At 66.8% G+C, this 115,343-nt stretch carries 99 protein-coding genes, 3 tRNA genes, 13 pseudogenes and 1 riboswitch (1 of these 116 running past the window's edge); of the genes and pseudogenes, 71 read left to right on the forward strand and 44 right to left on the reverse strand.

Annotated elements, in window-relative coordinates:
• Positions 1-161: 161 nt before the first annotated feature.
• Positions 162-893 (reverse strand): DUF732 domain-containing protein, encoded by a 732-nt coding sequence (locus tag QJR12_RS09630; protein ID WP_300581292.1) that lies wholly within the window; start codon positions 891-893, stop codon positions 162-164.
• Positions 894-923: 30 nt separating this feature from the next.
• Positions 924-1,925: an alanine and proline-rich secreted protein Apa gene (locus QJR12_RS09635; protein WP_300581294.1), complete on the reverse strand. Its 1,002-nt coding sequence runs from the start codon at positions 1,923-1,925 to the stop codon at positions 924-926.
• Positions 1,926-2,003: 78 nt separating this feature from the next.
• Between QJR12_RS09635 and QJR12_RS09640 the strand changes: the two genes are divergently transcribed.
• The gene (locus tag QJR12_RS09640) at positions 2,004-2,225 is read left to right on the forward strand and encodes a hypothetical protein (RefSeq protein WP_300581297.1); all 222 of its coding nucleotides are present in this window, start codon (positions 2,004-2,006) and stop codon (positions 2,223-2,225) included.
• A 255-nt stretch (positions 2,226-2,480) separates the two neighbouring features.
• Here QJR12_RS09640 and QJR12_RS09645 read toward each other — a convergent pair whose 3' ends face one another.
• Complete coding sequence (locus tag QJR12_RS09645; RefSeq protein WP_300581299.1) at positions 2,481-2,681, reverse strand: recombinase family protein; 201 nt, start codon at positions 2,679-2,681, stop codon at positions 2,481-2,483.
• Between the two features lie 131 nt (positions 2,682-2,812).
• Between QJR12_RS09645 and QJR12_RS09650 the strand changes: the two genes are divergently transcribed.
• The 3 genes and pseudogenes from QJR12_RS09650 to QJR12_RS09660 all read left to right on the forward strand — a co-directional run bounded on the left by QJR12_RS09650 (position 2,813) and on the right by QJR12_RS09660 (position 6,211).
• Positions 2,813-4,585: an IS1634 family transposase gene (locus QJR12_RS09650; protein WP_300575500.1), complete on the forward strand. Its 1,773-nt coding sequence runs from the start codon at positions 2,813-2,815 to the stop codon at positions 4,583-4,585.
• 113 nt (positions 4,586-4,698) lie between these two features.
• A pseudogene (locus tag QJR12_RS09655) lies at positions 4,699-5,164 on the forward strand (SDR family NAD(P)-dependent oxidoreductase); the annotation flags it as partial.
• A 168-nt stretch (positions 5,165-5,332) separates the two neighbouring features.
• A complete protein-coding gene (locus QJR12_RS09660) occupies positions 5,333-6,211 on the forward strand; it encodes a hypothetical protein (protein ID WP_300581302.1) in 879 nt (292 codons plus the stop codon).
• A gap of 131 nt (positions 6,212-6,342) precedes the next feature.
• Positions 6,343-6,454: riboswitch (SAM riboswitch) on the forward strand.
• Between the two features lie 484 nt (positions 6,455-6,938).
• Here the strand turns inward: QJR12_RS09660 and QJR12_RS17735 are convergent.
• From QJR12_RS17735 to QJR12_RS09695, 8 genes are all read right to left on the reverse strand, one after another.
• Positions 6,939-7,682, reverse strand: a complete 744-nt coding sequence (locus QJR12_RS17735; protein ID WP_366526301.1) for an IS3 family transposase — start codon at positions 7,680-7,682, stop codon at positions 6,939-6,941.
• Positions 7,630-7,926, reverse strand: a complete 297-nt coding sequence (locus QJR12_RS09665) for a transposase (protein WP_300581305.1) — start codon at positions 7,924-7,926, stop codon at positions 7,630-7,632. Before QJR12_RS09665 ends, QJR12_RS17735 begins: the two co-directional genes overlap by 53 nt.
• 98 nt (positions 7,927-8,024) lie before the next feature.
• Positions 8,025-8,567: a hypothetical protein gene (locus tag QJR12_RS09670; RefSeq protein WP_300581308.1), complete on the reverse strand. Its 543-nt coding sequence runs from the start codon at positions 8,565-8,567 to the stop codon at positions 8,025-8,027.
• A gap of 181 nt (positions 8,568-8,748) precedes the next feature.
• Positions 8,749-9,183: a hypothetical protein gene (locus QJR12_RS09675; protein ID WP_300581311.1), complete on the reverse strand. Its 435-nt coding sequence runs from the start codon at positions 9,181-9,183 to the stop codon at positions 8,749-8,751.
• A gap of 706 nt (positions 9,184-9,889) precedes the next feature.
• Positions 9,890-10,477 (reverse strand): hypothetical protein, encoded by a 588-nt coding sequence (locus tag QJR12_RS09680; RefSeq protein ID WP_300581313.1) that lies wholly within the window; start codon positions 10,475-10,477, stop codon positions 9,890-9,892.
• Between the two features lie 560 nt (positions 10,478-11,037).
• Positions 11,038-11,445: a hypothetical protein gene (locus QJR12_RS09685; RefSeq protein ID WP_300581316.1), complete on the reverse strand. Its 408-nt coding sequence runs from the start codon at positions 11,443-11,445 to the stop codon at positions 11,038-11,040.
• 238 nt (positions 11,446-11,683) lie between these two features.
• Complete coding sequence (locus QJR12_RS09690; protein ID WP_300581319.1) at positions 11,684-13,078, reverse strand: hypothetical protein; 1,395 nt, start codon at positions 13,076-13,078, stop codon at positions 11,684-11,686.
• Positions 13,078-13,383: a hypothetical protein gene (locus QJR12_RS09695; protein ID WP_300581321.1), complete on the reverse strand. Its 306-nt coding sequence runs from the start codon at positions 13,381-13,383 to the stop codon at positions 13,078-13,080. The genes QJR12_RS09690 and QJR12_RS09695 overlap by 1 nt, the downstream gene beginning before the upstream one ends.
• 424 nt (positions 13,384-13,807) lie before the next feature.
• On the opposite strand from QJR12_RS09695, the gene QJR12_RS17740 reads away from it, so the two are divergent.
• Both QJR12_RS17740 and QJR12_RS09700 read left to right on the forward strand, forming a co-directional pair.
• Positions 13,808-14,020, forward strand: coding sequence for a type II toxin-antitoxin system RelE/ParE family toxin (locus tag QJR12_RS17740; protein WP_366526306.1), 213 nt, complete (start codon positions 13,808-13,810; stop codon positions 14,018-14,020).
• Positions 14,013-14,264 (forward strand): annotated as a pseudogene (locus tag QJR12_RS09700) (helix-turn-helix transcriptional regulator); the annotation flags it as partial. The gene QJR12_RS17740 and the pseudogene QJR12_RS09700, both read left to right, overlap by 8 nt.
• A 707-nt stretch (positions 14,265-14,971) precedes the next feature.
• On the opposite strand, the pseudogene QJR12_RS09705 reads toward QJR12_RS09700, so the two are convergent.
• Positions 14,972-16,160: pseudogene (locus QJR12_RS09705) on the reverse strand (IS3 family transposase).
• 213 nt (positions 16,161-16,373) lie between these two features.
• On the reverse strand, positions 16,374-16,697 hold the full coding sequence (locus tag QJR12_RS09710) for a hypothetical protein (RefSeq protein ID WP_300581323.1): 324 nt from the start codon (positions 16,695-16,697) through the stop codon (positions 16,374-16,376).
• Positions 16,698-16,852: 155 nt separating this feature from the next.
• Between QJR12_RS09710 and QJR12_RS09715 the strand changes: the two genes are divergently transcribed.
• Positions 16,853-17,302 (forward strand): hypothetical protein, encoded by a 450-nt coding sequence (locus QJR12_RS09715; protein ID WP_300581326.1) that lies wholly within the window; start codon positions 16,853-16,855, stop codon positions 17,300-17,302.
• A 130-nt stretch (positions 17,303-17,432) separates the two neighbouring features.
• On the opposite strand, the gene QJR12_RS09720 is transcribed toward QJR12_RS09715, so the two are convergent.
• Entirely contained in the window at positions 17,433-18,296 is an 864-nt protein-coding gene (locus QJR12_RS09720) for a hypothetical protein (RefSeq protein WP_300581329.1), read from the reverse strand.
• Positions 18,293-18,607: a hypothetical protein gene (locus QJR12_RS09725; RefSeq protein WP_300581331.1), complete on the reverse strand. Its 315-nt coding sequence runs from the start codon at positions 18,605-18,607 to the stop codon at positions 18,293-18,295. The genes QJR12_RS09720 and QJR12_RS09725 overlap by 4 nt, the downstream gene beginning before the upstream one ends.
• Before the next feature lie 215 nt (positions 18,608-18,822).
• Between QJR12_RS09725 and QJR12_RS09730 the strand changes: the two genes are divergently transcribed.
• Complete coding sequence (locus QJR12_RS09730) at positions 18,823-19,068, forward strand: hypothetical protein (protein ID WP_300581333.1); 246 nt, start codon at positions 18,823-18,825, stop codon at positions 19,066-19,068.
• A gap of 609 nt (positions 19,069-19,677) precedes the next feature.
• Entirely contained in the window at positions 19,678-19,959 is a 282-nt protein-coding gene (locus tag QJR12_RS09735; protein ID WP_300581336.1) for a hypothetical protein, read from the forward strand.
• Between the two features lie 201 nt (positions 19,960-20,160).
• On the opposite strand, the gene QJR12_RS09740 is transcribed toward QJR12_RS09735, so the two are convergent.
• The 4 genes from QJR12_RS09740 to QJR12_RS09755 are packed head-to-tail and all read right to left on the reverse strand — an operon-like array spanning position 20,161 to position 22,275.
• Complete coding sequence (locus QJR12_RS09740; RefSeq protein ID WP_300581338.1) at positions 20,161-20,730, reverse strand: transposase; 570 nt, start codon at positions 20,728-20,730, stop codon at positions 20,161-20,163.
• Positions 20,628-21,089, reverse strand: a complete 462-nt coding sequence (locus tag QJR12_RS09745; RefSeq protein ID WP_300581341.1) for a hypothetical protein — start codon at positions 21,087-21,089, stop codon at positions 20,628-20,630. Before QJR12_RS09745 ends, QJR12_RS09740 begins: the two co-directional genes overlap by 103 nt.
• The gene (locus tag QJR12_RS09750; protein ID WP_300581343.1) at positions 21,086-21,907 is read right to left on the reverse strand and encodes a transposase; all 822 of its coding nucleotides are present in this window, start codon (positions 21,905-21,907) and stop codon (positions 21,086-21,088) included. The genes QJR12_RS09745 and QJR12_RS09750 overlap by 4 nt, the downstream gene beginning before the upstream one ends.
• Positions 21,908-21,942: 35 nt before the next feature.
• Positions 21,943-22,275 (reverse strand): hypothetical protein, encoded by a 333-nt coding sequence (locus QJR12_RS09755; RefSeq protein ID WP_300581346.1) that lies wholly within the window; start codon positions 22,273-22,275, stop codon positions 21,943-21,945.
• A 71-nt stretch (positions 22,276-22,346) separates the two neighbouring features.
• Between QJR12_RS09755 and QJR12_RS09760 the strand changes: the two genes are divergently transcribed.
• The 3 genes from QJR12_RS09760 to QJR12_RS09770 all read left to right on the forward strand — a co-directional run bounded on the left by QJR12_RS09760 (position 22,347) and on the right by QJR12_RS09770 (position 25,198).
• Entirely contained in the window at positions 22,347-22,721 is a 375-nt protein-coding gene (locus QJR12_RS09760) for a transposase (RefSeq protein WP_300581349.1), read from the forward strand.
• Between the two features lie 323 nt (positions 22,722-23,044).
• Complete coding sequence (locus QJR12_RS09765; RefSeq protein WP_300581352.1) at positions 23,045-24,070, forward strand: hypothetical protein; 1,026 nt, start codon at positions 23,045-23,047, stop codon at positions 24,068-24,070.
• A 591-nt stretch (positions 24,071-24,661) separates the two neighbouring features.
• Positions 24,662-25,198, forward strand: coding sequence for a winged helix-turn-helix domain-containing protein (locus tag QJR12_RS09770; RefSeq protein WP_300581354.1), 537 nt, complete (start codon positions 24,662-24,664; stop codon positions 25,196-25,198).
• 1,287 nt (positions 25,199-26,485) lie between these two features.
• Here the strand turns inward: QJR12_RS09770 and QJR12_RS09775 are convergent.
• A pseudogene (locus tag QJR12_RS09775) lies at positions 26,486-26,578 on the reverse strand (AAA family ATPase); the annotation flags it as partial.
• A 407-nt stretch (positions 26,579-26,985) separates the two neighbouring features.
• Here QJR12_RS09775 and QJR12_RS09780 point away from each other — a divergent pair.
• From QJR12_RS09780 to QJR12_RS17745, 3 genes and pseudogenes are all read left to right on the forward strand, one after another.
• Positions 26,986-28,095: a metallophosphoesterase gene (locus tag QJR12_RS09780; protein ID WP_300581357.1), complete on the forward strand. Its 1,110-nt coding sequence runs from the start codon at positions 26,986-26,988 to the stop codon at positions 28,093-28,095.
• Positions 28,095-30,875, forward strand: a complete 2,781-nt coding sequence (locus tag QJR12_RS09785; protein ID WP_300581360.1) for an AAA family ATPase — start codon at positions 28,095-28,097, stop codon at positions 30,873-30,875. The genes QJR12_RS09780 and QJR12_RS09785 overlap by 1 nt, the downstream gene beginning before the upstream one ends.
• A gap of 669 nt (positions 30,876-31,544) precedes the next feature.
• A pseudogene (locus tag QJR12_RS17745) lies at positions 31,545-31,924 on the forward strand (transposase).
• 99 nt (positions 31,925-32,023) lie between these two features.
• Here QJR12_RS17745 and QJR12_RS09795 read toward each other — a convergent pair.
• Positions 32,024-32,214, reverse strand: a pseudogene (locus QJR12_RS09795) (FIST C-terminal domain-containing protein); the annotation flags it as partial.
• On the opposite strand from QJR12_RS09795, the gene QJR12_RS09800 reads away from it, so the two are divergent.
• From QJR12_RS09800 to QJR12_RS09815, 4 genes are all read left to right on the forward strand, one after another.
• Positions 32,167-32,511, forward strand: a complete 345-nt coding sequence (locus tag QJR12_RS09800) for a hypothetical protein (protein ID WP_300582498.1) — start codon at positions 32,167-32,169, stop codon at positions 32,509-32,511. The pseudogene QJR12_RS09795 and the gene QJR12_RS09800 sit on opposite strands and share 48 nt — an antisense overlap.
• A gap of 14 nt (positions 32,512-32,525) precedes the next feature.
• Entirely contained in the window at positions 32,526-32,909 is a 384-nt protein-coding gene (locus QJR12_RS09805; RefSeq protein ID WP_300581365.1) for a restriction endonuclease, read from the forward strand.
• Positions 32,910-33,109: 200 nt separating this feature from the next.
• A complete protein-coding gene (locus tag QJR12_RS09810; RefSeq protein WP_300581368.1) occupies positions 33,110-35,245 on the forward strand; it encodes a TM0106 family RecB-like putative nuclease in 2,136 nt (711 codons plus the stop codon).
• 76 nt (positions 35,246-35,321) lie between these two features.
• Positions 35,322-35,837, forward strand: a complete 516-nt coding sequence (locus QJR12_RS09815; protein WP_300581371.1) for a transposase — start codon at positions 35,322-35,324, stop codon at positions 35,835-35,837.
• A gap of 151 nt (positions 35,838-35,988) precedes the next feature.
• On the opposite strand, the gene QJR12_RS09820 is transcribed toward QJR12_RS09815, so the two are convergent.
• Positions 35,989-37,800 (reverse strand): transposase, encoded by a 1,812-nt coding sequence (locus QJR12_RS09820; protein ID WP_300576137.1) that lies wholly within the window; start codon positions 37,798-37,800, stop codon positions 35,989-35,991.
• On the opposite strand from QJR12_RS09820, the gene QJR12_RS09825 reads away from it, so the two are divergent.
• Both QJR12_RS09825 and QJR12_RS09830 read left to right on the forward strand, forming a co-directional pair.
• Positions 37,795-38,712, forward strand: a complete 918-nt coding sequence (locus QJR12_RS09825) for an IS1380 family transposase (protein WP_300581374.1) — start codon at positions 37,795-37,797, stop codon at positions 38,710-38,712. The genes QJR12_RS09820 and QJR12_RS09825 overlap by 6 nt on opposite strands.
• A 264-nt stretch (positions 38,713-38,976) precedes the next feature.
• A complete protein-coding gene (locus QJR12_RS09830) occupies positions 38,977-40,257 on the forward strand; it encodes an AAA domain-containing protein (RefSeq protein ID WP_300581377.1) in 1,281 nt (426 codons plus the stop codon).
• A 454-nt stretch (positions 40,258-40,711) separates the two neighbouring features.
• Here QJR12_RS09830 and QJR12_RS09835 read toward each other — a convergent pair whose 3' ends face one another.
• Positions 40,712-41,944: a DUF6880 family protein gene (locus QJR12_RS09835; RefSeq protein ID WP_300581379.1), complete on the reverse strand. Its 1,233-nt coding sequence runs from the start codon at positions 41,942-41,944 to the stop codon at positions 40,712-40,714.
• Positions 41,945-42,119: 175 nt separating this feature from the next.
• Between QJR12_RS09835 and QJR12_RS09840 the strand changes: the two are divergent.
• The 8 genes and pseudogenes from QJR12_RS09840 to QJR12_RS09875 form a co-directional block, all read left to right on the forward strand.
• A pseudogene (locus tag QJR12_RS09840) lies at positions 42,120-43,118 on the forward strand (HNH endonuclease signature motif containing protein); the annotation flags it as partial.
• A gap of 208 nt (positions 43,119-43,326) precedes the next feature.
• Positions 43,327-43,557, forward strand: coding sequence for a hypothetical protein (locus tag QJR12_RS09845; RefSeq protein WP_163758874.1), 231 nt, complete (start codon positions 43,327-43,329; stop codon positions 43,555-43,557).
• A gap of 10 nt (positions 43,558-43,567) precedes the next feature.
• Positions 43,568-43,972 carry a type II toxin-antitoxin system VapC family toxin gene (locus QJR12_RS09850; protein WP_300581386.1) on the forward strand — a complete coding sequence of 135 codons (405 nt, stop codon included), beginning with the start codon at positions 43,568-43,570 and terminating at the stop codon, positions 43,970-43,972.
• Positions 43,973-44,223: 251 nt separating this feature from the next.
• Positions 44,224-45,120, forward strand: coding sequence for a hypothetical protein (locus QJR12_RS09855; RefSeq protein WP_300581389.1), 897 nt, complete (start codon positions 44,224-44,226; stop codon positions 45,118-45,120).
• A gap of 186 nt (positions 45,121-45,306) precedes the next feature.
• A pseudogene (locus QJR12_RS09860) lies at positions 45,307-45,474 on the forward strand (VapC toxin family PIN domain ribonuclease); the annotation flags it as partial.
• 296 nt (positions 45,475-45,770) lie between these two features.
• Positions 45,771-45,998 (forward strand): CopG family transcriptional regulator, encoded by a 228-nt coding sequence (locus QJR12_RS09865; protein ID WP_300580871.1) that lies wholly within the window; start codon positions 45,771-45,773, stop codon positions 45,996-45,998.
• Between the two features lie 5 nt (positions 45,999-46,003).
• Positions 46,004-46,411 (forward strand): PIN domain-containing protein, encoded by a 408-nt coding sequence (locus QJR12_RS09870; protein ID WP_300581269.1) that lies wholly within the window; start codon positions 46,004-46,006, stop codon positions 46,409-46,411.
• Between the two features lie 103 nt (positions 46,412-46,514).
• Positions 46,515-46,768, forward strand: a pseudogene (locus QJR12_RS09875) (hypothetical protein); the annotation flags it as partial.
• Between the two features lie 331 nt (positions 46,769-47,099).
• Here the strand turns inward: QJR12_RS09875 and QJR12_RS09880 are convergent.
• A pseudogene (locus QJR12_RS09880) lies at positions 47,100-47,736 on the reverse strand (hypothetical protein).
• 712 nt (positions 47,737-48,448) lie between these two features.
• Here QJR12_RS09880 and QJR12_RS17750 point away from each other — a divergent pair.
• Positions 48,449-48,676 (forward strand): type II toxin-antitoxin system RelE/ParE family toxin, encoded by a 228-nt coding sequence (locus QJR12_RS17750; protein WP_366526302.1) that lies wholly within the window; start codon positions 48,449-48,451, stop codon positions 48,674-48,676.
• Between the two features lie 488 nt (positions 48,677-49,164).
• On the opposite strand, the gene QJR12_RS09885 is transcribed toward QJR12_RS17750, so the two are convergent.
• The 4 genes and pseudogenes from QJR12_RS09885 to QJR12_RS09900 form a co-directional block, all read right to left on the reverse strand.
• A complete protein-coding gene (locus QJR12_RS09885) occupies positions 49,165-49,563 on the reverse strand; it encodes a type II toxin-antitoxin system VapC family toxin (protein WP_300581391.1) in 399 nt (132 codons plus the stop codon).
• Positions 49,563-49,835, reverse strand: coding sequence for a type II toxin-antitoxin system prevent-host-death family antitoxin (locus QJR12_RS09890; protein ID WP_300582398.1), 273 nt, complete (start codon positions 49,833-49,835; stop codon positions 49,563-49,565). Before QJR12_RS09890 ends, QJR12_RS09885 begins: the two co-directional genes overlap by 1 nt.
• Positions 49,836-50,054: 219 nt before the next feature.
• A pseudogene (locus tag QJR12_RS09895) lies at positions 50,055-50,485 on the reverse strand (ATP-binding protein); the annotation flags it as partial.
• Positions 50,486-50,547: 62 nt separating this feature from the next.
• Positions 50,548-50,935, reverse strand: a pseudogene (locus tag QJR12_RS09900) (IS21 family transposase); the annotation flags it as partial.
• A 441-nt stretch (positions 50,936-51,376) separates the two neighbouring features.
• Between QJR12_RS09900 and QJR12_RS09905 the strand changes: the two are divergent.
• The 11 genes and pseudogenes from QJR12_RS09905 to QJR12_RS09955 all read left to right on the forward strand — a co-directional run bounded on the left by QJR12_RS09905 (position 51,377) and on the right by QJR12_RS09955 (position 61,586).
• Positions 51,377-51,688 (forward strand): hypothetical protein, encoded by a 312-nt coding sequence (locus QJR12_RS09905; protein WP_300581393.1) that lies wholly within the window; start codon positions 51,377-51,379, stop codon positions 51,686-51,688.
• On the forward strand, positions 51,685-52,620 hold the full coding sequence (locus QJR12_RS09910) for a hypothetical protein (RefSeq protein WP_300581395.1): 936 nt from the start codon (positions 51,685-51,687) through the stop codon (positions 52,618-52,620). Before QJR12_RS09905 ends, QJR12_RS09910 begins: the two co-directional genes overlap by 4 nt.
• Positions 52,621-53,008: 388 nt before the next feature.
• Complete coding sequence (locus tag QJR12_RS09915; protein ID WP_300581398.1) at positions 53,009-53,329, forward strand: hypothetical protein; 321 nt, start codon at positions 53,009-53,011, stop codon at positions 53,327-53,329.
• Between the two features lie 41 nt (positions 53,330-53,370).
• Positions 53,371-53,620 (forward strand): annotated as a pseudogene (locus QJR12_RS09920) (hypothetical protein); the annotation flags it as partial.
• Positions 53,621-54,053: 433 nt separating this feature from the next.
• Complete coding sequence (locus tag QJR12_RS09925; RefSeq protein ID WP_300581400.1) at positions 54,054-54,425, forward strand: metalloregulator ArsR/SmtB family transcription factor; 372 nt, start codon at positions 54,054-54,056, stop codon at positions 54,423-54,425.
• Entirely contained in the window at positions 54,425-54,907 is a 483-nt protein-coding gene (nuoB, locus tag QJR12_RS09930) for an NADH-quinone oxidoreductase subunit NuoB (protein WP_300582400.1), read from the forward strand. The genes QJR12_RS09925 and nuoB overlap by 1 nt, the downstream gene beginning before the upstream one ends.
• A 43-nt stretch (positions 54,908-54,950) precedes the next feature.
• Entirely contained in the window at positions 54,951-56,987 is a 2,037-nt protein-coding gene (locus QJR12_RS09935) for a proton-conducting transporter membrane subunit (RefSeq protein WP_300581403.1), read from the forward strand.
• A complete protein-coding gene (locus QJR12_RS09940) occupies positions 56,984-57,931 on the forward strand; it encodes an NADH-quinone oxidoreductase subunit H (RefSeq protein WP_300581405.1) in 948 nt (315 codons plus the stop codon). The genes QJR12_RS09935 and QJR12_RS09940 overlap by 4 nt, the downstream gene beginning before the upstream one ends.
• A gap of 7 nt (positions 57,932-57,938) precedes the next feature.
• Positions 57,939-58,598 carry a hypothetical protein gene (locus QJR12_RS09945; protein ID WP_300581408.1) on the forward strand — a complete coding sequence of 220 codons (660 nt, stop codon included), beginning with the start codon at positions 57,939-57,941 and terminating at the stop codon, positions 58,596-58,598.
• Complete coding sequence (locus tag QJR12_RS09950; protein ID WP_300581411.1) at positions 58,598-60,079, forward strand: proton-conducting transporter membrane subunit; 1,482 nt, start codon at positions 58,598-58,600, stop codon at positions 60,077-60,079. The genes QJR12_RS09945 and QJR12_RS09950 overlap by 1 nt, the downstream gene beginning before the upstream one ends.
• Position 60,080: 1 nt before the next feature.
• Positions 60,081-61,586, forward strand: a complete 1,506-nt coding sequence (locus QJR12_RS09955; RefSeq protein ID WP_300581413.1) for an NADH-quinone oxidoreductase subunit C — start codon at positions 60,081-60,083, stop codon at positions 61,584-61,586.
• 266 nt (positions 61,587-61,852) lie between these two features.
• On the opposite strand, the gene QJR12_RS09960 is transcribed toward QJR12_RS09955, so the two are convergent.
• On the reverse strand, positions 61,853-63,895 hold the full coding sequence (locus tag QJR12_RS09960; protein ID WP_300581416.1) for a glycoside hydrolase family 172 protein: 2,043 nt from the start codon (positions 63,893-63,895) through the stop codon (positions 61,853-61,855).
• Between the two features lie 127 nt (positions 63,896-64,022).
• Between QJR12_RS09960 and QJR12_RS09965 the strand changes: the two genes are divergently transcribed.
• Positions 64,023-64,703, forward strand: a complete 681-nt coding sequence (locus QJR12_RS09965; protein WP_300581418.1) for a class I SAM-dependent methyltransferase — start codon at positions 64,023-64,025, stop codon at positions 64,701-64,703.
• 26 nt (positions 64,704-64,729) lie between these two features.
• On the opposite strand, the gene QJR12_RS09970 is transcribed toward QJR12_RS09965, so the two are convergent.
• Positions 64,730-65,884 (reverse strand): FIST N-terminal domain-containing protein, encoded by a 1,155-nt coding sequence (locus QJR12_RS09970; RefSeq protein ID WP_300581421.1) that lies wholly within the window; start codon positions 65,882-65,884, stop codon positions 64,730-64,732.
• 65 nt (positions 65,885-65,949) lie between these two features.
• Positions 65,950-66,837 (reverse strand): NYN domain-containing protein, encoded by an 888-nt coding sequence (locus QJR12_RS09975; RefSeq protein WP_300581423.1) that lies wholly within the window; start codon positions 66,835-66,837, stop codon positions 65,950-65,952.
• Positions 66,838-66,998: 161 nt separating this feature from the next.
• Here QJR12_RS09975 and QJR12_RS09980 point away from each other — a divergent pair, with 161 nt between their 5' ends.
• Positions 66,999-67,352: a VOC family protein gene (locus QJR12_RS09980; RefSeq protein WP_300581426.1), complete on the forward strand. Its 354-nt coding sequence runs from the start codon at positions 66,999-67,001 to the stop codon at positions 67,350-67,352.
• 43 nt (positions 67,353-67,395) lie between these two features.
• On the opposite strand, the gene recD is transcribed toward QJR12_RS09980, so the two are convergent.
• The 3 genes from recD to recC are packed head-to-tail and all read right to left on the reverse strand — an operon-like array spanning position 67,396 to position 75,682.
• Positions 67,396-69,138 (reverse strand): exodeoxyribonuclease V subunit alpha, encoded by a 1,743-nt coding sequence (recD, locus tag QJR12_RS09985; RefSeq protein ID WP_300581429.1) that lies wholly within the window; start codon positions 69,136-69,138, stop codon positions 67,396-67,398.
• On the reverse strand, positions 69,135-72,425 hold the full coding sequence (recB, locus tag QJR12_RS09990) for an exodeoxyribonuclease V subunit beta (protein ID WP_300581432.1): 3,291 nt from the start codon (positions 72,423-72,425) through the stop codon (positions 69,135-69,137). Before recB ends, recD begins: the two co-directional genes overlap by 4 nt.
• Positions 72,425-75,682 carry an exodeoxyribonuclease V subunit gamma gene (gene recC, locus QJR12_RS09995; RefSeq protein ID WP_300581434.1) on the reverse strand — a complete coding sequence of 1,086 codons (3,258 nt, stop codon included), beginning with the start codon at positions 75,680-75,682 and terminating at the stop codon, positions 72,425-72,427. The genes recB and recC overlap by 1 nt, the downstream gene beginning before the upstream one ends.
• Before the next feature lie 62 nt (positions 75,683-75,744).
• Between recC and QJR12_RS10000 the strand changes: the two genes are divergently transcribed.
• The 3 genes from QJR12_RS10000 (at position 75,745) to QJR12_RS10010 (ending at position 78,229) form a co-directional block, all read left to right on the forward strand.
• Positions 75,745-76,494, forward strand: a complete 750-nt coding sequence (locus QJR12_RS10000; RefSeq protein ID WP_300581436.1) for a class I SAM-dependent methyltransferase — start codon at positions 75,745-75,747, stop codon at positions 76,492-76,494.
• A gap of 82 nt (positions 76,495-76,576) precedes the next feature.
• Positions 76,577-77,032: a cyanase gene (gene cynS, locus QJR12_RS10005; RefSeq protein WP_300581439.1), complete on the forward strand. Its 456-nt coding sequence runs from the start codon at positions 76,577-76,579 to the stop codon at positions 77,030-77,032.
• A 153-nt stretch (positions 77,033-77,185) separates the two neighbouring features.
• On the forward strand, positions 77,186-78,229 hold the full coding sequence (locus QJR12_RS10010; RefSeq protein WP_300581441.1) for a patatin-like phospholipase family protein: 1,044 nt from the start codon (positions 77,186-77,188) through the stop codon (positions 78,227-78,229).
• A gap of 163 nt (positions 78,230-78,392) precedes the next feature.
• On the opposite strand, the gene QJR12_RS10015 is transcribed toward QJR12_RS10010, so the two are convergent.
• The 3 genes from QJR12_RS10015 to QJR12_RS10025 all read right to left on the reverse strand — a co-directional run bounded on the left by QJR12_RS10015 (position 78,393) and on the right by QJR12_RS10025 (position 80,758).
• A complete protein-coding gene (locus QJR12_RS10015) occupies positions 78,393-79,088 on the reverse strand; it encodes a crotonase/enoyl-CoA hydratase family protein (protein ID WP_300581444.1) in 696 nt (231 codons plus the stop codon).
• A gap of 4 nt (positions 79,089-79,092) precedes the next feature.
• On the reverse strand, positions 79,093-79,926 hold the full coding sequence (locus QJR12_RS10020) for a hypothetical protein (RefSeq protein ID WP_300581446.1): 834 nt from the start codon (positions 79,924-79,926) through the stop codon (positions 79,093-79,095).
• Between the two features lie 115 nt (positions 79,927-80,041).
• Entirely contained in the window at positions 80,042-80,758 is a 717-nt protein-coding gene (locus QJR12_RS10025; RefSeq protein WP_300581448.1) for an MBL fold metallo-hydrolase, read from the reverse strand.
• Between the two features lie 179 nt (positions 80,759-80,937).
• Here QJR12_RS10025 and QJR12_RS10030 point away from each other — a divergent pair, with 179 nt between their 5' ends.
• From QJR12_RS10030 to rplA, 12 genes are all read left to right on the forward strand, one after another.
• A complete protein-coding gene (locus tag QJR12_RS10030) occupies positions 80,938-81,153 on the forward strand; it encodes a type II toxin-antitoxin system VapB family antitoxin (RefSeq protein ID WP_300581450.1) in 216 nt (71 codons plus the stop codon).
• Positions 81,154-81,272: 119 nt separating this feature from the next.
• A tRNA-Thr gene (locus QJR12_RS10035) sits at positions 81,273-81,345 on the forward strand.
• A gap of 35 nt (positions 81,346-81,380) precedes the next feature.
• Positions 81,381-81,457 (forward strand) — tRNA-Met (locus tag QJR12_RS10040).
• Positions 81,458-81,505: 48 nt separating this feature from the next.
• Positions 81,506-81,673: a 50S ribosomal protein L33 gene (gene rpmG, locus QJR12_RS10045; RefSeq protein WP_213441992.1), complete on the forward strand. Its 168-nt coding sequence runs from the start codon at positions 81,506-81,508 to the stop codon at positions 81,671-81,673.
• Between the two features lie 49 nt (positions 81,674-81,722).
• On the forward strand, positions 81,723-82,202 hold the full coding sequence (gene hadA, locus QJR12_RS10050) for a (3R)-hydroxyacyl-ACP dehydratase subunit HadA (RefSeq protein ID WP_300581456.1): 480 nt from the start codon (positions 81,723-81,725) through the stop codon (positions 82,200-82,202).
• Positions 82,189-82,617, forward strand: coding sequence for a (3R)-hydroxyacyl-ACP dehydratase subunit HadB (gene hadB, locus QJR12_RS10055; RefSeq protein ID WP_300581459.1), 429 nt, complete (start codon positions 82,189-82,191; stop codon positions 82,615-82,617). Before hadA ends, hadB begins: the two co-directional genes overlap by 14 nt.
• Before the next feature lie 2 nt (positions 82,618-82,619).
• A complete protein-coding gene (gene hadC / locus QJR12_RS10060) occupies positions 82,620-83,120 on the forward strand; it encodes a (3R)-hydroxyacyl-ACP dehydratase subunit HadC (RefSeq protein WP_300581462.1) in 501 nt (166 codons plus the stop codon).
• Between the two features lie 140 nt (positions 83,121-83,260).
• A tRNA-Trp gene (locus QJR12_RS10065) sits at positions 83,261-83,333 on the forward strand.
• A 124-nt stretch (positions 83,334-83,457) separates the two neighbouring features.
• On the forward strand, positions 83,458-83,892 hold the full coding sequence (secE, locus tag QJR12_RS10070) for a preprotein translocase subunit SecE (protein ID WP_300581464.1): 435 nt from the start codon (positions 83,458-83,460) through the stop codon (positions 83,890-83,892).
• A gap of 29 nt (positions 83,893-83,921) precedes the next feature.
• The gene (gene nusG, locus QJR12_RS10075) at positions 83,922-84,671 is read left to right on the forward strand and encodes a transcription termination/antitermination protein NusG (protein ID WP_300581467.1); all 750 of its coding nucleotides are present in this window, start codon (positions 83,922-83,924) and stop codon (positions 84,669-84,671) included.
• Positions 84,672-84,737: 66 nt separating this feature from the next.
• Entirely contained in the window at positions 84,738-85,172 is a 435-nt protein-coding gene (gene rplK / locus QJR12_RS10080) for a 50S ribosomal protein L11 (protein WP_300581470.1), read from the forward strand.
• Between the two features lie 84 nt (positions 85,173-85,256).
• Complete coding sequence (rplA, locus tag QJR12_RS10085) at positions 85,257-85,964, forward strand: 50S ribosomal protein L1 (RefSeq protein ID WP_300581472.1); 708 nt, start codon at positions 85,257-85,259, stop codon at positions 85,962-85,964.
• A 155-nt stretch (positions 85,965-86,119) separates the two neighbouring features.
• Here the strand turns inward: rplA and QJR12_RS10090 are convergent, their stop codons facing one another.
• The 7 genes from QJR12_RS10090 to QJR12_RS10120 all read right to left on the reverse strand — a co-directional run bounded on the left by QJR12_RS10090 (position 86,120) and on the right by QJR12_RS10120 (position 93,489).
• Complete coding sequence (locus QJR12_RS10090; protein WP_300581475.1) at positions 86,120-87,346, reverse strand: sigma-70 family RNA polymerase sigma factor; 1,227 nt, start codon at positions 87,344-87,346, stop codon at positions 86,120-86,122.
• Positions 87,347-87,349: 3 nt separating this feature from the next.
• Entirely contained in the window at positions 87,350-88,048 is a 699-nt protein-coding gene (locus QJR12_RS10095; RefSeq protein WP_300581478.1) for a YciI family protein, read from the reverse strand.
• A gap of 156 nt (positions 88,049-88,204) precedes the next feature.
• A complete protein-coding gene (locus tag QJR12_RS10100; protein ID WP_300581480.1) occupies positions 88,205-89,113 on the reverse strand; it encodes a cyclopropane mycolic acid synthase family methyltransferase in 909 nt (302 codons plus the stop codon).
• A 115-nt stretch (positions 89,114-89,228) separates the two neighbouring features.
• Positions 89,229-90,092: a cyclopropane mycolic acid synthase MmaA2 gene (mmaA2, locus tag QJR12_RS10105; RefSeq protein ID WP_300581482.1), complete on the reverse strand. Its 864-nt coding sequence runs from the start codon at positions 90,090-90,092 to the stop codon at positions 89,229-89,231.
• Between the two features lie 166 nt (positions 90,093-90,258).
• Positions 90,259-91,119 carry a cyclopropane mycolic acid synthase family methyltransferase gene (locus QJR12_RS10110; protein ID WP_300581485.1) on the reverse strand — a complete coding sequence of 287 codons (861 nt, stop codon included), beginning with the start codon at positions 91,117-91,119 and terminating at the stop codon, positions 90,259-90,261.
• Between the two features lie 83 nt (positions 91,120-91,202).
• Positions 91,203-92,141 (reverse strand): alpha/beta hydrolase, encoded by a 939-nt coding sequence (locus QJR12_RS10115; RefSeq protein ID WP_300581488.1) that lies wholly within the window; start codon positions 92,139-92,141, stop codon positions 91,203-91,205.
• The gene (locus tag QJR12_RS10120) at positions 92,131-93,489 is read right to left on the reverse strand and encodes an AarF/ABC1/UbiB kinase family protein (protein WP_300581509.1); all 1,359 of its coding nucleotides are present in this window, start codon (positions 93,487-93,489) and stop codon (positions 92,131-92,133) included. The genes QJR12_RS10115 and QJR12_RS10120 overlap by 11 nt, the downstream gene beginning before the upstream one ends.
• Before the next feature lie 128 nt (positions 93,490-93,617).
• Here QJR12_RS10120 and QJR12_RS10125 point away from each other — a divergent pair, with 128 nt between their 5' ends.
• The 13 genes from QJR12_RS10125 to QJR12_RS10185 all read left to right on the forward strand — a co-directional run.
• Positions 93,618-97,793, forward strand: a complete 4,176-nt coding sequence (locus tag QJR12_RS10125) for an NEW3 domain-containing protein (RefSeq protein WP_300581512.1) — start codon at positions 93,618-93,620, stop codon at positions 97,791-97,793.
• Positions 97,794-97,844: 51 nt separating this feature from the next.
• Complete coding sequence (locus QJR12_RS10130; protein ID WP_300581514.1) at positions 97,845-98,753, forward strand: ROK family protein; 909 nt, start codon at positions 97,845-97,847, stop codon at positions 98,751-98,753.
• 538 nt (positions 98,754-99,291) lie between these two features.
• Entirely contained in the window at positions 99,292-99,876 is a 585-nt protein-coding gene (gene rplJ / locus QJR12_RS10135) for a 50S ribosomal protein L10 (protein ID WP_300581516.1), read from the forward strand.
• 32 nt (positions 99,877-99,908) lie between these two features.
• Complete coding sequence (gene rplL, locus QJR12_RS10140; RefSeq protein WP_300581518.1) at positions 99,909-100,301, forward strand: 50S ribosomal protein L7/L12; 393 nt, start codon at positions 99,909-99,911, stop codon at positions 100,299-100,301.
• Between the two features lie 129 nt (positions 100,302-100,430).
• The gene (locus QJR12_RS10145) at positions 100,431-101,507 is read left to right on the forward strand and encodes an ABC transporter ATP-binding protein (protein ID WP_300581520.1); all 1,077 of its coding nucleotides are present in this window, start codon (positions 100,431-100,433) and stop codon (positions 101,505-101,507) included.
• A gap of 392 nt (positions 101,508-101,899) precedes the next feature.
• Positions 101,900-105,412: a DNA-directed RNA polymerase subunit beta gene (rpoB, locus tag QJR12_RS10150; protein WP_300581523.1), complete on the forward strand. Its 3,513-nt coding sequence runs from the start codon at positions 101,900-101,902 to the stop codon at positions 105,410-105,412.
• A 50-nt stretch (positions 105,413-105,462) separates the two neighbouring features.
• Positions 105,463-109,413: a DNA-directed RNA polymerase subunit beta' gene (locus QJR12_RS10155; protein WP_300581524.1), complete on the forward strand. Its 3,951-nt coding sequence runs from the start codon at positions 105,463-105,465 to the stop codon at positions 109,411-109,413.
• A 278-nt stretch (positions 109,414-109,691) separates the two neighbouring features.
• Complete coding sequence (locus QJR12_RS10160; protein WP_300581527.1) at positions 109,692-110,420, forward strand: hypothetical protein; 729 nt, start codon at positions 109,692-109,694, stop codon at positions 110,418-110,420.
• Positions 110,421-110,505: 85 nt separating this feature from the next.
• Positions 110,506-111,264 carry a deoxyribonuclease IV gene (locus tag QJR12_RS10165; protein WP_300581529.1) on the forward strand — a complete coding sequence of 253 codons (759 nt, stop codon included), beginning with the start codon at positions 110,506-110,508 and terminating at the stop codon, positions 111,262-111,264.
• Positions 111,265-111,391: 127 nt separating this feature from the next.
• Positions 111,392-113,020, forward strand: coding sequence for an acyl-CoA dehydrogenase family protein (locus tag QJR12_RS10170; RefSeq protein ID WP_300581532.1), 1,629 nt, complete (start codon positions 111,392-111,394; stop codon positions 113,018-113,020).
• Entirely contained in the window at positions 113,017-113,955 is a 939-nt protein-coding gene (locus QJR12_RS10175; RefSeq protein WP_300581535.1) for a crotonase/enoyl-CoA hydratase family protein, read from the forward strand. The genes QJR12_RS10170 and QJR12_RS10175 overlap by 4 nt, the downstream gene beginning before the upstream one ends.
• Before the next feature lie 14 nt (positions 113,956-113,969).
• Positions 113,970-114,707, forward strand: a complete 738-nt coding sequence (locus tag QJR12_RS10180; protein ID WP_300582402.1) for a PaaX family transcriptional regulator C-terminal domain-containing protein — start codon at positions 113,970-113,972, stop codon at positions 114,705-114,707.
• Positions 114,704-115,343: the 5' portion of a crotonase/enoyl-CoA hydratase family protein gene (locus tag QJR12_RS10185; protein ID WP_300581538.1), read on the forward strand. It continues 149 nt past the right edge of the window; only the first 640 of its 789 coding nucleotides appear in the window; it begins with the start codon at positions 114,704-114,706; its stop codon lies beyond the right edge, outside the window. Before QJR12_RS10180 ends, QJR12_RS10185 begins: the two co-directional genes overlap by 4 nt.

Below are 115,343 nucleotides of genomic sequence, written 5' to 3' on the forward strand. Positions count from 1 at the left end.
CCGAAGGCTCGTCGGACCGTTGAACGGCGATGGAGTATGTGAGCGCCGACGCATACCAGCGCCTGACTGACCTCCTCGGATAGCATCGAGGATGATCGCGCTCACTGACACTGCCCGATTCTGCGGTGTTTTGGGAACCCGAACGCGCTTGCCAACGTCGGTTACCCATTGCCGTACTCGGGGCAGTAGGCGTCGACTGCATCAGCGAGCATGGCCCGTACCTGCGCTGGGGACAGCAGGGTGTCCTGTTGCTCGCTTTTGTCGATGAAGCTGTTGACGGCGGCCGTGTCGCCGGTACTGACGGCCAGGCAGAGCCAATAAGCCTGGTCGTGCATTTCTTCAGGAGAATCCGTCGGGACTATGCCGTCGCGCGCAAGCAGCTGGACGTAGAGGTCGTACGCGTGGGCCGGTGGAGCCGGAAGGCGTGGGGGTGCCGACGGTGCAGCAACGCTCGGCGGTGGTGAGGTAACGGTGACTGGTGGCGGCGCGGGCGGTACCTCATGCTGCGCAGGCGGCAGTGGTGCGATTGACACGGGCTTTATCGGCGTGGGCGCCGGGGCTGCCCGTGGCATCGGGACCGTTTTCACCGGCGCCGGTGGCGCGTGCGGGATCGAGTGCGTGAAGTCTTCGCGATAGAGCGCCAACGAAAGCCACCCGGTAGCCAGCGCCATCACGCACACCAGTGCCACCAGACTCGCCCAGCGCAGCCGCCAACGCCAATTCGTGCGTTCGGCGCTTTCGGCAGTTTCGTCGGTTTCGGCTTCGCTTGACCACGCCAACTCGGGTGACGTGACTGGCGGTCGGTTTAGTGCGACAGCGGTTTCATCGGTGTCACGCATCACCTCTGCCGCGACAGTGACGTGATCCGCCGCTGACTCGTCGGACCGTCCCATAGTTCAATTTTTGCTCCTCCAACGGGGTGATCAGCGGTTATTTATTCGCGTCCATGGCCGCACCGACTGGGCCAGCGTCGTCGCCGCGGCCTTGTCCACCGGGTCGTTCGCGGTGCCGAGCCAGACGATAAACCAGCGTTGCGGGGGCGAGGCGGTGGCCGCGTTCGGGGCGGTCGAACCGATGACACCCGTCCAGAGCTGGCCGTCCGGCTTGCTGGTGTCGCTGAACTCGACCTCGTAGTAGAACGCACTGCCCGCCATCCCGTTGGCTTTCAGCGGGGTGCTCTCCTCGTTAATCCGGGTGCCGGGGTATGGCATGAAGAACTCACCCATGTCTGAGGCCAGCCGGGTTGCTGCCTTCAGGTTGTCGGGTTCGGCGCTGGCGTAGAGCGTCTGGTCCAGTCTGCCCAGCACAATCCGGGTGTCATTGGCGACCAGCGGCGGTCGCCCGGGTTCGGCGGGTCTGATTTGCTTGCTCAACAGCGCGGACCCGTAGTCGAGGCGGGTGGCGTCTGACTCCACCCAGCCGGCGGGAATGACGAAGCTGAATCCACCGGCGGAATTGACGACCCTGTCGGCGTCCGGCGTGTTCGGTTGGACCTGCGGCGGGGGAGCGGGCGGTATCTCATACCGTGCGGGCGGCGGCGGTGGGATCGGCACGGAGTTGGTCGGTGTGGGTGCCGATGCCGATTGTGGCGCCGATTTCACCGTAGCCGGCCGCGCGTTTGGGATCGGGTGTGTGAAGTCTTCGCGATAGAGCGCCAACGAAAGCCACCCGGTAACCAGCGCCATGACGCACACGAGTACCACCAGACCCGCCCAGCGCAGCCGCCAACGCCAACGGACGCCTCCGGCGGCGTCGTTCTCCGTTTCACGTACTTCACTCGACCAGCTGCGGCCTTCGGCTTCTTCAGTTTCGGCTTCGCTTGACCACGCCAGCTCGGCGATCTCGGTCGGCGACACGTCGGGGACGCCAGCGGTCGCCTCGGCCAAGTCGGTGGCCGCCGAGGTGTGGTCCGCATTGTCGTCCATGACAGCAGAAGCTACTCCGCTGTCGGTGAGATCGGGGCTGTTTTGGGTGGCTGACCAGCGTATTATGTCGTCTCGCGGGTGCTTCCGGGTTCAGCCTGCGCGCTCAGTCGGGCCGCTCTCCGGGCCGCCCTCGACGACTTCGAATGGCAGATGCGCTACGAGCTACCCGAGATCATCGCCGCGGCCACCGCCGATGATCCCGGCCGTGGACAGGTGAGCATGACCGCATGGGACCCGACCGAACGAACCCCGACAGTGCTCGTGCGCCAGCGCGCACACCGCGGCCGCCGGCGGCCCTGACCCCGGGTCGAAGGGACCACTGTCGACACGTCGTCTCCGAATTTCTGTTCGGCCATCGGTGGGCGTCATAACGGTGCGGTGGGGACCGGCGGCCAGTTTTTGAGGTGCCGGTGATGATGGGCCGGGTGACGCCGAATTCGGCGGTGATCTGGGCGACGGGGTAGCGGCGCTTGCCGTGTTCATCTTGCTCGTCGTACATCTGCTGGGCCAGCTTCACCTGGCGGGGACCCGGTTTGGGTTTTTGTCCGCCGGTGGTCAACTGGCCCGCGCCGCGGCCAGCCCGTCCGTGGTGGGCTCCGACATCAGAGTGTGCTCGAATTCAGCTATGGCGCTGAGGATTTGGAAAAACATGCGGCCGATGGCAGTCGAGGTGTCGATGCCCTGGTCGAGCACCACTAAGTTCACGCCGGCGGCCTGCAGGCGCTTGGACAGCTCGATGAGGTGTTCTAGTCCCAAGTTACGGCGGGTCAGTTAGGCAATTTGGGGGTTGAGCTGGGGTCTGTGCGGGTTGGTCTGCCGAAGGTGTAGCCAGTGAATATGGTGTGTTGATGCTATTGATTGACGAGTTCGCCTTGTAATATTCAGTTATGGTCAAACCTGTGCGGATGCACGTAGCCCGGACTCCGAGCAAATATGTGGACAAGGCCGGCAACGTGCACCGCTATGAGTCGGTGCTGGTGCGTCGCACCTACCGCGACGGGACGAAGGTCCGCCACGAGACCCTGGCCAACCTGTCCAAGTTGCCCGCGGAGGTGATCGCCGCGATCGAGGCGACGCTGAAGGGACAGGTGATGGTGCCTGCCCAGTCGGCCTGCACCATCACCCGCTCGCTGCCGCACGGGCATGTGGCCGCAGTGGCGGCGATGGCGCGTCGGCTGGGGTTTCCGGCGCTCCTGGGTCCGGCGTGTCGATCCCGCGATCTGGTGCTGGGGTTGGTTATTTCGCGGGTGATCCGTCCGGCGTCCAAGCTGTCAACGTTGTCGCGGTGGGCCGATACCACCTTGGGGCCCGACCTGGACGTGGCTGGCGCCTCCACCGATGAGGTGTATGCCGCGATGGACTGGCTGGCGAATCGTCAGGACGCGATCGAGAAGAAGCTGGCCGCTAAACACCTTGGGCCAGCGGCGAACCCGTCACGGATGGCGTTGTTCGATCTGACCAGCTCATGGGTGACCGGGCGGTGCTGTGAGCTGGCCGCCCATGGCTATTCCCGCGACGGCAAAAAGGGCCTGCCGCAGATCAACTACGGGGTGCTCACCGACCCGGCCGGACGCCCCGTGGCGGTGCGGGTGTTTTCCGGAGATACCGCCGACCCGGTCGCGTTCACCGACATCGTCGAGGTGCTGCGCGACACGTTCGGGTTGACCCGGCTGGTGCTGGTGGGGGATCGCGGCATGATCACCAGTGCACGCATCAGCGCACTGAGAGAGCTTAACACCGATGCGGGAACCGGTTTCGGGTGGATCACCGCCCTGCGTGCACCCCAGATCGCCACCCTGGCCGCCGACAAGGGACCGCTGCAGATGAGCCTGTTCGACACCCAAGATCTCGCCGAGATCGCCCACCCCGACTACCCCGGGGAACGGTTGATCGCCTGCCGCAACCCCGCCCTGGCCGCCGAGCGGGCCCGCAAACGCGCCGCGCTGCTAGCCGCCACCGAGGCCGACCTGGCCGCCATCGCCGAGCGGGTGGCCCGCGGCACCCTCAAGGGGGCAGGCAAGATCGGTGAAGCCGTTGGGCGGATCATCGTCAAACACAACGTGGGCAAGCATTTTCACCGCACCATCACCGACACCAGCTTCACCTACCAGCGTGACCAGGCCGGCATCGATGCCGAGGCCAGCCTCGATGGCATCTACGTGCTGCGCACCAGCGTCGACGCCGATACCCTCACCCCAGCAGCCGTGGTGGAAAGCTACAAAAACCTCGCCCACGTCGAGCGCGACTTCCGCAGCATCAAGGCCGATGATCTGGATCTGCGGCCCATCCATCACCGCCTCGATAAGCGTGTCCGCGCCCACGTGCTGATCTGCCTGCTGGCCTGCTACCTGGTCTGGCACCTGCGTAAAGCCTGGGCGTCGCTGACCTTCACCGACGAACACCCACCCGCCCGCGACAACCCCGTCGCGCCCGCACAACGCTCACCACAGGCCCAGGCCAAAGCCTCGACCCAGCACGACCCAGACGGTAACCCGCTGCGCAGCTTCCGCGGCCTGCTCGATCACCTAGCGACCCTGACCCGCAACGACATTCACTACCACGGCACCAACGCCACGGTACCCACACTGGCCGAACCCACCCCCGACCAACGCCGCGCCTTCGACCTTATCGGCACCCCCATCCCGCTGACCGCCGCGTAGCCAGAACCACGACCCCACACCACCAGCAAAAACCCACGTCAGCCACGAATCCACCCACCCAAACCGCCGCAACTTCGGTCTAGTGACAGGCCCAGCCGGTCGAGTTTGGTCACCACGTCGAGAAGTCGGGGTTCAAGGACATCGAGCGGACCTGGACGTTGACTTTTGGGGCGTGGTCAACGGCACCAAAGCGTTACTGCCGCATGTGATCGCGTCGGGCGACGGGCACATCGTCGACATCTCGCGCCTGTTCGGGCTGATCGCGGTGGGGGCCAGAGCGCGTACCACGCGGCGAAGTTCGCGCTGCGGGGCTTCACGGAGGCGCTGCGCCAGCACATGCTGGTTGCGTTGCGGAGTTCTTCGACACGTATCTGGCACTGCATTCGCCGGAGATGACGGCGCAGACGATCGTCGACGGCGTCGGCAAGGGCCGCGCCCGCGTGGTGATCGGCTGGGAGGCCAAGGCCCCTCGATGTGCTGGCGCGGGTCGGCGGCTCGTCGTATCAGTGCGTGATCGCCGCGGCGGCGGCGCGTTTCTTCCCATGGGCCAACAAGCGTGCCCGTCAAGAAGAACGCTGAATGGCAGGCCAGGGAACCACGTGCCGGGGAATTTGTTTGTGGCCGCGCAGCGGACGGCGGCTTAGGGCAATTCGAGATACCAGTGCGGCACCGGTGCAGTACACCTGTGCGACAGGGGCTTTCAGCGCCCCGTGGGTAGCGGGCTGACCTGTCTCGTATGGTCGGTGTGTGCTGATCGGGGTGTTGCTGGCTCTGGGCTGCTCGGTGTGCTACGGCACGGCGACGGTGTTGCAGGCTGTCGCGACGCGCTCGGTGGAAGGCGGCGGCGGCTCGGGTGTCGACGCGGTGTTGCTGGTGCGCGCCGTCGGGCAGTGGCGCTATCTCGCCGGCTTCGGCCTTGACGGCCTCGGCTTTCTGCTTCAAGTGGTGGCGCTGCGCTTGGTGCCGATCTACGTTGTCGCCGCGGCGTTAGCTGCCTCCATCGCCGTCACCGCCCTCGTGGCCGCGTGGGTGCTGTCGGCGCGGTTGTCATCGGCGGAGTGGACGGCCGTGGGCGTGGTCTGTGTGGGGCTTACGATGCTCGGGCTCGCTGCCGGCCCAGAGGGCTCCCGGCACGGCCCAGCCGGACTGGGCTGGGCACTGTTGGGTTTGGTCGCCGCGGTAGTCCTCGCCGGTGCGGCGGCAGGCCGATTGGGCGACCGCTCACGGGCTCTCGTCCTGGGCTTGGGGGCCGGCGGCGGCTTCGGTGTCGTCGAGGTCGGCGTGCGCCTGATCGAGTCGATCGATCCCACCAAAGCCGCTTTTTACACCAGCCCCGGCCTGTACGCGGTGCTGGCGGGCGGAGCCGCCGGGTTTCTGTTGCTGACCTCTGCCCTCAGCCGCGGATCTGTGACCACGGCCGTCGCCGGAATGGTCGTCGGAGAAACAGTCGGGCCCGCGCTGGTCGGGGTGGTGTGGCTCGGCGACCGGAGCCGCGCCGGCCTCGGCTGGATGGTCGTCGTGGGATTCGCCATCGCAGTCGTCGCGACGCTGGCGCTGGCCCGATTCGGTCAAGCGCCGCAGCACAAAGCCACGAAAACTCAGCTGCCGCAGTCGAATACCGCATGAAACAGCCGCGTTGCCGGCATCCGTCTGGCGCGCGCCCAGCGCAGACTTTCGAGGCTCTTTTACCCGGGGGTGTGAATCCGCCCGCCTCAACGGCGCTCCGGTGTCGGTGCTGCTCGTTATCGTTGGGCCAGCTTCATGAGACGCCGTCGCCAAGCTCCGACTGGACGGCGCGCCAACCCCACGCTCGTGGGTGGCTCGGATGACGAAGCGGCCGACGCCAACCGGTGCCGGCAAGAGCGCCTCCTGCGGGGGCCCGATCTTTCGGGAGTCTTCATGTCCGAAATTTGGTGGAACCTCTCCGGCACCGACAACCGGTGCCACACCTATGGGGCCGGCCATTGGGTGCACTGGATTCAATACAAATTGTCGGTGCGAAGACCGGGGCCGATAATCCCAGTCATCGCCTCGGTCGCTGACGATGGGGCGCTGCTCCTGCATGGCGATGGGCTCTTGCTGCAGTGCTGGAATCACCGCCCGGCGCTGGTGCGAGCGGCGCTGCTGCGCTGCGTCGGAATCGCGCAGTGGAAGCCCGACTTCCATCTACTCGTCGTGCCGACCGGCGATCTGGTGGACGGGGCAAGCAACGTCTTTAGCCTCGCGGGGATCAAGGAGAAGCGCAAGTGCCGCGATATCCACGTTACGAATCCTGACCATTTGACTCCCAGAGCGCCGTCGCCGACGAATGTGCCGCCCTTGCGCCCAGCCAACAGGTACGCGGGGGGCAGACCTAGGCCCTCGGCGAGCCCCCGCGAGTCCGAAAGGCCATAACACATGAAATTGACTGCGGCAGCCGCCGAAGGGCGGCGGCGGCGTGGGTAACTTGCCGCGTCGTGATGCGGCCAGGCGTGCCGAATCGGCCCCCGCCGCTAACGGCCCCTGAATCCCCCCAGGAGGGAAAAACGGGCCTCCCCTGATTCCGTGCAGACTTCAGTTGTAGGGGTCGTGGGTGAAGTTGTTTGCTGACTGCCCCGGGCAGCTGCCTGGGGGTGCCTTCGTTGGTATGGACTTCGGTACCGTCGCCGTACCACTTGCCGTTGAGTTGCTGGGCGGCGAACTTGCGGTTAGCCAGGTCAGCAGCTCGCCACCGACCCTTGCCCGGCCGGGTGCCATGCCGGCGGTGCCGCTTGGGGCGAGCCACCATGCCCTGCTCACGCATGATCGTTGCGACGGTGTTCACACTGATGCTGCAGCCCTCGTCGCGAAGCTCGGCGTAGCTCCGCAAGGATCTGTATTTACCCTTGTGTGCGGCGAACAGCCGCCCGATGTCTGCGGTCAGTGCCCTGCGGCGAGCGTGCCGTGATGACGGGTCGCTATGGCGCCACTTGTAGAACCACGACTGCGATACCCCTAACGCCCGACAGTCGTGGCGTGCGTGATGCCGTAGTGTGCCCTCTGGGAGTCGATGAACCGTGACATCTCTACCGGCCCATCGCTTCTCGAACCCAGAGGGCGCATGAGTGCTTGGCCACATCACGCTGCACCGCCAGCTCCGTATTCTCCCTTCGAAGCCGGATCAACTCTCGGCGCTCGGACTCACTCAACTCATCGTCACCGCCGGCCCGACGCCGCCGCTCCTGGGCGCACCAGTGACCCAGCGCGCCCTCGTGGATCCCGAGCTCCCGGGCCACCTGCGCGATCGACTTGCCGGTCTCGGCCACGATTCCCACCGCGCCAGCCCTGAAGTCCTCATCGAACTTCCGCCTGTTTGCTGCCATCGCCGCCTCCTCAATGGCGATGTCTCCACGTTACGAGGGGGAAACCCCGTCGCGATGCGGCACCCCGGATGGTCTACGCGGGTAAGAATCAGTGACACTTAGCGTCTGCCAATGCTTCTCAGGAACGCCCGCTGAAGAGCGTTGCTCAGCTGGGCTATATCGTCAGCTAGCCGTGCCTGGCAGCTCGCGTCAACGAAAAGGCTGTGTTGGATCAAGCGACCCTCACCAGGAGCATTCGAACCCACGACATACACGCTGTGTTGGGTCCACACACGTCGGCCCGCTGCAGTGAGGTACCCGCTGCCACGCACCGCAGTCACTCCCGGTATCAGCGATGCGGCCGGGGTGGAAGTCGTGATGTCGTCGGCGCCGAGGCCGCGCAATGTGCAATCGGCGTGCTCGCGCATAACTTCCTCCGGCGGTTCGCCGGTGAACCCGAATACAGTGATCGTTTCACAGCCATCCCAGCGGCCATCGGAGTGCGGGCCATAGACCGCGATCCGCGACGGGGCAACGTTACCGCCCTCCACCAGAGCAATCCCCCAACCCGGCGGCACGCCCAAGTCTTTTAGCCAGCCCGGCAACTGCTCAGGGCGAAGCTGAACCAGGCCATCGACGTGGCGGGCCACCACGTTGACCACCGATGAGGCACCCGCTAGCCGGCGCAGCTCGGCCGCACAATCCTCGCTCGCGCTAGTCACTGGTCAAGTGCCGTCGCCTGCGCTGCTCGGCTGCACTGAGCCGGGGATGCCCCACTTAAAGATCGGCGGGCGCCCGCATTTGTTATCTGTGAGCACCGGCAGCCATCGCACCGATCCAGCATCAGTCGCGACCGCCATCCCTGAATGCCCTTATTTCCCTCAATTCTGCTTCAACGGCCTGCGCGACATGCCTGCCTTTTTCTGTTGATAGCACAAGCTGTTCACCTTTGGGCGTCAGCTTAAGCCAGAAGCGATAGGCCCATCCCAGTTGATCATCGTGGTGGGTGACATAGGCGTCGTAAACCCTTTGCATCGACACATCGGGCGGCTCGTCCCAGGCCACAAAGCGGTCGTCTTCGCCTGAGCGTCTGCCGAGTTCGAACAGCCCCTCCTCGATTAAAAAGCGCACTACTTCCAGAGTTTCGTTCTGTATTTCTGAAAGCGAGGCCAACGGAAGCTGTTGTCTCACTTTCCAATTGACCGCACTGAGACTTACCAAATCAACAAGACCATCGAGCAGTATTTCCTCGCGAGCTATATCGCGTACAGTGTTCATACTCTCCTAACCCTGCCCATCGTATCCAGGTCCCGACGTGGCGGGCCACCAAACCGGCGCTCGTGCGCACCGCCGCCACTCATCGCCACCGCACCTGCGGCCCATGGTCCATCATTTAAGGGCCTCGCCGACTTTGCCCAAGGTGGCCAATCCACCGACAACCAAGGCACCCAGGATCCCAAGCAGGCTTCGCTATGCTCCGGTGGCGGGTGCACTTCAGGGGCGTGAAGCTCAGGGATGTGCAGCGTGATTGGCGGGCCGGGCGTCATCGAGGGCGGTGCTGGCGCGGTATCGCCTGGGTTGTCCAGTGGGGCGAACAATGGAGGCTCGCTGGGGTGGACGTCGAACCCCGGGGACGACGGGTTCTGCAGCCACGGCGGCAAGGGCGGATGGTCGAGCACGGTTGGAGGTATCGCTACGGGAAGGTGGTTGGCGTCTGGTGGGGGAACGGCGGTAACGGGGGGATGAGCTAGCATCGACGACAGCTCGGGCGGAGGACTGATCACCGACGCCGATCCCGGACCGGCTGGCGCGCCTGGTGCGGCTGCCGGCGGCCCGGCCAGCTTTGGAAAGTTCAGCTCGCCACCCCTGGCGGGATTAACGTGAAGCTTAACGTTTTCGCCGTGCGGAAGAGTGACGTCCATTGTCGTCCCCCATTTTTCGCTCTGGCCTATCCTCACGATGGTTCCATCCGGGAGCTGACGCTCTATTCCTGTTCCACCCCGATACGGAGTTTCAAAGGTGTGGTCTGTCGCGCCTTTGCTAATCCAGTCCCAGAATTGGCGGAGATCATCTTCACTGCGGACCTCCCGGATGCCAGGAGCGCCTCGTCCATTTTCTGGGCGTTCTCGCGGTCATGTTCGACCATTGCCGCGACCCGGTGCCGGATGAAGTTGCGGTGCTGTTGAGCTTCCGCCAGGCGTTTAGCGTATTCGGCGTCGTTGGCGATGGTGCCGGTATAGGTGACGGTATAGTGCGGCCCGACCGAAAACCCCGCCTCACGCACCTCGCGCACCGCATCCAGCACCGTGTGGCGGCTGGCGGTCATCTGCTCGAAGGCGGCCACGCACACCTTCTCACCCGCACGCAACGGGTCGATCGCGCCGAGGCTCACCCGCTGCAGGTCGCGCTGGCGGGCGTCCAGGTCGGCGTGCTGCGCTTGTCCCGTCCATTCGGTGCCGCCGGGGTGCTGCGCGGCGTCGCGGGCCGCGGTGAAGGTGCGCTCCAGCCAGTCGGCGGCGCGACGAAAATAGTCCGCGGAGTCCAAATAGTGCTGGAAGCTGGCGGACTCCACCAACAACGGAGTTGCGTCCAGGGAGTGGTGTACGAGCCCTGAGGTCGGCGGGTGTGTCGTAGCGTCCCGTGTCGACAGGGCCGTGACATGGTTGTCCTCGCGTTGCTGTCCTTCGATTGACTTTTGCTCGTCGTTTCGAACGATCACGCGATGACCGCCCGCTATCCGGCCTACGACATGCCTAGCAGCAGCAACACGCTGTACACCACGCTCTTGGACCCCCTTGCATCCCATTAGTTTTCAGGTGCCGTTGACAAACGTCCGTTAATGCTTCTGAGGAACGCCCGCTGAAGATCGTTGCTGAGCCGGGCGATATCGGGCCACCACAGCCGGGACCGAGGACACCGCCGTCAACCGACGCTGCTCGGTAGCGAGATCATCAGCTTGCCCTGTCACGGTTTCGCTATCTGCACCGGTCTGCCAACCCCGCGGCCAAAGCAATCGAAGAAAAATTGCAGCAGAGCGCCGGGTTGACCGCTTCGCTTGCGGCGCTTTACATTACCCAGCCACTGGAGGCTTAGCTCGATCGAGCTTGGCGCGCTGGGTCTTTCCAGTAAACGTCATCCACCTCGGATCGCGGCTCTTCGCTCTTCCTCATGTCGTGCGATCTTTTTGCCTCGCTCTGTTGAGAGCGCAGCCTTTCTGCCTTTGGCGGTGAGGTTCAGCCAAAAAGAAAACGCCCATCCTGGCCTATGCTGATGGTGAATAACGTAGGCGTCGTACATTTCTCGCATCCACTGATCGTGTGACTCGGGTACGAATTGCGAGTTGTCACCGAGGTATCCCACTTCCATCAGGGCATCGCTTACGAGACACCGGATCGACTCCAGCGTTTCGTCCAACAGTTCTTGCTCTGATGCCGACGGATACTGCTGCTTGACCTCCGAATGAATACCTGCAAGATTTACCGGGCCAACGAGACCGTCGAGGAGTATTTCCTCACATAGCTTTTCCCGGGCTGTGCTCATTTCGCTTAATCCTTGCCTTTGGTCCTGCAGTTTGCGTGACGCACATGTCCGGAGCATCCCGATGCGTCCAGCGCTGTCCGGAGGGAATTTTCGTCGAGACAAGTGACCCTGCTGGTCAGAAACGGTCCTACGGTCAGCTGAGCCAGGTTATCGACATGATGAGGCAGCGCAGCCGCAGCCGACAATACTGTCGCCAGTCTGCCCTGCACCGCCACGAGTTCATTGCCGGCCAGCGCCGTCACGATGTCAACCCCTTGAGTCCCTCACCCAATGTAGCCAACCCCCCTACAACTATGCCGCCCAATACTGCAAGTAGGCCCTGCTGTTGCTGCGGTGTCATATGGGCTTCCGGTCCATACAGCTCAGGCATGTGCAGTGTGATCGGTGGTCCCGCCGGCGGCGGCACCGACAACGAAATGGGGTCATCCCACGGAGCGATCGGTGGCGGCTCGCTTGGTGTGAGATGAAACCCAGGTGGGGACGGGTCCCGCAGCCACGGCGGCAGCGGCGGATGGTCAAGCACCGTGGGAGGTATGGCCACCGGCGGGTGATCGGCCTGGACCGGTGGAGCCGCAGCCGACGGATGAGCCAGCTGCGGAGGCAAAGACGGCGGCGGACTGATCAGCGGCGCTGTGCCTGGGGCGGGTAGTGCGCCAGGACCCGCGCCAGTTGCCGGCAGGTTGGGTACGCCGCCTCTCATGGGATTGACGTGAAGTCTCGTGTAATCGCCGTTGGGAAACTGGACATCCATCGTCGGCCCGTATTCGTCGCTCGGCCCTAACCCGACGAGTGTTCCGTCGGGCAGCTGCCGCATGATTCCGTCTCCTCCTCGGTACGGCTTGCTTGGGATAAATGTCGGTGCATTGGCTGACGACCAGTCCCAGAACTTGCGTAAATCTTCCGGGCTGCGGACCTCAAGGTAATTAGGGCGGCTCCCTTGAGGAAGGTCCTTGATCGCCTCACGCAGATCCTCAGCTGTCCGACCGGGATCAGGTGGCGGTGCGGGGTCTCGCTTCCAGGTTCTGTCGACGGGGTGGGCCTGCTTGCGATCGTCGTCGTCGACAACACTGTCGTCCGGGATGGTTTTCGGCTCATCGAAGGTGAAGGTCTCCAGCCCGGAGAGCGCCTCGTCCATCTTCTGGGCGTTGTCGCGGTCATGTTCGACCATTGCCGCGACCCGGTGCCGGATGAAGTTGCGGTGCTGTTGAGCTTCCGCCAGGCGTTTAGCGTATTCGGCGTCGTTGGCGATGGTGCCGGTATAGGTGACGGTATAGTGCGGCCCGACCGAAAACCCCGCCTCACGCACCTCGCGCACCGCATCCAGCACCGTGTGGCGGCTGGCGGTCATCTGCTCGAAGGCGGCCACGCACACCTTCTCACCCGCACGCAACGGGTCGATCGCGCCGAGGCTCACCCGCTGCAGGTCGCGCTGGCGGGCGTCCAGGTCGGCGTGCTGCGCTTGTCCCGTCCATTCGGTGCCGCCGGGGTGCTGCGCGGCGTCGCGGGCCGCGGTGAAGGTGCGCTCCAGCCAGTCGGCGGCGCGACGAAAATAGTCCGCGGAGTCCAAATAGTGCTGGAAGCTGGCGGACTCCACCTCCGGCAGCGACGGCAGCTCGGCTGGCTCCGCGAGCATCAGAGTCTCTCGGAGTCGCCCACCGCGGCCAGCTGGGCCGCCGATGCGGCTTCGTTGCTCTCCAAGCTCTCCGCGGTGTGGGTGAGGCCCTCCGTAATGCAGCGCTGGCGGGTGCTTCCCGTCGTCAGGGCTTTAGCGGTGGCGGCGCGGTATCGGTTGGACCGCCCGGCGGCGGATTGCCAGGTCGACACCGCCGGGTTCAGCGGGGATGTGACCGCCGACAGCTCGGCTGCCCTCCCCGCGGACTGGGCGGCCTCCACGCGCAGACCGGCGGGGTCGACCTTCAGTGAGCTCACGGTGAGCATGCCCGGATTGTAGCCGTCGTAATTATCGGAGGGAAACGGCCGGCTGGCGGAGCAGGCGACAATGCGACGAACCCGGGCACCAGGCGCGCAGGCGAGGTTTCAGCGTCGGTCTGCGAGCTGGCGGTTGCCAGGAATACGGGACCAGTTCGACGGGAGTTTTGCCATGGGCATGGGACAACCCGTTTGCCAGGGCGGATTCCAGTGAATGTCGCAACGGGACGGTTGCAACACTGGTGGAGGGTCTGCCAGGTGGCCGACCGCCTTTGGGACTTCGCGTGGCTTCTATGTTGATTCTGATATAAGATGGGCATCGATCTGAAGCCCATCAGATGGCTTGGCACAACTCCCAACGACATCTGCGAGCAACGTCGCAAGGTTCGGTAGGAGTTTGGCCAGCAGCTGCTTTCGCGTGCAAATGGGTCTGATGCCAAACAATTACAAACCGATAAGCGCCGTGGGCCCTGGCGCGTACGAGATACGAGCGCGAGATGCAAACGGCATCGCCCGGCTCATCGACGTTGCGAAGTTCCACGACATGATTTGCGTCCTTCACGTCTTCACGAAAAAGCCGCAGCGGACACCGAAGGCTGATATCGATCTGGCCAGGAAGCGGTATAGAGAGGCAAAAGATGGCTGACAGCGTGTTCTACGACCTCGCTGAGACCTCGGAGGAGGCGGCCAACCTCACCGCGCGCGGCCTGTTGATGATCGCCATTGAGCAGCGAATCAGGGAAGAGGGTTGGACGCAGACCGAAGCTGCCGCGCGTCTTCATGTGGCCCAGCCACGAGTTTCGGACCTGCTGAACGGAAAGATCAGCAAGTTCAGCCTCGACGCGCTGGTCAACATGCTCGCACCGGTTGGGCTGACAATCGACCTTCGACCGGTTGCACGCCCACCGGTGGCAACGGCGAAGAAAGTCAAACGCGCCGGCCGCGACATCGCTGAACCGCTCGGGATATCCCCACAGCGAGTGAGTCAACTGACCAACAACTGGGCGGTAAAGCACACATCCAACTCAGTGAAACGGATCGCAACAAGCGCGCCCATCGATAAACTCTTCGACGATGGCGAGCGGTCGGACCCCACGCATGCCAAATTCTCGGAAAGCACCTTCCAGTACCTGAATCGCGTTGACCAACCAGCCTTGTCGTGCGCGCGTTCTCTACTAGAAGACTGGTTCAAGGAGTACCCGGCTGGTTCGCGGGAAGACCGACCTCCGCAACCGATTCCGTGACTCAGATGAAAGTCAGCATGTCGGCGCATGGTGGGAGCTTTACGTCTACACGCTTTATCGCCAGCTGGGCTACGACGTCGTCGTCCACCCGAACGTACCCCATAGCCCGAAGAACCCAGATTTCTTAGTCACTCGCGGACTTACCAGCATGTACATCGAATGCACGGTCGTGTTTCCGCAAGATCGGAGCACCGAAAACCGCACGCCAGGTACTCAAGAGTGGATACACGACTGCATCAACGAGGTTGAAAAAAGGAACTTCTTCATCGGGCTCCACTACGAAATTTCCGGCACGCAACGTCCCAAGAAAAGCGAGATCACTTTGGGCTTGACCCCGTTTGGTGGACACAGGGTCAGGCGGCTTGTGCCGTCTGAGTGAGTCGGTCTTCGAACTCGACCGGCCTCATCATAACGAGGGCCGAGTGACGCCTGCGTCGGTTATAGACCCGCTCGATCCAATCGCCCACGGCGAGCTTGGCGGCCGTCTTGGTTGGCCACAGGTATCGATCGTAGAACTCGACTTTCAGTGTGGCCCAAAACGATTCCTGCTGGGCGTTGTCCCAACACACCGCGGTGCGGCCCACTGAACGAGCCAGGTTGTGCTCGCGGGCGAACCGCGCGAGCTGTGCTGAGGTGTATTGGCAGCCGCGGTCGGCGTGCAACACGACCTGCTCGGCGAGCTCGCCGCGCATCGCCACAGCCATCGCCAGGGCGGCCTGGACCAGATCGGTGTGCAGGTACTCGTCGATGGCCCAGCCGATTACCCGCCGTGAGCAGCCGTCGCGGACGGCGCACAGATAAAGCCAGCCCTCACCCGTGCGCAGATAGGTGATATCGCTGGTCACACTTGGTTGAGGATCCCGGTGTCGAAACGACGCTTGACCAGGTCTTTAGGCACCGCAGCATCCAGGTCAACCACCGTGGTGGCCGGTGCGAACCGCCGCGGGCAGATCCCGGCCAAACCCTGGCGGCGCAGTGAGGCCGCCACCGTCTTGCGCGAGACCCGCTCACCGTCGTCACGCAGATCGGCCAGAATCCGCGGCGCCCCATACACCCCGTCAGAGGCCTTATGGAATGCCGCCACCTTGGCGTCCAGCTCGGCGCGCCGCTGCTGTGCCGGAGTCGGTCCGCGATCGCGGGATTTACGCCACTTGTAGTAGCCCGAGCGCGACACCTCCAGCAGTTCGCACATCCGCTTAACCGGGTAGGTGGCCTTCTCCGCCTCGATCACCCGGTAGGCTTCTACCGGTTGTGTTCGGAGACGAAGAAGGCCGCGGCTTTTTTTAAAAGCTCACGGTCCAAACGTAATTCGGCGTTCTCTTTACGCAGACGCTCCAACTCCGCGCGTTCATCAGCATCTAACACCGCGCCAGTATCACCAGCCGCAGCCGCCTGGCGTTGGAGGCGCACCCAACGCCCCAGCACTTGATCACCCACACCAATCTCAGCCGCCACGTGAGCCACCGGGCGGCCGGTCTCAATCACCAGGCGGCCAGCCTGCTCCCGAAACTCCGGGGTGTACTTGCGGCGCTTGCCCGACATACGGACATCCTTCCCGCGGGACCAGCAGTCCCGCCAGTCAGGTGTCCACCATCAGGGGTCAACCCCAAAACCCCGCCGCTGGGCGGTCAGGGGAGTCGCTGCTGGTGGGTCGGGCAGCCGCAACAACGCAACCTAATGAGTTGTTGCCTCGGCATGCCCGCTGTTCGGGTTGGTCGCACACAGAACCGTTTACGGGACACTGGGCAGCGGCGGTTAGCCTTGGCGGTTCCAGTCGACGATCCTCATGCGCACATCGACACCTGCGCCGAGTTTTTGTTGAAGGCCGCGCAGAAAACCCCACTGATGCGCCACCTCGGCGGCCAGACGCCGGCACACCTGCTCCACCACATCAACCGACTGGTGCGGATAATCCAGTTCCGAATCGCGCTCCAGGGTCTCGGCGGCTGACGCCACCGGCCTGTCGTTCTCCAGCAGGATCACCGCGATCTGGCGTCGGTCTATCGCCACCACCCAGCGCATCCCCTCCGGCAACTCCGGCAGGGCTGAGGCGGTTTCACCGTTGGGCGCGTAGGTCATGTGCGCTGCCGCTGCCGTTTGCGGTGAGCCCTGATCCAATTGAAGGCCACACCACCGGCTGCTACCGCCAACACGGCCAGGTTGACATACCGGTGTTTCGGACTGTCTATGGCGTCAAATATCAACATCGTTGCGAGAACAGCCAGAATGCAGTATTGGACGATGCGCTGCCGATGTACGGATTGCTGATGGTTGCGCGCTGCGGCGGGCAGCGACCATCGAACCGACGCCTATGGCCAATCCGACCGTCACGGCTGCAACGACAAGCACTGAGAACATCTTTCACACTCGTTGAGCCTGTCGATGCTGTCCCAGAGGCCGCCGATACCAGCAAGAATCGCCGCAGTTGTGCCACCCGCCGTTGGCACTTCGCCAGCGATACCGGAGGAGATGCCGGCGGCACCGCCGACACCAATCGTCGTGTCTTTCGCTATCTCGCAGGACGAACCTACCTTTGTGGAGTACTTCTGAGTCTGTTCTTGCGTAGCACCCTCAGTGAGGTGACAACCAATGCCCCGGCAAGTGCGATTAGCAAATACCGAAAGTTATCTTTTACGGCGATAAATTTGACAACGAAAACGGCCGCCATTAACAGCATTATGTAGGCGCTCAGTAAGTGTGAGCGTCGCGACGCTTCCGCACTGCTGAGGGCGCGGCGCTTGACAGTCCTCGTTAGCGCCACGCCGCCGATAAGTCCGAGCGCTACAACGACTGCCAGAACAAGGATCATCCCTGTTATTCCCCACATTTGCCGATCTCGTTTACTGCGTCAGCGACTCCGGCCAGACCGGCGAGGATAGGCACTACACCGGCTCCCAGGGTGAACGGTGTGGCAGTCGCACCAACCCCTATTCCGACAGCGCCAGCGATTGCTTCGGCGAGAATCGCAGCCTCGTCGCCAGTGCTGCAGTTCGGGAGCGGATCGGTATTCTTCGGCACATTCGGCGGCAACGTGATGACACCCGGCGGGGTGTGCGCGGGCGGACGTTTGATGGGTTCGCCGGTTTGCGGCGGGTTGGGCGGGGGGCTTGGTTGCGGTGTGGGTCCGTCGGTTTTGAAGTGGTTGTCGACGGCTTGGATGTGTCGGTGGATGGCGCCGTCTCCGCCCAGGTCACCGGCGGCGCTGATGATGTCGGTGGCGGTCTGATACTCCTGGGTGGCGAACGCGCCCGCCTGGGCGCGCAGCTCTGTGGTGATGGCCTGCGCGGCCGACAGCCGGGCGTACCAGCCGATCGATCCGGGCGGATACATCGCGTCGGTAGCCGACCAGTCCTCCCCGACCACGAACCCGGACTGGCGGGCCTGATCCACCCCGGACAGGATGGCTTGCTGCTGCTGGTGTAGCACACTGGCCCCGTTCTCGGCGACGCCGGCGGCAGCGTCGAGCAGCCCGGCCTGCTCTTCGGCGGTGGCGAGGTGCCCGGCCATCGCCGCGCGCATCGCCTGATCACCCTCGCCTTGCCAGTCCAGGGCGTCAGCCTGGGCCTTGATCGCGCCCACCACGTCGCGGCGGCGGGTGGCCAGCTCCCGCCAATAGGCGGCGTGCTCGGTCAAATGCGACACGTCATAAGCGCGGAGCGCCGACTGGGAGGGAATCACCCGGCCTGCCGATCCGCGCCGCTGAGCGTGGTGATCACGGTTCTGACCGCGCCCGCCGCCTCCGCGTCGCCGGCCTCATATCCGCTGGCCGCCGCCCGGGTGGCGGCGGAAGTCGCGGTGATGCGGGTGTGCAGCTCGGCGGTGACGGCCGCCGCGGTGCCGCTGACCGCCCCGGCGGCCAGCATCGACAGCCAGGAAAACACCGGGGGCTCCAGCGTCGGCGGTGCGGCGTGCAGCTCGCCCAGCTGGGCATCCCACCCGGTGCCCGCTGCCCGCACCGCATCGGGAAAAACCCGAAGAACACCGCCCATGCAGGCAGTGTAACCCCCACCTCCGCATCCACGCGCACGGTTAAACCCCGCCGAGGACGGTCAGGGGTCACGGCGCAGTGGCGCACGCAGCATGTCCTTATTCCGGTCGTCTTATGCCGCCACGGCCCGCTGATCGATTTGACCGATCTGGTAACCGACAGCAGATCGAGGCCCGTCACGTTCGGCAGCGATCGCACACGGCATGGCGCACCTCGATGAACACGAGATCACCACCAGCCGGGGTCGTTACCCAAACGATCGCCGCCTACGTGGTAGACCAGGGCGCGAGCGCGCTGCGCTTTCCTGCGCGCCTGGACGGCAACGCGTGCGTGGCGCTGTTGGATCAGCGTGGCGCAGTGAGCACCGCCGGAGATCAGATCGCACCGATCGACCAGCTACCCGACGGGCTCACCAATGTCGCAGGGCCGTGGGGCCGGGCGCTGGAACCGACCGCGCCATGACAGCTGTGCCGGCCTTTCGATATCCGGCCGTGTCCACGCCGCTGGTCATGTCAGCGGGGATCTCGACGAGGGCGTCGGCTATCGGATCGGGGTCGGTGCGGGCTTGATTGTCCCGGCAGGTGGTCGTGGTGCTTGCGGACGGATCGGCGCTTGGGTGGAAGCCGTGAGCATGGTCCGTGCGGCCGCTGGCGACGGCTACCCAGGCATGGGTTATGTGATCGATCCCCTCCTCCGCGACGAAGATGCCCAACTTGCCGCTCGTGACCGGCTTGCAGAAGGAACCAGGCCTCTGCTTCCGGGGATTCCGGTCGCCACCGACACCGAGATGAACGATCGGCAGGTCGCCGCCGCACCTGAGCGGCATCGCTCGGGGTAGGTGAGCCAGGTGTCCATCAACCGATTGGGCATCGTTTCATCCGCTCGGTTCCGACACAACTCAGCTGTTTTTCCTGCCCGCTATCCAATCCCGAAGGCTCGTCGGACCGTTGAACGGCGATGGAGTATGTGAGCGCCGACGCATATCAGGGTCGTGTCCCTCCGGCGGTGTAAAAGGGTTCGGACGGAGGTTGCGTCGAAGACGAGCAAGTCTGAAGGAAGGAGCCTACGTCCGTGTCGAAGAGGTTATCGCCTGCTGAGCGGTTGCGCATGGAGATCGATGAGGTGTTCGCCGGCGGTGAGGATTTGTCGCGTGCGATCGAGCGGGTGGCCCGGGTGGGCGCGTTGTTGCTGCAGTGCGCGTTGGAGGCCGAGGTGACCGCGTTTTTGGGCCGGGATCGCTACCAGCGGGCCGCAACCAGTAAGGATCCGCGGGCCGGGATGCGTAACCCGTACCTGCCGACGGCCGGCGTCCACCTGGGCCAACAGCAGACTGCGGACCTCGGCGGCGCGTAAACCGCCGAGCAGCATCAGCAGCACCATCGCTCTGTCACGGTGGGTGCCTAGGAGTGCACTGAACAAGGTAGCGGGCGTGTGACGAGTGATGTTTGCTATGTGGTTCGTGGTTGGTGGATGAATCGCCTGGATTGGTTTGGGCGACGGCGAGATTCGGTGTGCAGACAGCCGTTGGGGCTGGTTGTGGCGGCGGCCGGGGTGTCAGGGCAGGGCCCAGGCCCCGTCCCGCTGGGTCAGGCCGGCGTTGACCAGGGTGCGCAGGTTGATCGCGGCAGCCCGGTTGCGTAGCCAGGCGTGGTTCTTATCGACGCCGTGGTAGCGCAGCTTGACCCGGCGCCCGCGTTGGGTGGCGACCCAGGCGATGATCCGTTCTACGGTCGAGCGGGTGGGGTAATCCTGCTTGAACTCTTCGGTGCGGGCCTGTTGGCGGGCGTCGCGTAGCAGCTGCTGGTGTTCGTGGATGCTCATCGACCGGCCGTCGGCGGTGGTGGTGCAGCGGTCCCGTAACGGGCAGCCGGTGCACAGCGTGCCGAAGGTGACGGCCCGTTTGGCGCTCATCGTGCGGGTGTGCCCGGCCGGGCACGTGACGGTACGGGCGGACTCGTCGACGGTGAAGTCATCGAGGGTGAACCCGCCGGGCACCGCGGGCAGCAACGGCTTGGGTTTGATCACCGTGTCGTGCCCGCCGGCCGCGTAGGCCGCGCGTGCCTCACCGCTGCCATAAGCGGAATCGCCGTAGACCTGCAGCCCCAGCCCGGCGCCGGTGGCCACCATCGCGACCGCGGCGACACACCCCCGACGGTCTGTGCACCGGTCGGCGACCCTGACACGGAATCAGGTTGCACCGCAGCGCGATCGGCGGTGTCGCCGCGAGCGTCGCGGAGTTCGTCGGTGGCGGGCGCGGCTGCCGACGCGGTGTCGGTGTCACCGCCGTGGTGGTAGCGGTCGCGGCCGATCATCGCCGCGCCGACCACCGGGTCGCTGCCGGCCTCTCCGGCCGCCTTGGTCAGCTCGGCGTCGGTGATCAACCCGGTCTTCGGCTCGGCCGCGATGTGCCCGCGGAATCCGTCGCGGCGCACCGACTTGGACTTGCGGGTGTGGCGGGCCTCGGTGTCCACCGTTGAGATCACCCGATCCGGCGCGACCCGCCGCGCGATGCGCTGGCACCGTCGGCGCCATCAGAGCCCTCAGCCGGTTCCACATCTTCGCCGGCGACCAACGCCAGCAACCCCAACGCGCCCGCGGCCGGTTCGTCGCGGTCCGGGGCGTTCTCACCGCACAGCTCGGCCAGCACCGCGGTCGCGTCGTTGACCAGATCCGACACCAAACCCCGCTTGGCGGCCGGATCGTCCCAATCGATGCTCGACTTGCCCGGTTTCGAATAATCGCACCGCGCGACCCGCTCGATCACCGACTGCGCGCCGGGCACGCACCGCGCCACCTTGCGCATCGCGGCCACCAGCTGAGTCACCGTGTCCTGGGTGGCCACCGCGTCGTCGAACACCGTCGAATCCAGGCAGCGCTTCCGCTTGCCGCGCAGCACCCCGGTCTCGGCGATCACCGCCGCGACCGCATCAAACACCCGATCCGGGCGCTCCGAGGCCGCGATCCGGCGCCGCCAGTACACCAGCGTGGACGGATCAAACGAGGTCGCCGACAACGACCGCCCGCAGGCCACCTTCCAGCGGAGGTCATAGCGCAGCGCCTCGGCGGTCTGCGGGTCAGACAGGTCATAGAGCTCTTTGAGCACCAGCACCGACCCGACCAGATCCGCCGGCAGCGACGGCCGCCCGGTCCTCGAGCCAAACAGATCGGAGATGAACGACTCCGGGGACAGCTCATGGCGGTGCTCGGCTAAAAACGCGAAAACGCTGCCCGGCTCTACCAGCTCCCCGACCAGCGATTCCACGTCCAGCAACTCCCGGTCCGACCGCGTAATCCCTTGCACCACAACATCATCACACGCAACACAGTGCGCAGCCGTCAGACACGCCGACCGGTCGACGGGTTATTCAGTGCGCTCCTAGGTCGGTCAGGAAACGCCTCAATCTCAGCCAGCTCAAGGCTTTCCGGCAATAGCCGCTGCTCGCGCACCAGCTGGCCGCCCGGCCTTGAGTGGCGAGCCAGGATATTACCCAGCAGGCCCCGCCGCGCCCGAAGGCCGCTGGTGCGTCGCGCCGTCGGCACCGGGCTTGTCATCACCACTCCGGTGATCACCGCGAACTCGAACAGCGCCCGCACCGCGTCGATGCGCCGGTTTTGCGTCGCAGCGGCGGCGCCCCGCCGCTCGCACAATCGCACCACCACGAGCCTCACTGGTGGGACCTCACCTGCGCCGAGCGTGTCGCTCTGCCGAGGGCCGGTTAACGGATAATGTGTTGGCCAAGGTGCCCAAACACGCGGCTGGCGAGGTCAAGGCCGACTACTGGGCGATCTTTGACCTGCCCGAGCACGTAGCACCCGGCCTGGACGCGGTGAAAATGGCCCAGGCCAACATAGACGTGTTTGCCAAGCGCTGGCGCGACACCTATCCGGGTGCGGTGCGCAGCCTGCTCGCCGACCGCGAGTCGCTGACGGTCCATTTGCGGTTTCCTCGCGAGCACTGGAACCGGATCCGCCACTTGAACTTTATTGAGCGCACCTCCGGCGAGTCTCGCCGCCGGGTCAAGGTGATCGGGCGGCTGGCCGGTGAACACTCCTGCTTATCGCTGGTGTGGGCGGTGCTCGACTGCGCTTCAGCGGCCGGCGTGGGTTCACCATGACACCGGCCGGGCTGCGCCTGTTGCAGGATCTGCGCCGGGCTATGTATGACCTGTAAACCCAACTGCCACGACTGAATTCGGCAAAGCACACTGAACTGAGCGCGGGGTGTCGCCAACCGAATCCGCTGCCACCGCATAAAATCATGAGAATAAGCGAGCGGAGCCTATGTCAGGCCACTTTTACACCGCTCCGGGGACGCCACCGTTCAACGGGCGCTTGAACCTCGAGAGAAGGTTGCGAATCAGCCATGGCGACCACTTACCAGGTCAGCAGCGATGTCATCTGGCCGGGCGATCTTGAGCTGCCGGATCGACCACCGGCGATGGTCTACCTCGACATGTTGGGATTCATCAACTTGGCCGAACTCGCAGTGGGGAAGTCCGCCAGCCCCGGGTACGAGCCGCTGCTGGCGGCAGCGCGGCGAGCCCGGAACGAGCGCCGCGCCATCTTCCCGCTTTCCTCCACCCACGTGATCGAGCTTCGTGGCATCGGTGATGTGCAGCGACGGCGGGAGCGTGTCGCAATCATTGAGGAGCTGAGCGGTTTCCACTACATGATGGGCCGCCCTCAGATCCAGGAACTCGAGCTTAAGGCGGCGCTGAATGACATCCCTGGCGTGAGCATCGCACCCCAAGGCCCCATCCCACTGGTTCGGCCGAGCCTGTGGTGGGCATTCGGCTGGCCCAGCGGGTCGGTCACCAACGCACCCGATCCCGATGCACTGGCAAAGCACATCTGCGACAAGATGAGCATCGATCCAGGAGCCGAGCCGATGGCCACCTTGAACCTGTGGGTGGAACGTGAGCTGCTCGCCGGACCCGACGACGAAGAGGACCCTGATCTCGTTGCCGCTGGGTACGACCCCCAAAAGTGGCGCGACATACTCGAGAAGCGCGTCGAGCAAGAACGCTACCTCGTTGGGCAACTCGATCGCGATCCGAAGTTCCGGCAGGGGCGGTTGCGCGACGTAGTCAACGCCAGGGAATTGGAGATCGAGTTGGGCGACCGGCTCGCACGGATGACCACGGCGATGACGACATCGATTGGCCAGCTCCTGGACTACGACCGCACCAAACTGCGCAACTTTACCGACCGTATGCCCTCCACGCGGGTGGCGGTGTCGCTGAAGGCCGCATATCACAAGGACAACAGGCACCAGTGGACAACCAACGACATCAACGACATCGACGCGCTGAGCATCGCGGTGCCCTACTGCGATGCGGTGTTCACCGATAAGGCAGCGCGGAACAAAGTGGTGAATAGCCCAGAACTCGAGGTGTTCAACACCTTCTTGCCGCGCACGCCGCAGGAGCTGGCCGACTGGCTCGACGGCCTGCCCTCAGCCTGACCAGACGCCACCCCGCTCGCGACGGCGTTGCCTTACCCCAATTAGCGCGACGCGACCATCAGCACGGACTACCAAACCAGCAGGTCAGCGGGTGTCAGCGGATATCCAAACATGCAGCACCGGTATCTGGGGGTCAAGTGGTCGCAGGTTCAAATCCTGTCAGCCCGACCGACGTTTACGCAGGTCAGAAGTAATTTTTGGCTTCGACCAGCAAATACAATGTGATCAGTGTGCGATTACGAGCAAAGTAGGCGAGAGTCCACGCGATCGCAATAGCACCGAAATCGCTGATAACCGGACGGCATCGTGTTCGCGCCGTTCCTCCTAGTCAGCCCGTCAGCCGCCGTGCTGGACGAATATCCGCGCAGCGTCCGCGCCTGACTAACAGCCAGCGCAGGCGGGTATTTGCCGCGTGGAGTCTAACATCTTTATAAGGTTCTTTGTGGCCACAGACTGTCCTGGGCTGGCGTTTCAGATCGCAAGTTACTCTTACAGCGAACAATGTCAGTTGCATGGAAGCAGCTTGTACGGCGCTAAAGTAGCGATCAGCTACTCATCTGACAGTGGGACGGTGACCTTGCAATGTGCCCCATGATAGACCTCGACCCCGACATTTTTGAGTACCTACAGTCTCGGGCCAAGCCTTTCATCGACACGCCGAGCACGGTGCTGCGGCGCGAACTTGGCCTTCCCGATCCGCCGACGGCGCCGGCCGGAGCACCAGCTTCCAAGCTGGCCCGCGCGGCCTCAAACGGAGCCCCACCGAAGACGCACAAGACGCAGAGAAAGCAGACCGTCGCTCGTAAGCGGACCCGAGCCGCTGCCGGGACACTTCTACCGGAAGACAGGTACCGGGTTCCGTTGTTGCGCGCGCTGGTCGATGCCGGTGGCCAAGCGCACTATCGCGATGTAGCGAACGCCGTCGGCCACTTCCTGAAAGATGAGCTAAAGCCAGCCGACTTCGAGATGTTGGACTCGGGCGTGCAGCGGTGGCAGAACCGACTGCAATTTGTCCGCCTGGATCTTGTCAAACGCGGCCTTCTGCAGCGCGATATGCCGCGAGGAATTTGGGCCATATCGGACGCAGGGCGCAAAGCACTCGAGGAGGGCCAAGTCAGCAGTGAGTAAGCGGAAGGTCAAGCTGCCAGCAGCGCCGGTTGCAAACTCCCAGAAGTCCAGAATCAGCAGCGAGCCCGTTACAAATTCAGACGTGTTCTTGTGGGCGTTATTCGAGTTGGGCGGCGGCGACGACTTCGTCGACGTCGAAGCGGTATACATCCGGGCATTCCAACTCGCGCCCCTCCGATTGAGTTGGCGCACAAGGGACGACCTGCCCGATCTAAAGAAGTGCTCCAAAGCTCTGCGTCGGCGGCCACCCAGCGATTCGGAGGTACATCGGTCCCGGACCGGACTTCCCGAATCAGGACGACCGAGCAGCGCGGTCTGTCATTGCAGAGATAGTTGCGGAGCAAGCAGCGCGGCTCGTGATGGAGAAGAAGCATAAGAAGGTAGGCGAACTAGATGGGGCCGCGTTCTACGCAGACCACTTCTTCTACCTGGACAAGTACCTTGTTCGGTGTCACAAGAACCTGGTTGGCGACATAGGCGAGGGGCAAGTGAGGACTGCGGACCGCGCTATCTGACCATCGCGCCGATAGACCAACTGCTAGGCCTCGTAAGTGGCCTGCCGTGCGGCTACGTGCGTGCTCGGCCGCGCGGCGCCCTGCGCCTGCCTCGAGCTGGTCCACGACCTTTTCGACCCACCCCGAACGCAACCATAGCTCGACCACATGGTCGGGCACGTCGGCCGTCTCACCATCAGCGAACACCGTGCCGTCGTGTACGACCTGAACACCCTGCTTCACTGTGACTTTCATGATGTCGGCAGCCCCGTAACCTGGCACACCGCGCTCGGACGCTCCACAGCCAGCGCAAGGCGCTCCTCGCCCACAAACCTGACGAGGTTGCGTGTGAAGTCGTCGTCACTCGTGCCCGTGCGGAATGTGATCGCCTCGCGGCCAAGGTGTAACGGAGCTTGCGCGTGTCGAGCAGCGCACCCACACCGGCCGTGATCTGGGTGGTGGGCAGCACTCGACGTCCCACAGTTTCCGCTACCGAGGGCTGCAATTCGTAGGCATGCACGTGACAAGCGGTGCTGAGCCGATGCCACGCGAACGCCGCGGTGCCCGCTGTTTCGGGCGAGCCGAGCGTGCGCAAAATGAGCAGCTTGCTGCGGGTGGTCGCGTAGGGTGCTGTCGCGCCGAGAGCGACGCAGCCTTGGTCGACGATGTGCTGTTGACCGGCGCTCAAGATGAGGATGATGGCGGCGTTGACGGTGAGGATGTGTGGGCGTGAAATGACCCCGCCGGTTGGTGTCCGGCGGGGTCGGTGCTGTTCGGGGTGTCGGGGTGGTGTTCAGTCTGCCGTGACTTCGGCGATGGCCGCGCGGGTGGAGGATTCGTCGACGATGGCTTTGTTGGTGCCAAACGCGGCGACGAGAGCTTGCAGCGGAAAGTATGGGCCGCGGCGGACGCCGAAGTCGTCGACGGAGTGGGAATTGGCTCCTGCAGACAAACGCTTGCCGATCTCAAGCGGGCAGGCGATCTTATATCCGCCTGGAAGCTTGTCATGAAGATAGTTGACGCCGCCGAGCGTGGTGGCAAGATCGGAGAACGAGGCCCGCACTCCTGGGCCACATTGGAGGCGGCGATCATTTTGCGGAAGCTGAAGGACACCCGGGGTGAGATCGAGGTACTTGAGCGCTATCTCGCGCATTGTCCGCCGGGCTGGGCTGACACTAAGGTCGTCGAACGACTGGAAAAGCTTCGCATTTGAACCTTGAAAACCGATGGGCAAGCATGAGCACTCAAGTGACAGGAAGTCACTACAGATAGCCGGAGCAGGAAGGCGATGTTATGAGGTTGCTCCACTTCGCTGACTTGCATCTCGACACGCCGTTTCGCTGGGCGGACCGGGAGCAAGCACGCAAACGCCGGCGGGCCTTACGGGATACGTTACTGCGTATCTGCCAAGTGGCCAATGAGCAGAACGTGGACGCGCTCACCTGCGGCGGCGACCTGTACGAACAGGACCGGTTCACCCCCGACACGGCAGAGTTCCTCCGCGCCACCTTCGACGAAATCGCGCCTTTGCCAGTGTTTCTCGTTCCCGGTAACCACGACTGGTTCGGACCCGAGAGCCTGTATCGTCAGGTCCAGTGGTCGCCCAACGTCCACGTCTTTGACACCGCCGAGTTCACCGCCGTCACGTTGGCTGACGGGCTCACACTGTGGGGTGCGGCGCATTGTGCGCCGGCGAACACGCCGAATTTCCTCGACACCTTCTACGTTGACCGCGGCGGCGTCCATATCGCGCTGTTTCACGGTTCAGCTCAAGGCGACCTGTGGATGCAGCAGCAGGGAAAGGTACCGCACGCTCCGTTTCGGACCGAGCAGATCCAGCAGGCCGGCCTACGGCACGCGCTTCTGGGGCACTTCCACCACCCCATTGACGCGTCCGACCACACCTACCCCGGCAATCCGGATCCCCTCAGCTTCGGCGAGACGTGGACGGGCGCGGCGGTGCTCGTCACGGTCGCCGACGACGGAGCTATCGCCCGGGAACGATTCACGGTTGCGACGTCAGTTGTCCGCGATGTCCAAGTTGACCTGACCGGCGTGGCACACGAGGGCCAGGTACGGCAAAAAGTTCTTGACGCGGTCGCCGACCTTTCCGGGTACGTCCGCGTCACGCTTTGCGGCGCGCTCGGGCCCAACGTCGACGTGCGCCTGCAGGACTTCGGGCAGTTGTGCCCACCACATCTCGACGCCCTAGTTGTCCAATTCGGCTCCTTACGTGTAGCGCTGTCCGAGGACTACGAGCTCCTTGCTAAGGAGCAGACAGTCCGCGGGCAGTTCGTCCGCGACGTGATCGCCGCAGACCTCACTGACGATCAGCGCCGCCGAGTACTGGTCACCGGGCTGCGCGCCCTCAACGACCGCGTCGATGAGTTGGAGGTGCACTGATGCGAATCCGTTCGGTAACCGCGCATGCATTCGGCCCCCTGCGAAACGAGACACTGTCCTTTGCCGACGGAATGACTGTCGTCTTCGGTAACAATGAATCGGCGAAGTCCTCGTGGCACGCGGCCATCTTCGCCGCGCTGTGCGGCAGACGCCGCGCCAAGGGCAAACCGCGAGCGGACGAGCAGAGCTTCATCGACCTGCACAAACCATGGGACCACAACGACTGGCTCGTCACCGCGCAGATCATCCTTGACGACGGCCGAAACATCGAGATGCGCCAGGACCTCGCCGGCAAGGTCGGCTGCCACGCCAAAGACTTAGGGCTGGGCCGCGACGTCTCGTCGGAGATCATGAACGACGGCGCTCCGGATGCATCGAAATGGTTGGGATTGGACCGCTCCTCCTTCGTCGCGACTGCTTGCGTCGAGCAAGGGCAGATGCGGCGCGTCCGTGACGACGCTGCGGGACTCCAGGATCACCTTCAGCGTGCTGCGGCAACAGCCGGGACCGCGGCGACCGCGGCCAAAGCACTCGAGCGCATCGACGAGTGCCTCAAGGAGCGGGTCGGACGAGACCAGGCAAACTCCACCAAGCCGCTGCGGACCGCGTCCCTCAACGTCCAGCGCGCCAAACGGGTGCTCGAGGAGCGAACAAAGGCCCACCAGGAATACCTATCCCGCGTTGCACGGGTTGAGGAGTTACGCGAAAAGGCCGAGTCAGCATCCGCGACGGTACGCGCATACGAGGCCGCGGCTGCTGTCGAGTCGGCGGCCGAACTGGAAAAGCGGGTAGTTCGGGCCAGAGAGCTGTATGCGAAATACGGCGCTACGGCGCCGCCCTCGGCGCTCGACGACGATAGGCTCGCCCGGCAGGTCTCCGAGGCGTTGAGCCAGTGGCGATCGCGGCCGGCAGAATCGGTCCTCCCGGAGCCGTCCAGCGCCAAGCTCAAAGCGGAGATTGACGCGCTTCCCGAGGCGCCGAAGGGGGACATCGAACCACATCAAAGCGTGCTTCGCGCGGTCGAGCGGTTAAAGCGCGCTTCAGTACAGTTGGAGTTGAACGCCACGTCGCGTCCGTCTGGAAACGTCAGCGCGGCGGAGGTCGCCGCGGGTGATGACGAGCTGCTCGACCTGGCTCGCACGCTCGAGACGCCGGTGCCATCTATTCCGCCGGAACTGGTGCAGCGTGAGGCCGCGGCGCGGCACGCGCTAGCAGGTGGGCAGAGCCGGGGCCGATCCTCGGTGGTGCTGATCATGGCCGGCGCCGCTGTCGCCGTCATCGGTCTACTGCTGCTGACGACCGTGGGGCTCCGTCTTGGGATAGGTGTCGCGGCGGTTGGAGTCGGGCTGTCTGTTGCCGGCGCTGTGCTACGCCACAGCGGCGGCTCCGCGTCTGCGGCACGCAAACTCGCCGAGGCACAGGCATCGTTGCAGGCGGCGCAGAGGCAATCGGCGGAGGCGGCGCGGCGGCGTCAGCAAGCCTCAGCGCGTTGTGCGCAGCTCGGTATCCCCGCCGACCCGGCCGCGTTGCGCGCGGTTCCGGTCGCTCGTGCCCGGGCTGCCGCGCACCGGCATGACATCGAGGAGTGGACCCAACGACACGCGGCCCTGCAGAACGAGGCTGCGGCTGCGGCTGCCGAACTCGGCGACGCACTGGCCGCTCGCGGCCATACGCCACGCGGTTATGACGAAGCCAAGCTGCTCGCCGTCGCCGACGACTATCAGCAGGCGTGCCGGGATAACGCCGCGCGGGCCGCAGAAGCGGCCCGCCGTGCCGATCTGGTTCGGCAGCTGGCCGCAGCGCAGGCCGCCGAGGCCAGATCCGCGGACGACGAGCGCGTTCGCGCCCGCGCCGCCGACCTGGTACGTGCGGCCGCAGACCGCTGCGGAATCGCTTGCGGCGCAGCTGAGGACGCGGTTGCTGCGCTGCAGAGCTGGGTGGAACAGCGCAAAGGCCGGCTCGCCGAGCTCGCGACGAAACAACAAGAGTGGGCGGAGTTGCAGGCGCTTCTCGATAAGAGGTCACTCGCTGAACTCGAAGAGTCCAGCCGGGTGGCGAACACGCGTGCGGAGAAGCTTCGCGCAGCCGTGGACCCGGCGTTGCTGGCGTCGGTGGCGGCGTCGTCGGCCGCCGAAAGGCTGCCCGCACTACGGCAATTGGCGTCGCAGGCCGAGACCAGCGCGGCGACGGAAGAAGGCGAGTTGCGGCTGTTTGCAACGAGCATGGGTGATGTCTCCGAGGCGGAGGAGGACCTTAGCAAGGCCGAGAACGACCTAAACCGAGTGCAGCAGCTAAAAGAGACACTGGAGTTGACGCGGAAGTTCCTTGAGAATGCGCAGACTCGGGTGCACCGTGACATTGCACCCCTGCTGGCCGCGACCCTCAGAGAATGGCTACCGGCGGTCACGGATAGTCGTTACACGGACGTGATGGTCGACCCCGAATCGCTTCTGGTGCAGGTATGCGGTGAATCACGGCGGTGGCGCAGAGCAGACCTGCTCTCATACGGCACCGCCGAGCAGGTGTATCTCCTGCTCCGCGTCGCGCTCGCTGATCACCTGACAAGAGGCCATGACACATGTCCGCTACTGCTCGATGACGTCACGGTGCATGCTGATGCGGCTCGCACCCGCGACATCTTAGACCTCTTGCTGCAAATCGCCGCTAACCGGCAAGTGGTCCTCTTCACCCAGGAAGACCAGGTCGCCGCCTGGGCCAGCGAACACCTTACCGGCGCGCAACACGCAATCCGCGAGCTCACGCCGATCGCGGTCGCGTGACCACGTCGGTGACGTCTATGGGCCTGGCTTCGCAGCACGACGGCGAGGTCGAGTACGCCATCGAGACGACCGCGGTGACCGGTTGGTGTCCGGTGTGCGGGGCGCAGGCGGGGCTGCACGATCGGTGTCCTACGTGGGTTCGTGATCTGCCCGCCGGGAATCGCCCGGTGACGCTGGTCTGGATCAAACGCATCTGGCGGTGCGTGCACCCGCAGTGTGAGCAGCAGACCTGGACCGAGACTCATCCAGAGATCGCGGCGCGATCCTCGTGGACCGAGCGGGCCCGCAAGCAGGCGTGCCGGCGGGTGGGTCGCGATGGGCATGCGGTGGCCGCGGTGGCCCGTGATTTCGGGGTCGGCTGGGCGACGGTGATGGCCGCGGTGCGTGAGCACGGCGCTCGGCTGCTTGAGCAGGCCCAGCTGGGTGCCTCGGCTACCGCGGTCGGCGTCGATGAGACCGCTTTCACCCGTGCCACCGCCATCAAACCGACGGTGTTCGCCACCGGGGTCGTTGACCTCGATCGTGGACGGTTGATCAACATCATCGAAGGACGAAGCCGAAAAGTGTTGGCCGACGGGCTATCTAGCCAGACACCCGACTGGACTAATCGGGTCGTTGGACCCGTTTCGCGGCTATGGTGCGGCCTTATCCGCCGGCCTGCCGCATGCGGTGCGCGTGCTCGATCCGTTTCATGTAGTGCGGCTCAGATTCGCCGCTGTCGCGACGTGCGCCGCCGGGTGCAACAACAAGCCTATGGGCATCGGGGACGGCGCGGCGACCCGCTCTATGGCATCAGACGTGTGCTGCGCCGCGGTGCCGAAAACCTCACCCCCACCGCCTGGGCGCGGCTCATCGCCGGTATCGAGGCCGGCGACGATCACGGCCAGGTCGCCGCCGCCTGGGTAGCCGCCCAAGCACGGCGCGCCATCCACCATGGCGGCGATGCCGACCGTGCTGCTGCCCGCCTCTACGACTGGACGGTGTACTGCATCGACTCCGGCATACCCGAACTAGACGGTATGGGGGGCTGGGGCCAAGCTCACGTGTGAACGTGGGTTGCCGACAGAAAACGGGTCCTGGCCGGTAGAGCCACAAGATGTGGGAGGCCCCAGTGAAGGTTCGGCGTACGAGTATTGGTTTGGAGCGGCTCACTTCGTGTCGTCAGTGAACAGCGCCATCGACGCGATGAATCCGTGCAGCGCGTTGCGGCCGCGATCGGGCCGATCTCCCCGGCGGCGAAGAAACCGGCGAGCGGAATCCCGCCCAGCAGGCCCTCGATCGTCGACGTGTCGTGGTCGGCGACCCCGAACATGCGCCGCCCGCGCCCGTTGCAGGTGAACTCCTGAACCGGCCCGAGCGAGCCCGGTATGTGTTGTCTGAACGCGGGGAGAAGGTGCTGCAAGAGCATCCTGATCGAGTCGACATGGCCGTGTTGGCGCAGTTTCCCGAGTATCAGGAGTTCAGGACTCCAAAGAGCGACAAACATGCCGAGGAGCCCGGCAGCGTCGTGGCGGACGAACTCTCGCCAAGCGAGGCCGTTGGCCAGATCGTCGAGCAGTCTTACGACACGCTTGCAGCGGAACTGCTCGACCGGACCTCGCCCAGCCGCCCACCTTCCTCGAGACCTTGTCACTAAAGCTTCTGCAGGCCATGGGTTACGGCGGCAAAGAACGCTTACTCGAGCACACGGGTAAGCCCGGAGACAGCGGCCTCGACGGGTTAATCCGCCAGGATGCCCTCGGGCTTGACTTGGTTGGCGTGCAAGCTAAACGCTATGACAAAGACAGCACCATTAGTCGTCCAGCCATCCAAGAGTTCGTCGGAGCGCTCCAAGGCGCCCAGACCAATCGGGGTGTTTTCGTCACGACTGGTCGATTCTCCGACGGTGCCCGGTTTGCCAACAGCGTGAACATGCGCATTCGACTCATTGACGGCAAGGAGCTGACGAAACTGATGGTCCGCTACAACGTTGGTGTGCAGGTGCGTGAAACTTTCGACTTGAAGCAAATTGACGAAGAGATCTTCGAGAGCTAACAACAGATCAACGGCAGCGGCAAGGACGGTCATCTCCGGTGTGCCCGTATAAACGCGCTGTAGAGCAGCTCCTGGGTTTAGCGAAAACTGATGGTGTGCCGGTGTCGCCAATTACGCTGGCGACCTGGGAGCTCTGGTCGTCGGCCGTCCGCGGGATGCACCGGTGGGCGGGCCTATCCCGAGCACGCCTGGCGAGTGAAGTGAGTGCAGTAACGGATCGCTTGCTCACGCCGTCGAAGATCACGGCGTGGCTGGACTGCGCGCACTTTCTCACGTTGAGGAGCCGCGTCGATGACGGTCTGTTGGCCGAACCCGGTCCGGCGTATGGGTCATTCGCCGGATTGCTGGTCGCCAAAGGCAACCAGCATGAGCGTGAGTGTCTGGCCGAGTACGCCGGGCAGGGCAAGTCGATCCGCGAGATTCCCGCCAGGGAGCCAGGTGAACCGTTCACGGACTGTGTTGTCCGCGTGGGGAACCCGTTGGATGCGGGCTGGGATGTCATCTACCAGATGCCGTTTGTTCATGATGGTATGCGCGGGATCGCCGACTTCGTCGTGCGCGTCGAGAACCCAGAGACCGGGGCGGTGGCCTACGAGCCGGTCGACGCCAAGCTCACCCGTGTCGAGGCCAAGCCGGGACACGTTCTCCAGCTGTGCTTCTACGCCGAGGCCATCGAGGCGCTCACCGGTGTGCGGCCGCGCCGGATGCATCTGTGGCTGGGCTCGGGGCGAGTTGAAGCCCTGACCGTCGACGAGTTCAGCCCGTACTGGCGTCGGCTGCGCGGCCAGCTCGCCCGCGCGCTGGCCGCCGGGCCGGTGGCGGGCACGGTTCCCGAGCCCTGCCCGCACTGCACTTTCTGCGAATTCTTCGAGCTGTGCACCACACAGTGGCGTGATGAGGACTCCCTGGTCTATGTCGCGGGCATCCGCCAACCGGAGCGGGCGGTGCTCAATGAGGGGGGTGTGTCGACCCTGGCACGGCTGGCGGATCACCGGGGGCGGCTGGACGGGATCCGCCCGGAACGGTTGGTCCGGCTTGTCGAGCAGGCTTCGTTTCAGGTTCAGGCTCGGTCGCGGGGCGCGGGCGCGCCGCCGTACACCGTGATCGAAGCCGGCGACGACCCGGTGTGGGGTCACGGGTGGGAGCTGTTGCCGGCGCCCGATGCGGGCGATGTGTTCCTCGACTTCGAAGGCCATCCTTTCTGGCGACCCGACACCGGGCTGTTCTTTTTGTTCGGTCTGCTTGAGCGCGGCCCCGATGACCGGTGGCGCTACCGCGCCTGGTGGGCCCATGATCTCGACCAGGAAGCAGCCGCCGTGACGGAGTTGATCGACTTTTTGGATACGCGCCGCGGCGCCTGCCCGGAGGCGCATGCCTATCACTACAACCACACCGAGCGCTCGGCCCTGGAGCGGCTGAGCGCCACCCACGGTGTGCGAGAGGTCGAACTGAACCGGTTGGTGGAGACCGGGTTTTTCGTTGACCTGTTCGCGGTGGCGCGCAACGCCATACAGGTCGGTGTCGAATCCTACGGCCTGAAGCGCCTGGAACGGTTGACCACCTTTCAGCGCGGCCACGACATCGAGCAGGGCGCCGGCGCGGTGGTCGAATACGAACGATTCATGGCCGATCAGAACCTGACCGCGCTTGAGCGCATCGCGTCCTACAACGAGGACGATGTGCGGGCCGCTCAGGCGCTGCGCGATTGGTTGATCGAACACCGTCCCGCCGGGACGCCTTGGCGCGCCGCGCAGCTGGAAGCAGACCCGGGTATCCCGGAATTGGACGAGCAGGTCACCCGGCTTCATGGCTTCGGTGCAGATACCGCCGAGCACCTGTTGGGCGATGTGTTGGGCTATTGGCTTCGGGAATGGCGTGCCTACATCGCCCCCAAGATGGCCAAATGTCAAGCAGACCCGATGATGCTGTTCGACGACGCTGAGGTGCTGGCCGGGCTGCACTGCGTCGGGTTGGCCGAGCGAACCGGTCAGCGGGGCAAGCCGATTCTTCCAGTCATGCGTTTCACATTTCCCGCCCAGGTCACCGACGGCTTTCCCAGCCAGGGCGGCGCGGTGGTATACCTGACGCCCGACGGGATCAAGCGCTACGCCACCATCGCCGGACTGGACCGCGACACTGGTCAGCTCGAGCTAATCTGGAACGACGGCTGTCAGCAGTCAGGGTATGTGCCGAGCGTCGTCGTCGTGCATGACTGGGTTGACAGCAAGCCCAAGGCGAGGGCTGTGGCGGAGTTCGCTGCACGGCTGGTGGACCGCGGCGGGCCGGCGCCTAACCCGGATTTTGCAGTAGTTGTGGGCGACACGGCGTGTAGATAACGGAAAGCCCTTCTGTTGCAAGGGAAACTGTAGTTGCTAACCGTAACAGTTCCAACAGCAGAAGGGCACTTCCGAGGTGAAGACTACAGCTGGCCGTCCGGGTCTGGTGGTAACTACAGGCGGACGGGGTGTCGTGGCGCACGCGGGCACGCGATTGTTGTGCGAGCTGGCCGACGGGCTGGGACTGACTGAGGGGTTGTCAGCGGCGATGGCACCGACGAAGAAGCGCCGCCGCGGCCATGACCGGGGCCGGGTGCTGACCGACCTGGCGGTGGCGATCGGCGACGGCGCGACGGCGATCAGCGACCTGCGGGTGCTGGCTGATCAGCCCGACCTGTTCGGTCAGGTGGCTTCGGTGGCCACGGCATGGCGAACCTTGGAGGCCGTCGACACCGACGCGCTGGCCCGCATCCAAACCGCCCGCGCCGCCGCGCGTGCCGCGGCCTGGGCAACCGGGGCCGATCCGGGCTGGTATGTCATCGATATCGACGGGGTACTCATCGAGGCCGATTCCGACAAGCACTATGCGGCGCCGACCTATAAGCGCGGGTTCGGGTTTTATCCGCTGTTGGCGGTCCTAGGAGGCCTCTGAACAAGGAAGCCTGGCGGGGCGGGAAGAACGCCGACAAGGCCGTTTCTTCGGCAGTAGGTCAGACCTGACTGGTCGACAACGTGGTCGTTCTTCCCGCCGATTCCAGTTTGGGTGAGGTCGTCGAGATGGGCAAGGGGGTGGGCCGTGGCCGTCAGGCCAGGGCCCAGGCCCCGTCTGTGCGGGTCAGGCCGCTATTGATGAGTGTGCGCAGATTGATTGCGGCGCAACGCAATCGCAGCCAGGCGTGGTTCTTCTCGACGCCGTGGTAGCGCAGTTTGATCCGCCGTCCACGGTTGGTGGCGGTCCAGGCGACGATCCGCTCGACCGTCGAACGGGTGGGGTAGGCCTGCTTGAACTCCGGCGTGCGGGCTTGTGCTCGTGCGTCGCGCAGCAGCTGCTCGTGCGGGTGGATGCTCATCGCGCGACCGTCTTTGGCCGTGGTGCAGCGGGCTCGCAGCGGGCACTCGGCACAGACCGCGCCGAAGCTCACCGCGCGCTTGGCGGTCATGGTGCGGGTATGCCCGCCCGGGCAGGTGACGGTCCCGGCCCGCTCGTCGATGGTGAAGTCATCGAGGGTGAACCCACCTGGCACCGCGGGGACCAGCGGCTTGGGCTTGATCACGGTGTGGTGCCCAGCGCGCTGGTAGGCGGCACGCGCGGCCCCGGTGCCATACGCCGAATCGCCATACACCTCAAGACCGCCACCCCGCGCGGTGTGGGGTTGGCCAGCATCGATAGCCCCGGCGGCGACCATCGAGGTGACCGCGTCGACCGCAGCGGCCACGCCGGCGGCCACCTGGTGGGATTCGCCCATTTCCGCTGGTACAGCGCTATCCGGTTGGGCCGAACCATGATCAGCGCCGAGCGCCCCCGCCTCGGGCTCGGCGACACCGGGTTGGCTGTCCACACGCGCGGCCCCGGCCCCGTCGTCGCTGTCGTTGCCGCTGGGTTGGTAGCGGTCGCGGGCGATCAACTTCTGGCCGACCACGGCGTCGCTGTGCTCTTCTCCGGCCGCCTTGGTCAACTCGGCGTCGGTGATCAAGGCGGTCTCGGGCTCGGCGACCAGGTGCCCACGGAACCCGTCTTTACGGTGGGACTTCGACTTACGGGTGTGGCGGGCCTCGGTGTCCACGGTGGAGATGACACGATCCGGCGCGACCCGCCGCGCGATGCGCCACCGCCCGTCGGTGCCATCAGAGCCCTCGGCGGGCTCCACGTCTTGGCCGGCGACCAGCGCCAACAACCCCAACGCATCCGCGGCAGCGTCGGTACGCGCGGGCGCATCCGGCCCGGCCAGCTCGGCCAGCACCGCGGTCGCGTCGTTGACCAGATCCGACACCAACCCCTGCTTGGCCACCGGGTCATCCCAATCGATGTCGGGCTTGCCCGCCTTGGAGTAGTCCAGCTTGGCGACCCGCTCGATCACCGATTGCGCGCCCGGTACCAGCCGGGCCACCTTGCGCATCGCCGCCACCAGTTGGGTCACCGTGTCCTGGGTGGCCACCGCGTCGTCGAACACCGTCGAATCCACGCACCGTTTACGCCGCCCCCGCAAAAGCCCGGTCTCGGCGATGACCCGCGCGACCGCATCGAACACCCGGTCAGGTTGATCAGAGGCAGCGATCCGCTTGCGCCAATACACCAGCGTCGACGGGTCGAACGAGGTCTGCGTTAACGAGCGCCCGCAGGCCACCTTCCAGCGGATGTCATACCGCAGCGCCTCCGCGGTCTGCGGATCCGACAGGTCATAGAGTTCCTTGAGCACCAGCACCGACCCGATCAGATCCGCCGGCAGCGAAGGCCGCCCGGTCGAAGAGGCGAACAAATCCGCGATGAACGAATCCGGGAACAACTCATGACGATGCTCGGCCAAAAACGCGAAGATGCTGCCCGCCGGCACCAGCTCCCCGACCAGCGCCTGCGCGTCCAACAACTCCCGATCCGACCGCGTAACCCCTTGCACCACAACATCATCACAGACCACATCGGGCTCAGTCGTCAGACACGCCCAGCGCTGGACGGGTTATTCAGCGCCGTCCTAGACGCCACTGGGGAGGCGCTGGCCGGGCTGCTACGGCCGGGCAATGCGGGTTCGGGTACTGCCGGCGACCACCTCAGCGTGTTGGAGGCGGCGCTGGCGCAGCTGCCGGTGGACCCCGCGCACCAGCAGGTGATCTGTCGCACCGACGCCGGGGGCACCAGCCACGAGCTGGCCGCGGCGTGCCGCAGCCGGGGTGTGCGGTTCATCGGTGGGGTCCCGATGCCCGCGGCCCGTGCCGAGGTGATCCTCGCCCTGCCGCGATCACGCTGGCAGTCAACGATCTCCGCCGATGCCAGCGAGGTTCGCGACACCGGTGAGGTGGCCGAGATCACCGACCTGGTCTCGTTGTCGGGCTGGCCGCCCGGCACCCGGATGCTGGTGCGCCGCGAACAACCCCACCCGGGCGCGCAACTGCGCTTCACCGACCTCGACGGTTACCGCTACCAGCTGTTTGTCACCGACCTGCCCGATGCAGACCTGGCCTACCTGGAGGCGCTCTACCGTGGCCGTGGCCGCATGGAATGCGCCATCCGCGACCTGAAGGACACCGGGCTGGCCAACCTGCCCTCCCATGACTTCGCCATCACCAACGCGTGGCTGATGGTGGTGCTCATCGCCGCCGACTTGCTCGCCTGGACCAAAACGCTCTGCCTGGATGGTGCGCTGGCCAGTGCCGAGCCCAAACGGCTGCGCTACACCCTGCTGCACACCGCCGGGGTGCTGGTGCGCTCGGCGCGGCGCACCACACTGCGGCTGGGCGCCAACTGGCCCTGGGCCATCGACCTGCTCACCGCGTTCACCCGACTACCCGGATGGGTCGCAGTCCCCGGCTAAACAAACCCACACCACCCACAGGGGCCCCTCGGCGACACCCCCGAGGTAGTTGAACGCTGTTTCCGCTCAGCGATGCTGATACAGCACGCCGTGAATCGACCCACCCACAACCCGTCGAGGGTTAATCGGCTCAACCACATTGCAGCACGCGAGCTTGACCGACCTCCACCGCACTCGACCCGAGCGGCAATGCCCACACAATCACCTCTCTCCAGGCCCTACCGCAAAATCTCCAGGCCCTACCGCAAAATCCGGGCTAACGCGGTGACCGCTGCGTTGTTGCGCTGCGAACTCCCCAGATTCACACCCGGCGGCGGGCCAGCAGGCGGCGCCTTCGGCGACGACCTGGCCGAGATGACCGGGTGGGTAACTCAACTGGACCACAGCTATGTGGCGATCCAGGGGCCTCCCGGCACTGGTAAGACCTACTCGGCGGCGCATCTGGTGCACACCTTGATCACCGCCGGTCAGCGGGTCGGGATCACGGCGATGAGCCACGCGGCCATCGATCATCTGCTCGCATGGATCGTCAAAGTCTTCGGCGACACCGGTGAGAGCGAGCGGCTGCAGGCGGTGCGCAAACGCGGATCAGAGCCCGTGCGCGACCTCACCCGCGTCACCTGTGTGGACAACAACAAGCGATGCGCGCGAGGTGAATTCAATTTAGTCGCCGGCACAACCTGGTTGTTTGCCTCCCCGGAGATGCGGGCAGCCCCTGTTGATGTGCTGCTCGTCGACGAATCCGGTCAGCTGGCGCTGGCCGATGCGCTGGCCGCTTCCTGCTCGGCGCGCAACCTGATCCTGCTCGGCGACCCGCTGCAGCTTGCCCAGGTCGTCCAGGCCGATCACCCCGGCGGCGGTGGCCGAAGCGCGCTCGAGCACATCCTCGGCGACGACGTCACCTTGCCCCCACACCGGGGAGTTTTCCTGTCGCAGACCTGGCGTCTGCACCCCGACGTGTGCTGTTTTATCTCCGAGCAGATCTATGAGGGGCGTCTGATCAGCCATCCCAGCTGCGCGCAGCAGACCACCGTGCTGGGAACCGGGCTGCGCTGGCTTGCTGCCGACCACCGCGGCAACAGCACCCGATCACCGGAGGAAGCCGATCTGATCACCGCCGAAATCGGCGGGTTGCTCGGAACCCCGTGGACCAACCAGAAGGGTGAAGAAAAACCTTTGACGGCAGGCGATTTCATGGTGGTCGCGCCCTACAACGACCAGGTTCGCTGCATTCGTGACCGGCTCGCCCGGGATGAACGCACCACGGGGGTACCCGTCGGGACCGTGGACAAGTTCCAAGGACAGGAAGCCTCTGTGGTGTTCTTCAGCATGGCCACCTCAACCGGCGAGGACATGACGCGCGGCACCGATTTTTTGTTCTCCCGCAACCGGCTCAACGTCGCGATCAGCCGCGCACGCTGCCTGGCCTATCTGGTATGCACCGAGGAATTGCTCAACACCCGCGCCCGCACCGTGGACGACATGCGGCTGATCGCAACGCTCAACGCGTTCGTCGAGCGGGCACAACCGGTGACTGTCTTATGAGGTTGTCCGAATAAATGGCAGCGCATGCGACTTACGGCAGCGCCGACAAGCGAAGACCCGCGGCGCGCCAGCACCCGACGCGCCAGATCGGCAACCGGCACCCGCTACCTATCGCCGGGGCGGTCGGGCAAGTCTTCGATGCAATGGTCGATCAACGCCATCAACGTGGCGAGCTTATAGGTGGCCGTGCGCAGGCCGGTCTCGAGGATCGCCACCACACGCTGCCCGAACTCACACCCTTTCGGCCCTCACAGGCCGTGCCGCAGCTGCTTCCTAACGACAGACACCACTGATCTGCAGTGTGCGCGAGAGCTGTTGCCGCACAACACCGCTGAGCGATGCAAAGCGCATCGGCAATGGACGGCGGGTGCATCGTCTGCACGGATCGCTGAACGGCTCGGCGACAGCCGCTCAGTCGTCCAGGCGATCCTGCGGCCCACCGGCGGCCTGATCGTTAGGGCAGGCCGGCGCGGTCGAATTCCCGTTGCAGGCGCGGGCGGCGGCGGTGTTTGTCGCGGAGTTCGGCGATCAACTCATCGACGGCCGCAGCTTCCGGCGACCCGGCGGCCAGGGCGCGCATCTTCGTCAACCGCCGAGCGGCGCTGCGGTAGTTGCGCGCGTCGGCGTCGGCCAGCTCGCGCTCGACCAGTCCGGAATAGACGGGCAGCACGGCGAGCGGGTCGATCTTTTCGTAGGCATTCGCGAGGTCGCTCCAGGTGTGGTCGTCGTCGAGGCCGAGCTCGTGGGCCAGCGCCCAGGCGTAGGAAATGTCGTTCAGCGATAGCTGCGCGAACAGCACCACATCGCGCGGATGCGAGGCCAGCCGCGCCATCACCTCGTCGCGGTAGTCGGGCCAGGCCGCGCCCGCGTCCCGGTACAGCCGGCCGGCGGTGGTCGACGACGGCCAGCGGCGAAACACGTGCACGCGGGCCTCGAGCAGCTCGTCGGGGCGATGGGCGCACAGCAGTTCGCACCAGTACTCGGCGGCCCGCCGTGCCTGGTGGCCGTCGTCGAAGTCGGTGGCTTGTTTGGCCCAGTCGATCGCCGCGTCGACTTCGCCGATTTCCCTCAGCGCCACGGCGGTGTCGTGCAGCCACGCGGCGACGCGCCGGTCACGGGCGTGGGTGCGGATGATCGCCTCGACGTCGCGGTCGTAGACGGCCAGCCGCTTTGCGTTCCAGTCGAGAATGAACCACGCGTGGGAGTGCGCCGACGACCAGCGCTGGTCCTCGGGCGGGCGCGCACCGAGCGCGGCCGCACGCTCGGCGAGCTTGGCCCGGTAGGCGGCCATGCCGTCGGCGCCCAACGCAGCCGCGTAGGCGAGCGGGTCGAGGGTGAAATAGTCGCAGTCGTTGTCGAACTGAAACTTCATCATCCAGTCGATGAGCTTGCCCGGGGCCACCCGGGCGCGCGCCGCAACGACTGGGTGCAACTCGAGAAGATCCCGGCACGCGTCGGCGATGATTCCGCTGGAGTCGTCGGCGCGCATGATCACCTTCAGCGCTGCGGCGATCGCGCGCTGGGTCACGGCGAACACCTCGGCGGGGTCACCGGCGCCGTGGGCGGCGTTGCGCAGCATCGCGACGGCCTCATGCATCCGGGCGCCGTGCGAGTTGGCCACACTCCACCGCCACACCTCGGCGCGAGTTCTGATCAACGGCAACACCGCGTCGGCCAAAGCAGTCACCACACCATCATGCGGGCGAGAAACCACACCCACCGCGACGGGCCGGTCGCCGTGAAGCGCGGCAGGCACGCAGCCGCAAGGCTGCCGAACATCCCGGAGATGGGGTGCAAGTCGGCCCCGCCCAGGCGCGGGTCGGCGGCCCAAACTCGTCGAACCCGGCTGCAATGATGACGGTATGTCGTTGACCGCATCGCCTGCCGCGCCGGTGAGCCCTGGCGGGCGTGTGGAGGTGTTGTTCGAGGAATTGGCGCAGTTGGCCGGTCAGCGCAATGCGATTGACGGGCGCATCGTGCAGTTCGTCGCCGAGCTGGACCGCGACGAGCTGTGGGGTGCGACGGGGGAGCGGTCGGTGGCGGCGTTGGTGGCCTGGAAGCTCGGGGTGTCCTCGGCCAATGCCCACACGATCGCCACCGTGGCACATCGGCTGGAGCGGTTTCCGCGCTGCGCGGCGGGCCTGGCCGAGGGGCGGTTGTCGCTGGATCAGCTTGGTGTGATCGCCGCACGGGCGGGCGAGGCGTCCGATGAGCATTACGCGGCGCTGGCGCGGGTGGCCACGGTCAACCGGCTGCGCACCGCGGTGAAGTTGGAACCGCGGCCCCAACCCGATTCGCGGCCGCAACCGGAGGGCTCGATCACCAAGACCTCCGGCGAGCAGTCCTGCTGTTGGCGGATCACCCTTCCCCACGACGAGGCGGCGATGTTCGACGCGGCGCTGGCGTCTCATCGGGAGGCGCTGATCGCCGAGTGGAAGCACGATAACGGCAACGCCGAGCGCACATCGAAGAATTGTCCCCCGTTGCCTGGCAGTATCGAGGCGTTTCTGCGCCTGGTCGAGGCCGGATGGGACGCTGAGGCGGCTCGGCGCCCGCACGGGCAGCACACCACGGTGGTGGTGCACGTCGACGCCTGCCAGCGCGCCGCGGCGCTGCATCTGGGTCCGTTGCTGAGCGACGCGCAACGCCGATACCTGACCTGTGATGCCAGCTGTGAAGTCTGGTTCGAACGCGACGGCGAGGTCATCGGCGCCGGCCGGGCGACTCGGGTGATCAACCGGCGGCTGCGCCGCGCGCTCGAGCACCGCCATCCCACGTGCGCGGTGCCCGGCTGTGGGGCGACCCGCGGTCTGCACGCGCACCACATCCGGCACTGGGAAGACGGCGGTCTGACCGTGTTATTCAAGATCAGATTTCTCTGTTATTTGGACCGTTATCCATCAGGAAAATGGCTGGTGAAAGCACCGGCGAAGACCTGGGTGTCGTTTGATATATGCGACGTGACTCGGATGGGCGATACCTGAAAATGGGTCCGGTGATAGTTGGGTGATCACTGACGGTAAGCACACATCACATGTGAATGTCATGCGCATGTGATAGTTTGTGGCTATGGCAGTTGCGATTCAGATCAAAGATGTCCCTGAAGAAGTTCGCGACGCCCTGGCCGCCCGCGCCGCGGCGCGCGGTCAGTCCACCCAAACGTATCTGCGATCACTGTTGGAACGGGAGTACCAGGCTCAACGCAACCGGCAGCTCTTAGAAGCGTTGGCTGGTCATCGCAGCCTTACCATGACAGCCGAGGAAGTGACGGCCGTCATTCGCGCCGACCGCGACGGGTGAGTCCCCGCCTGTGATCGTCGTGGATGCGGGTGTGCTGGTGTTGGCGCTTACGAGCGACACGTCCCACGGCGATGCGGCACGCTCAGCCCTCAACGACGACGACGGCTGGATTGCACCCGCCCACATGCCGGGCGAGGTGCTACGCACCCTCCACAAAGCCGTACTGCGCAACCAATTGGAGCCCGAGGACGCCGAGGCCGCCGCCGACACCGCCACCACACTCGCCATCGAATACGTACTTCCTGATGCACTGCTCCTGCGCACCGCCTGGGCCTGGCGGCACAACATCTCGATCTACGACGGCCTGTATGTCGCGGTCGCCGCCGAACGCTCTGCCGCCGTGATCACCGTCGACAGCCACTTGGCCAGTGCCACTGAGCAGCTCGGTATCACCGTCGCGATCACCCTGATCTAGATCCGCCGGCTACGGGGGTAAGCGGCTGGCGTGGGGGTAGATAAACGACTTGCCAGCAAGGCCAGATGTTTATGCCGAAAACAGTACCGATTTGGAAAAATACCCTTTTGAACCCAACACCGCTGTTTAACCCAAAGTCAGCGAACGTGTCCATGCGCCGAGCGGCCATGCGGGCCGTAATCCATCTACCGACCTAAAATGCCCAAGCAGCCGGATCGCGGGACGACGGCTAGACCGGAAGGTTCACTTACTTGGCAAGCAAGCGCAACCGCACGCGCCCGACGTGCATGTTCTGTGAAAGTGATGCACCGATTACCCGCGAGCACATCTTCCGATCGTCGTGGAAGCGCAAGATCGATACCAGCGAACACCTCGTGGCCTTGCCGTTTTTCGAACGAACTGTCACCCACTACAGGCCGGACGGGTCCGTGAGACGAACGAAATCGGAAGACCTATTCTGCACGAGCGTCAAACGGGTGTGTGCACCGTGCAACAACACCTGGATGAACGACCTGGATTCAATTGTGGAGCCGTGGGTCTTTGACCCCAACAACGACGACAACCGCTGTGATCCAGCGCAATTTCGGCGCTGGGCTATCAAGGTCGCGTTGCTGCGCTTGTATTACGAGGAACCGCTTGTTATCGAACCTGGGGATACGGCGAAAGTTTATGCCGGTGGGGATATCCCGGACTGGCACGTGTTCATCGGTCACACACAGCACCCGGAACACCGGCACGCCTACTGTGGAGTCGGCCCCGTCGTGGCAGTCCCACCAGGTGGAAAAATGTATGGACTCACGCAAGTGTCGTGGACACTTGGCCACAGCCTGGTCGTAGCCATCCGCGTCGTCGTCCGGCACGATTACGAACCACCATTCAGCGAGTTCAACGAGCTATCGCGGAATTGCCTCAAGAACTTCAAGCAATACAACCGCTGGCGTGGCATCGAAGTGCTTGAGGTACTACCCGGCGCGAAGCAGATGCCTAGCGTCCGTTCACTACCAGCGCTACCCACCCCGGAAGTGCAACGGCTCGTCTGGCTCTTTACACCTCACCCGATTTCACCGATCGCGTCTCACGTGCGCGAGGCGAACGACGGAATGCGCCAGCTGGCAGAAGAACTCGGCCTGCAGCTCCTTGACAGCTGAACCATCAACCCCAACCAACCAACCCAACACCTTCAACCCAACCCACCAGGCAACCTGGCAACCTGGCAACCACCCAAAACCTAGGCAAACTGCGCTGCAGCCAGCTGGTGCAACACACTTGCCGTGCAACAGCGCGGCACCACCCACAGCCACGGCAACCTGCTGAGGTCCTGTGCAACCACCGCGCTCGCCGTGGAAGGTCTACACCGCACGGTGAAGCTCGGCGACCTGCTCATCGCCGCCGCCGAACGTGCGCAGCTCGTGGTGCTGCACTACGACCGTGACTTCGATCGGATAGCGACGATCACCAGTCAGCCCACGGAATGGGTGGCGCCACCAGGAACCGTCGACTAAGGAAGGGCGCCGTCCTCTTACCGTCCCCTCTCCGCTCGGTGGTGGGGTGCACCACCAGAGGGTAGATTCCGAACTTGCAACGAAGGTGCGCTGTCTATGCCGGTTGCGCCGTGGGTCCGATGCAAAACAGCTGGTGAAGGGGTCGACGAGGGTATGGGGCGTTGTTCGCGATGCGTGAGGCAGGTGTGATTGCTCTGCCGGATTGTGGCAGCGAGATCGCCATGGCAGCACTATCCGGGAATTTCAGTCTCGCGATTCCCCGCCGGTAGGTGGACAGCTAAGGTATGCTGGCATACATGAAGCGGACGACGGTCAAGATCCCTGACGCGCTGGATGCACGTCTGCGGCACGAGGCTAGGCGACGGAATTTGACCATCTCGGAGGTCAGCCGTGAAGCGCTCGAGGCTTACCTGGGCATGACCGGTGCCCGTCGACGCCTCAACGCAGCAGCCGCCGGCCGTAGCGGCCGTAGCGATATCTCCGAGCGCATCGAAGAAATTCTGGCTGCCGAGGTCGGACGATAGCGGCAATTGTTGTCGATGCGGGCCCCCTGTACGCCTACGTCGACGCCGACGACGCTCATCATGTGTCGTCACTGGAACTACTAGAGACCCATCCGGGTCCGTTGATCGTCCCGACACTTGTCATCACCGAGGTGGTCTGCCTACTGGGTACCCGACTGGGCGCCGAACCTGAAGTGCGATTCCTCGGCGACTTGGCCGATGGTGCGTTCGCTGTCGAACCGGTAGCCGCCGGAGATTGGCTGCGGATCGCTGAGCTTGTTGCCCGATACCGAGACCTGCCACTTGGCGCCGTAGACGCCTCCGTGGTGGCCACAGCAGAACGCTTAGGCATCAGTGAGATCGCGACCGTCGACCGCCGTCACTTCACCATCGTCCGTCCCTGCCATACCGAGCGCTTCACCCTTCTTCCGTGAATCGTCCGGTTGTCGTCGGAGTCGTCTCACGCCGGCGGTTGGTCACGTCATAAATGGGCGTTCGGCGACACTCCAGCACCCTCGACGGGGGGTAGATTGCCGACTTGCAACAAACCTGGTGTTGGTCTGCCCGTATCACCATCGGTTGCACCACCGGGGCGTCATCACCATCGCCGGACCCGCCGACGATCTCACCGTCACCGACCGCTCCGGTCGACGCCTTCACGCAGGATCGCTCGCGCGTCCGCCGACCCCCGCCGCCCGCTGTGCCCCCGTGGGCCGGGCCCAGCGGCGAGCGCGCCGACTGGTGGTGGTATGAGCGCCTTCCAGCCGCAGCCGCCACCACCAACCAACTAGGTTGGCTACCCGAGCCGGTCATTACCGGCACTGCATCTGAGCCCAGACGGGTTGAAGCATAAAGAAATTCGTTATACATACCCGCCGCTACCGGATCTTGACAATCAAGGCCGACGACCGAACCCCGCAGCTCCGCCGGCCCGCTACCCGGCGATCTCGCCACGCCCTCATCAAGATTCCCGCTGACGTACGCACTGATACAAAATATGGGCGGCGGAAAATTGACCCCCGGGGCCCAGACTTGAGTCAGCCCGGCCACCGCCCGCAACAGCCAGATGAGCTGCTCAGCGAGCCGAACGTGAAGCGTAACCGCGTTCCTGACCAACATGATTCACGTCCATGACAGCGGGAAGCCGATATCCAGCCGCTCGGTTTGCTTATACCCCGACCACGTCGGTACGCCCGCGGGCTGTACGCGGTAAATGCCCAGCGCGGCGGACACGACTCGGTCATGCTGCGTCGGCCACTGAATCTCGGATGCGATCTGCTCCAGCACCTCTCGGTCGCGCTCCAGCACCCGGTCGACAATCGATACCGCCGGCAGCGCACCACTCTTGTCGCCGTTACAGCGGGCGCACGCCAGCACCAGATTGGCCAGCCCGTCGATACCCACCAGGGACCACGCGCAGCCTGGCGATGTCCACCGAGACACCAGTGCGTGTGACCCCGGCCGCCTCACGTAACGCATTGGTGGCGATCAGGATTCGTGCGCGCGGCTGGGTGGATTGGCGCAATTCGTAGCCCTCGAATGGGCGCACCTGCTGCCAGTAGATCTCCAGCACCCGATGCGCCAGATCGGGAACCGGCACCCGCAACACATCGGCGGGCCGCTCGGGCATGTTCTCGATGCAATGGTCGATCAACGCCATCAGCGTGGCGAGCTTGTAGGTGGCCGTGCGCAGGCCGGTCTCGAGGATCGCCACCACACGCTGCCCGAGCAGAAGCGGGTCGCCCGCGTCACCGTCCACGGCTCTCCCGCGATGTCAGCCCGGCGGGGTAGAACTGCACCACCGCATTATCGCGAGGGAAAGGGATAGCGTGGGCAAACTCGTCCAGGACAGATTCCCTACCTCATTCGAGCTCAGGTCGCATGTCCCACGTGACGAGGTTGGCCGCGGGCGCGTATCTGACCGCAGATGCGCTGAATCCGCCGATCGTCGACCCCATCGCGTTACCGCACCACGCGCAGGTGGCCGCCTAGTCCGGGCTTTCTGGGATCTGCGGGCAGTTCGATCCAAGTCTCCTGCTTGGTGCGGACCGGGTGCTCATCATATGGGAGCAGTTCGGTGAACAGGACGAGAGTGTCGCCCATCTTGGTCGCCGCGGGTGCAACGATCCCGTGATAGCCCACTTGGGGTGGGCTGCCGCGACCGTCTGACATGCCGCGTAGGCGGCACGATCATGGGTCTCCGACTGCAGCTGCTCGATGGACAGGTCTGCCAGGGTGTGGTGTACGGGCAGCCGCACGATTTCCGATACCGATACATCGCAGGTAACGAGCAGTCGGTGGTGGTCGCTTAGATGCGGTCATAGGCGTCACGGTTGTGGCGCAGATGCCTCGAGCGGGGAGACGCCGTCTGCGTAACGTGCCAGGTAGCCGACCGCCTTCGGGACCTCGCACCGACATCTGCGAGCAACGTCGCAAGGTTCGGTAGGAGTTTGGCCAGCAGCTGCTTTCGCGTGCAAATGGGTCTGATGCCAAACAATTACAAACCGATAAGCGCCGTGGGCCCTGGCGCGTACGAGATACGAGCGCGAGATGCAAACGGCATCGCCCGGCTCATCGACGTTGCGAAGTTCCACGACATGATTTGCGTCCTTCACGTCTTCACGAAAAAGCCGCAGCGGACACCGAAGGCTGATATCGACCTGGCCAGGAAGCGGTATAGAGAGGCAAAAGATGGCTGACAGCGTGTTCTAAGCGCTTAGCGGGCACTGACCGGATGGCGGCAACCCTCGACCCGGCGATGTCGGTGCTGCATGGTCGATCCTGCGGCGTGGTTTGAGCCTAGCTGCCGCTGACGCATGCCGCGGGGCGGTAAAGTCCGTTGACAATGCAGATACTCGTCACTGAAAAGTCGCTCCGAGGTGGGCATTTCGCATAGTTGTCCGACACCTGACCGGTCGCACCAAAGTGACCAACGCTTGCCGAATACCGATGGCGGGCTGCTCGTCGCCTCACGCGACATGGGGCCGCTGGCACCGAGTAGCCGGTAAATGCGTCACCTTTGGGCGCCATTGGCTGCAAGAGATGAGCGACCGGGTGCGGGAGGTGCGGTCACCGCTCACCCCTCAGCAAGTGAATCGTGGCTGGCGCGAACGTCCTTCATGCGTTTGTCGAGCCGTAGCGGATGCTCGGCGCCGTCGCCGTTAACCCCCACGAATCGCGACGACGTTCAGCGGCCCGGGGCGGCGGTCGGCAGGCCGGCTGCGGCCGCGGTCGTCAGGAGACGTTCGTCGTAGGTGACGAACGCGGTCAACTGGGTGCCGAACACCGCGCCCGCGGTCGCGAGATGGATCGCGTCCAGCGACCGTAGTGCGGGGTCTGGATAAGCGGCGGCGGCGGCGCGGACCACCTCGTCGATCTCGTAGCGCGCTACGCGAGCCACGATCGCGGGCACATCGGCGAGCAGCGAGGGCTCCACCCGGCGCAACGCGCGGGGGAGTTCAACCTCGATCAGCGCCGATGACACCCACGGCGCCGGTGTGTGTGCGTCAAGCCAGTCGGCGAGGGTATGGCTTTCCGGTTCGCGCCGGATCAGTTTCATCAGGGCCGACGTGTCGAGGTACAGCATCAATAGCGCTCGGTGTCGCGCAGCTCGCGCAGCAGCTGGCCGGCCTCCTGATCGGTGCGCACCGGCCCGGATGGACGTGGCGCCGGTCCGCTGAGGGTGGCGGGATGAAGCCTTCCCGCGCTGATCATCTCGGCCAGGGGATTCTCCCGGGCCGGGACCAGCCGGGCCACGACGACTCCACGTTCGGTGATGTCGATCTGCTCGCCGCGTTTGACCCGGGCGAGCACTCCGGCAGTATTTTGGTTCAGCTCACGCACCGGCACCTCGGACATGCCAGCCACTGTACTACGTGTTTGTAGTACGCAGGCGGCTGGTGCGTGCTCAGCGCGTGGCCGCTGGGTGGCCTCGCGTTGACGCCTACGCCAGCAGCGCCAGCGTCCCGGTAACGGCTCAATTCGTGTCGCCGGTGAACAGGGCCACCGCCGCGGTGAATCCGTGCAGCGCGTTGCGGCCCGCGACGGTACCGATCTCCCCGGCGGCGAAGAAGGCGCCATGGGCCTGGTGCGTAGGCCCCAGCTGCGGTCGGCGTGCCCGCCGGCCAGATCGGAAAGCATGCGGGAGGTATTGGCGAAGCGGACATCGCCGCTGCAGCAAGCCACAGCGTGCCCAAGCGCTTGTGCCACATGAGTTTTGCCCACGCCGATAACTGGCTGGCCGTAACGGATGACCGACTCGCCGGAGTCATGCCAGCGCAGCACGGCCAGGCCGCGCAGCACCGCGGCGGGCGGCTTCGGGTTGGCGGAAAAGTCAAAGTCTTCGAAGGTGGCCTGGGCCTCAAATTTCGCGCGCGGTGCAATCGCCTTGTTAGGGCGGCTGATTCGCGCCGGGAGATCTCGTCTTCGCATAGTGCTTGCAGGAATTCAAGGTGGCCCAAATCGCCCAGGCGGGCCTGGGCCAGCCGGGCGTCGAGGGTGTCGAGCATTCCCGACAGTTTCAGGGTGCGTCATGCATTGCGCAACGCGGGGCCACCGAATGGAAAGGGGATCAGATGATGCCGTCGGAACCAGCGGTGCCGAACTGCTCGGGGCCGCACAGCAACGCCGTGGTCGCGGCGCCGCTGGTGGGCTGGTCGGCGTGTTGGGTGCCGACGGTCAGGATGCCCTTGATGGTCCGATACGCCGGGTCGCCGACCTGAAACGCGCGAGTGCAGGCGGCCTCAAGCCGCTCACAGCCGTACTTGCCACGCAGACCGAGCACTGCTTGCACCGAACGCAGGCGGTGTCGCGTTGTCGCGCATGAATTCAGCGATCACCGCCTCGCAGGAGGGGCCGACCAGCTCGGCGGTGTGCCGGCACCAGGTGGGGGTGCGCATCGCGAAGGCGATTTTCTCCGGCGGGCAGTGGGCGAAGTCGGCGAACCGCCCGGACCGGCGAACGCGACGGCGAGGCCATCGGTGCGGGCCGGACGACCCGGGTGATCAACCAGCGGCTGCGCCGTGCGCTCGAGCACCGCCATCCCACGTGCGCGGGTGCCTGGCTGTGTGGCCACTAGCGGTCTGTACGCGCACTACATCTGGCACTGGGACGGCGGTCTGACCGAGTTATTCAAGGTCAGGTGTTGGGACTCTACACCCTTTGCGCCGATACGCGATACGCCCGCGTTTCGGTGAGCAGCCCCACGTTGTCATCCGGCGACGACATGGTCAGGGCCTCTGGTGCCCGAAGATGACCGCGGCCGGCCACCTGTGGTGCGACGTCGCCACCGCGGGCAGAACCCAGCCGACCAGCTCACCGACGAACGCAGCCATGACCTCAGGCGTGAGAATTTTCTTACAGCTATCCAGGCATGTAAGTAGGACAGTTACACTTTCCGAATGACCGAGATTTTTCGGGTCATCCCTGATGAATTGCGGACAGCCGGCGCCGGTTGGAATGCGCAAGTGTTCGAGCTGCACGCCGCGCCGCCGCAGCTGGAGCTGCCCTCCCCCTGGCCCACCATGCTCGCCTCCGCTGCGGTGACTGGCGCGGCCCAGGCCGCGACCGCCGACCTGCACACCCGTATCTCCACCACCGCCGGGGCCACGCAGGTCGCGGCCACCGGATACGACGCCAATGAGGCGGATGCGGTGGGCGTGATCAAAAATGTGATCGCGACGATCCCCGACGCGATCCGGGAGAGCACGTGATTCCCACCCAGTCCGCGGTGCGCGCCTATGACGTGTCGTATTTGACCGAGCATGCCGCCCACTGGCGCGAGCTGGCGGAGCGCCGCCGCAATGTGGCAGGCGCGATCCAGGCGCAAGCCGACTCGCTGGACTGGCAGGGGCAGGCCGATGAGGCGATGCGTGCCGCGATGGCGCGGCATCTGCGCACCGCCGAGGAGGAGGCCGGGCTGCTCGATGCCGCCGCCGGCACCGCCGAAAACGGGGCCAGCGTGCTGCACCAGCAGCAGCAGTCCGTCCTGTCCGCGGTGGAGCAGGCCCGCCAGTCCGGGTTCGTGGTCGGCGAGGACTGGTCGGCCACCGACGCGATGTATCCGCCCGGATCGACGGCCTGGTACGCCCGGTTACCCACCGCCCAGGCCATCACCGCGGAGCTGCGCGCCCAGGCGGGCGCGTTCGCCGCGCAGGAGTATCAAACCGCCACCGATATCGTCACCTCCGCCGGTGACCTGGGCGGCGAGGGCGCCGTCCGCGGCCACATCCAGGCGGTTGATCACCACTTCAAAACCGACGGACCCGCACCACAGCCAAGTCTGCCGCCGAATCCAATTGGCCAGTTAGAGCAGGCGATTACGGCACCACCAGCACCCCCCTCCGTCGCACCGCCTCTCATGCCAGCCAGCCCGCCGCCGCGACCGCCGCAGATGGGACCAGCCCCGCCTCCGGTCTCCGGCCCGGACGCGCCGCCAGAGGCGAACCCGACAATAGGTGGCTTTTTGGGGACTGCCGTCCCCGGCTGCCTGGCGGGCGCTGGAGATGGTGGATTGTTGACTTCGCTATTTCCCCCCTTGGAGGTCTTGGGTGTGCCCGGAGGCTGCATCGCCGGTGGGATCGTCGCAGGAGGTGGCTATCTCGGCGGTATCTGGGTCGACAACATGCTGAACGGAAACGGCTGATGACGAATACGACAAATATTGCCAATTCCCGGGTCGCAGTGTCCTATGGCTCAGTGTTTCTCTACTCTGCTGTTGTATTTTTTTGGGAGTCGCTTCGCCCGTCGGCAGACCCGTACCTGCGGGGTGCGTCGGTGATCGCTTCGGTGGTCTGCCTCATCAACGGTTATAAGGCGATCACTCGCCGACACGAGCCGCGCCCCGCGCCCACCACACGTTATCCGCGCGCAACGATAGCGACCAGCCTCTTTCCCCTCGGCTTAGCCGGCGGCGCCTTGTGGTACTTCACCCGGTCAGGCGACTTCTACTATCTGCTTATTGCGCCTCCGCTTCTCGCTCTAGGTATGTGGGGAGTCGTTGTGGGATTGAGGAAACTCAAGTGGAGCCAGCCATGACGTATGTAGCCAGTGACGAAACCACATCGTCGTCGCTGCCGGAGCTGCCCGAAGGGATGCGTTGGGTGGTGCTGGTCGACAAGCGCCGGATCGCGGTCATGCTGCTGCACAACGAGATGCCGGTCGCTTCGGCAATCGAGAGCCTGGAGCGAGACACTGAACTCGACTATGAACATCAGCCAGTCGAGGCGGTGGAACGCGTGTGCAGGCGGCTGGCTGCCGAGGTGTCGCATCAATGGGGTTTCCTTCGTGCGCTTCAACAGAAACTTGGGGCAGGTATTGACGTGCGAATGAAGATAGTGGATTGGAACCGGTGAGCTCTGCTGCCAGCACCATATGGGGGTAGTTTCCCGAACTGGTCACTAACTTAGTGTTGGTCTGCCCGTATCACCATCGGTTGCACTACCGGGGCGTCATTACTATCGCCGGACCCGCTGACGATCTGATCGTCACCGAGAGCTGCGGTCGACGGCTCAGCGCAGGGTTGCTCGCACGTCCGCCGACGCTTTCGCCGCCCGCTGCGCCCCCATGGGCCGGGCCCCGGCGAGCGCGCCGACTGGTGGTGGTATGAGCCCTTCCAGCCGCAGCCGCCACCACCAACCAACTAGGTTGGCTACCCGAGCCGGTCATTACCGGCACTGGCCCTGAGCCCAGACCGGGTGACCGGTCGAACCCACGCCGGTGGGGGCAGCGATCTGCGGATCGTTCATCTAGGTCTAGGGCCACGTTGAGCAAGCCCAGAGTTCGTTGACGGAGACGCTCGCCGCGGTGAAAAGTCGCTCAGAGGCGGGCATTTCGCATGGTGGTTCGACACCGTGACCGGTGGGACGGATCGTGACCAACGCGCGCCGCGACGGATGGGGTTGAAGCCCTCGCTGCGGGCCGGCTGGAGTGAGCTGGCCGGTCCGCTGCGCCCGGGCGACGGCCATACCCTCCCGAGGGCGCGGGAGGACCAGCCTGTAGACTTTAGAAGTTCTTCAATTTCGATATGTTATTTTTCTTGTCGGCGTGGTAGGTGGTGCAGGGAGTGGGAGGCTGGCGGTGTCGGTCCCGCTGTATCAGGCGAAAGCGGAGTTCTTCCGGATACTGGGGCATCCGGCGCGGATCCGGGTGCTGGAGCTGCTGGCCAATGGGCCGCGATCGGTGCGGGACATGCTGGCGGTGATCGATATCGAGCCATCAAGCCTGTCGCAGCAGTTGGGGGTGTTGCGCCGCTCGGGGATCGTGACCGCGACACGCACGGGCAACACGGTGAAGTATGCGCTGGCCTGTGGGGACATGGCGGAGTTGATGGGCGCGGCCCGGCGAATCTTGACTGAGCTGCTGTCCGGGCAGAATGAGCTGCTCGCCGAGTTGCGGACCGAGCAGCCCGACGAGATCGGCGCCGGGGTCAGCCGGAGCACGGTGTCGTGATCGGGTTGTGGCGCAAGATCCGTGCTACGGGTCGAGTGGCCGAGCCGGCCCCGCCGCGGCCGGCCGGGACCGGCCCGGGGCGGGCGGGCGAGCTGAGCGGGTCGCTGCAGCTGCGGCATGTGGACGCCGGCTCATGCAACGGCTGTGAGATCGAGATTGCGTCGGCGTTCGGGCCGGTCTATGACGCCGAACGCTACGGTGCCCGGTTGGTGGCCTCGCCACGGCATGCCGATGCGCTGCTGGTGACCGGGCCGGTGACCCGCAACATGGAGGTGGCGCTGCGCCGCACCTATGAGGCGGTGCCCCAGCCGCGGCTGGTGGTGGCCTGCGGGGACTGCGCCCTCAACTGCGGAGTGTTCGCCGGCGGGTACGGGGTGGCCGGTGCGGTCTCCGACGTCGTGCCGGTGGACGTGCAGGTGCCGGGCTGCCCGCCACCGCCGGAGGCGATCGTCGCCGCGCTGCGGGGGGTGACCGGCCGATGAAGCGTTGCCCTGCCAGGTCCCACGCTGCCGGGGGACGTCGGCGGTGAGCGTTGCCGGGTCGGCGTTCGGCACGGCGCTGGGGTTAAGCGTGCTCGCGGTGGCCGCCGGGCTGGCGGTGCCGACTCGCCGCCGGCCGATGCTGGTGGGCGTCGGGACTGCGGGCGCCGGGCTGGCCGCGGTGGTGGCCGGGGCGGCCGCGATGGGTGGGTCGTCGTTCGGCGCATGGCTTCCGGATCTGCTGCCGCTGGCCGGGGTGCGGTTGGCGCTGGACCCGCTCGGCGGGCTGTTCGTGGCGGTCACCGGCGCGGTCGCGGTGTGTGCGGCGGTGTACGGCATCGGCTACGTGCGGCCGAGCGGGCATGGTGCGCACGGCGACGGCCGGGTGATGCAGGCGACGCTGCCGCTGTTCGTGGCCGCGATGCTGCTGGTGCCGGTGGCAGCGAGTGTGAGCACGTTGCTGGTGGCGTGGGAGCTGATGGCGCTGACCTCGCTGCTTCTGGTGCTGGCTGAGCATCGGCGTCGAGCCGCGGTCGGCGAGGCCGGGCGCTGGTATGCGGTGATGACGCACCTGGGGCTATTGGCGATCCTGGCCGGGCTGGTGGGTTTCGCCGCGGCCGCGCACGGCGAGTCGTTCCCGCAGTTGCGGGCCGCCGCAGGCGGAATGTCACCGGCCATGAAGGGTGCGGTGTTCGCGGCGACGCTGCTCGGGTTCGCATCCAAGGCCGGGGTGGTGCCGCTGCACGTGTGGCTGCCCCGGGCGCATCCGGAGGCGCCCAGCCATGTCTCGGCGTTGATGAGCGCGGCGATGGTGAACCTCGGGGTGTACGGAGTGTGGCGGGTGGGCCTGGACCTGCTGGGTGGCGGGTCGCGGTGGTGGTGGCTGGCGGTGCTGACCGCGGGTGCGGTCTCGGCGCTGTACGGGATCTTGCAGGCCGTGGTGGCCGTCGACCTCAAACGGCTGCTCGCGTACTCGACCACCGAGAACATGGGCCTGGTCTTGATCGGCGTCGGCGCGGGCGGGTACTTCGCCGCGTCCGGAAACCGGCTGCTGGCCGGGCTGGCGCTGACCGCGGGGCTGTTGCATCTGGTCAATCACGCGGCGTTCAAGACGGTGCTGTTCTGCTCGGCCGGGTCGGTGCTGCGCGCCACCGGCAGCCGCAACCTGGACGCACTCGGTGGGCTGCGGCCGCGGATGCCCGTGACCACGGCGTTGTTCGCGGTCGGCGCCCTGGGCGCGTCGGCACTGCCGCCGGGCAACGGCTTCGTCAGCGAGTGGCTGCTGCTGCAAAGCCTGATCCATGCGCTGCCGACGACGGCGACGGCGACCGCGGTGGCGATGCCGCTCGCGGTGGCCGTGGTGGCGTTGACCGCCGGGCTGGCGGTGGCGACGTTCGTGAAGGCGTTCGGGGTGGGGTTTCTGGCCCGCCCGCGCAGCACCGCCGCCGAACAGGCGGTGGAGAGCCCGTCCTCGATGCTGACCGGGGCCGGCCTGGCCGCGGCCGGATGCGTCGTGCTGGCGATCGCGCCGGCGGCGGTGCTCCCGAAGCTGTCCCGGGTGGCCTCCACGGCGTTCGGGTCGGCCGCCGTGGAGGCGGTGCACGGACCGGTGACCCTGCGGCTGACCGGTTATCCGGGCAGCATGTCGCCGCTGCTGATCACGGTCGCGCTGCTGGCCGCGGCCGTCGGCGCGCTGGCCGGTGTCCGGGTGCTCGCGGCGCGGCGGGCCCGGCGGGTGGCCCGGCTGTGGGACTGCGGAGCCGGTCCCATGTCGGCGCGGATGGAGTACACCGCCACGTCGTTCGCCGAACCGCTGCAGCGGGTCTTTGACGATGTGCTCGCGCCGGAGACCGACGTCGACGTCACCCCGACCACCGAGTCGGCATACCTGGTCGAGCGCGTCCAGTTTCAGGCCAGGGTGCCCGACCGGATCGAACATCGCCTCTATGAGCCGGTGCTGTCGGCGTCCCACGCGGTCGGTGAGGCCGCCCGCGGCCTGGCCAACGGCAGCGTGCACCGCTATCTGGGCTACGGGTTCTTCGCGTTCACCGGGTTGCTGATCGTGCTCGCGGTGATCCGATGACCGCGGCCGGTGCGCTCGGCTCCGCCGCGCAGGTTGCCCTCGTCGGCGGCGGTTCGCCGCTGCTGGTGGGGCTGATGCGTCAGGTGCGCGCCCGGTTGGAGGGACGCGCCGGGGCCGGCGTGGCGCAGCCCTGGCGCGACCTGCGCAAACTGCTGCGCAAGGAGCCGATCACCCCGGAGGGCACCGGATGGGTCTTCCGCGCCGCGCCGCTGCTGCTGACCGCGACCGTTCTGGTCGTTGCCGCGGTCGTGCCCTTCGCCACCACCTCCTCGCCCCTGGACCCGGTCGCGGACCTGATCGCGGTGGCCGCGGTGCTGGCGCTGGGCACGGTGGCGCTCGCGGTGGCCGGGCTGGACACCGGCACCGCGTTCGGTGGCATGGGCGCCAGCCGCGAGATGACCGTGATGTCGCTGGTGGAGCCGACGATCCTGCTGTCGGTGTTCGCGCTGTCGGTGCGGGTCGGCTCGACGAACCTCGCCGCCATCGTCGGCGCCACCGTGCACGACCCACGCGCGGTGATCTCCCCGGCGAGCCTGCTCGCCGCGGTCGCGCTGGCGGTGGTGACCATAGCCGAGGCCGGACGGCTGCCGGTGGACAACCCGTCCACCCACCTCGAGCTGACGATGATCCACGAGGCGATGATTCTCGAGTACGCCGGCCCCGATCTCGCGTTGGTGGAGTGGGCCTCGGCGATGCGCCTGGGCGTGCTGCTCGGGTTGCTGGTCAGCCTGTTCGCGCCGTGGGGAATCGTGACCGGCGCCGGGCTGGCCGCGATCCCGTTGGCGCTGGTCGTGTTCGCGGCCAAGGTGGCCACGCTCGGCGTCGGCCTCGCCGCCGGTGAGGTGTTCCTGGCCAAGCTGCGGCTGTTCCGGGTGCCGGAGCTGCTGGCCGGCTCGTTCCTGCTCGCGCTGCTGGCCGTGGCCGCATCCTTCTTCCTGGGCTGAGACGGATATGAACGAGACGACCTACGTGCAACTGCTCGACCTGACATGCGGGGTGTTCCTGCTGGCCGCGGTGCTGATCCTGTGGCGCCGGCGGCTGTCGGCGATCGTGCGGCTGTTCGCGCTCCAGGGCACGGCGCTGGCCGGGCTGGTCGCGGTGCTCGCCGTGGACCAGCACGACGCCGAGCTCGGCGCCGTCGCGGTCGGGATCCTGCTGCTGCGCGGGGTGCTGCTGCCCCTGGTCGTCCGACGCGCTCTGGAGGCCTCCGGGGAGGCGCGGGAGACCCAGCCGCTGGTCAACGTCGCCGCATCGCTGGTCGCGGCGGCGCTGCTCGCGCTGCTCGCCTACACCGTCACCCGGCCGGTGGTGCGGCTCTCGCCGTCACCGGCCGCCTCCGCGGTGCCGGTCGCGGTGACCGTGGTGCTGCTCGGGTTCTTCGTGCTGGTCACCCGCCACCGCGCGCTCTCGCAGCTGGCCGGGTTCCTGTTGCTGGACAACGGCATCACCGCGACCGCGTTCCTCACCACCGCTGGGGTTCCGATGGTCGTCGAGCTCGGCGTCTCCTTCGACGTGGTGCTGGCCGTGCTTGTGCTGCAGGTGCTCACCGGCCGGATGCGCGCCGTGTTTGGCAGCACCGACCTGGACGAACTGCGGGAGCTGCGCGACTGATGACCCTCCTTGTTCTGGTACCGATCGTGCTGCCCGCGCTGGCCGGGCTGGCCTACGCGGCGCTGGGCTGGCAGCGGCGCACCGCGTGGCTCGGCGCGCTGGCCGCCGCGGGCGTGCTCGCCAGCGGCATCGCGCTGGCCGTTGTCGTCACCCGGACCCAGCCGCGCACCGGGCTCGGCGGGCTGCTGCGCGCCGACGCCCTGTCGGCCTACATGGTCATCGTGATCGGCGCCATCGCCGTGCTGGCGATGGCCGCCAGCCCCGCCTACCTGGCCGGGGAGCTCTCCTTGGGGCACAACGACGCCCGCGCCACCCGCCGCTACGGGATGTTCACCCAGGCCTTCATCGCCGCGATGAACACCGCCGTGCTCGCCGCCAGCCTGGGCGTGCTGTGGGCCGCGATCGAGGCCACCACGATCTTCACGGCGTTCCTGGTCGGGCACCGGCACACCCGCAACTCGGTCGAGGCCGCGTGGAAATACGTGGTGGTTTGCTCGGTCGGCATCGCGCTGGCCTTCCTCGGCATCGTGCTGCTCAACTACGCGGCCGTGCACACCGGGCTGCCCGCCCCCCACGCGATGGACTGGACCAGCCTGACCGCCGGCGCGCACGCGCTCGATCCCGGCGTGACCCGCATCGCGGTCGCCCTGCTCGTGCTCGGCTTCGGCACCAAGACCGGGCTGGTGCCGATGCACGCCTGGCTTCCCGATGCCCACAGCCAGGCGCCCGCCCCGGTCTCCGCGCTGATGTCCGGGGTGCTGCTCTCGGTGGCGTTCTACGCCATCCTGCGGGTCAAGGTCATCTCCGACGCCGCGCTCGGCGGCGGTTTCGCCCGCACCCTGCTGCTCATCGTCGCGCTCGCCTCGATCACGCTCGCCGCGGCGCTGCTGCTGGCCCAACGCGACTACAAACGCATGCTGGCCTACCACAGCATCGAGCACATGGGCCTGATCGCCCTGGGCGCCGCGGCCGGGAGCCAGCTCGCGATCGCCGCCGTGCTCTTGCACATTCTCGGGCACGGACTCGCCAAGGCGGTGCTGTTCCTCAGCTCCGGGCACCTGCACCAGGCCCTGGGCAGCAGCCACATTCATGCCGTGCGCGACCTCGCCGGGCGGGCGCCGCTGCTCGCCGGCACCTTCGGTGTGGGCCTGCTCGCGTTGCTCGGCCTGCCCCCGTTCAGCCTGTTCGCCAGCGAATTGGGCATGTTCCGCGCCGGCTTCGCCGCGGGCTTGGGCTGGGCGGTCACCCTCGCCTTGGCATCCATGCTGGTGATCTTCGCCGCGGTCGCCGCGCACGCCGGCGACATGTTGCTCGGCTCGCACGAGCGGCCTCCGACCGCGACAGCGGGGCCGCTGCGGCTTCCCGGCACCGCCGCGGCCGCGCTGATCGCCGGGCTGGGCGTGTGCGCCGTCCTGGGGATAACCGCGTGGCCGCTGCGGGCACTGCTGCACGTCGCCGCCCTCGCCGCTGGAGGAACCTGACATGACCACGATCGCCGGCACCCACCGCAGCGTGATCGAACTCGGGCCCGAGCAGCTGTCCGCCACCGCCGGGCAGCTGCTCGCCGACGGCTATCGCCTCGCCCTGGTCGCCGCGCAGCACGACGACGGCGATGCGCTGCGCGTGGTGTACCTGCTCACCAGCGGCCCGCCCGACTCACGCATCGAACTGCACATCCGCCTGGACCCACACCGGCCGCAACTCCCCAGCCTCGCCGCGCTGTCGTTCCCCGCCAGCAGGTTCGAACGCGAAATGCACGACCTGTACGGCGTCATCCCGCTCGACCACCCGCAACCCCGCCGACTCGTCCGCCACCACCACTGGCCCCGCGGCTGGTACCCGATGCGGGCCGACACCGGCCCGCCACCCGAATTCGGCGACCCCGAAGGCCCCTACCCCTTCCTCACCGTGGAAGGCCCCGGCGTCTACGAAATCCCCGTCGGACCCGTCCACGCCGGCCTCATCGAACCCGGCCACTTCCGCTTCTCCGTCGTCGGCGAAACCATCCTCAAACTCAAAGCCCGCCTCTGGTTCGTCCACAAAGGCGTCGAAAGACTCTTCCAGAGCCGCGACATCGCCGACGCACTGGCCCTGGCCGAACGGGTCAGCGGCGACACGACCGTCGGCCACGCGCTCGCCTACTGCCTTGCCGTCGAAGATGCCACCGGCTGGCCGGTGCCCCCACAGGCCCAGCGCAAACGCGCGATCCTCCTCGAACTCGAACGGCTCTACAACCACACCACTGACATCGGCGCACTCTGCAACGACGTCGGCCACGGCATCCTGCACGCGCACGCCCTGCGCATTCGCGAACAACTGCTCCGCCTCAACGCCGAAATTACCGGCCACCGGCTGCTTCGCGGCGGCGTGATCCCCGGCGGCGCCCACCTGCGCACCCTGCCCGACACCGGCCGCCTGCGCGCCATCGCTGCCGACATTGCCGAGATCGTCCACCTCGCCCTCGGCCACAGCGTCGTCACCGACCGCTTCACCGCCACCGCCATCCTCAGCCGTGACGCTGCCCGCGACCTCGGCACACTCGGCTACGTGGCCCGCGCCAGCGGCCTGCCCGTCGACGCCCGCCACCAACACCCGTTCCACGATGGCGGAGGCGCGTTCACCCCCGTCACCCGCGACACCGGCGACGTCCTGGCCCGATTCCTCGTCCGTGCCGACGAAATCGCCGCCTCCGCCGCGCTGATCACGGCGCTGACGCCCACCGTCACCGCCGGCACCACCCGCACCGAACCCCCGACCGGAGCCACGGCCCGCGCCGTCTCCGGCGTCGGCATCGTCGAAGGATGGCGCGGCACCATCACCCACCGTGTCGAACTCGCTTTCGACCACACCCTCACCCGGAACAAGATCGTCGACCCGTCCTTCTTCAACTGGCCCGCCCTGCCCATCGCCCTCAGCGGAGCCATCGTCCCCGACTTTCCCCTCGTCAACAAAAGCTTCAACCTCTCCTACGCCGGCAACGACCTCTAGGTCTATGGGTAGGTCTATGGGACCCGCCGCCGGTCCGGGTGGGCCGTCCGAAGCGGGTCGGCATGCAGCGGCGTCATAGCTGGCCACGGGCGAGGCGAGTACATCGGTCTCCGGTGGCCGCCGTCAGGCTCGCCGGGACGACCCCTTGGTGCCGAAAATCGCTCAGAGGCGGGCATTTCGGTATCGTGATTCGTCATCGTGACCGGTGTGACAGCCGTGACGCACCCGCCACGACAACGGCCTTGTCGGATTCGAGCCGGCCGCGCTCACGGGTCGGGTTCGCTCGTCAGGGTGTCGATGTGGTAATGGCTGGCGGTCCACGGCGGGGAGCCGGGGGTGGGGGTCAGCGTGACCGTTATCAGAGATTTTCCGGCGGTGAAAGACCCTGCTACCAGGTGGATGTCGTCAAGCCAGCGGTGGGTGCCGTTGCTGCGCGGCTGAAGCCAGGTTCCGGCGGGTAGCCCGTCTATGGCAATGTCGGCCGATTGAAAGCCGTTTAGTTGGTCCGACGTGCGCCGTACCAGGACACCGTGGTTACCGGGGTCGACGCGGACCTGGAAGGTGATCGCAGATCCGGTGGTGCGGACCAGCCCGGCGACCATGCGGGTGTCGTCGGCGCCCTCGTACTCGCTGAGCAGTAATTCGTCGGCGGCGTCGGCGTCGGTGTAGCCGTGCAGGATTCGACTGAGCGGATCGGCGGGGTAGACATCATCGGTGGCCGCGACGGTGTCGCTGGGCTGGGTGTAGAGGAATGCGGTTGAGCTGTAGTCGGGTTGGACCATGTTGCGTTTGCCGTGCTCGATGCCGAATCGGATTGCCGAGTGGTAACCGATGGCGTCGGTGAGCATGAGCCGGTAGGCGGCGACACAATAGCCGGCACACCCACCGGCGGCCGTGCGTTGATCCGGCTGGCCGGTGAGCGGGGCGCTATAGCGGCTGCCGTTGTTGAAATACCAGCCGCCCTCGTAGAGGTCTTCGGTGCCGGTCCCGTACCACTGGGGGGATGCCGAGCCGTCGGTGTAGACCCGTTCGGCTCCTTCGAGAAAGTACGGGGCGTCTTCCATAAACGCCGTTTTGATCGCAGCGCCGCTCATGGTGTGGTTGACGCCGACGAACTTGCCATGGCCGTGCTCGTCGGCGAACAACCAGTCTTGGCCGGGGGTCGTGGGCCCGGCGTGCGAGCGGGCGGTGAAGTAGCCGGCGCGGCCGCTGGCCAGTGCGGGTGCCCATTGAGGATCGGGTGTGGTCACGACGTCGCTGCTGATTCCCGCTAGGAGATCTCCGGTTGTGTTGAGCAGTGTGAGGCGGGCTGTTCGGGCGAAAGGCATTGGCCACCAAGCTGATAACGCCACCGCTCCGCCGGGCTGGGGGATCGTGGCGAACATCAGCGCACGCACAGTGGTAAGGCCCAGCCCGGCGCCGAAGAATTCCCCCAGGGGCGAGTCGACCGTGGTTCGGCCGTCGAACTCGATCACCAGGCGCACCCCGCCCAGAAGTTGATCCCCCGATTTCGGCAGCCACAGGTGCAGCGCCGAAATGCTGCCCGGGCCGGTGGATTCCGCGATCGTCTGCGCGGTGTTAGCCGGCAGCGCGACAGCACGATCGGTATGCGTTGCCCAGGGTGCGGAGGGTTTAGGGTCGACGGTGCCCGCGGCGCGCAGAGTGGCGAGGACGTCGAGCGCGGGGTCGGAGCGCGAGAAGGTGGTGACGCCGTCGGCGGTCGAAAACTGGCGATAGTCGACGTGGTAGTACTCCAGGTTCGAGGTGACGCTGATCCGCATCGACCGTCGGTACGGCATCGGCACCTTGATGTACACGCCGCCCGGCGATTGCGCCGCGTTGGCCACCAGGGGCCACACGAACGGTGCCCCCAGCACACCATCGACCACCGATTGCAGCGGCGCGTCTACCACCGGATGCCCGTCCAGCTCGATGAGGATCCTTCCGATCGCGCGCACGTCGCCGCGGTCGCGGGTGAACCAGATCGAGTCGACCTCGCCGGCTCCGCGATCCTGCGCGACGACACAGCCGGCACCGCCGGGCGCCAGACAGCCACCGGTGCCGTTGCGGTTACCGGTGGACAGGTCGAAATCCCCGCCGCCGCGGTCAAAGCTGGACACCTCCAGACTTTGGGTGTCGGCGCTCAGATACGGCAGCCGATCCAATCGGCGGAAGGTCTCCCAGCCCACCAACGGCAAACCGGGGTGTGTGAGCACCGGTTCGGCGGGCGCAGCGGCCGCACCGGCAGCACCGGCAAGCCCCGGCAGCAGCACGATCATCGCAACGAGTGCCCGAACAGCCAGCGGCATAGCACCCCAGGCTACGGTTTAAGGGCAACGGCCCGCCCCGGGAGCGTCCCAGGTCGGTTATCGGCCGGGGAGCCCGCCGATCCCGAGGGTCGGGCAGCGCCATCGCGATCTTTACGGGGGCGAGCTGGTGAGCTATTGGCGGAGCGCGGCCGAGGACGAGGCGATGCAGGACGAGCACCGCTTCGTCTGGAAAGCGATGCTGGACACCATCGATGTGGACCTCGCCGGGAAGCGGGTGCTCGACGTTGGCTGCAACCGGGGAGGTTTTCTGCGCCTGCTCGCCGACGACTGCGGGATCAGCGAGGGCTTCGGCTACGACCCTGCGGCGGGCGCGATCGGCGACGCGCGCCGCCTGGCGGGCACGCGCCCGTTGCGGTTCGAGACCGCCGCAACCCCGCCCGCGGGGTGGGGCGGCTTCGATGTGGCGTTTAGCCATGAGGTGCTCTACCTGCTGGACGATCTGCCGGGGCACGCGACGTCCGTTTTCCGGGTCCTCAAGCCCGGCGGGGTGTATTACGCCGTCATGGGTGTGCACGCCGCCAGCCCCCTGATGGCTGCCTGGCATGCGGAAAATGCCGGGGAGATGGGCCTGCCCGAGCTGTATGACCTTGATCGGGTGGCCGGGTGGTTCTCCGAGGCTGGGTTTCAGGTTGCCGCCGCTCGGCTGCGCATCCGCTTTGTCCCGATCGCCGCGCGGGATCTCGGCACGGGTGGAGTGCTCGACTGGCTCGACTACTACGGCAACCAGAAGATCATGTTCCGCTTCGGCCGGCCCGAGCCGGTGGGCCGCAACCACGCCACCGGCTGAGCGCCGGATGAACTTACCGGGTGAACCTACTCGGTGAATAACGCCATCGAGGCGGTGAACCCGTGCAGCGCGTTGCGGGCGGCGATGGGACCGATCTCCCCGGCGGCGAAGAACCCGGCCAGCGTGGTCGGCCCGAGCAGGTCCTGGATCGTCGCCGCGTCATGGTCGGTGACCCCGAACATGCGCCGCCCCCGCCCGTTGCAGGTGAACAGCAGCGCCCCCACCGGGCGTCCGGGCAGTTCGGCCAAGGCGCGCTCCAGGGTCAGGCGGAGATCTTTGTCGGCCCCCGCCGGGTCACGCACCTGAAATTGCACGGTCGCGCCGACCTGCACGGCCTGGCCGAGTTCGATTGCCCCGCTGGCGGGATCGGCGCCCAGCAGCCCGCGGATCAAAAAGTCGCCCGGACCGGGGGCCACCAAATGCTCATCGACAAGGATCCCGATCTGCACCCCACGCCCGATGAGTTCCTGCTCGCCGGGCGGCAACCCCTCGACGATCTCGCGCAGCCGCAGAAGCGGCGGTCGTCCGCCCAGTTCGTTGATCACCGTCCCCTCGGCGGCGGTGACGATGTAGGGCTGGCCGATGGGCCGGCACCCCTGCGACACGATCGGGAAAGCGTGCTGGCCGGGCAGGCGCACCCCCACCAGGCCCGAGCTGAACACGTCGCGCCCGCAAAACAGCCGGGTGTCACCCGGTGCCTGCCCGCCGCTGACCAGCCCGCCCACCACCTTCACCCCGGGCAGGTCGGTGTTGAGGTGCTCGATGAGCAGATGCGAGGGGAAGGTGTAGGGATCCGCCAGCAGCAGGTGCAGATCATCCGCTGCGCCCGGGTCGAACCGGTAGCCGGTGAGCAGCCCGCCCGAGCCGGTACGGATGAAATCCAGGTGAAACGGCTCGGCCGGCAGGCCCGAGGCCACCCACAGCGCGAGCGCGGGTCCGTTCTCGATCTCATGGTGCCCCGCGACGATTCCCTGGGCCACGCATCCTATTAAGCAGGGCGGGGCGAGCATCTCCTGCACCGCGCCCAGCGCGTCGGCGGCCTGCCCGGTGTGCGGTCGCGAGGCGAGCAGCACCGCCAGCGACGGCGACTCGCCGGCGAGCCCCTCGCACGCCTGCGCAGCCGCCTGTTCCGCGGCCCGCCGCGCCTCGGGCGCCGAGGAAACCCCGACTGCGATTCGCACCCTTCCATGATGCGCCGCCCATGGGCGCGGCGGAACAGTCAACACCGCGGCCTGCGGCGGCGGTCTCACCCTTCGGCGTTGGCGCGTAGTCGCACCATCCGCGTCGTCGAACTCTCATCGAGTTCCACAAGCTCAGAGCGCGAACGCAGAAAGTCGCTGAAAGACTTGAATCCCAGGGACTTTTCGCTAAACGACGGGTCCATTCGCTTCATCTGCGCCTTGACCGAGGAGTTGTGCAGCCACTCGACGTCGTCTTTTTCCATGCCGATCCGCAGCGCACGGGTCAGCAGACCGGTGGCCGCGGCGTGCGGATCGGGCGGTTGAGGCTCCTCGGCCTCCTTGGTGCGGCGGGTGCGCCGCTTCGGCGCATCGGCATCGGCGGGAGCCGGTTCGGGCTCCAGCACCGAAACCCCCGGCAGCGCGTCGTAGGTGACGAACTCGTCGCAGGCGGCCGCCAGCGCCCTGCTCGACGCACCGGCCACACCCACCCCCACCACGTAGCGACCAAGCCGCCGACAGCGCTGCGCCAACGGGATGTAGTCGGAGTCTCCGGCCACGATCACCACATGGGTCAGGTCGGGCAGGCGGAACATGTCCTCGACCGCGTCGACGGCCAGCCGGATGTCGGCGGCGTTTTTGCCGTAAGCCGCCGCCGGGAACAGTTGCACCAGATCGACCGCGCGGCCCACCAATTGCTTGCGGTAACCCGTGTTGACCTCATCCGACCAGTCCGCGTACGCGCGGGTGAGCACCAAGGTCCCGAACGACGACGCGAAATCGATGATGGCGCCGACGTCGACGATGGCCCGCGCCAGCCGATCTGGATACTTGTCCAGTCCTTTGGCCTTGTCGCGCTGGAATGAGTTGCGGCCGTTCACTTGGTCATAGCGGGAGATCACGATGTTGTCGAAGTCGAGGTAGACCGCAACGCGTCCCGCATCGTGTTCCGTCATGAACCCAGTCTCGACCATCGGACGCCGATCACGGTGCCGATCGTCACTTCGGTGTCGACCTGGTTGTTATGGTTGTTCTGCCCTGAAGACAACCAGTCCCGCGAGTCAACACAGTGCAGTCCCGGCCCGCTGCGCAAGCGAGCCACCCACAGGAGGCACCAATGAGCGAGCACGAAGTGAAAATGATCGTCTTGTCCACCGACAATCTGGACGAGTCGATCCGGTTTTACAGCGAAACCCTGGGAATGCCGCTGAAGTTCCGCGACGGCGCGCACTTTGCGGCCCTCGACGGTGGGCCGATCACGCTCGCGCTGGCGACCGCGGTGGATCACCCCATGCCCGGGCAGGTAGTCGTCGGTATCAAAACCGCCGATGTCGACGGCGCGGCGAAGGCCGTCGAGGCCAGCGGCGGCGGCATCGTGAAGGGCCCCTACGACGACGCCCACGAGCGGCGCGCGGTGGTCTACGACAACAAAGGCAACGGCCTGGTGTTCTACAAGCCGCTGGCCCGCTGAATGGGGAAACGCGCCGGCGGCGCCGCCCGGGCCTAAGCCAGGCCTAAGCCGACACCGTGTCGACCGCCCGCAGCCGTTGCCGCAAGCCGGTGGCTCGCAGCGCCCGGCGCTCGATCGCGGCGCGGACGGCGGCCGCGGAGCCGACGACCCGGACCCTGGCCTTGGCGCGGGTCACCGCGGTGTAGAGCAGCTCGCGGGTCAACAGCCGCGACTCCTCGGACGGCACCAGCACCGTGACCTCCTCGGCCTGGCTGCCCTGCATTTTGTGGATCGTCATCGCGTGCATCGTCTCGACATCGCCGAGACGGCTGGTCGCGAAGTCCAGCGGCCCGGCCGCGGCGGCGATGACGGCCCGAAGACCGTCCGGGCCCGCAACCACCACGCCGGTGTCGCCGTTGTAGACGCCCAGCCCGACGCTGTTCCTGGTCACCAGGACGGGCCGCCCGGGGTACCACTCCGCCCACGGCGGGTCGCCGGTTTCCTCGGCAAGCCACTGGTGGAGTTGTCGGTTCCAGTGCCGCACCCCGAAAGGCCCGTCGCGATGCGCGCAGAGCAGCCGATGCTCGTCCAGTGTCGTCAGCGCCTCCCCGACGGCCCCCAACAGCGCCGCCTCCCGCAGCCGGATCGCGTGCGGCACCAGGATCGCCCGCAACCGCTGCGTGATGTCCTGCGGATCCTCGAAAAACTCGATGTGCGGGTCCGCCGATCGCAGCAGCTCCACCGCGCGTTCGGCGTCGCCTGCCCGGATCGCCTGCGCCAGGGCCCCGATCGACTTCCCGAACCGGTGCGAGGTGCGCAGCGTCGCCACCCGCACGTCGTCGCGCGCGGAAAGCCCGTCCACCAGGTCGGCCAGCACCGCGCCGGCTTCCACCGACGCGAGCTGGTCGGCGTCACCGACCAGCAGCAGCCGGGCATCCGGTCGCACCGCCTCCAGCAGCCGCGCCATCAACGTCAGCGACACCATCGACGTCTCGTCGACCACGATCACGTCGTGCGGCAACCGGTTTGCGCGATGGTGGCGAAACCGTGAGGACGTGCCCGGCCGGGGGCCCAGCAACCGGTGCAGCGTCATCGCCCGCAACTCGCCCAGCCGCATCCGATCGGCGGTGTCCAGCTTGGCCACCTCATGCCGCACCGCCTCGTGCAGCCGGGCCGCCGCCTTGCCGGTGGGCGCCGCCAACGCTATCCGCAGGCCCGCCCGTCCGGACAGCTGGGCCTGTTCGGCCAGCAGCGCCAGCAGTCGCGCCACCGTGGTGGTCTTGCCGGTGCCTGGCCCCCCGGTCAACACCGTAACGGCCTGCGACAGGGCGATTTCCGCCGCGCTGCGCTGCTCTTCGAAACCCGGGGGGAAAAGCCGCTGGTAGCCGGGTAGAACGACAGCCGGGCCGGGTGCCGACAGCGCGAGCAGGTCGGCGCAGACCTGTCTTTCCTCACGCCAATACCGGTCGAGGTAAAGCAGCCGGTCGCCCTCCAGACGCAGCACGGCCGGCTGCCTCAGCAGCGGACTCGCCTGCACCGCCGCCAGCCACCCCGCGGGCTCGGGCCACGGCAACCCGTCGGCGCCGACGCTCGCCGCGACACCCGGCAGGTCGATGCACACCGATCCGCCGCGCAGCGCGCGCACCGCGAGGGCGACCGCGAGCCGCACCCGCTCGTCATACTCCTGTCCCAGAGCGCAAACCCGCTGAGCCACATGAACATCCGAGACGTCCAGCACCCCGGCCTCGTTGAAAACCCGCAGCAGTCCGGTCGCACCGGTGGCAACCGCGACGTCGATGGGCGTCACGCGGCCCGCCCGTTGCCGTCGAGCAGATCCGACAGCGCCACCACCAGCTGGGGCGGCGGGCGCCAACCGAACACCCCGCACGGGTGCCCGTCAACCACCGGGGTGTCGGCTCCGCACATGCCGCGCACGAAAAGGTACAGCACCCCGCCGAGATGCCGAAACGGGTCGTAGCCGGGTTGCCGCCAGCGCAGAAAGCGATGCAGCACAACAACATACAACAGAGCTTGCAGCGGGTAGTCGGAATGCAGCATGGCCTGGGTCAGCCTCTCGAAAGAGTAGTCCGGCGCGAAATCGCCCAGGTGGTTCGTCTTGTAGTCCACCACCAGATAGCGCGGCCCGGGAATCCGCAGCACCACATCGATCGACCCGGCCAGATAGCCCCGCAGCTCCTGCTCACCCAGCCCGGGCGACGTCAACCGGTCGGCATACCGCGCCAACGGATCATCGGCGGACACCTGCGATCGCAGCAGCTTTCCCGCATCGGCCAACGACACGCGCCGCGCCGGGCCCGGCAGATCTCCGCCGGCCAGCGGAAGTTCGAAGTCCAACTCCCGCAGACGATCACGCACCCCGATCCGCCTGAGCGTGAGGCCATCGGCTAACGGCCCCAGCGGGGTGTCGTGCATCGGCACCAGGGCGGCGGCCAGCTCGGCGGCGCCGACGTCGGCCGGCCACCACGCCAGGTGGCGGCGCGCCTGCTCCTCGAGTTCGGCGGCCAGGTCGGGTGCCGAGGGGTCCGCCGTTTCCAGCACCGCGTGCACCAGCGACCCGAACGCCGTGCCGGACGGCATCCCCGCCAGCGGCGAGGGAAGCCGCGCACCGCGACCGGGCGTGGTGATGATGACGCTCTCGCTCTCGTCGTCGCGGGCGGAGATCTCCGGTTCGCTTTCCACGCCGACGGGCTGCGCACCGCGCACCAGCGCCGAATAGGAGGTGCGCCGCCAGCCGGTGTCGATCGTGCGGTGAAAGTGGCGCACCTCGAAATCGTCGGTCGGCACGGGGGTTTCGTCGACCGTGCGGACGGCAACCAGCGATTCCTCGACCGCCGGGCCGCCGGCGGCCTGCCATCGCGCAAACAGCTCCCACGCGTCCTCGTCGGTGATGCCCGGCGAGCACTTGTCGGGCACCTCGGCCTGCCCGGCGCCCCGCCCGCGCAGCAGCCGGGACAGCCCGCCGTTGGCTTCGTCTCGGGTCGGCGCCCACCACGCCACAACCTGGGACTGCGCCCGGGTGAGCGCGACGTAGGTGAGCCGGATGTTGTCGCGCGCCACCTCCCGGCGGTACAGCTCCTCGACGGCTCGGCGTTCGGGGTCGCGGCGCTCGCCTCCGAGATACAGGCACCGGGTCTCGGTGTGATCGTGATAGAGCAGGATGTCGCCGGCGCGCACATAGCGATTGAACGCGAACGGCAGATACACGATGGGGAACTGCAGCCCTTTGGCGACGAACGCGGTCATGATTTGCACCGCGACCGCGTCGCTGTCCAGGCGGCGGTTGTGCTCGGTCGCCCGGGTGCGGGTGTCGCACTGCCGGCGCAGCCAGTCCCGCAGGGCGGGCAGGCTCGCGGGCAGGCTGGAGCCTTCCCGGTGCGCGGTCCGGTTCAGCAGGTCCGCGATGTGCGCCAGGTCGGTCATGTGCCGCTCGCCGCCGTGCCGGGTGAGCAGCCGCCGCCCCATGCCGGCCAGCTGCGCGGCCTCCAGCACCGCCGCGGGCCCGCGCAGCCGGGCGTGATCGGCCCACTGGCGCAGCGTGGCCGCCACCCGGTCGGTGAGCGCATCTCCCCCGGCGGCCAGGGTTTCCGCGGTCTCACCGAAGAACATCGTGCACGCGGCGGCGCGAACCAGCCCGCTGCGGTGCGGGGCGTCGATCGCCTCCAGCAGGCACAGCCAGTCTTTGGCCGCCTGGGATCCGAAGACGTCGGTGTCGCCGGTGTAGACCGCGGGAACGCCCGCCGCGGCCAGGGCGTCCCGGCAGGCGCGGGCGTCCTCGTGTTGCTCGACGATCACCGCGATGTCACCGGCCTGCACCGGCCTCCCGTCATAGGTGGCGCCGCTGGCCAGCAGGCGCGCGATGTCGGCGGCCAGATCGGCGGGAATGTGGCGGCGCAACCGGTCGATCGGGATGTTGTCGGTGCCGCGATAGCCGAGGGTGGAGCGTTTGACCACGCGCAGCCGAAACGGCGCGTGGTGCGGCGCGCCGATCAGCCGTTGCGTTTGCTGGTGTGCGGTAATGTCGTGCACCACGATCTCGGGGTGGCCCAGCGCCGCCCCACCCAGCACGGTGTGCAGGCTGTCCACCAGCGGCTGGTCGCTGCGGTAGTTGACGCCCAGCGTGTAGTGGGCACCCGCGGTGCGCGCCGCCTTGAGGTAGGTGTGGACGTCGCCGCCGCGGAAACCATAGATGGCCTGCTTGGGGTCGCCGATCAAAATGAGCGCCGCGTGCCCGCTGAACGCCCGGTCGAGCACCCGCCACTGTATGGGGTCGGTGTCCTGAAACTCGTCGACCAGCACGATGCGCCACCGGCGCCGCATCCGGTCGCGGGCCGGGGAGTTTTCTGCCTCAAGGGCTTTCGCCAGCCGGGTGAGCAGGTCGTCGTATCCGAGGATGCGCATCCGGCGCTTGCGGAGGTCGAGTTCGGTTTTCGCGGCCTCGGCGAAGCGCAGCCGGATGCCGGCTTCGCTGTCCGGCTCGGGATCCAGGGGCCGCAGTTGGGCGCAGGGATCGTCGACGACGGCGCGGACGAGATCCAGCGCCTGTTTGCGGGTCAGCGCCGGATCCCGATCCTCGCGCCCGAACCACGCGAGGTAGAGATCGTCGACGACCTCGCCGATCAGGTCGTCGAGGCTTTCGGCGAGCGTGACGTCGGCGGCGGTGTCACCGGCCACGCCCAGTGATTTCAGCACCCGCCCGCAAAACTCGTGGGTGGTCGCGATGGTGGCCGCGTCGAAGTTCGCCAGGGCGTCGCGCAGCCGCGATCGGCGGGCCGCCCGCTCGCCGGCATCGCCGCGGGTCAGATGCCCGACGAGCTCGCTGCACGGCGGCCCGGCGCGGCCGGCCAGTGCGGACTCCGCCTCGACGATCTGGCTGCGGACGCGTTGGCGCAGCTCGCGACTGGCGTTGCGGTTGAAGGTGATCAGCAGCATCTGCTCGAGGGTGACATCGGTCTCGGCCAGGTAACGGGTGACCAGCCCGGCCAGCGCGAAGGTTTTCCCGGTGCCCGCACTGGCCTCCAGCACGGTGGTGGAGCCCTCCTCGGGCAGCGGACCCAACAGGTCGAAGCGGTGCATCACGACACCTGCCTTTCGGCCTGCAGGACGGGCAGCCACAGGCGCTCGGCCAGCGCGCCCAGCCGGCCGTCGGCGCCGTGCAGTTTCTCCAGCGGGGCCCGCTCGCCCCACACCGTGCGGTGCGCGGGCTGGCTGTCCTCGCCCGCACGGGAGCCTCTGCTCTCCCAGGCTCTCGCCGCGGCGTCGTGCGGGTCGTCGCCGTCGCGGCGGGCCTGGGCCCAGGCGTACGACGTCTGCAGTGGCAACGGCAGCGGCTCACGGCGTCCCGCGTCATACAGCGCCACCAGATCCCCCACGATGCCCGCCGGGTCGGGTGGCGCCCCGAACAACCGCGTGGCGATGCGGTTTTTGCTCTGGCCGCGCCCGACGCACAGCGCCGTCCACTCGCGGCCGGGTTGCCCCGCGGCCAGCGCCACCAGCGGGATCCACGCCTGCAGCACATGCTTGGGGGCCAGCTTCGAGTAGGTTACCGACACCGTGCGGTCGCCGAACACCGGTGTGACGGTGCCGGTGAGCCGCCGCCCGCCGCCGAGATCGACGGTGACGTCGTGCGCCTGGGCGGCACCGGTGCGCTGCCGCATCGCGACCGTCGCCAGCTCGCGCGCACGGTCCCGGACCTCCTTCGCCACGCGCCAGCCGAGATGCCCGGGCGGCAGCGTGCCGCGACGCCACTCGGCCTCCACGGCGGTGTCCGGATGCACGCCGCGCAGCATGTCGCGCAGCATCCGATCCCCGACGCTCCACTCGGTCAGCGGGTCGATCTCGACGGGCATGGCGTTGTCGACCGGGTCGACGTCCCACGGCAGCGCGTAGTCCAGTGCCCGGAAGAACCCTTTGACCGGGTCCTTGAAGAACTCCAACAGGTCGCTTAAGGCCACGTCGGCGACCGGCGGGGCGGGCAGCGCATCGGTGACGAACGGCGGGGGCGGGCGGCGTTTTCCGCAGGCGGCCCGGGCCGCGGCCAGCACGGTGGGGTCGAATGTGAACGGCTTGTCGGGCACCACTGCGCCGGGTGTGACGTTCCTGCGGTCAAACGGCTGCAGGGGGTGGGTAATCACGATCTGCTCTCGCACCGGAGCCGGGGTGGTCCGGTCCAGGGCGTCCAGCAGCTCCGCCAGCGGCACCGCGGGTGCCCGCGGGCGCCCGGTGTGCTCGTCGGCGCCGGTGTAGGTGATCACCAGCGTTTCGGTGGCCGCGCACACCGCGTCGAGCAGCAATTGCCGGTCTTCGGAACGGATGTCGCGTTCCCCGGTCATCGGCTCGCGGGCCAGCACGTCATCACCGTCGGGGGTGTCCAGCCGCGGGAACACCCCGTCGTCCAGCCCGAGAAGACACACCACCCGATGCGGCACCGAGCGCATCGGCACCATGGTGCACACGGTCAGCGTGCCGGTGCGAAAGTTCGCACGCGTGGGCCGCCCGGCCAGATACCGGCCGAGCAGGGCACGCACGTCGGGCAGCCGCAGCGGGGTGCCCGCGCGAGAACCGGCGTGGGTCAGCACTTCTGCGAACTCCCGCTGCAGCTGCGCGTGCTGCCACGCGTCGGGCGACGTGGTGAGCTGCGCGACCCCGTCGCTCAGTGCCTCCAGCCACTTTGTCAAAGGTTTTGTGCCACTGAGACTTTCGACAACGCATTGCAGCCGTTCGACGTATTCGGCCAGCCGCCCGGCCAGCTCCACCTTGTCGCTGCCGACGTCGTCGAGCGGCAGCGCACTGCCCAGCCAGGCCTGCGAGTCGGCCGACAGCGCCACCCCGGTCAGGATGCGGTCGATCCCGAAACGCCAGGTGTTGTGCACGATGTGGTCCAGCCCGTAGGGCTGGCGATGCTGCCGGTCGAAACCCCAGCGGATGTTGGATGCCCGCACCCAGTCGGTGATCGTATCCAAGTCGTCGTCGGTGAAACCGAAACGGGCCCGCACCGGCGCGGCCTGCGCCAGGTCGAGCAGCTGGCTGGCCGTGGCGCGGGTCCCGGCGATGGCCAGCACCTCCGCGGCCACCGCGAGCAGCGGATTGGTCTGGGTGAGCGCCCGGTCGGCGAGCCTGACCCGCAGCCGGTGCGCCGGATGGGCCTCACCGGCGACCTCGCCCAGCCCGAAGCCGGCGACGATCAGCGGCGCGTAGCTTTCGATGTCGGGGCACATCACCACGATGTCGCGCGGTTGCAGCGTGGGATCGTCCGCCAGCAGCCCCAGCAGCACCTCGCGCAGCACGTCGACTTGCCGGGCCGGACCGTGACAGGCGTGCACCTGCACCGAGCGGTCATCGCGGCGCAGCGCACGCCCCTCGGGCCGGAGCGCGTTGGCGGCGATGTCGGATTGCAGCCAACCCAGCAAGGTATCGGGTTTGGTTGCGCCGCTGAGGTATTCGTCGGTGGCCCGGTCGACCGGCAGGGCACGTTGCAGCTCCCGCAGGTCACGACCGAGGGTTTCCAGCAGCGGGTGGCAAGCCGCGTGGCGGCTGGTGTCCTGGCTGCGGGGCAGCGGGCCGTGGACACCGGCCAGCGCTCGCCAGAGCGCGTCGCTGGGGTGGGGCAGCCACAGGTGCAGGTCATGGTGGGTGGCCAGGGCGTCGAGCAGCTCCATGTCGGCGCCCGCCAGCCGGGTGTGCCCGAACAGCGACAGCCGCGCCGGCAGATCGGCCGGGCCGGCGCGCAGCCGGGCCACGGTTTTCTCCTGCCTGACGTGCGGGGGATCGGCGTCCACGGCGGCCACCAACGCCCGCCACAGCGGCGGCTGCCAGGCCAGGTCGGTGTCGACCGTTTCCCGGCCGTCCAGCCAGTCGGCCAGCAGCTGCGGGCGCTGGCGGGCGTAACCGGCGAACAACCCGGCCAGCCGGCGCGCCACCACGTACCGCCGGCCCCGCCGCAGCTCCGCCTCGGCGCCACGGTCGAAGTGGCCGAGGTGTTGTGCCAGGGTATGACACCACGGCTCATCCAAGGAGCGGTCGATGACCTCCAGCAGCGGCCAGGTCATGGCCTCCGGGGACCACGGATCGTCCTGCGCCGTGCCGAGGATCTCGGCGATCAGCGAGCCCGGGCTGCGAAACACCACGCCCGCGCACACCCCGTCGCCGCGCGCCGTTCCCGGCCCGCGCCCCAAAATGTGTGCCAGCCGCTGGCTGAGCCAGCGCTCCACCCCGCGCGCCGGAACCAGCACCAATTCCTGGGCAAACGGGTCGGGCGGCGGGTCGGCCAGCAGCGCCGCGAGCCGTTCGGCGAGCAGATCGGTGCGCTCGGCGCGGTGAACGTGAAGTGCCATCGCGGGTCACCTTAGACCGCCGCACCGACAACGACGGCCGGCGCGCCCCATAGGATGCGAGCGTGCGTGAGCGCCACGGCGACTACGGGATCGACGGGTCGTTTCACACCGTCTCCGCGAGGACCCAGGCGGTGGGTGTGGCCGGCGCGAGCGCCGCGCTGCTGGTGTGTTCGGCGATCCGCTGGGCCCGCGGTAACCGGTGGACCGCGGCACTGGCCGCCGCCGCCGGCGCCGGGATCGCGGCCAGCGCGGCCCTTTACCTCTACGCGACCCGGGCCGGCAAATTCGCGGTGTGGGATCGGGTGCTCGACGGCATGGCGCTTCGCGGCGATGAAACCCTGCTCGACCTGGGCTGCGGGCGCGGGGCGGTGCTGCTGGCGGCCGCCAAACGACTGCCGCACGGCCGGGCGATCGGTATCGACGTGTGGCAGGCCGATCAGACCGGCAACTCCCCCTCGGCCACGCTGGCCAACGCCGTCTTGGAGGGCGTCGCCGACCGTGTCGAGGTGCACACCGCCGACATGACCGCCTTGCCGTTCGCCGACGGCAGTGTCGACGTCGTCGTCAGCAACTTGGCGATCCACAACATCCGCACCCCCGGCGGCCGGGAGCAAGCCCTCCACGAAGCGGCACGCGTGCTGCGCCCGGGCGGCCGCCTGGCCATCGCCGACCTGTGGGGAACGCGCGAACACGCCTTGTACTTGCGCAGACTCGGTTGGCGTGACGTTCGCCACCGCAACCTCGGATGGCGGATGTGGTACGGCGGACCCTGGGCGGCCACGCGCCTGGTCACGGCGACCAAGCCGGGGTGACCGGTCACGGCGACCAAGCCGGGATGACCAGCCCAGCCCCGGCCGGCCAGCCCGCCGGGAGAGCGCGGCGCATCCTGGGGGGATGAACCGAAACGAGGTCACCGAACAGATTGTGTCCGCCCGGCTGAAGAAAGGCCTGAGCTGGCAGCAGCTGGCCGACGCCATCGGCAGGCCGGTGATGTGGAGCACCGCGGCGCTACTCGGCCAGCACCCGATACCCGCCGAGCTCGGCCGGGTCCTCGCCACGACGCTGGGGCTCGACGAGAGCGTGGTGCCGGTGCTGGCCGCGCCGCCGATGCGCGGCGGTTTGCCGACCGCGATCCCCACCGATCCGACTATCTACCGCTTCTATGAGGCCCTGCAGGTGTACGGGCCGGCCCTCAAAGAGCTGATCCACGAACAGTTCGGTGACGGCATCATGAGCGCGATCAACATGAGCGTGGACCTCCGGAAGAAATCGCACCCGTCCGGTGACCGCGTGGTGGTGACGTTCGACGGGAAATTCCTGCCCTACGAATGGGTTTCGGCAGGACGCTGAGGCGGGGCGCACGGCACCGGTTCCGGCAGGCCGGCGGCGGGGTTCCCGTGCCCGGCCATCGGGATGCCGCGACGGTCGCCGTCGCAGCATCCCCGCCGCGGCGTGCGTGCTGGGGACGGCCGCTAAGCTCCTCGCGAACAGGAGGGCATCATCATGGCAGACGAGCGACCCGCCGGGCGGCAACCGAAGTTTGCAGACATTGTGCTGTCGGGTGGCGGGGTGAAGTTCATCGGCCTGGTGGGTGCCATCGTCGCGCTGATGGACGCGGGGTATTCCTTCAAAAGGGCTTCCGGGGTCTCGGCCGGCTCGGTGGTGGCGGCGGTGTTAGCCGCCGCCTCCAAAGGCGACCGGCTCAGCGGCGAGGACGTCAAACAACTCGCCCTGTCGGTACCGCTGCGCAAGTGGCGCGACGCCGGGCCGGTCCCCCTCCTCGGCCCCGCCTGGGGGTTGCTTCGGGGCGCGAGTCTCTACCGCGGCGACTTCGCCCACCAGTGGATCCGCAGCGAGCTGAAAAACCTGGGTGTCAGCACCTTCGGCGACCTGGCCCTCAACGAGGATCACCTGATCGAGGAGCAGCGCTATCGGCTGGTGGTCACCGTTGCCGACGTGACCATCGCGCAGCTGGTGCGACTGCCATGGCACTACCGGCGGACCTACGGGCTCGACCCCGATGAGCAGCCCGTCGCCGACGCGGTGCGGGCCTCGATGGCGATTCCGTTTTTCTATCCGCCGGTCACCGTGACCAGCGCCAGCGGGCGGACCTCCAGCCTCGTCGACGGCGGGGTGCTCACGAGTTTCCCGATCGACTGTTTCGACCGGCCCGACGGCCGACCGCCGCGCTGGCCCACCTTCGGCATCACGGTGCTGCCCAGGCCCGCCGAGGGCGTCGACGAGGTGATGCCGGTGCTGAAGCCACTGCGTTTTTTCGATCAGACATCGTTGCTGGAAAGCTTGCTCACCACCATGCTGGTGGGCCACGACCAGCATCAGCTGAGCCGGCCGTGGGTGCGGGCCCGCACCATCCTGGTGGAATCGACCGACATCGGCGTGCTCGACTTCGACGTCCCCAGAAAGCGTCTCGAAGAGCTCTACGAAAAGGGCTATGCGGCCGCGCAGGAATTCTTGGCGACCTGGGATTGGTCGGCATACCTCGACCAGTTCCGGCACTCCCGATGGCGGTTGCCCCCTTCGGGGTGACGTGACGCGGCCGGCCCGGTGTGCCACACTACAACCCGGAGGAGGCGACGGTGACGCGGCTGCCGGCCGAGTTCACTCCGTGCCCGCCGCACGGGTGAAGGATCGTCGGGGCGGTCGACGGCCGGCCCGCGTTCCGGCCCGATAGTCTTACAGCCCGATAGTCCTACAGCCCGAACTCGGATGCCATCGCGTCGATCCCCGCGCGGATGTTCTTGAGGGCGTCGGCACGCGCCCGCAGCTTGGTGGCGGCATGGGCGTGGCGGTTGAGCGTGGCGAATTCGCGGGCGGCTTCCTCGGCGCGTCTCAACACCATCTCCGGTAACACGATTTCATCCAGAAAGCCCGCGGCGATCGCGGTTTCCCCGAAGAACGTCTTGGCCAGCCCGGCCGCCTGCTGGTAGGCCGAGGGCGTGAGCCGCAGTTTCATGACCTCTAAAGCCGGGTACGGGATGGTCATGCCGAGCGCCACTTCGTTGGCTTGAATGGTGTAGGCGGGAGCGGCTATGCGATGGTCGCCGCCGGACAGCAGGAACGCCCCCATCGCGATGGCATGACCGGTGCAGGCCATCACCACCGGCTTGGGGTAGGACAGCAGGCGGTGCACCAGCTCGAAGCCGCCCTTGAGCATGTCGATCGCGGGTTGCGCCTCGCCGGCCCTCAGGATCTTCAGGTCGAACCCGGCGCTGAACACCCGGTGATTGCCGGCGATCACGATCGCCCCGACGTCGTCGTGCTCAGCGCTGTCGAGCGCGGTGTTGACGGCCGCCTGCATGGCCGGGCCCAACACGTTGACCTTGCCGTCGTCCATGGTGATCACCGCAACGGACTCGTCACGGCGGTAGCTGACCGGGCCGCTCACGTTTTCAGACCCGCTCGCTGTGATGCTTGCCGAGCTCCTCTTTGGCCTCACCCCAGGGCAGGCTGACGTCGGTGGGCTCGTCCAGCTGGCGGGCGCGCCACCTGTCCTGGGTTTCTCGAACCGCGGTGTTGATCCGTTCGATCTCGCTGCGGAACACCTCGGGACGGGTTTCCTTGCTGGCGTAGTGGAAATAGGTCAGCAGCCCGCGCAGCAGCTCCAGCTTCTGTTTTTCCCGCTTGGCCAGATCGTGGTTGGCCATCAACTCCACCCGCTGAACCGGCGGCAGGGTGTTCCAGTCCAGCACCACTTCGGTGTGCAGCGGTCGCCGTTCGCGCCGCCAGACCCGCCAGCCGCGCGGCCGCCGGGGCCGGTCGTAGTAGGTGACGGTCCCGGTGAAGCGGGACTCGATGGCCTCCCCGAGTTGGGCACGGTCAAGCGCCGAATCCCACACCATCCGCCATTCCTGCGCGGGCGCCAGCGAGGGCAGCTCTTGGGGCAGCCCCAACTCGACGACATCGGCGTAACCGTCGGAGGCCTGCTCGTAGGCGGCGACCGTCGGGGGATTGGCAAACGCGAACCTGACGTTGTAGGCGGCGGTTTTGCCGAAGTTCTTCACCACGAGCTCGATCACGTGCCAGTCGGCGGCATGCGGCTCCATGAACATGCTCACATAGGGCCGGACCTGCTCGGTGGCCAGCTGACGGTTGCGCTGAATCTGTCGGTTGGTGTAGACGAGCGCGACCACACCGAGCGCAAACGCGGCCCATGCCCCCCACGCCAGCCAGGTGCCCGATCCGGCGTGGGCCACGTCGTGCCAACGGTCTTGGAACCACCCCATCGGTTGCACCCTCCGCTTATACCACACCATCGATGACCGTCAGCGGCGAAGAATTCGCTGATCGACCGCCACCCGGGTGCGTGACGGCGCGCCGGGCGGGAAATCAGGCGGGAGATCAGCGTCCCGGGCCGCCCATCAACGTTCGCCACTGGTCGAGGTTCGCGGCGCGGTAAACGTAGTTGGAGCGTTTGACCTCGGACAGCGGTGCGCTGGGATCGGCCGAATACCAATGCCCGGGAAACACCGTCGGGTCACCGGGAAGCTGTTTGAGCTGTTGCAGGCTGCGGTACATCTCATCGGAGTCGCCACCGGGAAAGTCGGTGCGCCCACAGCCTTCCAGGAATAACGTGTCACCGGCGATCAGCCGGCCGTCGAGCAGGAAACACTGACTGCCGGGGGTGTGGCCCGGTGTGTGCAGCAGCTCGATCTCGATATCGCCGACGGCGACCTTGTCGCGGTGCTCATGAGTGGTCAAGTCGCTCATGGCAACCCCGGTGACCCGCGAGACCCACGGTGCTTCGTGGGCATTCACATGGACGGGCACGTTAGCGCGCTCCAGCAGCTCGACCAGCCCACCCAGCCGGAAACCCATCAGCGAGCCGCCCACATGGTCGGGGTGGTGATGGGTGACCAGCACCCCGGCCAGGCGCATCCCGTCGGCCTGGAGGGCGTCGACCAGATCCCCGGCGGCATACGCGGGGTCGACCACCACGGCTGCACCGGTGCGACGGTCCCCAATCAGGTAGACGAAATTGCGCATCTGCGTTGCCAGCGCGTCACCGACCGCGAAATCCCGCCCGGATAACAGTTGCCGGAAATAGAGCCGCTCCACGTCCTCAGCGTAGGGTACGAACGCCCACCCCAGCCAGCCACGATGCGGACCGCCGGCGGGGTCGTGCGGCGAGCGGGAGGCGGGCTACCCGGCCCCGGCACGGCGTCCCATCCCGGTGTGGGTGGCCGAACCGTAAGGTTTGCCTGACCCGCGGCTGAGCGGCTGGGTATCGTTAGCCTATGGCGCAGCGGAAGGTTGAAATCGAGATCGACGAAGAGCTCGTCGACGAGGTTATTCGCCGATACCACCTGCATGGCGCGCGGGAAGCCGTCAATCTCGCGCTGCGGAGCCTCGTCCACGGCTCCGACGCTTCGGGTTCTCCGCTGGATGAGGAAGTAGACGAATTCAGCACCCTGGAGGCCCTGCGTCCCAAACGGTCCGGCGACACCGCGTAATCCAGCTCTCCCGGGGTCGGGTAACGGCCGGCGCCACCCACATGGTTTGGTGGCGTCAGCGGCCAGGCTGTACCCTCTTTTAGGCCCGCGGCGTGAGTCGGCCGGTCGCGACGGGTGACGCCCCCTTAGCTCAGTCGGCAGAGCGTTTCCATGGTAAGGAAAAGGTCAACGGTTCGATTCCGTTAGGGGGCTCGGCGGACGCCGAGCAGGCGGGCGGCGGGCACCGAGGCGATGTAGCTCAGTCGGTTAGAGCGAACGACTCATAATCGTTAGGTCGCCGGTTCGAGTCCGGCCATCGCTACCAGACAAGCTGTGGCAGTGAAAGCAGTGACAGGGGACAAAGGGGACTGACATGGCCTCCAAGACCGATGTGCGGCCGAAGATCACCTTGGCGTGCGAGGTGTGCAAGCACCGCAATTACATCACGAAAAAGAACCGTCGCAACGACCCCGACCGGCTGGAGCTGAAGAAGTTCTGCCCGAACTGCGGGAAGCATCAACCCCACCGCGAGACCCGGTAGCGGCGACCCGCGAGTGATTGACAAGGGCGAGTGGGCAGGTTCTAGCGCGGTGGCTTTATCCGAAAACATCGTCGGGATGCATTACCGTTATCCCGACCATTACGAGGTGGAGCGCGAGAAGATCCGCGAGTATGCGGCGGCGGTCAAAAACGAGGATCCGGCGTTTTTCGAGGACAAGGCCGCCGCTGAGCTCGGCTATAGCGGGCTGGTGGCGCCGCTGACGTTCATCTCGGTGTTCGGCTACCAGGCCCAGTCGGCGTTCTTCGAGAACGCGAACATCGCGATCCGCGAGGCCCAGATCGTTCAGGTGGACCAGGTGCTCAAGTACCTCAAGCCGATCCAGGCGGGCGACAAGCTCTACTGCGACGTCTATGTGGATTCGGTGCGCAAGGCGCACGGCACCGACATCATCGTCACCAAGAACATCTGCACCAACGATATGGGCGAGGTTGTGATGGAGACCTACACGACCCTGGCGGGTCGTGCCGGCGACGAAGGAGAAGAGGGTTTCAGCGATGCCACGGCGTGAGTTCAGTTCCGTTAAGGTGGGTGACCAGCTTCCCGAGAGGGTGTATTCGTTGACCCGGCAGGACTTGGTGAACTATGCCGGGGTTTCCGGCGACCTCAACCCGATCCACTGGGACGACGAGATCGCCAAGATGGTCGGCCTGGACACCGCGATCGCGCACGGCATGCTGACCATGGGCATCGGTGGGGGTTACGTCACCTCCTGGGTCGGCGACCCGGGGGCGGTGACCGAGTACAACGTGCGGTTCACCGCCGTGGTGCCGGTGCCCAACGACGGCAAGGGGGCGGAGATCACCTTCAACGGCCGGGTCAAGTCGGTCGATCCCGAGACCAAGTCGGTGACGATAGCGCTCACCGCCACCACCGGCGGCAAGAAGATCTTCGGGCGGGCGATCGCGTCGGCGAAGCTGGCGTAACCATGGCGATCAAAACCGACATCCGCGGGATGGTGTGGACGTATCCGGACACCTACGTGGTGGGCCGGGAGAAGATCCGGGAGTTCACCAAGGCGATCAAGGCCGACGACCCGGCCTGTCTGGACGAGGAGGCCGCCGCCGAACTCGGGTACCCCGGCCTCGTCGCCCCCCTGACGTTCACCACGATCTTCGCGAAGCTGGTCCAGGCGGATTTCTTCCGGCATGTCGATACCGGCTACGAGACGATGCAGATCGTCCAGGTGGATCAGCGGTTTATCTACCACAAGCCGATCGTGGCCGGTGATGTGTTGCATGCCCGGATGGAGATCCACTCCGTCGACGAGCGGTTCGGCGCCGACATCGTCGTCACCCGGAATATCTGCACCAACGACGCCGGAGAGGTGGTGCTGGAGGCCTACACCACGATGATGGGCCACGAGGCCACCGACTCGGTCCAGCTTAGGTGGGACATGGAGTCCGGCCAGGTCGTCAGAACCGCGTGATTAGTGTGATTAGTAAGCAGGTGTGCGTCGATGTACACTCGGACCCCGGGGTTTTCCCGCCACCTGCGCGCTGCCCGTGACTGTCGAACGGGGAGCGCGCGCGTCTTGTAAAGCCCCGCAGGTTGGCCCGCCAACCGTGAAGGGGCGTAGCTCAACTGGCAGAGCAGCGGTCTCCAAAACCGCAGGTTGCAGGTTCAAGTCCTGTCGCCCCTGCTGACGGCGAACGCCCGGCGGCGATATCGGCGAATCGTCCTTGGGAGCAGCCGGACCGGAAGGATTCGTGCAAAGGTGGACACTGGAGGGTGACCGCTGGACGAGGCGAACGAAGGAGCATGCGGTGAGCGACGAGCGCGACGGTGCCGACGCCGCCCGCGATGGCAGCACGGGGGAGATCCGCGAGGGTGGTCAAACGGCCGTGGTGACGCGGCCACAGCGCCCCACCGGTAAGCGCACCCGCCAGCGGACCCGGGCGGACGGTGCTGACGGCCCGGGGCCGTCGGCCGCGGTCGACGTTTCCAAGAACGGTGCCGGCACCACGACCCGGACGGCCGAGAAGGCTAAAAAACCAGCGCGCCCGTCGGTTAACCCGATAGCCTTCGTCTATAACTACCTGAGCCAGGTCGTCGCCGAAATGCGCAAGGTGATCTGGCCCAACCGCAAGCAGATGATCACGTACACCTCGGTGGTCCTGGTGTTCCTGGCGTTCATGGTGGCGTTGATCGGCCTGGCGGATTTTGGCCTCGCCAAGCTGGTGATGCTGGTGTTCGGGTGAGGCGCGCAGGCTAAGGGAGGACGAGAGCTGTGACTACCTTCGAGGACGATACCCGCGCGGGGCAGGCGGTCGAGGTGTCGGAGACCGGCCCGGATGTGGTGGTCGACGCGGGTGGGGAGGCTGCAACCGAGTCGAGCGCCGGGCCGGCCGAAGAACTCGACCCGGCGGCCGCCCTGAAGGCCGAGCTGGCCAAAAAGCCGGGTAAATGGTATGTCATCCATTCCTACGCGGGCTACGAGAACAAGGTGAAAGCCAACCTCGAGACCCGCGTACAAAACCTGGATGTCGGCGACTATATCTTCCAGGTGGAGGTGCCCACCGAGGAAGTCACCGAGATCAAAAACGGCCAGCGCAAGCTGGTTAACCGCAAAGTGCTGCCCGGCTACATCCTGGTGCGCATGGATTTGACCGACGAGTCATGGGCTGCGGTGCGCAACACCCCCGGTGTCACCGGGTTCGTCGGTGCGACTTCGCGTCCGTCGCCGCTGTCGCTGGATGACGTGGTGAAGTTCCTGCTCCCGCAGGGGCAGGCGAGAAAGACCGCCAAGGGCGCCGCCGCCACTGCTGCGGCCACCGCTGAGGGTGGGCTGGAACGCCCGGTCGTCGAAGTCGACTACGAGGTGGGTGAGTCGGTCACCGTCATGGACGGACCGTTTGCGACCTTGCCGGCCACGATCAGCGAGGTCAACGCCGAGCAGCAGAAGCTCAAGGTGTTGGTGTCCATCTTCGGCCGGGAAACACCCGTGGAGCTCACCTTTAGCCAGGTCGCGAAAATCTAGTCGCATCCGCCGTGCTCCGGCTCGCCGGTGTGTCGGCACGCAGAGAGGGAAGGAACACCACAGCCGATGCCCCCGAAGAAAAAGAAAAAGGTCGTTGGGCTGGTCAAGCTGCAGATTGAGGCGGGTCAGGCCAATCCCGCACCGCCGGTCGGCCCGGCGCTCGGTCAGCATGGCGTCAATATCATGGAGTTTTGCAAGGCGTACAACGCCGCGACCGAAAGCCAGCGCGGCAATGTCATCCCGGTGGAGATCACCGTCTACGAAGATCGCAGCTTCACCTTTGCGCTTAAGACCCCGCCCGCCGCCAAGTTGCTGCTGAAGGCCGCGGGTGTGCCCAAGGGTTCGGCCGACCCGAGCCGGACCAAGGTCGCCAAGGTCAGCTGGGATCAGGTTCGCGAGATCGCCCAGACCAAGATGGCCGATCTCAACGCCAACGACATCGACGCCGCTGCGAAAATTATCGCCGGGACGGCTCGCTCGATGGGCATTGCCGTCGAGTAGCCCCGGACAACTTAAACCCGTGGGAGGGCCAGCTTCGGCCCGCACCGTCACCACAGCCAACGCAGATTGGAAGCAGAGAAGCAGATGAGTAAGAAGAGCAAGGCATATCGGGCGGCCGCCGAGAAGGTCGACCGCACCAAGCTCTACACCCCGCTGGAAGCGGCCAGGCTGGCCAAAGAGACGTCGTCGAAGAATCAAGACGCCACCGTGGAAGTGGCCGTCCGGCTCGGTGTCGACCCGCGTAAAGCCGATCAGATGGTCCGCGGCACGGTCAATCTGCCGCACGGCACCGGCAAGACCGCCCGCGTTGCGGTGTTCGCGGTGGGCGAGAAGGCCGCCGAAGCCGAGGCCGCCGGGGCCGATGCCGTGGGCAGTGACGACCTGATCGAGAAGATCCAGGGGGGCTGGCTGGAGTTCGATGCCGCCATCGCCACACCCGATCAGATGGCCAAAGTGGGCCGGGTCGCCCGGGTGCTGGGCCCGCGCGGCCTGATGCCCAACCCTAAGACCGGCACCGTCACCACCGACGTCGCCAAAGCCATCGCCGACATCAAGGGCGGCAAGATCAACTTCCGGGTCGACAAGCAGGCTAATCTGCACTTCGTCATCGGAAAAGCCTCATTCGACGAGAAGCGCCTCGCGGAGAACTACGGCGCCGCGCTCGACGAGATCCTGCGGCTCAAGCCGTCGACGTCAAAGGGGCGCTACCTGAAGAAGGTCACCATATCGACGACGACCGGTCCGGGTATTCCGGTCGACCCGTCGATCACCCGCCACTTCGCGGAGGCGTAGGGCAAGGCGCCGGTGGCGCCGCAGGCCGCAGCCGACCATCGAGCCCGGAGGCGTAGGGCAAGGCGCCGGTGGCGCCGCAGGCCGCAGCCGACCATCGAGCCCGGAGGCGTAGGGCAAGGCGCCGGTGGCGCCGCAGGCCGCACTTTCGCGCTGAGTTAGCCGCCGCACTCGGCGATGCGGCGCCGCAGAAACGCCCGTGCCGGCTCAGAACCGCTGACCGACAGCGCCTGCCGGTACCAGGGCAGCGCCTCGGCGGGCCGACCGTCACGGCGAAGCAGGTCGGCGCGGATCGACGGCACCAGGCTTGAGCGAGCCAACCGCGGGTCATCGACCACTGCGTCCAACGCGGCCAGACCGGCCGCGTAGCCGTCCCGAAATCCAACGGCCAGAGCCCGATTGGCGCGCACCACCGGTGAGGAGGTGATTTCCAGCAATCGGTCGTAGGCCGCGCAGATGGCCGACCAGTCGGTTTGTTCCCACGACGGCGCAGTCGCGTGCAGGGCGGCGATCACCGCCTGTGGCAGGTAGGGACCGGTCGATCCTGCGGCCAGCGCCAGCTGCTGCAGGCCGCGGGCGATGCGGCCACGGTCCCACCCGCGACGGTCTTGCTCCTCGAGCGGCACCAACGCGCCGGCAGCGTCCACCCGGGTCGCCCGCCGCGAATCGTGCAGCAGCACCAGGGCTGCCAGCGCGTGCGCCTCCAGTGCATCCGGCATCAGCCCACACAACTCGTCCGCAAGCCGAACCCCCTCGTCGCAGAGTTCGTCACGGATCGCCGACGGACCCGCCGTCGACCAGTAACCCTCGGTGAACACCGAGTAGATGCAACTGAGCACGTGCGGTGTGCGCTCGGGCAGCAGCTCGGCCGGAGGCACCCGCAGCGGGATGTTGGCGCGGCGGATCTTGTTTTTGGCCCGGGTGATTCGCTGGGCGACCGCGGCCTCGGTCTGCAGCATTGCGCGGGCGATCTCGGTGACGGTTAACCCGGATACCAGCCTCAGTGTGAGCGCCAGCTGCGACGCCCGGTCCAGCGCCGGATGCGCGCAGGTGAACATCATCCGCAGCTCGTCGTCGCGAACCGGATGCGGCTCGGAGTGGTCGGTGCGCATCCGGATATCGTCGAGATAGCCCTTCAAGGCGGCTAATTCCTTCCCGGGACGGATGGATTCGCGTCGCAGCCGATCGCGGGCGCGGTTGCGCGCAACCGTCACCAGCCACCCACCGGGATGTTCGGGTATCCCGTCGCGGGGCCAGGTGCGCAGCGCATCGGCGCAGGCTTCCTGGACGGCGTCCTCGGCGACGGTGAGGTCCCCGGACCACCGGGCGATCGCGGCCACGGCCGGTCCCCATTCCCGCCGGAAGACGCCGTCCAGGTCGGCCACGTTCTACAGGCCGGAGACTCCCGCCAGCTGGCGTAGCTGTACCGCGGTGGCGGGGATCATCGCGGCCAGTTTGACGGCCTCGTCGCGGTCGGCGGCGGCCAGCAGATAGAAGCCGGTGGCGATCTCGGCCCCTTCCGCGTAGGGTCCATCGGTCAACAGCAGCTGGCCGTCGCGGACGCGGACCGTGGTCGCCGTCGTCGGCTCGTGTAGTGGGGCGCCGCCGATAATGTGATCGCTTGCGGCAGTGGCGAATTCGCCGTGTCGTGCCGCCTCTGCCTGCCACTCCGGGGTGCCGGGGGCAAGGGCCGATCCCGGCGGCTCCAGCAGCAGCGCCAGCCACTGGCCGCCGGCGCGCGACCAATCGGGATCGAAGGGGTGGTAGATGGGCCGGACTTCGATAACACCGTGGCTGGCGGCCGGGATGTCGCGGGCCAGCGCCAGCGCTTCGTCGAGGTTTTCGGCCTCGAACACGTAGTACCCGCAGGCGACCTCCGCGGCCTCCGCGAACGGACCGTCGGTGACGGTCGGCGCGTTCGGCCCGCCGGTGATGCGCACGCCGGTCGCCGCAGGCGCCAGCGCGTCCCCGGCGCGGATCGCCGAGCCAGCCTTGGCGTGGAACTGCTGGTAGGCGGTCATCGTGGCGGCCCGCTCGTCGGGCGTGAGATCCCGCTCCGTGCTGATCAACAGGGCGAAATACTGCATTGTGGTCACCTCCGGGGTAGTAAGCGGGACCTGCTGCCCCACTCTCTACCTGTCCGACGAACAGCGCGCCAGCGATCCGACAAAGTCTCGGTGAGCAGCCACAAAAGCCCCCAATTCGAGCGCCAAATGGGCTCTTTTGCGTCTGCTCGGCGATCTTTACGCGACGGCACCCGGCTTGAGGTAGGTGACCAAAGAGCAGTCGAGGGCTTCGTAGGCAAAGTAGTCCCGACAGCCGCGCAGGTATTTCAGGTACCGGTGATAGACCTCTTCGGAGGTGATCTCGATGGCCTTGTCCTTGTTGGCCTCCAGCGCATCACCCCAGATCGTCAGGGTCTTGACGTAGTGCGGCCGCAGCGACAGTGGTTCGGGGACGATAAAGCCGGCTTTCTCGCCGTGCGAGATCATCATCTCGGTGCTGGGAAGGCGACCGCCCGGGAATATCTCGGTGACGATGAACTTGATGAATCGTGCGGTCTCAAAGGTGATTTTCTTGCCACGGGCGTGCAGGTCATATGGGTGGTAACTGACGCTGCTTTGAACCGTCATCCGCCCGTCGTCGGGCAATATAGCGAAACAATTCTTGAAAAAATCGTCGTAGTTTTCGAAACCGAAGTGCTCGAAGGCCTCGATGGAGACGATCCGGTCGACGGGTTCGCTGAACTGGTCCCAGCCACACCGCAGCACCCGGTGTGATCGATCGGTGTCGATCGCGTCGAGCACCTGCCGGGAGCGGGCCAGCTGGTTTTTCGACAAGGTCAGACCGATCACGTTGACGTCGTACTTTTCGATGGCCCGCTTCATGGTGGAACCCCAGCCGCAGCCGATGTCCAACAGCGTCATGCCCGGCCGCAGGTCCAGTTTGTCCAGGTTCAGGTCGATCTTGGCGATCTGGGCCTCTTCGAGGGTCATGCCATCGTGTTCGAAATAGGCGCAGCTGTAGGTGCGGCTCGGATCCTGGAATAGCCCGAAGAAATCGTCGGATAAATCGTAATGCGCCTCAATGTCTTCGCAGCGTGTCCGAAGCCGCGCGGTGGTGCTGGGGGTGTCAGACATTGTCGTTGTCATTCTCCTGGATGCTCGGCGGCTACGCACCACGAGTTGCCACTGATATGTAACCCTACCCAACGGTGTTCCGGCGGGTGCCGGCATGACACGGAATACCCGAGAAGCGAAGCCGGAACTACTTTTCCAGCGTGAATTGGTTGACGTCTATGTAACCAATTCGAAAACCCTTGGCGCAGCCGGTCAGGTACTTCATATATCGCTCGTAGACCTCTTCGGACTGGATCGCGACGGCCTCGCTCCGGTGTGCCTTTAGGGCGGCAGCCCAGTGGTCGAGGGTCATGGCGTAGTGCGGCTGCAGCGACTGCATGCGGGTCAGCGTAAAACCCGCTTTAGCCGAGTGCTCCCGCACCTTCTCGATCGACGGCAGCCGCCCCCCGGGGAAGATCTCGGTGAGGATGAACTTCATGAAGCGGGCCAACTCGAAGGTCAACGGCAGGCCACGTTCGACCATCTGCGGCCCGGTCAGCCCGGTGATCGTGTGCAGCAGCAGCACCCCGTCGTGGGGCATGATGCGGTAGGCCATGGCAAAGAAGTCGTCGTAGCGGTCGTGTCCGAAGTGCTCGAACGCGCCGATGGAGACGATCCGGTCCACGGGCTCGTCGAACTGTTCCCAGCCCGCCAGCAGCACCCGCCTGCTGCGCGGGCTGTCCATCTCGTCAAACATCTTCTGCACGTGGGCGGCCTGGTTCTTGGACAATGTCAGGCCGACGACGTTCACGTCATATCGCTCGATCGCGCGACGCATCGTGCCCCCCCACCCGCACCCGACATCCAACAGCGTCATGCCCGGTTGCAGACCCAGTTTTCCCAACGCCAGGTCCATCTTGGCGATCTGGGCCTCTTGCAGGGTCATGTCCGCGCGCTCGAAGTACGCGCAACTGTACGTCAGGGTGGGGTCCAGGAACAGCCGAAAGAAGTCGTCGGATAAGTCGTAGTGGGCCTGCACATCCTCGAAGTGCGGCCGCAGCTTCTCGGCCATGACTGTCGCACGCCTTTCCGGGGTCTAGGGCCCGTCGGTGGGTCGACGAGGGCCCCGCGAAACCACTCTGATCCACCCCAACGGGCGTTGCAGGCATGCTAGCCGATTCCGCCCAAGCCGCCTAACCTAACCGCGAAGGCCCACGCGGCGAGCGCGTTTTACGCCACTACTTGTGCAGCGTGAACTGGTGGACGTTGGTATACCCGTCGGCAAACAAGCTCCCACAGCCGGTGAGGTACTTCACATAGCGGTCATAGACCTCCTGCGACTGCGCCGCGAGGGCCTGGTCGCGGTGCGCCTGCAACGCGTCGGCCCACAGCGACAGGGTCCGCGGGTAGTGCTGCCCGAGCTCCTGCACCCCGGTCACGGTGAACCCGGCCCGGGTGGCGTGCTCGATGACCATGGCCACCGTCGGCAGCTGACCACCGGGGAAGATCTCGGTGCAAATGAACCGAACGAAGCGGGCCATCCCCAAGGTCAGCGGCAGGCCGCGGCTGTTGCATTCGTCCTGGGTGATCGCGGTGATGGTGTGCAGCAGCATCGACCCGTCCTCGGGTAGCGCGCGGTAGGCCATCGTGAAGAAATCGGGATAGCGCTCGTGGCGGAAATGCTCGAATGCGCCGATGGACACGATCCGGTCGACCGGCTCGTCGAATTCTTCCCAGCCCTGCAACCGCACGTCGACGTGGCGCGTCGTCGCGATCTCGGCCAGCTTCGCCTCGGCGTATTCGCGCTGACGTTCACTAAGCGTGAGCCCGATGACGTTGACGTCGTGGTTCTGGAGCGCCCGCTGCATCCCGCCGCCCCACCCGCAGCCGATGTCCAGCAGCGTCATCCCCGGCTGAAGCCCCAGTTTTCCCAGCGCCAGATCGAACTTGGCGTTTTGGGCCTCGTCGAGGGTCATGTCGGGGCGCTCGAAATACCCGCAGGTGTAGCCCATCGTGGGCCCCAAGAACAGCTCGAAGAACTCGTTGGAAATGTCGTAGATCGACTGCAGTAACGCGTAGCGCGGCTCTAATTTGGACACGCTGGGCAATCGTTCCGTACGCGGCGGCCGCGATCAAGCGACGACCCCAACGGGGTGCTCGGGCGGCGTGGGCGCCGGTGACGTCACCCCTCGGCGAAATTCCTCTTCAGCTCGCCGATGACCAGATCCCAGAGTTGCTCGGGCAGCTCGTGGCCCATGCCGTCGAGCAGCAGCAGGCGGGCGCCGCGGATGGCACGTGCCACCGCCCGTCCACCGGAGGGCCGCATCAGCTTGTCGGCGCGGCCGTGGATCACCACGGTCGGGGCGGTGATGCGCCGGTCATAGCGCACCAGACTGCCGCTGCCCAGGATGGCGCTGAAGTGCCGCGCTATCCCCCACGGGTAGTAGCTGCGCCGGTAGCTTTCGATCGCCTCCGCGCGGATCCGCTCCTCCGGAGCGGGGTAGCCGGGACTGCCGATGATCCGACTGACCCGCACGGCGTTGTCGACGATCACCTGCACCGGCGAGCCGGGCGGTGGCCCTTTGAGCAGCGCGAGCAGGGCGCGTGGTGCCGGCGGCGGCAGCAAAGGCCGGTTGTTGCTGGAGAAAATCACCGCCAGCGAGCGGGTCCGCTCGGCAAACCGCGCCGCGAAGATCTGCGCGATCATGCCGCCCATCGACGCCCCGACGACGTGCGCGCGGTCGATCCCGAGGTGCTCCAGCAGCGCCGCGGCGTCGTCGGCCATGTGCTCCAGGGTGTAGACCGATCGGCTGGGGATTCCCAGCCAGAACTTGATCAGCCGGGGAACCAGCGGTCCGCTGCGGTGCCGCCGATCGGTCTTGCCGGACAGGCCGACGTCCCGATTGTCGTACCGGATGACGCGCAGCCCCTGGGCGACGAGCTTTTCACAAAAGCCGGTGCGCCACAGCAGCAGCTGCGCCCCCAGCCCCATGATCAGCAGCACCGCCGGGTGGTTGGGGTCGCCCATGTCCTCGTAATAGATCTCCAGATCACCCGACCGCGCGGTGCCGGATCGCACCACGAGGGACCCGCTGGTGTCCGGCCGTGGGTCATCGCCCATGGGAGACACCGGCATCGGGGTTGTACTCGCGGCTGACCTCGACCATGAAGTTGGCGAAGTAGCCGGTGAGCTGCGGGTCGGACATCATCTGCCACGTCGGGGCCAGCAGCTTCAGGTAGCGCTCGACGTAGAGGAACTGCTTGCCGATCAGCACCAGCTCACGGGGCAGCTTGACGTCATAGGCGTCGGCCAGCGCCGAGAGCTGCCTGCCGATCTCCACGTACGACATGTCGCCGAGGGTCTTCATGGTCAGCGGGGTGGCGAAGGCCTCCAGGTCCTTGGCGGCCTGCGCCTGCGGGCGCGTGGTACCGACCGCACCCATCAGCACCACGATCTTGCCCGCAGCGGCGTGGTCCTTCTTCACCAGCAGCGCATACACCAGCTCGCGCAGCAGCCAGCGGGTGCGGGGGTCGATGCGGCCCATGATGCCGAAGTCGAAGAACACGATCTTGCCGTCGGCGTCGATGTAGATGTTTCCGGCGTGCAGGTCGCCGTGGAACAGGCCATGGCGCAGCCCGCCCTCGAAGAGGCTGAACAGCAGCGCCTTGACCAGCTTGGTGCCGTCGAACCCGGCCTTGCGGATCTCGGAGACGTTGTCGATGCGGATGCCGTGCACCCGCTCCATGGTCAGTACCCGCTCACTGGTGTAGTCCCAGTACACCTGCGGCACCCGGATGTCGCGACCCAGCGGGGAGGCGTTCATGTGCGCCACCCAGGCTTCCATCGACTGCGCCTCCAGGCGAAAGTCCAGCTCCTCGGCCAGGTTGTCGGCGAAATCCGCGACCACGTCTTGGGCCGAGAGCCGACGGCCCAGCTTGGCCAACTCGACCAGCTGGGCGAACCGTTTGAGGATCTGCAGGTCCGCGGCGACCCGGCGGCGGATGCCCGGCCGCTGAATTTTGACGACGACCTCTTCCCCGCTGCGCAGCGTGGCGTAATGCACCTGGGCGATCGACGCCGACGCGAACGGCTCCTCCTCGAAAGTGGCAAACAGCTCCGAGGGATCGCTGCCGAGCTCCTCGGCGACGAGTCTGCGCACTTCGGTGGGTTTGGCGGGCGGAACCGCGTCCAGCAGGCCGCGGAACTCCCGGGACAGCGACTCCCCGAACGCGCCGGGGCTGGAGGCGATGATCTGGCCGAACTTGACGTAGGTGGGTCCCAGGTCGGCGAAGGTGTGCGGCAGCTCCTTGATCACCTTGTATTGCCAGGGGCCGCGAGCGGGGAGCTTGCTCAGGACGCGGCCTGCGGTGCGGGTGAGCTGCCACCCCGTCACTGCGATCCGGGCCGCCTCGACCGGCAAGGACACCCGGCCCAGCTTGGCCGCCTCGCGGTGTTTGGTGGAACTCATCCCAGCAGTGTGCCAAATCGGTGCCGTGGGCTCCCAATGCGCGGCCGCCGGGCCCGGTGCGCCCGGCCGCCGCGCCGCCGGGTGCCGATCCGGCTGCCCGACGGCGAAAACAACCGTAGGGTGCGGTAATGCAGGTGATCTCCGCGGAGTCGACCGAGCTTTTCGTGGGGCCGCCGGACGCGCCGCAGCAGCTGGCCCGGGTCACCTACACCGGGTGCGCGCGGCCCACGCCGGTTCGGGTCCGCGGCCCCGGCCTGACCGGGGAAGCGGTGGCGCCCCCGGGGGACGGCGCCGTGGAGATCCCGGTCACCGTCGCGGACCCGCTGGTCGGTGAGTGCCGGCCCGCGGAGGTGCACGCCGGCGGCGCCGGCACGCCGTTCCCGTTCACCGTGGCCGAACCCGGTTGGACGGTGTTCATGATCAGCCACTTTCACTACGACCCGGTGTGGTGGAACACCCAGGGCGCCTACACCAGCGAATGGCGCGCGGACCCGCCGGGGCCGGCCCGCCAGGTCAACGGCTTTGAACTGGTGCGCGCGCATCTGCACCGGGCGCGCCGCGAGCCCGAGTACAAGTTCGTGCTGGCCGAGGTGGACTACCTCAAGCCTTACTGGGACACCCATCCCGAGGACCGCGCCGAACTGCGCCGGCTCATCGAAGACGGCCGCGTTGAGGTGCTGGGAGGCACCTACAACGAACCCAGCACCAACCTCGTCGGCCCGGAGACGACGATCCGTAACCTGGTGTGTGGCATGGGTTTTCAGCGCGACGTGCTGGGCGCGGAGCCCGCCACCGCCTGGCAGCTGGACGTGTTCGGCCACGACCCGCAGTTCCCCGGTATGGCCGCCGACGCCGGGTTGACGTCGAGTTCCTGGGCCCGCGGCCCGCACCACCAGTGGGGTCCGATGGCCGGCGGCGTGGCGCGGATGCAGTTTTCCAGCGAATTCGAATGGATCGCCCCGTCGGGGCGCGGTTTGCTGACCCACTACATGCCGGCGCACTATTCGGCGGGCTGGTGGCTGGACTCGTCGGCCTCGCTGGCCGAGGCCGAGCAGGCCGTTTATCGGCTCTACCGGGAGCTCAAAAAGGTGGCGCTGACCCGCAACGTGCTGTTGCCGGTCGGCACCGACTTCACGCCGCCCAACAACTGGGTGACCGCTATCCATCGGGATTGGGGCGCGCGCTACACCTGGCCGAAGTTCGTGTGCGCGCTGCCGCGGGAGTTTTTCGCCGCGGTGCGCGCCGAGCTGGCGGCGCGCGGGCGGCGACCATCGCCGCAAACCCGGGACATGAACCCCGTCTACACCGGTAAGGACGTGTCGTTCATCGACACCAAGCAAGCCGCCCGGGCCGCCGAACACACCCTGCTGGAGGCGGAGCGCTTCGCGGTATTCGCCGGGTTGTTGGCCGGCGCCGACTACCCGCAGGCCGCGCTGGCCAAGGCCTGGGTGCAGCTGGCCTACGGCGCGCACCACGACGCCGTCACCGGCTCGGAATCCGACCAGGTCTACCTTGATCTGCTCACTGGTTGGCGCGACGCCTGGGAACTCGGCCGCGCCGTCCGGGACAACGCCGTGGCGTTGCTCTCCGATGTGGTGGCCGGCGACCGGCACCCCACAGCGGTGGTGTGGAACCCGCTGGCGCACCGGCGCAGCGACATCGTGACCGCCCGGCTGCCGGGCGGTGGCGGGGTGCGGGTGATCGACCACGACGGCGTCGAGGTGCCGGCCCAGGTCGAGCACGACGGACGCACGGTCCGCTGGCTGGCGCGCGACGTGCCGTCGCTGGGATGGCGGGCCTACCGGCTGGTGGCCGGGGCGGGGGCCGGCTGGGAGCCGATTGGCGGACACGAGATCGCCAACGAGCGCTACCGGCTGGCCGTCGACCCGGCTCGCGGCGGCGGGGTGTGCGCCCTGCACGCGGACGGGCACCAGCTGATCGCCGCCGGCCGGGTGGGCAACGAGCTCGCGCTCTACGAGGAATATCCGGAACATCCCGTCTCCGGGGAAGGCCCCTGGCAGCTGGCGCCCAAAGGGCCGGTCATCCGCTCCTCGGAAACACCCGCCGAAGTGCGTGCCTACACCGGCCCGCTGGGTCAGCGGCTGGTCGTCCGCGGCCGGATCGGCACACTGGCCCGCTATACCCAAACGCTCACGCTGTGGCACGGCGTGGCCCGGGTGGACTGTCGCACCCGGATCGACGAGTTCACCGCCGCGGACTGCGTGCTGCGGCTGCGTTGGCCGTGCCCGGTGCCGGGCGCCCTGCCCGTCAGTGAGGTGGGCGACGCGGTCGTCGGGCGCGGCTTCGCGTTGTGGCACGACCAGAAGACCGGCCGGTGCGTGGACGCCGCCCGGCACCCGTGGACGCTGGACAACCCCGCCTACGGCTGGTTCGGGCTGTCCTCGGCCGCGCGGGTGCGTGTCGGCGCGGGCGTGCGCGCGGTGTCGGTGGCCGAGGTGGTGGTGCCGAGCGAGTCGATGTCTCATCGCCTGGCGCGCGACCTGATGGTCGCGTTGGTCCGCTCCGGGGTCACCGCCACCTGTGGCAGCGCCGACAAGCCCCGCTACGGCGACCTCGAGGTCGACTCCAACCTGCCGGATTTGCGGATCGCGCTGGGCGGACCGGGTCAGAACGTGTTCACCGCGACCGTGCTGGCCGAGGCCGACCCGGTGTACACCGCCGAACTCGACCGGCAGCTGGCCGCGACCGGGCAGGCCCGGGTCTGGGTGCCGGCGGCGTCGCCGCTGACGGTGACCTGGGTGCCCGGCGCCGACCTGCGTCACCCGCGCGCGCTTCCGGTGCTGGTGATCGCGACCCGCGACGGGGCGCGGTTAGACGCGGCGATCGCGTCGCTCGCCGACGACCTCGCCGACGCGGAGATCACCGTCACCCAACGGGCCCCCTCGGGGCTGGGTCCCTTCGGTGGGCGGACGGTGGCGTTACTCAACCGCGGAACGCCGGGCTGTGCCGTCGACCCGGACGGCACCCTGCACATCGCGCTCCTGCGGTCCTGCACGGGCTGGCCGTCCGGGGTCTGGATCGACGAGCCGCGTCGCGTCGCGCCCGACGGCGGGGGCTTTCAGCTGCAGCATTGGACCCACACCTTCGACTATGCGCTGATTTGCGGTGCGGGCGACTGGCGGCGCGCGGAGGTCCCGGCCCGCAGCGCGGAGTTCTCCCACCCGCTCATCGCCGTGATTGCGCGACGGCCCGCCGGCACCCTGGCGGCGGTGGGTTCGCTGCTGCGTGTCGAGCCGGCCGGCACGGTGCGGGTGGGCGCTCTCAAGGCGGCCGGCAACCCGCTAGCGCGCGGCAGCGCTCCGCGGGCGGATCCGGGCGCGGTGGCAATCCGCCTGGTCGAGACCACCGGTGTCGACACCGACGTGGCCCTCGACTCCCCGCTCGGCGCGGTGCGCGACGTGCACCACGCTAGCCTGCTCGAACAGCCCCGGCAGCGCGCGCGACGGGTCGCGCTGCGCGGCTTCCAGATCGCCACCCTGCTGGCCCGGCTCGACGTGCCCGAAGCGCTGGCGGGCCCGGCGGACCGGGGCGGCGCGCTGGCGCCCGAAGCCGAGGCCGCGCAGCCGCTCTACGCGCGCTATTGGCTGCACAACCGCGGGCCCGCCCCGCTCGGCGGCTTGCCGGCCGTCGCCCACCTGCACCCCCGGTGGATAACCGCGCAACCGGGCGGCACCGTGGCGCTGCGGCTGACCGCCGCCAGCGACTGCACCGATCGGGCGCTGAACGGCGTCATCGGGCTGCTCTGCCCGGGCGGCTGGACGGCCACGCCCCCCGCCGTACCGGTCACGCTGCGGCCCGGTGACCACCTGGAGGCCGACGTGGTGGTGACGGTCCCGGCGGCCGGGCAGGCAGGGCTGTATCCGGTGCGGGCTCAGCTGCGCCTCACCGGCAGCGAAGTGCCGTCGGCGTGGCGGCAGGTGGTCGAGGATGTGTGCACCGTGGCCGTCGGTGCGGTCGGGGAGGACCGGCTGCTCTATCTCGTCGACGGGCCGGCCGACGTCGACCTCGCGGCCGGCGACTCGGCGCGCCTGTCCGTCACGGTCGGCACCCACGCCCGCGCCGACCTGGCGCTGGAGGCGCACCTGATCAGCCCGTGGGGAACCTGGGAGTGGATCGGCCCAGCGGCACGCGGGGCCGTGCTGCCCGCTCGCAGCAGTGTCGAGCTGGGCTTCGACGTGACCCCGCCGGTGGGCCTGGAACCCGGTCAGTGGTGGGCCCTGGTGCGGATCGGCTGCGCGGGCCGGCTGGTTTACTCACCCGCGGTGAAGGTGACCGTGCGATGAGCATTCGGACGGCCCCGCCAACCCAGCGACGCCTCCACCGCTGACCCGGCCATGCTGACCCTCGCTTTGGACATCGGCGGCACCAAGATCGCCGCCGGGCTGGTCGAGCCCGGCGGCGTCCTGGTGCACAGCACTCGCCACCCGACGCCGAATACCCTTGACGCGGAGGAGGTTTGGGCAGCGGTGGCAGAAGCCGCCAGCGACGCGCTGCGGGCCGCCGGCGGCAGAGTCCGGGCGGTGGGCATTGCCTCAGCCGGCCCCATCGACCGCCGGGCAGGCACCGTCAGCCCGATCAACATCGCGAGCTGGCGCGGTTTTCCGTTGCGGGACCGGGTCGCGGCGGTGGTGCCGGGGGTGCCGGTCCGGCTGGGTGGCGACGGCATCTGCATGGCCTTCGGCGAGCATCGGCACGGCGCCGGTCGGGGCGCCCGCTTCCTGCTGGGCATGGTGGTCTCTACCGGGGTGGGTGGCGGACTGGTGCTCGACGGCGCCGTCTACCACGGTCGAAGCGGCAACGCCGGTCACGTCGGTCACGTCGTGGTCGACCCCGACGGCCAGCCGTGCGCATGCGGGGGCCGCGGCTGTGTCGAGACGGTCGCCGCCGGCCCGTCGATGGTGCGATGGGCGCGGGCCAATGGCTGGGCCGGGTCACCCGGCGCGGGGGCCAGGGAGCTGGCCGCCGCGGCGGCGGCCGGTGATCCGGTGGCCCGGCAGGCATTTTGTCGTGGTGCGGCTGCGCTCGCGGTGGCGATCGCCTCGGTGGCGGCGGTGTGCGACATCGATCTTGTCGTCATAGGCGGTGGTGTCGCCGACTCCGGCGGGGTGCTCTTCGAGCCGCTGCGGGCGGCATTGCCCACGTACGCCGGCCTGGATTATCTGGCCGGCCTGCGGGTGGTGCCGGCGGAACTCGGTGATGATGCCGGGCTGATCGGCGCGGCCGCCCTCGCCGGGCTCCGTTGAGCGCTCTGGGTCACGCTTGACACATCCGTCACGGGATTCACCAGAGGTCGGGGTGCTCTTTTGCCCACCTACGAGCGATTGTCGGGCTTCGGCCCGCGGCGTCGGCAGCCGTTAGTTAGTGGATCTGGCGTTCGCTACGGCGCGCGGCAGGCGGGCGCCTCGATCGGGTTCGAGGTCATCGCGGGGCTGGTCGAAGAGGTGCATCGTGAGTATGACGTCAACGTGTAATCGCTCATAGGCGGGCAAATTGGACCGTGACCCGCACGGTGATTCGGGTGGCGGCTGCGGCGCCGAGCCGCACCGTGTTTTGGCTGATCGCGGGGCCCACGCTATTGTTGTTGACGATCCACCGAAGACCGTTGGCCACCGAGAAATCGGTCGAAGGCCCGGGAGTGCCCCGGCGGCCCACGCAGGAGGACGAGGCATAAACCGTCGGCACCCGCCGACGTCCGCCCCGATCGCGTCCTGCGGCGGGGCGTTTGTCGTTCCCGGGCCCGGCCGCGAACGGCAAGTCGCCGGAACTGCGAGGAGGGCGTGCATGGGCCGGGCTGAAAAGGCCGCCACCGTGGCAGAGATCGCCGAACGGTTCAAGGCCGCTACGGCGACCGTGATCACCGACTACCGCGGTCTGACGGTGGCTGACCTGGCCGAGCTGCGCCGGTCGCTGGGCGGGTCGGCCAGCTACACCGTGGCCAAGAACACGCTGATCCGCCGGGCTGCCGCGGAGGCCGGGATCGAGGGGCTCGACGAGTTGTTCGTGGGCCCGACGGCGATCGCGTTTGTCAGCGGTGAGCCGGTGTCGGCGGCCAAAGCCATCAAGACCTTTGCCAAAGACCACAAGGCGCTGGTTATCAAGGGCGGTTACCTGGACGGCCACCCGTTGACCGTCGCCGATGTCGAGCGCATAGCCGACCTGGAGTCGCGGGAGGTGTTGCTGGCGAAACTGGCCGGGGCGATGAAGGGCAACCTCGCCAAGGCGGCCGCGCTGTTCAATGCCCCGGCATCGCGGCTGGCCCGGTTGCTGGCCGCGCTGCAGGAGAAAAAGGCAGCGGCGGCGGAATCCGCCCCGGCCGCTTCGGAAGACTCCGCCACGACACCGCCGGCGCCCGCCGAAACCGCATAACCCCCTATCGATCGATCAGGAAGGATCCACCCATGGCCAAACTCTCTACCGACGAGCTGCTGGACGCGTTCAAGGACATGACTTTGTTGGAGCTCTCCGAGTTCGTCAAGAAGTTCGAGGAGACCTTCGAGGTCACCGCCGCCGTCCCGGTCGCGGCGGCGGTGGCGGCCCCGGGCACGGCGCCGGAGGCCGGCGAGGAGGCCGAGGAGCAGACCGAGTTCGACGTCATCCTCGAGGCCCCCGGCGAGAAAAAGATCGGCGTCATCAAGGTGGTGCGGGAGATCGTCTCGGGCCTGGGCCTCAAGGAGGCCAAGGACTTGGTCGACAGCGCGCCCAAGCCGGTGCTGGAGAAGGTCGCCAAGGAGGCGGCCCAGGAGGCTAAGACGAAACTCGAGGCCGCCGGCGCCACCGTCACCGTCAAGTAGGCTGACCGAAAAGCGTGGACCGTCCCGGTGCGGCCAGGCAAGCATGGCCCCCGACGTCGCTGTGCGCTACAGTGACTCATGCCACAAGCGGGGCGGGTAGTGTGAGCAACGTCGGAGGAAGGATTTCGCATGGGCACCGCTATCCACGTTGAGGGGCTGACCAAGTCCTTCGGATCCCAGCGGATCTGGGAAGACGTCACGCTCGATATCCCGGCGGGTGAGGTCAGTGTCCTCCTGGGGCCGTCGGGCACCGGCAAATCGGTGTTCTTGAAGTCACTGATCGGTCTGCTGCGCCCGGAACGCGGTTCGGTGATCATCGAGGGCACCGACATCACCCAGTGCACGGCCAAGGAACTCTACGAGATCCGCACGCTGTTCGGCGTGATGTTCCAGGACGGCGCGCTGTTCGGGTCGATGAACATCTACGACAACACCGCGTTCCCGCTGCGCGAGCACACCAAGAAAACCGAACACGAGATCCGTGACATCGTCATGGAGAAGCTGGAGCTGGTCGGGCTGGCCGGTGACGAGAAGAAGTTCCCCGGCGAGATCTCCGGTGGTATGCGCAAACGCGCCGGCCTGGCCCGCTCGCTGGTGCTCGACCCGCAGATCATCCTCTGCGACGAGCCCGACTCGGGCCTGGATCCGGTGCGCACCGCGTATCTCAGCCAGCTGCTCATCGACATCAACGCCCAGATCGACGCCACCATCTTGATCGTCACGCACAACATCAACATCGCCCGCACGGTACCGGACAACATCGGCATGCTGTTCCGTCGCAGGCTGGTGATGTTCGGTCCCCGCGAGGTGCTGCTGACCAGCGACGAGCCCGTCGTGCGGCAGTTCCTCAACGGGCGCCGCGTCGGCCCGATCGGCATGTCCGAGGAAAAAGACGAGGCCACCATGGCCGAGGAGCAGGCCCACCTGGAGGCCGGCCACCACGACGGCGGTGTCGAGGAGATCGAGGGCGTGCCGCCGCAGATCACCGCCACCCCGGGCATGCCGGAGCGCAGAGCCGTCGCCCGGCGGCGGGCCCGGGTGCGCGAGATCCTGCACACCCTGCCCAGGAAGGCGCAGGAAGCGATCCTCGACGACCTGGAGGGCACCCACAAGTATGTGGGGCACGCCTTCGCCGACGAGGTCGGGCGCCATCACGGCGCCGATGAGGCACCCACCGCCGTCATCCGCACCCAGCGGGAGAACTGACGGCCGCCGCGCCCGCCCACCGGGGGAGCCGTCGACGATAACATTGTGCGTTGACCTCTTGACGGACGGGCGCAAACGGGTCAGTCTGTTGGTCAGCATTGGTGCACGAGACGGCCGAGACGCTAGCCGGCGCGGGTCCTGGTGGCACGACAGTTGAGGATTGCGCAGTCCTGCGCTATCGTTGGACGTTGCGCTGGCTACCTCTTGCCCACCTCACCCGCCACTTGACATCGTGGTCTTCTTCTGAGCCCCGCTTCGTGGCTCAGCGATCTGGTCGCGTGCGTGAGGCCCGGACAGATCGTTCGCCAGCCGAACCGACACAATTATCGCGGTGAAGAGGTCCGGCTGCCGTCGGATCCCGTGAGCCGCACGAGGTGCTGGAAGGATGCATCTTGGCAGTTTCCCGCCAGAGCCAGACAACCCCCCCAGGTACTAGCCAAAGTCCGCAAATTTCCTCGAACAATTCCGTCCCCGGAGCACCTAACCGAATTTCCTTTGCCAAGCTTCGCGAACCGCTCGAGGTTCCGGGGCTACTCGACGTGCAGACCGATTCGTTCGAGTGGCTGATCGGCGCGCCGCGCTGGCGCGAGGCGGCGATTGCCCGCGGCGAGGCCAACCCGGTCAGCGGCCTGGAAGAAGTCCTCTACGAGCTCTCGCCGATCGAGGACTTCTCCGGATCGATGTCGCTGTCGTTTTCCGATCCGCGCTTCGACGAGGTCAAAGCACCGGTCGACGAGTGCAAAGACAAGGATATGACGTACGCGGCCCCGCTGTTCGTCACCGCCGAGTTCATCAACAACAACACCGGCGAGATCAAGAGCCAAACGGTGTTCATGGGTGACTTCCCGATGATGAGCGAGAAGGGCACGTTCATCATCAACGGGACCGAGCGGGTTGTCGTCAGCCAGTTGGTGCGCTCCCCGGGTGTGTACTTCGACGAAAGCATCGACAAGTCCACCGAGCAGACCCTGCATTCGGTGAAGGTGATCCCCAGCCGCGGCGCGTGGCTGGAGTTCGACGTCGACAAGCGCGACACCGTTGGGGTACGCATCGATCGCAAGCGCCGTCAACCGGTCACCGTGCTGCTCAAAGCGCTCGGATGGACCCGTGAACGGATCATCGAGCGGTTCGGATTCTCCGAGATCATGCTCTCGACGCTGGAGAAGGACAACACCGGTAGCACCGACGAGGCGCTGTTGGACATCTACCGCAAGCTGCGCCCGGGTGAGCCGCCGACCAAGGAGTCGGCGCAGACCCTGCTGGAGAACCTGTTCTTCAAGGAGAAGCGCTATGACCTGGCCCGGGTCGGGCGCTACAAGGTCAACAAGAAACTGGGCCTGAACATCGCGCTCACCACGGTGACGTTGACCGAGGAAGACGTCGTCGCCACCATCGAATACCTGGTGCGCCTGCACGAAGGACACACCACGATGACGGTTCCCGGTGGTGTGGAGGTGCCGGTGGAAACCGACGACATCGACCACTTCGGCAACCGCCGGTTGCGCACGGTCGGCGAGTTGATCCAAAACCAGATCCGGGTCGGCATGTCGCGCATGGAGCGAGTGGTGCGGGAACGGATGACCACCCAGGATGTCGAGGCGATCACGCCGCAGACCCTGATCAACATCCGCCCGGTGGTGGCCGCCATCAAGGAATTCTTCGGCACCAGCCAGCTCTCGCAGTTCATGGACCAAAACAACCCGCTGTCGGGTCTGACCCACAAGCGCCGGCTCTCGGCGCTGGGGCCCGGCGGCCTGTCCCGGGAGCGCGCCGGGCTGGAGGTCCGCGATGTGCACTCCAGCCACTACGGGCGGATGTGCCCGGTCGAGACCCCGGAGGGGCCCAACATCGGCCTGATCGGCTCGTTGTCGGTGTACGCGCGGGTCAACCCGTTCGGGTTCATCGAAACGCCGTATCGCAAGGTGGTCGACGGCGTGGTCACCGACGAGATCGTGTACCTGACCGCCGACGAGGAAGACCGCCACGTGGTGGCGCAGGCCAACTCGCCGATCGACGCCCAGGGCCGGTTCACCGAGCCACGGGTGCTGGTGCGCCGCAAGGGCGGCGAGGTGGAATACGTGGCCTCATCGGAGGTCGACTACATGGATGTCTCGCCGCGCCAGATGGTGTCGGTGGCCACCGCGATGATCCCGTTCCTCGAGCATGACGACGCCAACCGCGCGTTGATGGGGGCAAACATGCAGCGCCAGGCGGTTCCGCTGGTGCGCAGCGAGGCGCCGCTGGTGGGCACCGGGATGGAGCTGCGCGCCGCGATCGACGCCGGCGATGTGGTGGTCGCCGAGAAGGGCGGCGTCATCGAGGAGGTGTCGGCGGACTACCTCACGGTGATGGCCGACGACGGCACCCGGCAGACCTACCGGTTGCGCAAGTTCGCCCGCTCCAACGCCGGCACCTGCGCCAACCAGCGTCCCATCGTCGATGCCGGTGATCGGGTGGAGGCCGGCCAGGTGCTCGCCGACGGCCCGTGCACCGACCACGGCGAGATGGCCCTGGGCAGAAATCTGCTGGTGGCGATCATGCCGTGGGAGGGTCACAACTACGAGGACGCGATCATCATCTCCAACCGTCTCGTCGAGGAGGACATTCTCACCTCGATCCACATCGAGGAGCACGAGATCGACGCCCGCGACACCAAGCTGGGCGCCGAGGAGATCACCCGCGACATCCCCAACGTCTCCGATGAGGTGCTCGCCGACCTCGACGAGCGAGGGATTGTGCGCATCGGCGCCGAGGTGCGTGACGGCGACATCCTGGTCGGCAAGGTCACCCCGAAAGGGGAAACCGAGCTGACCCCGGAGGAGCGGCTGCTGCGGGCCATCTTCGGGGAAAAGGCCCGTGAGGTTCGCGACACCTCCCTGAAGGTGCCGCACGGCGAGTCCGGCAAGGTCATCGGCATCCGGGTGTTTTCCCGGGAGGACGACGACGAGCTGCCGGCGGGGGTCAACGAACTGGTCCGCGTCTATGTCGCGCAGAAACGCAAGATCTCCGACGGCGACAAGCTCGCCGGCCGGCACGGGAACAAGGGTGTGATCGGCAAGATCCTGCCGGTCGAGGACATGCCGTTCCTGCCGGACGGCACCCCGGTGGACATCATCCTGAACACCCACGGCGTGCCGCGCCGGATGAACATCGGCCAGATCCTGGAAACCCATCTGGGCTGGTGCGCGCACAGCGGTTGGAGGATCGACACGTCCAAGGGCGTGCCGGACTGGGCGCAGCGGCTGCCCGAGGAACTGCTGGCGGCCGAGCCGAACACGCTCGTGGCGACCCCGGTGTTCGACGGTGCCCGGGAGGAGGAGCTGCAGGGGCTGCTGTCGGCCACGCTGCCCAACCGCGACGGCGACGTGCTGGTCGACGGTGACGGCAAGGCGAGGCTGTTCGACGGCCGTTCGGGGGAGCCGTTCCCCTACCCGGTGACGGTCGGCTACATGTACATCATGAAGCTGCACCATCTGGTGGACGACAAGATCCACGCCCGATCCACCGGTCCGTACTCGATGATCACCCAGCAGCCCCTGGGTGGTAAGGCGCAGTTCGGCGGCCAGCGATTCGGCGAGATGGAATGCTGGGCCATGCAGGCCTACGGCGCGGCCTATACGCTGCAGGAGCTGTTGACCATCAAATCCGACGACACCGTCGGGCGGGTCAAAGTGTACGAGGCCATCGTCAAGGGCGAGAACATCCCCGAGCCGGGCATTCCGGAGTCGTTCAAGGTGCTGCTCAAAGAGCTGCAATCGCTGTGCCTCAACGTCGAGGTGCTGGCCAAAGACGGTGCGGCCATCGAGCTGCGCGAAGGCGAAGACGAAGACCTGGAGCGTGCTGCGGCGAACCTGGGAATCAACTTGTCCCGCAACGAGTCCGCCTCCGCCGAGGATCTTGCTTAGTAGTTAATCGAGTTAATCGTCACGAGTCCCGCAAGGGGAAAGGGAGTTACGTGCTCGACGTCAACTTCTTCGATGAACTCCGCATCGGCCTGGCCACCGCCGACGACATCCGGCAATGGTCGTACGGTGAGGTCAAAAAACCGGAGACCATCAACTATCGCACCCTGAAGCCGGAGAAGGACGGTCTGTTCTGCGAGAAGATCTTCGGACCTACTCGGGACTGGGAGTGCTACTGCGGCAAATACAAGCGGGTGCGGTTTAAAGGCATCATCTGCGAGCGCTGCGGTGTGGAGGTCACCCGTGCCAAGGTGCGGCGCGAGCGGATGGGCCACATCGAGTTGGCCGCGCCGGTCACCCACATCTGGTACTTCAAGGGTGTGCCGAGCCGGCTCGGCTACCTGCTGGATCTGGCCCCGAAGGATCTGGAGAAGATCATTTACTTCGCGGCGTACGTGATCACCGAGGTCGACGAGGAGCTGCGGCACAACGAACTCTCGACGCTCGAGGCCGAGATGGCCGTGGAGCGCAAGGCCGTCGAGGATCAGCGCGACGCCGAGCTGGAGGCGCGGGCCCAGAAGCTGGAGGCCGATCTGGCCCAGCTGGAGGCCGAGGGCGCCAAGGCCGACGTGCGACGCAAGGTGCGTGACGGCGGCGAGCGGGAGATGCGCCAGATCCGCGACCGCGCGCAGCGTGAGCTCGATCGGCTGGAGGAGATCTGGAACACCTTCATCAAGCTGGCCCCCAAGCAGCTGATCGTCGACGAGAACCTCTACCGCGAGCTCGTCGACCGCTACGGCGAGTACTTCACCGGCTCCATGGGCGCGGAGGCGATCAAAAAGCTCATCCAGAACTTCGACATCGATGCCGAAGCCGAGGCGCTGCGTGAAATCATCCGAAACGGCAAAGGCCAAAAGAAAATCCGTGCTCTCAAGCGGCTGAAGGTGGTGGCGGCATTTCAGCAGTCCGGTAACTCTCCGCTGGGGATGGTGCTCGACGCGGTGCCGGTGATCCCGCCGGAGCTGCGCCCGATGGTGCAGCTTGACGGCGGTCGGTTCGCCACCAGCGACCTCAACGACCTTTACCGGCGGGTGATCAACCGCAACAACCGGCTCAAGAGGTTGATCGACCTCGGCGCGCCGGAGATCATCGTCAACAACGAAAAGCGGATGCTGCAGGAGTCGGTGGACGCGCTGTTCGACAACGGCCGCCGTGGCCGTCCGGTCACCGGACCGGGCAACCGTCCGCTGAAGTCGCTGTCGGATCTGCTCAAGGGCAAACAGGGTCGGTTCCGGCAGAACCTGCTTGGCAAGCGGGTCGACTACTCGGGGCGTTCGGTCATCGTGGTGGGTCCGCAGCTCAAGTTGCACCAGTGCGGTCTGCCCAAGCTGATGGCGCTGGAGCTATTCAAGCCGTTTGTGATGAAGCGGCTGGTCGACCTCAACCATGCGCAAAACATCAAGAGCGCCAAGCGGATGGTGGAGCGTCAGCGTCCACAGGTGTGGGACGTGCTCGAAGAGGTCATCGCCGAGCATCCGGTGCTGCTGAACCGCGCGCCCACCCTGCACCGGCTGGGTATCCAGGCGTTTGAGCCGATGCTGGTGGAAGGCAAGGCGATTCAGCTGCACCCGCTGGTGTGCGAGGCGTTCAACGCCGACTTCGACGGTGACCAGATGGCGGTGCACCTGCCGCTATCCGCCGAGGCGCAGGCCGAGGCCCGCATCTTGATGCTCTCCTCCAACAACATCCTGTCCCCGGCTTCGGGGCGTCCGCTGGCGATGCCGCGGCTGGACATGGTGACCGGGCTGTACTACCTGACCACCGAGGTTCCCGGTGAGATCGGTGAATACCAGCCCGCCACCAAGGATTCACCGGAGCGCGGCGTGTACAGCTCACCGGCCGAGGCCATCATGGCGATGGACCGGGGGGCGCTCTCGGTGCGGGCCAAGATCAAGGTGCGGCTTTCGCAGCTGCGCCCGCCGGCCGACATCGAGGCCGAGCTGTTCGGCCCGAACGGCTGGCGCCCAGGCGATTCCTGGATGGCCGAAACCACGCTCGGCCGGGTGATGTTCAACGAGTTGCTGCCGGTCGGGTACCCGTTCGTCAACGAGCAGATGCACAAGAAGGTGCAGGCGACCATCATCAACGACCTGGCCGAGCGCTATCCCATGATCGTGGTCGCGCAGACGGTCGACAAGCTCAAAGACGCCGGCTTCTACTGGGCCACCCGTTCGGGTGTCACCGTGTCGATGGCCGACGTGCTGGTGGTGCCGGGCAAGCAGCAGATCCTCGACGCCTACGAAGCACGGGCCGATAAGGTCGAAAAGCAGTTCCAGCGTGGTGCTTTGAACCACGACGAGCGCAACGAGGCGCTAGTGGAGATCTGGAAGGAAGCCACCGACGAGGTCGGCCAGCGGCTGCGGGAGCGCTACCCCGACGACAACCCGATCATCATGATCGTCGAGTCGGGCGCTACCGGGAACTTCACCCAGACCCGCACGCTGGCCGGGATGAAGGGCCTGGTGACCAACCCCAAGGGCGAGTTCATCCCGCGCCCGATCAAGTCCTCGTTCCGCGAGGGCCTGACGGTGCTGGAGTACTTCATCAACAGCCACGGTGCGCGGAAAGGCTTGGCGGACACCGCGTTACGGACCGCGGACTCGGGTTATCTGACCCGCCGTCTGGTGGACGTGTCGCAGGACGTCATCGTTCGCGAGGGCGACTGCGGCACCGAGCGCGGCATCATCGTCGAGTTGGCCGAACGCCAGCCCGACGGCACCCTGGTTCGTGACCCCTACATCGAAACCTCGGCGTACGCCCGCACCCTCGGCGCCGACGTGCTCGACAAGGACGGCAACGTCGTCGTCGAGCGCGGCCGGGATCTGGGCGACCCGGAGATCGACGCCCTGCTGGCGGCGGGCATCACCGAGGTGAAGGTGCGCTCGGTTTTGACGTGCGCCACCAGCATGGGGGTCTGCGCGACCTGCTACGGGCGGTCCATGGCGACCGGCAAGCTGGTTGACATCGGCGAAGCCGTCGGGATCGTGGCCGCGCAGTCCATCGGTGAACCGGGCACCCAGCTGACCATGCGGACCTTCCACCAGGGTGGTGTCGGTGAGGACATCGTCAGTGGTCTGCCGCGAGTGCAGGAGCTGTTTGAGGCCCGGGTGCCGCGGGGCAAGGCCCCGATCGCCGAGGTGAGCGGACGGGTCCGCATCGAGGAGAGCGACAAGTTCTACAAGATCACCATCATCCCCGACGACGGCGGCGAGGAGGTGGTCTACGACAAGCTCTCCAAGCGGCAACGGCTGCGGGTGTTCAAGCACGAGGACGGCACCGAACGGGTGCTGGCCGACGGTGACCACATCGAGGTGGGTCAACAGTTGCTGGAAGGCTCCGCCGACCCGCACGAGGTGCTGCGGGTGCAGGGTCCCCGCGAGGTGCAGATCCACCTGGTGCGTGAAGTTCAGGACGTCTACCGCGCCCAGGGCGTGTCGATCCACGACAAGCACATCGAGGTGATCGTCCGCCAGATGCTGCGCCGGGTGACCATCATCGATTCGGGCTCGACGGAGTTTTTGCCCGGCTCGCTCATCGACCGGGCGGAGTTCGAAGCCGAGAACCGTCGGGTGGTGGCCGAAGGCGGCGAGCCCGCCGCCGGTCGCCCCGTGCTGATGGGCATCACCAAGGCGTCGCTGGCCACCGACTCGTGGCTGTCGGCGGCGTCGTTCCAGGAGACCACGCGGGTATTGACCGACGCGGCGATCAACCGTCGCAGCGACCGGCTCAACGGCCTGAAGGAGAACGTGATCATCGGCAAGCTGATTCCGGCCGGCACCGGCATCTCCCGCTACCGCAATATCCAGGTGCAGCCCACCGAGGAGGCCCGCGCGGCGGCGTACACGATACCCTCGTACGAGGATCAGTACTACAGCCCGGGCTTCGGCCAGGGCACCGGCGCGGCGGTCCCGCTGGACGACTACGGCTACAACGACTACCGGTAAGCACTACCGGTAGGTACCGCGAGCAGACGCAAAAGCCCCCGCACGCACGGCGTGTCGGGGGCTCTTGCGTCTGCTGGGCGTGCAGTTATCCACAGCCGGTGCTGCGGTGGCTAGCCAATGCCGGGTAACGCGCACAAGCTTCGCGTGTGCATGCTGACGGGCTGGCGACCACCGCCGAGCTACTGACGGTGATCTCTCGCAAGCGTCTGGCCGGACTCGTGAAGGCGGGCAAGCTTATTCGGGTATGTCACGGGGTCTACGCGTACGCTGAGCCCGATGTGCTGGGCAAGCTGGCTGCGCTGGATCTGTTGGCCGGCCAACCGGTTGTTGCCTGCATGGGCACCGCTGCGGCGCTGTACGGGTTCGATACCGAAAGCACGTCGCGCGTTCACGTTCTTGATCCCGGCAGACGGATGCGGCCGTCAAACGGCCTGATGGTGCATCAGCGAATCGGCGCGCCGCTGCGACGAGTCGAAGGCCGGCTGGCGACGGCGCCGGCATGGACGGTGATCGAAGTCGCGCGGACGTTGCGGCGACCCCGCGCTTTGGCGACGCTGGACGCGGCGCTGCACATCGGCGCTTGTACCACAGGAGAATTGCACGCCGCGATCCGCGAACAAAAGGGCCGCCGCGGCATCGTCAAGGTCCGGGAGCTGGTCGGCTACGCCGACGGTCGCGCCGAGTCGCCAATGGAGAGCGAGGCGCGCCTAGTGTTTATCGACGGCGGACTGCCCATGCCCGAGCTGCAGTACAGCGTCGTGGACCGCTACGGCAGACTCTGGCGCGTCGATTTCGCGTGGCCGGCGGCAATGGTCGTCGCTGAATACGACAGTCTGGAATGGCACCTGGGCCGCGATGCCTTGCTGCACGACAGGCTGAAAACCGCCCGATTGCAGGAATGCGGCTGGACGACTATTCCGATGACGGTCGCCGACATCCGAGGCGATCCGATCGGGCTCGTCGCACGGATCAACGCCCACTTAGTGAGGCCTCGCCTAGCCGGCTGAGCACACGCAAAAGCCCCCTTTCCACCCCCGAATTGAGGACTTTTGCGACTGCTCGCCGAAAGGGCGAGGCATTACACTGGCCGGCGTGCTCATCGGCTCGCACGTCAGCGCGAAGGATCCGCTCGCCGCGGCCGAGGCCGAGGGCGCCGAGGTGGTGCAGATCTTCCTGGGCAACCCGCAGAGTTGGAAAAAGCCCCAGCCGCGCGCCGACGCGGCGCGGCTGCGGGCTTCCCCGGTGCCGATATACGTGCACGCGCCCTATTTGATCAACCTGGCGTCGGCCAACAACCGGGTGCGGATACCGTCACGCAAAATCCTCCAGGACACCTGCGAGGCGGCGGCCGAGATCGCGGCGCGAGCGGTCATCGTGCACGGTGGGCACGTCGCCGCCGACGACGACCTGGCGGCCGGTTTCCAGCGCTGGCGCAAGGCTCTTGACCAACTCGCGTCCGAGGTGCCGGTATACCTGGAGAACACCGCGGGCGGTGAGCACGCGATGGCCCGGCACTTCGAGACCATCGCCCGGCTCTGGGACCACATCGGGGACACCGGAATCGGCTTTTGCCTGGACACCTGCCATGCCTGGGCGGCGGGTGAACCGCTGGCCGATGCGGTCGACCGCATCAGGGCGATCACCGGCCGTGTCGACCTGGTGCACTGCAACGACTCGAGGGACGCGGCGGGTTCGGGCGCGGACCGTCATGCCAACATCGGCACCGGGCAGATCGACCCCCAGCTGCTGGTCGCGGTCGTCAAAGCGGCGGCCGCACCGGTCATCTGCGAGACCCCCGACGAGGGCCGCAAGGATGACATCGCCTTCCTGCGCGCCCACGTCGGCCGATAGCGAGGTACGTCCGACCGATCGGGGGGCCGGCCGGGTGGTCGGCGTTGTCCGGGCCTGCTTGCGCGCCCGCCCCCGGTGATCGTTACGGATCTTGTGCGATTGTCGGAATAATGTAATAGTTCGGGGTATGTCCGATACCCATGTCGTCATCAACCAGGTTCCGCCTCTTGAGAACCACAACCCCGCGTCCTCGCCGGTGCTGGTCGAGGCCCTGATCCGCGAGGGCGGGCAGTGGGGCCTGGACGAACTGACCGAGGTCGGCGCGCTCGCCGCCTCCGGGCAGGCCCGGCGCTGGGGTGAGCTCGCCGACCGCAACCGGCCCATCTTGCACACTCACGACCGCTACGGGCATCGAATCGATGAGGTGGAATACGACCCGGCCTATCACGAGCTGATGCGCACCGCCATCGCCCACGGCCTGCACGCCGCACCCTGGGCCGACGGGCGCCCGGGGGCGCACGTGGTGCGGGCCGCGAAAACCTCGGTGTGGAACGTCGAGCCCGGTCACATGTGCCCGATTTCGATGACTTACGCGGTGGTGCCGGCACTGCGGCACAACCCGGAGCTGGCGACGGTGTACGAGCCGCTGCTGACGAGTCGCAGCTATGACCCGCAACTGGCGGTGCCGACGACAAAGGCCGGTATCACCGCGGGCATGTCGATGACCGAGAAGCAGGGGGGCTCCGACGTGCGCGCCAACACCACCCGGGCGGTTCGCAACGCCGACGGTAGCTACTCGCTCACCGGACACAAGTGGTTCACCTCGGCGCCGATGTGTGACATCTTCCTGGTGCTCGCCCAGGCCCCGGGCGGGCTGTCGTGCTTCTTGCTGCCCCGGGTGTTGCCCGACGGCACCCGCAACCGAATGTTTTTGCAGCGCCTCAAGGACAAACTGGGTAACCACGCCAACGCCTCCAGCGAGGTCGAGTATGACGGGGCCATCGGGTGGCTGGTCGGGGAGGAGGGCCGCGGTGTGCCAACCATCATCGAGATGGTCAACCTGACCCGGCTGGACTGCACCCTGGCCAGCGCGACCGGCATGCGCACCGGCCTGGCCCAGGCCATCCATCACGCTCAACACCGGAAAGCGTTCGGTGCTTACCTGATTGACCAGCCGCTGATGCGCAATGTGTTGGCCGATCTGGCGGTGGAGGCCGAGGCCGCCACTATCGTGGCGATGCGGATGGCCGGAGCCACCGACAAGGCCGTCCGCGGGGACCGGACGGAGGCACTGCTGCGCCGCATCGGGCTGGCTGCTAGCAAATACTGGGTGTGTAAACGCGCGACACCGCATGCCGCCGAGGCGTTGGAATGCCTGGGCGGCAACGGCTATGTCGAAGACTCCGGGATGCCGCGGCTGTACCGGGAGGCGCCACTGATGGGCATCTGGGAGGGCTCCGGTAACATCAGCGCGCTGGACACGTTGCGCGCCATGGCAACTCGTCCCGAATGCGTCGAGGTGCTGTTCGCTGAACTGGCTGTCAGCGCCGGGCAGGATCGTCGGCTGGACGCCCACGTCGAGCAGCTCAAGGCCCAACTCGGTGACAGCGACACCATGGTCTATCGCGCCCGACGGGTTGCCGAGGACATCTGCCTGGCGCTGCAGGGGTCGCTGCTGGTGCGCCACGGGCATCCCGCCGTGGCCGAGGCGTTCCTGGCCACCCGGCTTGACGGACAGTGGGGCGGTGCGTTCGGCACCCTGCCCACCGGGCTGGATCTCGCACCGATTCTCGAGCGGGCCCTGGTGAAAGGATGACTCACGCGATCAGGCCGGTCGATTTCGACAACCTCAAGACGATGACTTACGAGGTCACCGATCGGGTTGCCCGGATCACCTTCAACCGGCCGGAGCGGGGCAACGCCATCATCGCCGACACCCCACTGGAGCTGTCGGCACTGGTCGAACGCGCCGATCTGGACCCCAATGTGCACGTCATCCTGGTGTCCGGGCGCGGCGACGGGTTCTGCGCGGGTTTCGACCTGTCCGCCTACGCGGAAGGCTCGTCCTCCGCCGGCGGCGGGGATGCCTACCGGGGCACGGTGCTCGACGGCAAGACCCAGGCGATCAACCACCTGCCGAATCGGCCGTGGGATCCGATGATCGACTATCAGATGATGAGCCGCTTCGTGCGCGGGTTCTCGGCCCTGATGCACGCCGACAAGCCGACGGTGGTCAAGATTCACGGCTACTGCGTGGCCGGCGGCACCGATATCGCCCTGCACGCCGATCAGGTGATCGCCGCCGCCGACGCCAAGATCGGGTACCCGCCCACCCGGGTGTGGGGGGTGCCGGCCGCCGGCTTGTGGGCGCACCGCCTGGGCGATCAGCGGGCGAAGCGTCTTCTGCTGACCGGGGATTGCATCACCGGCGCGCAAGCCGCCCAGTGGGGGCTGGCGGTGGAGGCACCGGATCCCGAAGACCTCGACGAGCGCACCGAGCGGCTGGTGGCCCGCATCGCCGCGGTCCCGGTCAACCAGCTGATCATGGTCAAGCTCGCGCTCAACACCGCCCTGCTGCAGCAGGGAGTGGCGACCAGCAGGATGGTCGGCACCGTGTTCGACGGGATCGCCCGGCACACCCCCGAAGGCCACGCCTTTGTCGCGGATGCTGTCACTCACGGGTTTCGGGAAGCGGTGCGTCATCGCGACGAACCGTTCGGCGATTACGGCCGCCAAGCGTCCGGGGTCTAGGCATGCCGAAAACGCTGGCGCGCATGACCGCGCGGTCGGTAGTGCTGTCGGTGTTGTTGGGCGCCCATCCGGCATGCGCCAGCGCTCACGAATTGAAAAGGCTCACAGCAGATTTCGGTATCAAGGATACGACACTGCGGGTCGCGCTGACCAGGATGGTCAGTGGTGGCGATCTGATCCGCTCGGCCGACGGCTACCGGCTCTCCGACCGGTTGCTGGCTCGCCAGCGTCGCCAGGATGAGGCGATAAGCATGCGGGTGCGGCCCTGGCGCGGAGACTGGACGACCCTGATCGTCACCAGCGTGGGCAATGACGCGCGTACCCGTGCGATGCTGCGGACAACTTTGCGCGGCAAACGTTTTGGCGAATTACGCGAGGGGGTCTGGATGCGCCCGGACAATCTCGAGCTCGCCCTGGATCCCGACGTCCGGGCGCAGGTGCGCATCCTGGCGGCCCGCGACGACGCGCCGGCCGCGCTGGCCGCGCAGCTCTGGGACCTGTCGGGATGGGCGCGAAGCGGCCGGCGGCTGCTCGACGAGATGGCCGCCGCTGCGGACATCCCCGGGCGTTTCGTGGTGGCGGCGGCCATGGTCCGCCATCTGTTGACCGACCCGATGCTGCCGGCTGAACTTTTGCCCGCGGACTGGCCGGGGCCGCAGCTGCGCGCCGCCTATCACGACTTCGTCGCCGAATTGGCGAGTCGACGCGACGGCACCCAACTAGACGGCACCCAACTAGTGGAGGCGAGATGACCGATGATGTGGTGCGGGTAGAGCGCCGTGGTCCGGTCACCACGGTGATTCTCAACCGTCCGGAGGTGCGCAACGCGGTCAACGGCCCGACGGCCGCCGCGCTGTACGCGGCGTTCGAACAATTCGACCGCGACGACACCGCCTCGGTGGCGGTGCTATGGGGAGAGGGCGGAACGTTTTGCGCCGGGGCGGATTTGAAGGCTTTCGGCACCGCCGAGGCCAATGCGGTGCACCGCACGGGCCCCGGTCCGATGGGGCCGACACGGATGATGCTGTCCAAACCGGTGATCGCCGCGGTCAGTGGTTATGCGGTCGCCGGGGGTCTGGAGCTGGCGCTGTGGTGTGATCTGCGGGTGGCCGAGGAAGACGCCGTGTTCGGGGTGTTCTGCCGGCGCTGGGGTGTGCCGCTTGTCGACGGCGGCACCGTTCGGCTGCCGCGGCTGATCGGGCACAGCCGGGCGATGGATTTGATCCTCACCGGGCGGGCGGTCGCGGCTGGGGAAGCGCTGGCGATCGGCCTGGCCAACCGGGTGGTGCCCAAAGGGCAGGCCCGCCGGGCGGCGGAGGAGTTGGCCACCCAGTTGGCGTCGCTACCGCAGCAGTGCCTGCGCTCGGATCGACTGTCGGTGCTGCAGC

It is taken from the genome of Mycobacterium sp., from assembly GCF_029961025.1.
In the GTDB taxonomy this organism is placed as follows: domain Bacteria; phylum Actinomycetota; class Actinomycetes; order Mycobacteriales; family Mycobacteriaceae; genus Mycobacterium.

What these genes read in the sequence shown, in the direction of transcription:
- QJR12_RS09630 (WP_300581292.1), bottom strand. Translation starts at nt 893, where the DNA reads ATGGGACGGTCCGACGAGTCAGCGGCGGATCACGTCACTGTCGCGGCA.
- QJR12_RS09635 (WP_300581294.1), bottom strand. Translation starts at nt 1,925, where the DNA reads ATGGACGACAATGCGGACCACACCTCGGCGGCCACCGACTTGGCCGAG.
- QJR12_RS09650 (WP_300575500.1), top strand. Translation starts at nt 2,813, where the DNA reads ATGGTCAAACCTGTGCGGATGCACGTAGCCCGGACTCCGAGCAAATAT.
- QJR12_RS17735 (WP_366526301.1), bottom strand. Translation starts at nt 7,682, where the DNA reads ATGTGGCCAAGCACTCATGCGCCCTCTGGGTTCGAGAAGCGATGGGCC.
- QJR12_RS09665 (WP_300581305.1), bottom strand. Translation starts at nt 7,926, where the DNA reads ATGGCAGCAAACAGGCGGAAGTTCGATGAGGACTTCAGGGCTGGCGCG.
- QJR12_RS09675 (WP_300581311.1), bottom strand. Translation starts at nt 9,183, where the DNA reads ATGAACACTGTACGCGATATAGCTCGCGAGGAAATACTGCTCGATGGT.
- QJR12_RS09685 (WP_300581316.1), bottom strand. Translation starts at nt 11,445, where the DNA reads ATGAGCACAGCCCGGGAAAAGCTATGTGAGGAAATACTCCTCGACGGT.
- QJR12_RS09690 (WP_300581319.1), bottom strand. Translation starts at nt 13,078, where the DNA reads ATGCTCGCGGAGCCAGCCGAGCTGCCGTCGCTGCCGGAGGTGGAGTCC.
- QJR12_RS09695 (WP_300581321.1), bottom strand. Translation starts at nt 13,383, where the DNA reads ATGCTCACCGTGAGCTCACTGAAGGTCGACCCCGCCGGTCTGCGCGTG.
- QJR12_RS17740 (WP_366526306.1), top strand. Translation starts at nt 13,808, where the DNA reads ATGCCAAACAATTACAAACCGATAAGCGCCGTGGGCCCTGGCGCGTAC.
- QJR12_RS09710 (WP_300581323.1), bottom strand. Translation starts at nt 16,697, where the DNA reads ATGACCTACGCGCCCAACGGTGAAACCGCCTCAGCCCTGCCGGAGTTG.
- QJR12_RS09725 (WP_300581331.1), bottom strand. Translation starts at nt 18,607, where the DNA reads ATGGGCGGTGTTCTTCGGGTTTTTCCCGATGCGGTGCGGGCAGCGGGC.
- QJR12_RS09730 (WP_300581333.1), top strand. Translation starts at nt 18,823, where the DNA reads ATGAACACGAGATCACCACCAGCCGGGGTCGTTACCCAAACGATCGCC.
- QJR12_RS09765 (WP_300581352.1), top strand. Translation starts at nt 23,045, where the DNA reads ATGGTCTACCTCGACATGTTGGGATTCATCAACTTGGCCGAACTCGCA.
- QJR12_RS09770 (WP_300581354.1), top strand. Translation starts at nt 24,662, where the DNA reads ATGATAGACCTCGACCCCGACATTTTTGAGTACCTACAGTCTCGGGCC.
- QJR12_RS09780 (WP_300581357.1), top strand. Translation starts at nt 26,986, where the DNA reads ATGAGGTTGCTCCACTTCGCTGACTTGCATCTCGACACGCCGTTTCGC.
- QJR12_RS09785 (WP_300581360.1), top strand. Translation starts at nt 28,095, where the DNA reads ATGCGAATCCGTTCGGTAACCGCGCATGCATTCGGCCCCCTGCGAAAC.
- QJR12_RS09805 (WP_300581365.1), top strand. Translation starts at nt 32,526, where the DNA reads ATGGGTTACGGCGGCAAAGAACGCTTACTCGAGCACACGGGTAAGCCC.
- QJR12_RS09845 (WP_163758874.1), top strand. Translation starts at nt 43,327, where the DNA reads ATGGCAGTTGCGATTCAGATCAAAGATGTCCCTGAAGAAGTTCGCGAC.
- QJR12_RS09865 (WP_300580871.1), top strand. Translation starts at nt 45,771, where the DNA reads ATGAAGCGGACGACGGTCAAGATCCCTGACGCGCTGGATGCACGTCTG.
- QJR12_RS09885 (WP_300581391.1), bottom strand. Translation starts at nt 49,563, where the DNA reads ATGCTGTACCTCGACACGTCGGCCCTGATGAAACTGATCCGGCGCGAA.
- QJR12_RS09890 (WP_300582398.1), bottom strand. Translation starts at nt 49,835, where the DNA reads ATGTCCGAGGTGCCGGTGCGTGAGCTGAACCAAAATACTGCCGGAGTG.
- QJR12_RS09905 (WP_300581393.1), top strand. Translation starts at nt 51,377, where the DNA reads ATGACCGAGATTTTTCGGGTCATCCCTGATGAATTGCGGACAGCCGGC.
- QJR12_RS09915 (WP_300581398.1), top strand. Translation starts at nt 53,009, where the DNA reads ATGACGTATGTAGCCAGTGACGAAACCACATCGTCGTCGCTGCCGGAG.
- QJR12_RS09940 (WP_300581405.1), top strand. Translation starts at nt 56,984, where the DNA reads ATGACCGCGGCCGGTGCGCTCGGCTCCGCCGCGCAGGTTGCCCTCGTC.
- QJR12_RS09945 (WP_300581408.1), top strand. Translation starts at nt 57,939, where the DNA reads ATGAACGAGACGACCTACGTGCAACTGCTCGACCTGACATGCGGGGTG.
- QJR12_RS09950 (WP_300581411.1), top strand. Translation starts at nt 58,598, where the DNA reads ATGACCCTCCTTGTTCTGGTACCGATCGTGCTGCCCGCGCTGGCCGGG.
- QJR12_RS09955 (WP_300581413.1), top strand. Translation starts at nt 60,081, where the DNA reads ATGACCACGATCGCCGGCACCCACCGCAGCGTGATCGAACTCGGGCCC.
- QJR12_RS09960 (WP_300581416.1), bottom strand. Translation starts at nt 63,895, where the DNA reads ATGCCGCTGGCTGTTCGGGCACTCGTTGCGATGATCGTGCTGCTGCCG.
- QJR12_RS09975 (WP_300581423.1), bottom strand. Translation starts at nt 66,837, where the DNA reads ATGACGGAACACGATGCGGGACGCGTTGCGGTCTACCTCGACTTCGAC.
- QJR12_RS09980 (WP_300581426.1), top strand. Translation starts at nt 66,999, where the DNA reads ATGAGCGAGCACGAAGTGAAAATGATCGTCTTGTCCACCGACAATCTG.
- recB (WP_300581432.1), bottom strand. Translation starts at nt 72,425, where the DNA reads ATGCACCGCTTCGACCTGTTGGGTCCGCTGCCCGAGGAGGGCTCCACC.
- recC (WP_300581434.1), bottom strand. Translation starts at nt 75,682, where the DNA reads ATGGCACTTCACGTTCACCGCGCCGAGCGCACCGATCTGCTCGCCGAA.
- cynS (WP_300581439.1), top strand. Translation starts at nt 76,577, where the DNA reads ATGAACCGAAACGAGGTCACCGAACAGATTGTGTCCGCCCGGCTGAAG.
- QJR12_RS10010 (WP_300581441.1), top strand. Translation starts at nt 77,186, where the DNA reads ATGGCAGACGAGCGACCCGCCGGGCGGCAACCGAAGTTTGCAGACATT.
- QJR12_RS10020 (WP_300581446.1), bottom strand. Translation starts at nt 79,926, where the DNA reads ATGGGGTGGTTCCAAGACCGTTGGCACGACGTGGCCCACGCCGGATCG.
- QJR12_RS10030 (WP_300581450.1), top strand. Translation starts at nt 80,938, where the DNA reads ATGGCGCAGCGGAAGGTTGAAATCGAGATCGACGAAGAGCTCGTCGAC.
- rpmG (WP_213441992.1), top strand. Translation starts at nt 81,506, where the DNA reads ATGGCCTCCAAGACCGATGTGCGGCCGAAGATCACCTTGGCGTGCGAG.
- hadB (WP_300581459.1), top strand. Translation starts at nt 82,189, where the DNA reads ATGCCACGGCGTGAGTTCAGTTCCGTTAAGGTGGGTGACCAGCTTCCC.
- hadC (WP_300581462.1), top strand. Translation starts at nt 82,620, where the DNA reads ATGGCGATCAAAACCGACATCCGCGGGATGGTGTGGACGTATCCGGAC.
- rplK (WP_300581470.1), top strand. Translation starts at nt 84,738, where the DNA reads ATGCCCCCGAAGAAAAAGAAAAAGGTCGTTGGGCTGGTCAAGCTGCAG.
- rplA (WP_300581472.1), top strand. Translation starts at nt 85,257, where the DNA reads ATGAGTAAGAAGAGCAAGGCATATCGGGCGGCCGCCGAGAAGGTCGAC.
- QJR12_RS10095 (WP_300581478.1), bottom strand. Translation starts at nt 88,048, where the DNA reads ATGCAGTATTTCGCCCTGTTGATCAGCACGGAGCGGGATCTCACGCCC.
- QJR12_RS10100 (WP_300581480.1), bottom strand. Translation starts at nt 89,113, where the DNA reads ATGACAACGACAATGTCTGACACCCCCAGCACCACCGCGCGGCTTCGG.
- mmaA2 (WP_300581482.1), bottom strand. Translation starts at nt 90,092, where the DNA reads ATGGCCGAGAAGCTGCGGCCGCACTTCGAGGATGTGCAGGCCCACTAC.
- QJR12_RS10115 (WP_300581488.1), bottom strand. Translation starts at nt 92,141, where the DNA reads ATGGGCGATGACCCACGGCCGGACACCAGCGGGTCCCTCGTGGTGCGA.
- QJR12_RS10120 (WP_300581509.1), bottom strand. Translation starts at nt 93,489, where the DNA reads ATGAGTTCCACCAAACACCGCGAGGCGGCCAAGCTGGGCCGGGTGTCC.
- QJR12_RS10125 (WP_300581512.1), top strand. Translation starts at nt 93,618, where the DNA reads ATGCAGGTGATCTCCGCGGAGTCGACCGAGCTTTTCGTGGGGCCGCCG.
- QJR12_RS10130 (WP_300581514.1), top strand. Translation starts at nt 97,845, where the DNA reads ATGCTGACCCTCGCTTTGGACATCGGCGGCACCAAGATCGCCGCCGGG.
- rplJ (WP_300581516.1), top strand. Translation starts at nt 99,292, where the DNA reads ATGGGCCGGGCTGAAAAGGCCGCCACCGTGGCAGAGATCGCCGAACGG.
- rplL (WP_300581518.1), top strand. Translation starts at nt 99,909, where the DNA reads ATGGCCAAACTCTCTACCGACGAGCTGCTGGACGCGTTCAAGGACATG.
- QJR12_RS10145 (WP_300581520.1), top strand. Translation starts at nt 100,431, where the DNA reads ATGGGCACCGCTATCCACGTTGAGGGGCTGACCAAGTCCTTCGGATCC.
- QJR12_RS10170 (WP_300581532.1), top strand. Translation starts at nt 111,392, where the DNA reads ATGTCCGATACCCATGTCGTCATCAACCAGGTTCCGCCTCTTGAGAAC.
- QJR12_RS10175 (WP_300581535.1), top strand. Translation starts at nt 113,017, where the DNA reads ATGACTCACGCGATCAGGCCGGTCGATTTCGACAACCTCAAGACGATG.